Below are 112,348 nucleotides of genomic sequence, written 5' to 3'. Positions count from 1 at the left end.
GTGTACACCGTGCCGACGTGGTTTCCGGGCCCCACTCGCAGGGCCGACAGTGAGCAGGACGGGTCGGGATAGACGTGGGCCACCAGGCGCGTCCTGTTGTACGCGGACAGAGAGCTTACGGCGACCGTGTAACACGGGCCGGGTTCTGGGTCATTGATCTGCTGCTGCCCCCCGAGGAGAGAGCTGGAAAAGAACACGCCGGTTCCCGCCGACGCCGGCGCGACACTCAGCATTGTCGCGACCGCTGTCACACCTGCCGTGACCGCCGCCAGCCTAAAGATACGCATGCTGAAAGATTCACCTTTCGCCATGTTCATGCACTCACGGCACGTGTTCGTCCGCATGCAGACAGTAAAGCACCTGTCTAGGTCATTTCAACTCCGAGCAAACTCACTTCTCCGCTGGTCGTGTCTGTGGGAGGTGCGTTTCCCCGGTAAATATTGCTATTGAGTGACCAGTTATGGCGACGTTTACTCTTTGGGCAAGAAGGCCCATATATACCATCGCTAATGGGCATTAGCGTGACCCATCAAAACCTCCGGGACCACCACCGAACGCCCCAAAAGCTCATCTCCCTCGTGGAATCCCTTTAGAGGGCCGAGCGTTCTCGCGGTGCGCGTCCTGGTGACGTCATGCGTCAACCGTGGGGCCTCTTCTGAATCAAGGTCCGTCACGCGGATCGAGAGGGTCACTAAGTGGCGGACGCAGTAAGTCCGTTCTGTCTCAGGGGCAAGCCTCCCGTACGGCCAAGTCTCCGCGTTCATCGGGTGGAGGGGTGGGACCCTTGTCGATCGTGGTTCGGCGTGGGATGGTCAAGAGCCATCACTAATGGACTAAATGGTCCGTTAGGTGGACCAGGGCAGGGGTTGTCCATGACCACGCTCCATCGTCGAGCCGTTCTCCGCGGTGCTGCCGCCACCGTGCTCGGTGCCGTCGTCGCCCAGGCAGGTATCGAGACCGCGGCGGCGACAACGCCGCGGAGGCTCGGTCCGGCCAAGCCCCTCGACGGACGGCCGGCCCCCTCCTTCGACTACAGCCGAGCCAACAAGCTGCCTCGCGAGATGACCGGTTACTGGCAGAAGACCTTCGATGTGGGCGGATGGCCGCGGACCGCCAAGGTCTACATCTCTCCTGAGACGCCGATCCGTTCGTACTACACGGTGCTGGCCGTTCCCGACGGCGTCGAGACCGGCGAGTTCCTGCGGCGGACCGGATGGTGCGACATCGCCGACGAGCGCGGCGAAGGCCTGTTCGTGCTGGAGCCGGGCGAGGCGGGATGGGGTGCCGCGAGCGCCGAGCGTGCCTACGTGGACGCCGCGATGGCCTTCTTCCAGGCCAATGTCCACTTCTCGATCTTCGGCCTGCACTACCTGGTGGGATACGGAGCCGGAGCGCCGCCTCTGGAGGCGTGGGCGGCGGCGTTCCCGCTGCGGGTGATCAGCCAGGTTTACCTGGACTCGGACGGTCTGCCCGCCGACTACCTCGGCGCCATCGGACCTCGGGAATTCGACGGCACCACCGAAGGTACCTACATCGACGTGGTCTTCCCGGAGGGCTTCGACCTCATCCGCCACTCCGAGGTGGTGCTTCCGACCTGGTACATCAACCCGGGCCGCAGCGCCCACGCCAGCCTCGCCTACTGGCGCCGGGCCAACGACACCGGCGATCGAGGCATCCATAACCGGACCTTGGGCACGGTGTTCCAGCAGCGCCACGGTTCACGCCGCTGGATGACCTCTTTCTCGGGGTCCATCTCCCAGGTCGCGGTGCAGGAGCGGCCGGTCGACGCGACGGATCGGCGCACCACCCGGCAGGCCATGGCCTTCCTCACCTACTACTCGCGCTACGAGAACTCCTTCGCCTACGGCAACCAGCTGGTGCAGCGCGCCGACTACGACCGTCTCGGCGTCGAAGTGCGGACGATGACCGTCGAGGGGCGGCTGCGCGAGCACCTCGTGCACGTCCCGGAGTCCGCCCGCCGGCTGTGGGGCCGCAACGCGCCCGTGGTCTTCGTCTGGCCGGGCAACACCCAGACCGACAAGGTGTTCTTCGACTCCGCCCAGTGGTGGCAGGTCGCCCGCACCGAAGGTTGCGTCCTGGTGGTGATCTGCGAGCAGTACAGCGCCTCGGCGATCTCGGTGAGCCACAGCGACTCCGACGCGTTCTTCCGCCAACTCCGCACGCTCGTCACCAAGGAGTACGACGTCGACCCGACCCGGTTCTACTCCACGGGACAATCCGCCGGAAGCCGGGTCAGCCAGTTCTTCGCCGCCGCCAAACCCGAGTACTTCGCAGCCGTAGCTTCGACCTCGTTCGCCCCAGCCCCCGACAGCTCGGGCAACATCGACCTGGAGGGCACCCCCTACGCGGCGGCGCGGCGGCCGATTCCGAACTACCTGATCTACGGCTACGGCGACCTGGCCTTCCTGGAGGGAGACCTGTGGGACGGCATACACAACGATGTCGACTCCTGGGCCGCCTATCACCTCGGGGCCCACAACCTCACGCTCGCGCAGGTGGACCGCGGTCGGCGCAGCGGATGGCACGACCGCTTTCAAACCTGGACCTGGCGCGACCCCGCATCCTCAGTGCCGATGGTCAAGGTGACCAGAAACCTGTACCGGTCGCACAACAACATCCCCGAAGAGACACCCATGCTCTGGGAATTCCTCCGTCACTACCGCCACGAAGTGAACGCGTCCGGCCAGATAACCCGCTACTACAGCCCCTCCGGATTCCGCCGCCGCCATGACGAGATCGTCATTCCGTCCTAGACCAGGTCGAGAGTTCCGCGTAATTGCTCCCCATCCTCTGAGGCGAGGACGGCAGCGGCGTCGTCGAAGCCGCCCACGCGTGCCGCTTCCTCACCGGCGTCACCGCCACAACGCCCGTCGCCGAGATCAATACGCACCACCCGGCCAGGGACGACGCGCGCCCGTGCCCTAACAACCTCTCGCTCAACCATCCCTCCACCTCCAGCCAGCCGAGCCTAAGGATCAAGCGCAACCACGCCAAGAGGCGGCGCCAGCTCAAGCGCTCCCAACCCAGCAGGCCACCCTCACCCGGGGCCAACGCAAGCGGCCTCCGCCGGAAGCCGAGGGCAGGCAGCGCCCTAGCCAGCCGGGCCCGGGCACGTCCAGGCCGTGGAGGACCACGCCGGGTCGCCAGCATTCGATGCCGATGTTGGCGCCGGGCGGCCAGTGCGCGCGGACGTGGTCGTAGGGTGCCTGGGCGATGGGACGGCCGACGCGGGCGGCCCGAAGCAGGTAGTCAAGTGCGGGTGGTCCCTGTGCGATGCCTGCTCACCTGGGTGACCGAGGAGGCTGATTCGTCCGCTCAGTGGTCGACGGCCTGTCGTGCGGCGGCGATCGGCTCGAGTCCCGCGATCAGCTCGTCGAGCTCGTCGGTGCTGAGCACGTCGTACACCGGCGCCGCCAGCTCGTCGGTGAGCGCCTCGACCCGCTCTCTGAGCTCCCGGCCGGCGGCGGTGAACTCGCCGTTGCCGTCCACCAGGCCGCGGCCGCGCAGCCCGTCGACGACAGCGGCCAGCCGCGCCTTGGGCAGGTGGTGAAGCCGGCCGAATTCCTCCGCCCTCATCCCCAGGGACAAAGCCATGAGGACGTGGGCCTCGGTTCCGCCGATGCCGTGGGCGACCAGGACGGCATTGTGGCCGTCCCCGCGGTACTCCCGCAGCAGCGTCGCCGCGTGCCAGAGCCTGGCCACCGGCTCCTGGGGCACCTCAAGCGCCCGCAGTCCGGCATACAACACCCGGCCCTCGGGCGGCGCGCCGACCGCTGCCCGGGTGGCCAGGTCAGCGACCCGCGCCAGAGCGGGGGAGTCGGCCAGTTCCCCGATCCGCTGCCGCAGAGCAGCAGCGCTGCCCCGCTCACGCACGGCGATCGCCTCCTGCGGGGTGATCTTCCCCCACACCCACGGGATGTGGCGCGCCACCTCGCCGTCAGCGAAGTTGTAGAAGACCGCATGCACCACCTCGGCCGATGCAAGCCCCAACGGCGCGGCCCGGCCCGCAAAGTATCCATCCCAGTAATTGCGCATGCCCAGGGCCAAGAACGCCTCGGTCGCCACCTCGGAGAAGCTGATGGTGCCGATCACCTCGACGAACTCGGACATACGCTGGACCTTGGCCAGTGGGTGCGACATCGGTCGGCACCTCCCTGTGATCGTGACAGCGCCCTGGTTGGCTGCCTCTCACCCTGGCTACGAACAACCCAGCCCCGATTCGACACCTCGGCCCGGATCCTTTGAAGAACTTTCCGGGACGTATGAAGCAGCGGAGTTTCCCTACTCCTGCGCGCTGCCGCTGGCCCGGATCAGCACCGGTCAAGTTACTGATTCCAGCCGCTTGCGGCATGCCTACGGTGAGGATCGTCCACGAACTGATCATGAAGGAGTTCTTCATGAACGTCAGGTCCTTGCTAGTGGCCAGGACGGTCCTCGGTGGCGCGGCGGCGGCTGAGGCTTCGGCCGCGGCGAAGCCGCCGAAGGCCAAGTGGCGAGTCGACACGAGACGCAGGCTCCGCCATCTGGGTGCCGCCTTCGGCGTACTGGCACTCACCGCGCAGCTCGCACTCACCGCGCAGTTGGCGATCAACAGCCCGCAGGCTCAGGCCAGCACGGACCTGAAGTTCTGGCACTTCAACATGTGCGGCAACAAATGCTGGGAAGACCCCAATAACAAGCACAACTATCTGCCCGGCACCGACTCCCGCGGGGAAGTCACCGTGCGGGCGGCCCAAATCGTGGAATCGGTCAGCAACTACAGCCCGGACATCGTCACCCTGAACGAGGTCTGCTACAGCCAATACCGCCGCATCCGTGCGGCCCTGGTCGCTCAGGGGTACCACGCGACGTACGCCAGCAGTGGCAAGGGCACCGGCGGGACGTGCGACAACTACGACGACTCCGTGGGCATAAAGTTCGGCATGGCGCTCTTCTCCAAGCAGCCCGCCACCCGGGAGCCCCACGACATCGGCACCACGGAGGAACCCAACCGCCTGCTCTGCTCCGACACCGCCATCGGCTCCCGCGCCGTGAAAGCTTGTTCGGTGCATCTCGGCGCCAAGTCCAAGGAGCAGCGGGCGCTCCAGGCGTCGAACCTGGCGGCCCTGGCCTCCGCTTGGCACACCGAGAAGCCGGTGGTTCTGATGGGTGACTTCAACGCCGAGCCTGGGGACGCCGTCATGGACAAGTTCTACAACCACAGCGGCGGCACGGGGATCTTCAACGAGGCCGACGAGTCAGACCCGGCCTACTCCGCCGACTGGCCCGCGGGAACCGTCCGGGGCCGCAGCGGGGAGATCACCTTCACCACCGACGCGACCGATCCCCCGACGCTGAAGAAGATCGACTACATCTTCCTCAGCGCCGCCGACTTCAGAGCCGTCGAAGGCGACAGCCTCTACGGCGGCGAACGGCGCACCTCCGACCACCGGGTCTACCGCGGCGGCGCCACCTGGCAGTGAACACACGCCTGGGCCTCAGCCGCCGGACAGATCGCCCGGCAGCAGAGGTGTAGCCCTGTACTTGTGAAGCTCCGGCCGGGGAACATGTCCCGGCCGGAGCTTCACCAGTACACGCCCCAAGGTGCCATCGGAGCATGGTTCATGCAGGTCAAGCCACTCGGAATCCAATGAGGCCGGTCGGTGCGCGCGCTACTCGTCGGGCTGCCGTAGCAATTCGAGCGCCTCCCGACTTAGCTGACTCGCCGCCGAGGGGGGTTCCGGCTCGTCATGGTCAGGCTCCAGCCCGATCTTGTAGGGGGTGGACCGGAGTCCCTCGGCGGCGTACCCGAAGCCGTCTTCCGGGTTGAACAGTGCTTCTCGGTGGGGACGAGCAGATGTGAGACGCCGCCCGTCCCATCAGGTCGGGCGGCTGCGCGACGATCCTGAACCGGGAGCCCTCGCCTTCAGAGCGGAGGGGCCTGGAGTCGCCGTTAGGAGGACGGGCAGAAGGCGGCCTCCACGGCCTTGCTCACGTCGAGTTCCACGGTGCCGGGCTTGGCGCTCAGGGTGAACGACATCGCGAACTGGCGGCGGCCGTCCTCTGAGTAGAAGGTCATGGCGAGGAAGCCGGGGCCGTTCCCGCCCAGGATGTAGAAATCGTCGCCGCAACGGCCGCGGCTCACTTTGCCCTGGGAGGGCGGGTTCTTGGGCAGCCGGTCGGTCAGGACTCGCTGGAGTTCCGGCGGCAGCAGCTTGCCCTGGGTGAACGCCCGTTGGAAGGCGCTGACGTCGTGCGCGGTGGAGACCACTCCGCCGGCCGCTCCGGCGATGCTGGCGTTGAACCGGTCGACGTCACGCAACTCGCCGTCGGCATCGGGGTAGTAGCCGTGGCCGTGTGGTCCCTTGATGCCCTCCGGAGGCTTGAGGGGAAGATAGGTCTTGGTCATCGCCAGCGGGCCGAACAGGCGCCTGTGCAGCTCGGTGGCCAGGTCATGGCCGGTCAGCCTCTCGATGATGACGCCGAGGAGGGTGTAGTTGGTGTTGGAGTAAGACCACTTCTCACCGGGCTCCCCGGTCCGGGGACGGCTGCGGCTCCACTTCACCAGGTCCAGTGGCCGGTAGTGGGTGGTGAAGTCGAACACATCGAACCCGGGATCGTCGCCCTCGCTCCCGTCCGGTTTGGGGTTGCCGGCGTACCAGTCGGGGATGCCCGAGGTGTGCCGGAGCATCTGCCGTACCGTGACCTCGTCGGCCCGCTCCACCAGATCCTTCTCCGCCACCTCCGGCAGCAGGTCGCCGAGCTTGTCATCCACGCCCAGCCTGCCCTCCTTGACCAGTTGCAGCACCACCGTGGCCACCATCTGCTTGGTCTGTGACCCGATCCGGAAGCGCGCGTTGGCGGGTATGCGCCCACCCTTGCCGCCCAGCAACCGCGAGCCCGCGCTGCCCTGCCCGACGGGTTTCCCATCGACGTAAGCCCCGCCGACGACCCCCACGACCCCAGGAGTCTTGGCCAACTCGTCCATCGCCTCCTGCACGTTCCCGACCCGCGCCGGGACGGCGACGGCAGGCCCGGCAGGGGCCATCAACAGCATCGCGACACCAGCGGCCAGACCGGCCCTGCTCAACGGCGCCCGAACGTTCCTGTACGACACGACACGCTCCCCCTCTTTTGTGATCACCTTCCGTTCGCAACGTTCTAGACAACGGACGGTCACAGCACGGTGCCCAAGCCTGTGACCGGGCTGTGACCCAGACCTACGGCCAAAGCCAGATGGCACGGGCCCCGCGTTGGCCACCATGCCGTGGCACGGACCGCTGTGGTCCATGCCTCAACTCAAGCGGGAAGACCATTGCAGCGCCGTAAGCGCTTTTCGACGCGCCCGCGATACACGCATCCGCGCTTTAGAGCCAACGAGCGCAACCCGACACAATTGGTCCGCGCCCCTGGTGATCGCGGCAGTACGGCTGCTGCAGATGCTGGACGACTCGTCCGTGAACATCGCGCTGCCGAGCATTCAGGGCGAGCTTCCCGTCAGGCCCGGACCGTGAACGCCTAGCAACCGCGGCGGCAGGACGCGAAGGTCTGGATTGGTCCGCCCAAGCGGAGGGCTCCGCCCCGGCACGCGGCTGCCGCTTCGCATGCTCGGCCACGGTGATCGCGTGGCGGGAGGGCGACTCGGGAAGCATCGCCCCGGTCACCGCCTCGTCCAGCGTGCCGGAAGACCAGGGCGATGTCGCCATGCCGGGCGTCCACCGCATCGCGAGATGGACCAGGCTGCGGGCCGGGGTTCAGACGGTGGCGATGATGGCGTAGCGCTCGTCGTTGATGGCCCGTCCCCAGAGGTCGGGGTCGGTGAGCGGCTCGATGCGCAGGTCGGTGACGACCTCACCTGGGCTCGGACCTTGACGATCTCCGCTGCGTATTCGTTCACCCTCGCGGAAGAAAGCTCGTTTATATATGAACGATCACTTCACGGGTCCCCCTGGTCATCACCCTTATCCGGCTTCCAGTGAGACCCTGCACATCAGTCATTTCCAATTTGCAGCTGTGCAACCTCGCTATGCACTGGGCCCCCAAGTCAACATCAGTGGCATGAACGGAAAGCGCGACACGGACCCAAAACGCGACATATCCACTGCCGCTACCGCCTTTGGTTGCTCTCACAGGTGTGCAAGCTTGGGAATGTGGTCGTTGAACCGGCCCAGTGACGCTCGCCACCAGCGGCAAACGCCGGAGGATACCCCTCTGGGGATGGAGCGAAGCGATGAGCGATCAAGGTGTTCCCTGGGACGCGGTCGAGGCGCTGTGGACCGAGGAGGGTCTGCGAGATCCCTTCCCGCATTTGCAGACCATGTTGGAGCATGCGCCGGTATTGCCGGCCGGGCCGCGCCGGGTGCTGGTCCTGGGGTTCGACGAATGTGACCAAGTGCTCCGCGATTCGGAGACGTTCCGGGTGTGCGGGCGGGAGTGGGCCGAACAGGCATGGCCGAGCTGGCGTTCCCACCGTTCGGTCAAGTCCGTCTTCAACCAGCTCAACCGGCAGGACGCGCCCGATAACCAGCCGGCGCGCAAGCTATTGGTCAAGATGTTCGGCCGTCAGCGGCTGGAGGGGTTGCGTGCGGACCTCGACAGCATGGCCGATGAGTACGTGGACAGGTTCCGTGCCGCCGCGTCCGCGGGAGAAGTCGATGCGGTCGAGTATCTTCTCGGCCTTCCGCTCGCCCTCCTCGCCAAGATGATGGGCTTTCCTCAGTCAGACCTGCCGCTACTGAAAAGAATGGCCAAGCTCGTCATGGCGGCCAACGATTTCAATCCTCCCGGGACGGGGCTCGACGAGGTCGACGAAGCCTTTGGCGAACTCCAGGCCTATCTCTCCGCCTTCGTGGACGATGGGGAACCGGGTGCAGTGAACGAGCTCGCCACCCGCTGGCCCGAGGACGATCGCCAGGGGCTGCTGGACACGATCTCCTTCCTGCTCGGGGCGGGCAACGAGACCTCGTCGTCCATGCTCGGAACGGGCATCGCCATGTTGTCTCGCCGACCGGAGCTCGTGAGCCTGCTTGGCCGGCAACCGGAGATGGTGGGCCCGTTCACGCAGGAGGTATTGCGCTTCGACCCACCCGCCAAGATGGCCGCGCGCTGGTCCACCAAGCCGGTCCATCTCGGACCGGTCCGGTTGCCCGGGCACTGCATGCTGGTGGTGTTGATCGGTGCGGCCTCGCGCGACAAGCGGCACTACTCCGCGCCCGAGAGGTTCGACCCATACCGGTTCGCCGACGTCGACGCCGGCGGAGGAGAGCACGAGCCGGAAAAGAGCCTGCCCTTCGGCTCAGGCCCGCACTATTGCATCGGGGCCGGGCTGGCCCGCTTGACCGGAGACGTCGTCTTTGGACGGCTCGCCGAGCGTTGTGCCGGGCTGATGCCGACCGAACCGGCGGTGCGCACTCCCGGATTGGTGGTCCACGGCTACGAGCGGCTGCCGGTGACAATCCGGAAGCCGTCCCCGCGAGGCCGTCCGCAGGACTCTCCGCAGGATCGTCCGGCTCAAGCACAAGCGGCTCAAGCACAAGTCAACGGCGATACGCTGCCTGAGGCGCTGGAGCGCCTGGCGAGCAATGACCCGGCCACGGGCTGGATGTTTCCCGCCAAGGGCCTGCATCTTGCTGCCAGTGCCCTGTATCGGTCAGCGCATCGCGCGGCCCGAGGCCTGCATGCCGAAGGGGTTCGCCATGGCGACCGGGTCGGCGTCCTTATGCCGACCGGTCCCGGACTGTGGCAAGCGTTCTTCGCCGTCAACCTGGCAGGCGCGGCCGTGTCGATGTTGCCCGTCCGTGCGTTCGCCGAACCGCCTTCGGTCGCCGCTGAGCGACTGGCGCGCATCGTGGATGCCGCGGGAATGCGTCACGTGGTCGCCGATCCCCGATACGACGCGCTGGTGCGTGCACTGATCGAGCTGAAACCCCAGTTGCGGTGCCTCCCTCTTCCCGATCAGGGTGCCGGACCACTTCCCGAGCTGACGCCCGGGGATCTCGCTGTCGTCCAGTTCACCTCGGGGAGCACAGCGTTCCCGAAAGGGGTGACTCTTTCTCACAGCACCGTCCTGGCGGGTCTGCGCGGGTTGCTTCGGTCTGCCGACATCACCCGGCAGGACAGCCTTGCCCAATGGGTGCCCCATCACCACGACATGGGTTTGTTCACGCCGCTGGCATATGGTCTCGCCGGCCTGCCGGTGCATATGTTCCCGCCCGCCTACTTCATGCGGAAGCCGTTGGCGTTTCTGGAGTACTTCTCGCGCCAGGGCGTCACCACCATGACCAGCCCGAATTTCGGCTACGCGCATCTCAGCGAGGCCGTTCGTGCCACTCCGCCATCAGAACTCCGGCTCCACCAGTGGCGGCTGGCCTACAACGGGGCCGAACCGGTTCAGGCCGGCACAGTCCAGGAGTTCACCTCGGTCATGGGGAAGTACGGTGCGTCTCCAGAGGTCATGTACCCCGTCTACGGACTGGCAGAGGCCACCCTGGCGGCGTCCGTTCCTCTACCTGGAGCTCCTGCCCGGGTGGTGCACGTCGACCGCGCACGGCTTTTGCGCGATGGTGTGGCCGCGCCCGTGTCTGCCTCGCCCCAAGCTCGAGCGCTGGTGTCGGTGGGCCGCCCCGTCGACGGCATGCAGTTGCGTCTGGTGGACACCGATGCGAACGCGGTGGCGGCCGGCGAGATCGGCGAAGTGCAACTGGCCGGACCGGCCGTCACCGCCGGCTATCTCAATGCCCCGACGGCCACGGCTGAGACGTTCGACGGCGCGTGGTTCCGGACCGGCGACCTGGGAGTGCGGCTCGACGGCGACTTGTTCATCGTCGGCCGCAGCAAAGACACGATCATCATGTCCGGTTCCAACATCCATCCGGAAGACGCCGAATCGATCGTCGCGGAGGTTCCGGGTGTTCACCGGGGCAGATGCGTCGCGTTCGGCGCGGGCCTGGAAACGGGGGAACCAGAACAACTGATGATCGCGGTCGAGATGCGGAATCGCGAGCACGCCACCGAGCTGGCCGAGGAGATCCACCACCGGATCCGTGACCGTCTCGGCGCTTTCCCCATGCAGGTACGGATTGTCAGGCCGGGCGCGATTCCGGTCACGACCAGCGGAAAGGTGCGGCGCGACGAGACGCGCCGGCTGTTGACCGAGAGCAAGGACGCGGCCCCTGAAAGGACCCAGCGATGACCGCACCTACCGAGACCGACCGCGACGCCGTCATCGACCTCGTGCGAACCACTGTGCGGGACGTGTTCGCGGCTCCGGACGCCGCACTGGCCGAGAGCGACGTGCTGCTGGACGTCGAGGGCGCCGACTCGGCCCGTCTCATGGTCATTGTCGGCCGTCTGGAGGAGCACTACGAGGTCGACCTGTTCGAAGAGGACGTTCCCCCCGCCCGGACCGTGGGCGAGCTGACGGACCAGTTGATCACCGCTGTTCAGCGGCAGAGCCGGCAATGACGTCCACCACACATCTGGTGACCGGAGGCACCGGGATGCTCGGCGGCGCCCTGGTGCTGGAACTGCTGAGCCGGACCGAGGGCGAGATCTGGTGCCTGACCAGGGAGACCCGTACCAAGACCGCAGCCGAGCGGCTGAACGCGGCAGTGATGCTCGCGGCCGAGGACCAGGACCGCTTGGCGGATCTCGAACGGCTGGAGGCGCAGCGCAGGCTGCGCGCCGTTCCGGGCGACATCACCGCCCCGCGAGGTGGTCTGGCTGAGGTACCGCGACCTGCCGGGCGCATCCATCTCTGGCACAGCGCAGCCGCGTTGTTCTACGAGCCGGGGTTCGCCGCGGAAAGCTACAGGAGCAACGTCATCGGCACCGCCGAGATGATCTTGCTCGCTCGCGAGTGGGGCGCCGAGCTTACCTATGTCAGCACGGCCTATGTCGCAGGTTGCCGGAAGGGCTTGCAGTACGAAGCGCTTCCCCCGCCGGATCAGCCGGTCAACAACATCTACGAGCGCTCCAAGATCTGCGCCGAGCTCCTGGTCGCCGGATCCGGACTGTGCTGGCGGATCCTGCGTCCCAGCGCCGTGGTCGCCGCCGGCGCCACGCTGAGGACGAGATCGAGCTCAGGCTTGTACGACGTGGCGGCGAAGGTCGGCCGCTGGAAGCGCCAGTACCACCAGCGATACGGTCCGCTGCTGCTTGAGCGGCCCGCGCTGATGTGCGGCCACGGGGAGAGCGAGCTCAATCTCGTCCCGCTGGACCACGTCGTGGGCCACGGTGTGACAGCGGCACTGGAAGGTCCACCGCGCACCGTTTACCACCTGGTCAACGAAGCCGCCCCCACCGTCAAGGCCATGTACTCGGCCGCCTTCACCCATGCCGGATTGCCGCCACCTGAATTCGTCGGGACCTCCGACCAGTTGCAGGCCACCGACAGGCTGCTCGCCAACGCCCTGGCCTTCCACGTGCCCTACACATGCACGCCCAAGACCTTCGACACCTCCCACACAGCGGCCCTGGTGGGGGGAGAGGCGATGAAGTTCCCGCTGCCCGAGCGGACCATCAGAACACTCCTCGAACGCCAGGTCGAACAGCCCGGCTCGTATCCCCGACTCACCCGAAGGTGACCATGACAAGCGCCGAGAACCAGAAGATCGTGCAGAGGTGGGCGGAGCTCTACAACACCGACGTCCACCGGATGATCGATGAAAGCTACGCCGAGGACTTCGTGCTCATCTGCCCCGGCCTCCTCCATCTCGACGACCGGCAACGCTTCCACGAAGTCGAGCAGGCCGTCCTGGACGTCGCTCCCGACCGCCGCTTCGTGGTCGAGCAGACCTACGAATCCGATCCGGACCACGTGATCGCCGAATGCGTTCTCCAGGGCACCGACCCGGAGACGGGCAAGGACTGGGAGTCCTTCTTCTGCGCCATCCTGACGATCGAAGACGGGAAGATCACCAGCGACCGGTCGTACATCGACCGCACGACCTGGCCCTGGATCAGGGATCAGTGACGATGCCGCGACGAGAGCCCGCGCGCACAGAGCCCGCGCGTACCGAAGCGGTCATCGAGGGCATCGGCGGCTGCCTGCCCCCGCGGTCCGTCGACAACGACGAGATAGCCGAACGCCTGGACACCTCTGACGGCTGGATCCGTTCTCGCACCGGCATCGCCCGGCGTCGATCGGTGGACACCGGGACCGCCACCTCAGACCTCGCGGTCGCCGCCGGGCGCGCGGCACTGAAGTCCGCCCGGGTGGACGGCGCGGACCTGGTCATCGTCGCGACGACCACTCCAGACCACCGGTGTCCTTCCACCGCCCCGGACGTCGCCGCGAGGATCGGCTTGGGCGAGGTCCCCGCCTTCGATCTCAACGCGGTCTGCTCCGGCTTCGTCTACGCCCTGGCCGTCGCCGCCGCCCAGATCCGGGCCGGCGCGTACCGGCGGGTACTGGTCATCGGCGCGGACACCTACACCACGATCGTCGATCCCGACGATCGTGTCACGGCGCCGATCTTCGGCGACGGAGCCGGGGCGGTCCTGATCCGGCGAGGAGAGCCCGGGGAGCCCGGAGCGGTCGTCGCCACCGAACTCGGCAGTGCCGGCAGCGGTCGTGAGGCCGCCATCGTGCCCGCCGGCGGGTCACGGACACCCGATATCAGCGACGACCGGTCACGCTTCCTCCATCTCAACGGCCGCCAGACCTATCTGGAGGCCGTTGAGCGGATGTCCGCCGCCACCCGGGCCGTGCTCGCCCGGGCCGGCTGGGAGACCGCCGACCTGGTGGCGTTCGTCGCACACCAGGCCAATCAACGGATCCTCGACGCGGTCGGCGAACGGCTCGGCGTCTCCGAGCCCCACCGGGTCACCAACATCCGGAACCTGGGAAACACCGCCGCGGCTTCCATACCGCTGGCCATGGTCCATGCGGCCGACCGGCAGGCCGTCACGCCGGGCAGCCGTACCGCGCTCGCCGCCTTCGGCGGCGGCCTCACCTGGGGCGCGGTGGCCCTGACATGGCCCGCCGCAGACCCGATCATGCTCGACCCGGCCGGCGACCACGGCCCGGCAGGCGAGCCATCACGCTCAACGGAAGAGAAGGAGAAATCGTCGTGAGCGTTGCCCTGGACAGCAAAGTCTCCACCATCATGACGACCAAGCTGGGCGTCGAAGCCTCCGACATCCAGCCCGAAACGACGTTCGCCGAACTCGAACTGGACTCGATCGCCGTGGTCGAGCTGATCGAGACCCTTGAAGACGAGTTCAAGATCGAGATCGATGACGACGAGGCCTCCCAGGTGAGCACCATCGCCGACCTCATCGCATTGATCAAGAGCAAAGGCGCCTCGGACTGATGCCGGCCTTCGCCGTGGCGGTGACCGGCCTCGGCATGGTCACTCCGGCTGGGATCGGCGTTCCGGACAACTGGGAACGCGTCCTGTCCGGGGCGCCGGCCGCCGCCCGTGTGCCGGAGCTCTCCGACCTGCCCGTCGACTTCGCCTGCGCGGTCCCCGGCTTCGACTGCGCCGCCCTGCTGGATCAACGTACGGCTCTGCGGACCGATCGTTACACCCAGCTCGCGCTCGTCGCGGCACTGGAGGCGGTCGGCCACGCCGGCCTGGATCCCGCCGATTGGGACGCGACCCGTGTGGCCGTCGTCATCGGCACCGGTGCCGCCGGCACCGCCACAGCGGAGGCCCAGCACCAGCGACTCCTGGAGGACGGCCAAGGAGCGGTCTCACCACGGACCCTGCCCATGATGCTGCCCAACATGGCGAGCGCCCAACTGGCGATCGACCTCGACGTTCAAGGGCCCAGCCTCACGGTCTGCACCGCCTGCGCAGCCGGGGCGACCGCGCTCGGCACGGCCCGCGACCTGCTGCACCGCGGCGTGGCCGATCTCGTCATCGCCGGAGGTACCGACGCCCCCATCACCCCGTACTTCGTGACGGCCTTCACCCGCTTGAAGGCCCTGTCCACCCGCGGCTCCGACCCGAGCGGCGCGTCACGCCCATTCGACAAGGACAGGGACGGCCTCGTGGTGGGGGAGGGCGCCGGAGTCCTGGTACTGGAAACCGAGGAGCACGCCCGCCGCCGCGGCGCACCGGTACACGCGCGGCTGACCGGCTACGGGGCCTCGTCCGACGCTCACCACACCACCGCTCCCGAGCCCGACGGAGAGGGGGCCGAACGCGCGATGAGGCTCGCCCTGGCCGATGCCCGGCTCGATCCGGCAGATGTGGGGCACATCAACGCACATGCCACCTCGACCCCCCTCGGAGATACGGCCGAGGCCCACGCCATCACCCGGATCTTCGGAATCGATACCCCCGTCACCAGCACCAAGGGAGTGACGGGACACACCATGGGCGCCTCCGGAGCAATCGAAGCGATCTACACCATCCTGGCACTCGTCCACCAAACCGCCCCGCCCACGGCCAATCTCTCCGTGCCGGACGCCGACGTGAAACTCGACCTGATCAAAGACCGACCCCGTCGGCTCACAACGACCGCGGCTCTCTCTAACTCCTTCGGTTTCGGGGGCCACAACGCGGTTCTGGCCTTCACCACTCCCAATTCACCGCAGCGGGAGTGACATTGCGATGTGGCGTTCGAGGCAGCGGATGATCTGGCTACTGGGCGGTCATTTTCTGGATGAAGGTGCCCGCTTGTTCTAGGGCGCGCATGGCTTCGGGGAGGAAGGGCCAGAAGATGTGGAAGCCGTGGGTGGCCACCGGGTAGAGCTCCAGAGCTGCGTCGACGCCCTGGGCGCGGGCGCGCTCGGCTAGGGCTTGCGACTGGTTGAGGACGTGGTCGCCGGTGCCCGCCTGGATCAGGAGGGGCGGCAGCCCGGCCAGCACCTCGGGGGAGCCGAGCGGGTTGACGAGCGGGTCGTCCAGCGGATGCCCGGCCAGGTAGTGGTCGACGCAGCGGCGCATCAGGCGTCCGGTGACCACGAGCTGCGGGTCGCCGGGAACGACCTCCGGGAGGACGTACGCCAGGTCGACCCAGGGGCACATCAGGACGGCCCCGGCGGGCAGCGGCAGCTCGTGCCGCTTGAGCCAGAGCAGTACGGAGAGGGCGAGGCCCGCGCCGGACGAGTCGCCGCTGATGATCACACGGTGGCCCTGGTCGAGCAGCCACAGGTAGGCCTGGACGGCGTCCTCGACCGCGGCCGGGAACGGCGCCTCGGGCGCGAGGCCGTAGTCGGGGACGAGGACGGTGGTCTCGGCGGCGGCGGCCAGCGCTCCGGCGAGCGGGCGGTAGCCGTATGCCGATCCCATGACGAATCCGCCGCCGTGCAGATGGAGGACGGCGCCGGGCCGCGGGTTCTCGGGGGTGAGCTGGAGGCTCGGGACGCCGCCCGCCTTGACGGGCCGGATCGCCACGTCGGGCGGCGGGTCGAACTTCGCCAGCAGCGCCTCGTACTCGGCGGCGAGCTGGAGTTCGTCCCCGCCGGCCTGGTTGTGATCGGCGATCGGCTTCCAGAGCCGGGCCGTCCGCTCCGACAGTTCGCCGCCCACCGAACGGGTCGTCGAGACGGCGTCGTCCACGTCCGCGAGGAGCTTGCGCGCCTTGTCGAGCAGGGCCTCGCCCGCGAGCGTGAGCTCGACCCGGTGGGTGGAACGGCTGAGCAGGTCACAGCCGATGAGCCGTTCGAGACCGCGGATCTGGCGGCTGAGCGCGGGCTGTGACAGGTAGAGCCGGGCGGCGGCGCGCCCGAAGTTGAGCTCTTCGGCGACCGCGACGAACGAGCGCAGGTGCCGCAGTTCGATCGCGTCGGGTGCCTGCGGCAGCGGCAGGACGCGGGCCGGTTCCTCCATGGCCGCCAGTATCGCGCGGGCGCGGACCGGGCGGTAATGCCGTTGGTGCATGACGCTCGTGCGCCAACGGCCTTTCCCTTCCGGGGTGCCGCGCTGCGACGGTTTCCGGCATGACCACCTCGGCGGACCTTCATCTTCGGGGCGCATCGGGTCCGGTGCGCGTCCGTGCCCGCTGGCCCATGCCAGGCGTGCTGCTGTTCTTCTCTGTCGGCGAGCCGTGTTCTGGCGCGTCGCGTCGTGACGCGCTGGTGCTGGACGTGTGCCTGGACCCGCCGCACGAGTCGGCGGTCCGCGACGCCGTGTCCGTCCTCGGCTGGACGGCCGACCACGCGGCCGAACTCGGCGCCGACCCCGGCCGCCTCGCCGTCGCCGGACGGGGCGCCGGGGCCGCGGTCGCGGCGGCCGTCGTGCGGCTGGCCCGCGACGAGGGCTGGCCGGAGGTGGTGCTCGACACCAACGAAAGGACCTCGACATGACCACTACCGCCCGGGCCGGGCGACGCGCATGGATCGGGCTGGCGGTGCTGGCCCTCCCGACGCTCCTGGTCTCGCTCGACACGTTCGTGATGGTGATGGCCCTGCCGCACCTCAGCACCGAGCTGGGCGCGAGCAGCACCCAGCAGCTCTGGATCATGGACGTCTACGGCTTCATGGTCGGGGGCTTCCTGATCACGATGGGGACCCTCGGCGACCGGATCGGCCGTCGCCGGCTGCTGCTCATCGGTGCCGCCGCGTTCGGCGCCGCGTCGGTGCTGGCCGCGTTCTCCACCAGTCCCGGGATGCTGATCGCCGCTCGTGCCCTGCTCGGCATCGCCGGGGCCTCGCTGACCCCGTCCACGCTGGCGATGATCATGAACCTGTTCCACGATCCACGGCAGCGGGCGAGCGCCGTCGGGCTCTGGGCCGGGTGCTTCACCGTCGGCGCCATCATCGGCCCGCTGGTCGGCGGCATGATGCTCGCCCACTTCTGGTGGGGATCGGTGTTCCTGCTGGGCGTCCCCGCGATGGTGCTCCTGCTGGTGGTCGGGCCGGTGCTGCTGCCCGAGCACCGCGACACCTCGGCGGGACGCATCGACCTGCCCAGCGTCGCGCTGTCGCTCGGCGCGATCCTGCCGTTCACCTACGGGCTCAAGGAGACCGCCCGGGACGGCTGGCGCCCGCTGCCCCTCACCGTCCTCGCCGCGGGCGTGGTGGTCGGCGTGCTGTTCGCCCGCCGCCAGCGGCGCCTCGACGACCCGCTGCTCGACCTGTCGCTGTTCCGGACGCCCGCGTTCTCCGCCGTCCTGATCGCGCTGATGGCCAACGCGATGTCGTCCGGCGGCACCATGAACCTCATCGCCCAGCACTTCCAGCTGGTCGACGGGATGTCACCGTTCGACGCGGGCCTGGCCATGGTGCCCGGCATGATCACCGCGATGGTCAGCTTCCAGGTGGCGCCCCTGCTCGGCCGCCGGATCCCGCCCGTCCCGCTGATCCCCGCCGGACTGGCCCTCACGGTGACCGGCATGCTGATCCTCGCGCAGCCGGCCGGGACGACCGGGCTGGTGATCGGGTTCGCGGTGTCCTGCCTGGGCGCCGGACCGCTGGTCAGCATCGGGACGAACGTGGTGGTCGGCGCCGTCCCGCCCGCGAAGGCCGGGTCGGCCGCCGGGATCGCGCAGACCGGCAACGAACTCGGGTACGCGCTGGGCATCGCGGTTCTCGGCAGCCTTGGCACGGCCGTCTACCGGCACACCGCGGACCTGTCCGGCCCCGCCCACGACAGCCTGGCGGGCGCAGCCGGGGTGGGCGCGTCCGTCATGGAGGCCGCGCGGGACGCCTTCGACACCGAACTGCAGGTCGTCTCACTGGCGGCCGCCGCCGTGATGCTGGCCGTCGCCGTCCTGGTAGCCGCCACCCTCCGCCACCTGCCCGCCGTGGGCCGCCAGGAGCCCACCTCCAAGACGCCCGAGCCGTCCGGGCCGTCCGAGGTCAAGATCCCTGTCGCCGGCTGACACATCGCCTGCGTTCCGTCCTTCCTCGTAGGGAGGGCGGAACGCAGGCATTGGTTCTTCGAAATTCTTCGATCAACGGCCCGTTCCGGCGTCGGGTCGCCGCTTGGCCGACGCCGCTGCGTCCGGGACGCCGCTGGATCGGTAGCTTTGCCGGTCATGGACGGGCTTGTGGGGACGATCGGCACCGCGGCGGCGATGTTCGCGGGCACCAATATCGACGACATCATCGTGCTGACCGTGCTGTTCCTGTCCGCCCGCGTCGGCGGCGTCCCCAGGGCTTGGCAGATCTGGGCGGGGCAATACGCCGGGATCGCCGCGCTGGTGGCCGTGGCGGGCATCGCGGCCCTCGGGCTGACGGTCGTTCCCGATGACTACGTCGGGCTGCTCGGCCTCATCCCGTTCGCGCTCGGCGTCCGCAGCCTGGTCACCGCCATCCGTGCCCGCAACGCAGGACAGGAAGCCTCGCCAGTGGTGGCCACCGGACTGCTCTCGGTGGCCGGGGTGACGATCGCCAACGGCGCCGACAACATCTCGGTCTACACCCCGGTCTTTCGCACGATCGGCCCCGGCCCGGCCCTGGTCACCGTCGCCGTCTTCGCCATCGGCGTCGCCGTCTGGTGCGCGGCGGCCTCCTGGCTGGGCTCGCACAAGAAGGTCATCGAGTTCGTCGAACGCTACGGCCAGTGGGCCGTCCCCGCGGTCTTCATGGCGATCGGCGCGCTCATCGTCCTCGAATCAGGCGTCCTGGGCTCGGGCCACTAGGCGGTGATCGCGTCGTAGGCGGCCAGGACGATGTTGAGGCCTCGCATGTAGCCGTCCTCCCAGAGGATCTGGTTCATCACGTACGACACGCTCATCCGGTGGTCGAAGTCGGTGAGCACCAGCGAGCCGCCCCATCCGCCCCACGAGCACGTGTGGTTCTCGAGCCGGTAGCCCATGCCCCAGCGGACGGGCATGCCGAGAATGCGGTCTTCACCCCGGAACTGCTCCTCGAAGACACGCTCGCAACCCGCTTCGGACAACAGCCTTACGCCGCCGACCGCACCTCCGCATCCCAGTACCGACTGCACGGCGCCGACGGAACGGGCGTTGCCGAACCCGCCGACGGAAGGTATTCCCGCGCGTCGCCAAGCCGAGGTGTTGGCGTCGGAGACGCCGAGCAGGAATCCCTCCGGCTTGTCGCCCTGCGGCGCGGGGATGAGGGGCGCGACGCGATGGTCGTGCTCGGCGGGCAGCCCGATGTGGAAGTCGGCGCCCAACGGCCCGGCCACCTCGTCGGCGAAGAACGTGCCGAGGCTCCGTCCTGTGACGCGGCGGACGACCTCGCCTACCAGGAAGCCGAATGTGACCGAGTGATAGCCGCCCTCGACGCCCGGCTCCCACGCCGGGGCCTGCGCGGCCAGCAGTGCCGTGACGGCCTCCCGGTCGAAAAGGTCGGCGGCCGTGATCGGCTCGTCCCAGTTCGGCAGGCCCGCGGTGTGCCCGAGCAGGTGCCGGACCCGCACGTCCTTCGCCGCGAATTCAGGCCAGTAGCGCGCGACCGGCGCGTCCAGATCGAGCTCGCCGCGATCGGCGAGGATCAGCGCGCACAGCGTCTCCATGGTCTTGGTGGTGGACCAGACGCTGGTGATGGTGTCGCGTTCCCACGGGGCGCTGGCCTCCGCGTCGACGTACCCGCCCCAGATGTCGACCACCGGCTCGCCGTCCACGTACACCGCGGCTGAGGCGCCCACGTCCTCGGCGTCCAGCGAGTCCGCCAGCGCCTGAGCCACCTTGCCGAAACGGTCATCACACGTGCCCTGGATGTCGGCCATGGGGCGGAACGTATCTCCGACCGGAACGGCCGAGCCACTCATTTTCCGTTCACCTCGAGCGCCCGCCCTGACGAGCAGGGCGGGCGCCAAGGGGCGCCAGGGGGCGTCAGGGTGCGGTCAGTTGCTCGTCAGATTTCTTGGACGGCGAGACGGGCGTCACGGTCACGGGCTGCTCGCCGCGTGAATGTAGGCCGAGCCAGATGAGGAGCGCGCTGGCGAGTGTCACGGCAACGTTGACCGTCAGCGCCAGGTGCAGGCCGGTCAGTTCGCCGCTCTGCGTGGCGGCGACGGCGCTCAGGATCGGAATGCCGATGGTGATGGCCACCTGCTGGGTCATCGATGTCAAGCCCGTGGCCAGGCCCTGCTCCTCGTCCGGCAGCCCGGACGTCCCGGTCACGGTGTACGCCACGATCGCGGTGACGTGCCCGAAGAACCCGACGAACAGCGCGGGGATCAAGATCGCCAGGGCGATCAGGCCGTCGCCGAGGAAGACCAGGGGGAGGGTGGCCAGGCCCTGCACGGTCAGGCCCGCGACCAGGACGGTCCGGCCGCCGAAGCGTCCGATGAAGCGTCCGGCGATGACGCCTGCGACGACCGACGCCAGGCCCGGGACGCCGAAGACCAGACCGGTGGCCAGCGGCGAGAGTCCCAGCGTCCGCTGCAGGTAGAGCGTGGTCAGGAAGATCATGGCGGGCTCCATGGTGAAGATCACGAGCCCGGCGTAGTTGCCCCACTTCACGGTGGGACGCTTGAGGATGCGCACCGGGGCCAGGGGCGCCGGCGAGCGCAACTCGATCACCCAGAACGCGGCCAGCAGCACCACGCCCGCGACGGCCGCGACGGCGTTCTTCTCGGTGATCGCGTAGGTGGCGGCCAGCAGGCCGCCGGTGACGGTCACCGCCCCGGGCAGGTCCAGCCTGATCCGGTCGGGCATCCTGCTCTCGCTGATCAGAGCGGGCGTGAGCAGCAGGATGGCGACGGCGACGGGGACGTTGATGAAGAACGCGGCGCGCCAGCTCAGCGATCCGACGAGCGCGCCGCCGATCAAAGCGCCGACGGTGAAGCCGCCCGAGAGCAGCGCACCGTTGAGGCCCAAGGCACGTTCGCGCAAGGCGCCTTCGGCGAATGTGGTGGTCAGGAGCGACAACCCGGCAGGAATGGTCATCGCGGTAGCAAGTCCCTGAAGGGCGCGGGCGGTCAAAAGCATTTCGGGATTGGACGCCAGGCCGCCGAGCAGCGAGGCTCCCGTCAGCACCACCATTCCGGACATGAACAACCGCCGGCGCCCGAACAGGTCGGCCATCCGGCCGAAGACCAAGGTGAAGCCGGCTGCGGGAAGCGCGTAGGCGGAGGCGATCCAGGCGAGTCGGGCGTCTTCCAGGCCGACGCCCGCACCGACTTCGGGCAGCGCCACGTTCAGGATGGAAAAGTCGACCGACAACATGAAACCGGCGCCGAGCAGGACGAAGAGAATCAAACGCTGTCGACGGTCAAGGCGTGGGGGAGAGGTCGTTTCGATAGCCACGAGACGTTCCCTTCTACAAGTGTCAAACAAATGGCGGACCACGGACCACGGACCACGGACCGCTCCGGCTCCGGTCAAGGGCAGGCTGAAGCCGACCCCCGACCGGAGAGATGCCGGAGCGTCAGGACGATTCCGCTTCCGCTTCCGATTCCGCGTCGGATTCGCGTTCCGCTGCCTCGGCGAGCCGTTTGATCCTGGCCAGGCGGCGGTCCCAGTCGTTCGCGAGCGCGGCCATCCACCGTGCCGTCGCGTTCAGCGCCGCGGGCCGGACGGTGTACCGCACCTCGCGTCCGGCGCGCTGCCCGCTGACCAGCCCGGCGGCGTCCAGGACGGCGAGGTGCTTGACGACGGCCTGCCGCGAGACGGGGAGGCGTTCGGCGAGCGTCGTCGCCGACGCCTCGCCCTGCGCGGAGAGCACATCGAGCAGCCGACGCCGCGTCGGGTCGGCCAGTGCGGCGAGGATGCCGTCGACCTCGCCGGCGCCGTTCTCGTCGGTCACACCGCCGACTCCGCGCGCTTCTTGAGGCCGTCGAACACCTCGGCCCAGCCGCTGGTGTTGTCCTTGACCGCGCGGGTGCGCAGGTCGTCGGAGGCGGCCAGCGTCGCGAACCCGCTCTCGACGACGCGAAGGCGCGTCTTGTCGCCCTCGGTGCTGAGCGTGAACTCCACGAGCGTGCTGTTGCCCTCGCCGAGCTCGCGTCCTTCTTCGCGGACGGCGTGGGCCCAGCGGTACGCGAGGTACGTCGGCGGCTGGACCTTCTCCACCCGTACCGGGAAAGCGCCGTACTCAGGGTGGGTCGCCACCAGCGTCTCTCCCTCCTTGGCCTGGCCCTCGCCGAGGCTCGCCTCCTCGGAGACCCAGAATCCGGGGACGGCCACCAGCGACCACACCCGCTCCAGGGAGGCCTCGATCAGGGTCTCACGTTCGATGCGGTCCACGTTCATGAGCGACTCCTTCGTTGGTTGGTGCAACCCCAGAGTTGCACATCGAATCTCCAAGTGCAACCCGTCGGTTGCACCTAAAGTGATTGACCGCCGAAGTAGGATGAAAGTATGACCGCCAAGGACAGGATCACGATCACGATCGACCATGACCTGGTGGAGGCGGCCGAGGCCGCTGTTTCCGCAGGTACGGCCCGGTCGGTGTCGGACTACATCAACTCGGCCGTCCGGGAACGCGCGTCCCGCCACGCCCGGTCCCGCCTGTGGCTGGACCAGCAGCTCGCCGCCGTCCGCAGCAATGGCCCGGACGCCTACGCCGCCGCCCGCCAGCGGGCCGCGGCCGCCCTCGGCATCTCCCTGTCCGACGACGGCACCGCCGGGAGCCCTGCGTGAGAGTGCTGGACCACAGCACGCTCGCGCAGGTCGCGGCCGGCGCCGACGTCGGGTTCCACCTGCTGGACCTGGTCGAGCGCTACAACCTGCCGGTGCTGATCCCGGCCGCGGCGCTCGAGCAGGTCGCCCGCGACGCCTTCGCCGACCCCGACGCCGTGACCCTGCTGGGCCGCATCGACGCGACGCTGGGGTTCAGCCAGGTGACCGTGGACGCGATGGACGAGCATCGGGCCCTTCAGGTCGCCGAGGCGGGCTCCCGTATCGGGCAGTCGCCGGGCCTCGTCTCCTACGCCCACGCCGCGGTCTGCGCGCGCGAGCACGACTGCGTGGTGATCACCGCCGACGGTGCCGTCTGGAAGGACCTGGCTCCCGACGTGGTGACGGTCGAACTGACCGACTGACAGAACGTCCGGCTCCGGGATCAGCCACCCTCGGAGGCCGTGCCGGTGAGGTCACGGACGAGGTAGACGAAGGCCAGGACGCGGGGAGTGTCCCCGGTGACCGGCCAGAGGATCCCGTACTCGATGGGCGGTGCGTCCCGGAAGGGGACAAAGGCGACGCCGGGAAATGCAGCTCCTCGGCCAGCGCCAAGAAGATCTCGATGTCTCTGAGTTCCACGGTCCCTCCTGACCGTGAACCTAGCGGTCATCGGTCCGTTGACATAACGGGCATCGATGACCGTCCGGGTAACGCTGCGGTGCCGGAGTCGTCGTTGTTCGCGCAGGTCCCCGCCCCCAAGCTGGTCTCGGCGCGTTGTGACCGGGCCGACCGGACGCCGCGTGGCCGACGCGCCGTCGGAGGGGTGGGAGCAAGCGGGTGTTGATCTCGGGAACGGGCAGTGCAGGTCCGACATACCGGCCAGTGCGGGTCGAACCGGCAGGGGAAGACGCGGACGGGCGACAGATCGGGGCCTGGCATGCGGTGGTCGCCGCGTCCATGGCCCATGACCTGTCCGCGGTGGCACCGCCGACTCTGGGCCGGTTCCACGCGTGCCTGACCACCGGTACCACGGTCGTCTGGACGGCCACCCGCGCCGACCAGGTCGTGGGACTCGCCGTCCTGCGCCTGCCCACCGCCGGCACCACCGGGCGCGCGCAGGTGCATCTCCATCCTGCTCATCGGCGCCGCGGCATCGGTAACCGGCTGGTGAACGCACTGTCCGCCGAGGCGCGCGGCCGCGGCCTGCAGGGTCTCATCGTGGCGGCACCGCGCGGGTCAGGGTTGAGGGCTGCGCGGGCCGGTGATGAGGAAGACCGCGAGTGCGGCCACGCACAGGAACCCTGCCGCGCCCAGACCGGCCACGTTGAAACCATGAACTGCGGCCTCGCCGCCCCCATGGTGGTGGCGAGCCGCGGCCGTAGCGGCGATCGTGCTGAGCAGCGCGGTGCCCAGGGACGCACCGACCTGCTGTGACGTCATGACCATCGCTCCCGCCACGGCCCTGTCGGCGCCCGCGCTGAGGGTCGCGGTGCTGTTCGCGGTGACGAGCACCCAGCCTGTGCCGAGCCCCACCAGCAGGAACACCGGCAGGACGTGCAGCCAGTATCCGCTGTCGGCCCGCAGGAGACCGAGGAGCGCGAGCCCCGCCGCGATCGTCAGGAGCCCGGGGCAGAGCAGCGACCGGACGGGGGCGCGTGCCAGCAGCGGGCTCACCGTGCGCACTCCGGCCATGAGGCCGACGGTGAGCGGCAGAAAGCTCAGCCCCGCCTTGATCGGCGAATACCCGAGCACGTTCTGCATGTAGAACGTGAGGAAGAACAGCGCGGCGAACATGCCTGTCGCCAGGCTGAACACTGCCACGTACGATCCGCCGCGGCTGCGGTCCAGGACGACTCGCAGCGGAAGCAGCGGTCCCTTGACGCGGATCTGGACCCACACGAACGTGACCAGCGCCCCAACTCCGGCGGCCAGTGGGCCGAAGGTACTTGGCGCGTCCCAACCGTCGGGCTCGGCGCGGGCGAAACCGAAGACCAGGGCCATGAGACCTGCGCTGGCCAACATGGCTCCGGCGATGTCAATGCGCACCCCGTCCATGCGAGGTGCCGGACGCACGGCATACAAGACCCCTGCCGCCGCCAAGGCCGCGATGGGCACGTTCACGTACATGCACCAGCGCCAGTCGAAGTAGTCGGTGAGCACTCCGCCCAGCAGGACGCCGAGACCTGAGGAGCTGCCCATCGCGGTGCCGTAGATGCCGAACGCCTTGCCGCGTTCGGCGGGCGAGGGGAAGGCGGCGGCGAGGGTCGCCAGCACGGCCGGCGTGAGCAGCGCGCCGAACACCCCCTGCAAGGCCCGGCCGGTGAGGAGCATCGCCGGTCCGGTGGCGGCGCCGCCCAGCGCCGAGGCCGCCGCGAAGCCGATCAGCCCGGCGAGCAGGACGCGCCTGCGGCCGATCAGGTCCGACAGCCGTCCGCCGAGCAGCAGCAGGCCGCCGTAACCCAGCGCGAACAGCGTGATCACCCACTGGCGGGACGAGTCGGACAGGTGGAGCGAGCGCTGGACGGAGGGCAGCGCGATGTTCATGATCGTCAGATCGATGCCGATCATCAGCTGGGCCGTCGCGACCGTGGCCAGGGCCCACCAGCGCCGGGGGTCGGCGATCTGCCGCGTGGGGTTCGTCGTGATCGTCACGTCAGAACATGCCGTTCTCGTTCGCGGCGGTCTCCGGGACGGGCTGCATGACGTCCCAGTGCTCGACGATCTTCCCGTCCCCGTCGAGCCGGAAGATGTCGACGATCGCGGTGCCGAGCTGCCCGGGCACCCGGACGCCGTGCACATGCGCGATGACGAAGTCGCCGTCGGCGAAGACGTTCTTGACCTCGGCGCGCAACGCGGGGAAGTCGTCCCTCAGCTGGCCGAGGAAGGCCTCGAAGCCCTCGATCCCGTCCGCGATCCGCGGGTTGTGCTGCACGTACCGGTCACCGAGGAGCTTGGAAGCTGCGGCGAAGTCCTTCTGGTTCAGGCCGGCCTCGTAGAAGGCGAGGACGGTCTGCTTGTTGCGCTCTCGCGTCGACATGGGAGTCTCCCTAACTGAACACCTGTAGCGCTACGACTGTAGGGCAACGCATGTTGCAATACAATGCGGATCATGGATGCGACTTCTCCGCCCGCGCCGACGCGGGGCCGCAACCCGCGCGGCAAGGGAGAACGGCTGCGCAGCGACATCGTCGGCACCACCCTGCGGATGCTCGACGAGCTGAGGGACGACGAGGCGCTGTCCCTGCGAGCCGTCGCGCGCGAGGTGGGCATAGCGGCGACCTCGGTCTACATCCACTTCGCCGATCGGGACGCCCTTGTCTTCGCCGCCTTGGAGCAATGCACCCGCGACCTCATCCGCGACCTCGACCAGGCCGAGTCGGCCGCCGACGACCCGGTGGGGCGGCTGAGGGCGCGCCTGCTGTTCCTCGGCGCCTGGGTGCGCGACCATCCGGGCCTGTACAAGGTGCTGCACGAGAGCACGCTCAACCAGCGGAAACATCTGGCGTTCAAAGAAGGGCTGGCCACAGGCACCACCGCCGCCGTCCAACGGTGCATGGACGCGGGACTCGCGCCCGCCGACGACGCCGCCACCGTCGCGTTCGATCTGCGCGCCGCCGTCCACGGCGCCGTGTCGATCCGGGTGAACGAGCCGAACCGGGAGCTGCCTCCCCTGAACGACCAGATCGACCGGTTCCTCACCAAACTCGTCAGCGTGCGGAGCACGCCCCGCTAAGAATCAGCGGACGAGCGCCCGGACAGGTCTTGAGGAACTGCCGGTCAGAGCGACCGCCCTGGAGCCCGCCATCACCGGCGAGATTCTGGAGCTGCACCATTCCAAGCATCACGCCGCGTACGTCAAGGGCGCCAACGACACGTTGGAGAAGCTGGCGGAGGCCCGCGACAAGGACCAGCTGGGTGGTCTGGTCGGGCTGGAGAAGACGCTGGCGTTCAACCTGTCGGGTCACGTCCTGCACACCATCTTCTGGGACAACCTGTCGCCGGACGGCGGTGACCGTCCCGATGGTGAGCTGGGCTCGGCGATCGATGAGCATTTCGGGTCGTTCGAGGCGTTCAAGAAGCAGCTGACCAGCGCGATCGCGACCGTGCAGGGGTCGGGTTGGGGTGTGCTGGGCTGGGAGCCGCTCGGCCAGAGGCTGATCGTGCAGCAGGTGTACGACCACCACGGCAATGTCGGCATGGGCTCGGTGCCGCTGCTGGTGTTCGACGCCTGGGAGCACGCCTACTACCTGCAGTACCGCAACGTGCGCCCGGACTACGTCCAGAAGCTGTGGGACCTGGTCAACTGGAACGACGTCGCCGCCCGCCTGACGGCCGCCAAGGGCGCCTGAGGCACGCCGTCGGCGGCCGATGACCGCGGCGCCCACCGAACCCGGATCATGCTCAGAACACGGTCCCTCGGGGTTCGGCGGGCGCCGCTCAGCATTCTCCATCACCCTCGGCCGCCGGTCAGCCCTTCGGCCGGAACCTGATCTCCATCGCGGTGGGTCCACCGCACCAGGCCCCCTCGCCGGTTCCCTGCGCGACGCTTGCCCGGCGCTGGAAGACCGCGTATCCGCCGTTGAATTTCATCGTCTTGTTGACGTTGATCGTCTGCTTCAGGGACTTGCCGCCCGCGACCATCATGATGTTGCCGACGTCGTTCACCGGAATGTGCTTGCCGTTGTCCTGCCAGAGATTCTGCGCCCCCAGGTACACGTTCTTCGAACGAATGGGAGCCGTGTACCTCGTGACGATTTTGACGATGTGGGCGCTCGTCCGCGTCACGTTCTTGACCGTGAAGGTCGCGGTCATCGTCCACGCGTCGCCGCGGATACAGGATGTCTGGCTTCCCCCGGTGGACACCGACATTCCGTCGCTCATATGAGAGTGCGTCTTCTTGCCCTGGAGGAGATTGAGGTAGGAGACGGGACGTTCGGCCTTGCTCGCCCCACTCTGCTCCGTGGTCGTGGAGTAACCGTTCCCGGCACCCGCACTGCCTGCCAGACCAGCCACGGAACCTTGACCGGAGACGGGCGCGGCCGTCGTGTCGCCCCCATCGGCGACCGCCCACAGACCTCCGCCCGTGGCCACCATTCCCATTGCGCCCGCCGCGACGAGCATCGCCATCTTCTTCATGTGCGACCTTCCTCTTTTCGAGGTCGGCCGACTCGTTTTTCGCCGATCACGACCTCGTTTTTCCAGATGGCAGGACGGTACTGAGCGCGGCAAAATACTCACTAGGGCCCTAAGGCCCTAGGGCCGACCTCAACGCCAGGGCCCCCGTCTCCAGCCGCCGCCGAAAATATGGACCCAGCCCGCAATGAAGTCCTCCCATCGAACGCGGCGGCGTGCACCAGGAAAATAAGCTGCGGCGAAACGCGGCATTCGCCGAGCTTTAGCCCCTGCCGTCGTCAGTTCACCGGCGCGACCTGAGCAGCCACCCGATCCGCTTCTTGATGTCCGAGGCGGGGGCCAGCGTGTCCGCGTGAGCGATCACCACGATGCGCGACGCCCGCGTGACCGGCCTTGACGGCCGCGGGCTGATGTCCCTTGAACAGGCTCGCGCGCTGCTGGCCCGAACGCGGACGTTCCCGGCCGGAAGCACGCATCTCTGGAATCGCGTCGCATCGCCTTCGCTGCCTGAATGAGCTTCAGCGGCGGATGAGCGTGGCCCATTCATCGAGTGTGGACAGCGCTTCATCGGCGGACCCGTACTGCAGGGTGAACAAGCTGCGGTCGGCGCCCGCCTCGGCGTACGCGTCGAGCCGGCCGGGCTCGGGCATCGGGCCGCCCTCCGGGATCGCGCCGAACAGCGTGATCGGCACCGGTCCCCGCCCGGCGTCGGCGGCGCGGGCGCGCAACGCGGTGGCTCGCCGGGCGAGCTCGCCGACGTCCATCATGTCGACCTGGGGCAGCCATGCGTCGCCGAAGTCCAGCACCCGGTCCTCGGTGTTCGGCCCGTTCCCGCCGACCAGCACGGGCGGGTGCGGTTTCTGTGCGGGTTTCGGCCAGGACCAGATCGGGTCGAAGTCCACGAACTCGCCGTGGTATTCGGCCTCGTCGGCGGTCCAGATCTCGCGCATGGCGCGGACCCGGTCGGCGAGCAGGGCCATCCGGGTGCGCGGATCGGTGCCGTGGTTGGCCATCTCCATGCGGTTCCACCCGGCGCCGACACCGAACTGGAAGCGCCCGCCGCACACCTGGTCGAGGCTGGCCACCTCCTTCGCCGTGATGATCGGGTCCCGCTGGGCGACGAGGCAGACCGCGGTGCCCAGGGTCAAGGTGGTGGTCACCGCGGCGATCGCGGCCAGCGCGACGAACGGGTCGACAGTGTCGGCGTAGCCCCGGGTCGAGCCGCCCGAAGGGCGCCGGCTGCGCACCGGAATATGCGTGTGCTCGGTCCAGAAGAGCGACTCGAAGCCACGTTCCTCAACGGCCCGGCCAAGCTCGGGCGGCGTCAGGCCGACACAATTCGAATAAACGGCGACACCGATTTTCATCAGATCATGGTCGCCCGGCGCAGCTGGGTCGGTCAAACGAATATCACCATGCGACGCTCCGGTCGCACACGTCCAGACCGCCGCTCTCGGCGTCATTCGCTCCGGAAGTGACCCGCACCAGCGAAGAATTGGCTGCCAATGCGAGGCTCAGGATGGAGCGAAGGACGCGCCGGACCTGGCCGCGGCCGCTCACGGAACGGAGTGGCGGCGTGCCGGGATCACAGCGTGGCACATCTCCGTGATCAGCCCGGGTGGCTGTCAGTCGACGAACTCGTCGACCGTCTCTTCGAAGGCCTCATCGGTGTCGCCGAGGAGATCGCCGGTGCCGACGAGGAGGGGCGGTGTGTGGTCGTCGTGGGTGCCCGCGCTGGGTGGTGTGTGGTCGTCGTGAGTGCCGGCGCTGGGCGGTGCGGGTTTGTCGTGGGGGCCGGCACTGGCCGCCGCGGCGGCGGGGAGGCCGGCTCCGTTGAGCGCGGCCGTCAGGGTGAGCAGGGACAGGAGACGCTTCATTCGGTCCTCCACGGAATGGCTGCCGGCGAACGGGGTCACCGCGACGATCAGCATGCTAACCGTACGGACTCGAATGATGACCAACAGTGACCGGCGTGTTGCTCCGTTGACCCCTTCGGTGCGCCCCGACGGTCTTCAGGCAGGGCTGAGTGCCGTGGCCAGGCTCTGCTTGATGGTGCGGGTGGTCTCGTCGGCGAGGACCTCGGGCAGGCCGTTGGCGATGCCGTGCAGGACCTGGGCCGCGACATCGGCGGGGTCGGCCTTCTCTGCGGAGATGTCCGCGGCCATGTCGGTGTCCATGAACCCGACGTGGAGCGCCGAGACGGTGATGCCGCGGGGTGCCAGTTCCTCGCGGACCGCGTTCGTCTGCGCCCAGGCCGCGGCCTTGGCCGCCGCGTAGGCCCCGACGCCGGCCGGATGCCACCACGACAGCACGGACAGGACGTTGACGACGGCGCCGCCGCCGTTGCCCTCGATGACCGGGGCGAACGCGCGCGTCACGGCGAGCGGGCCGAAGAAGTTCGTCTCCATCTCCAGCCGGACCGCGTCCAGCTCGCTGACGATCAGAGGGGTGCCGGTGGAGATCCCGGCGTTGTTGATCAGCAGCGTCGCGTCCGGCGCGACGGCGGCCGCGGCCTGGATCGACTCCTCGTCGGTCACGTCCAGGCGCACCGGGATGGCGCCGGCCACGTCCACGCTCTGCGGCCGCCGCGCCGCCGCGTACACCTTCGCTCCCTCCCGCACGAGCTGCTCGGCCAGATGACGCCCCAGCCCCCGGTTGGCGCCGGTGACCACGGCGACCGCGTCCTTCAGTTCCATGTCCGCTCCTCGATTTAGATGATGCTCATAATCTAAACTGAGGCTAGGATAGAAGTCAACCGACATCCAAATGGAGGGCCGATGGGCCGCGCGTCGCGGGCGCAAGCACAGGAGAACCGCAAGCGGATCGTGGAAACCGCGTCCCAGCTCTTCCGGGAGCAGGGCACGCACGTCAGCGTCGCCGATCTGATGAAGGCGGCCGGCCTGACCCACGGCGGCTTCTACAAGCAGTTCGCCTCCAAGGAGGCGCTCATCGACGAAGCCACCGCCCACGCGTTCGCCGAACTCACCGAGCGCCACACGGCCGCCCTCGACCAGCGGGCGCTGATCGAGGCCTACCTCTCCACCGAGCACCGCGACGACCCCGGCGACGGCTGCCCGGTCGCCGCGCTCGCGAGCGACATGGCGCGCGAACCCGGCGACCAGGAGGCCCACCGCGTCTACGCCAAGGGCGTCAGCGACTTCGCCGAGCGCCTCGCCACCGAAGACCAGGACGGCCTCGCCCGCCTGTGCACGATGTTCGGCGCGCTCGTCCTGGCTCGCGCCACCAAGGATTCCCCGCTGTCAGAGGAGATCCTCGCCGCAGCGCGAGCAGCCCTGACAACACCCGCCTGACCGCCGCGCGCCCCGCTGGCCCAGGCAGACGCGTGTCAGGTGACCGTTAGGGACGGGAAGGCATGGCGGGCTGGCACAGCACCAGCGCCAGGTCGTCTTCGAACTGGCCGCAGACATGCTCCATGACCATATCGAGCAATCCCTGCAGCGCCTCGTCCAGCAGTGGCTCGCTCAGCACAGCGGCGGCCTGCTCGCTAACGCTGAACATGGCGCCGTCGGGGTTTCTCGCCTCGATGAGGCCGTCGGTGTAGAAGAGCAGCCGCTGATCTGGGGCCAGGCGGGCGTGGTAGGGCTCAGGTTCGGGGTTCAGGCCGAGCGGTGGGGCCGGCTCCGGAGGGGTCAGCAACTGCGGCCGGTCCCCGACGAGCAGCGGGGGCGGGTGGCCGCAGTTGACCAGGCGGACCTGGCCGGGGGCGAACTCGGCCAGCAGTACGGTGACGAAGTCCTCGGCTCCCAGCTCCGGGCCGATGCGCGCATTCAGTTCCTTGGCCAGCGCAGTGAGACTTGCGGTGGCGAACACCATCTCGCGGAAGCAACGTAGAACGCTGGCCGCCTGCTGAATGGCCGGAACGCCTTTGCCCCGCACATCGCCGATGATCAACCGCAGTCCGTACGGGGTCAGCGCGACGTCGTAGAGATCACCGCCGATCCGCGCCTCGCGCGTGGCGGATCGATGCCGGTGGGCGAACGACATCCCGCCGACCTCGGCCGGGATGGGACGCAGCAGCGCCTGCTGGACGACATGTGCCACCTGCGTCATGCGCGTCAGCGCCCGTTCCCGGTTGGTACGGATCCGCGCGCTCAGCGCGGCGAAGCCGGCACCGACCGCCACGATCAGGCACCGCGTCAGATGATCGACCGCGCCGAAGAAATGGTTGGGAATGCCCACCGCCAGGGCCAGCACCACGGCATGGCAGCCGACCAGCGCGGTCTGCAGGCCGGTACAGCGGGCCGCGGCCAGCATCGGCCCGGAGATCAGCAGCCCGACGAACACCACATGATCGGTCGTCGACGCGTCGGAGATCGCGATCGCGGTATCGAGCCCCAGCGCCAGCAGCAGCCATCGTCCACTCGCGTTCATTGGCAACCCCTGACCCGTGTATGCCTCCGGTCTCGTACGACAAGTAGCCAGCATCTCACCAATAGTGACTGCATTGAGGCAGAAGCAACAAAACAACCCTCCAAAAGGAGAGGCCCGCCGCCCGAACAAAAACGAGCCGAACGCCGAGTGGCCCGGCCCAGGTGGGAGCTTCGCACGAGAAGGCGCGTCCGGCAGTTGCCCTCATTTCCGTTTTGTCGCGGGGATTGGCGGGTTCGAGCTTCCAGGCAACATTCCCGATTTCGCCGACGCCCGTCCCGGCGACCCTTTCGCATGGCCAGGCGGACGACTGCGGTTGCGCGCGAACACGACGGGGCCTCGGGAGGTCGCCGTCTGACGCGGAGTCGCGTTCGCCGGGCTCAGGTGGTGGAGCCGTTGGCGGCCGGGTGTGGACGTCGATCCGCGGATCGCGGGTGCTCATCGCGAGACGTGGCGGCCGAGGCGAAGAGGGCGAGCAGATCGTGGACGTCGTGATCGGCTTCGGCCGGGTGCCGGAACGGCAGGTCCGGGTTGACGGTGTAGGTGTTGCGGCGGCCGACCTTGGTGCGGCTGAGATAGCCGGCCTCTTCGAGGTCGGTGACGATGAGCTGGGCGGCTCGTTCGGTGATGCCGACGAAGTCGGCGATGTCGCGCATGCGCAGGTCGGGGCTGCGGGCGATGCAGATCAGGACGCGGGCATGGTTGGTCAGGAAGGTCCACATCTTGCCGTCTCGCGGACCGGACGCCGTCACTCGATCACCTCGCTGTCTCCACATGCGGCGGCCCGTCGGGCAGTGACCGCCGGATCACACCTCGGGATTATGCCACTCCCAACTTTACTGAACCTCGATTAGCGAATATTATTTCGCGTATCTGGTTACTGGAGATTCTGTTCTGGTTTGGGTCGGTGCGAGCCTGCCCGGGAAGGGGCGCGGATGTTCGTTCAGGGAAACTCCGAGGTCCCGGGCTCCGGAACGGCTCCGCATGCTCCCTCGGCGGACGGGCCCGTGCACGCGGGCGTCAAGGCGGCGCGAAACCTGAGCGCCGAGGTCACCCGGCGCGGGGCCTTCACCGTGGTCGCCTTCGACGGGACGCTGAGCCGGGCGACGGCCCCGGAGGCCGAGGCGCAGTTGCTCAGCACGATCGTCCTGGCCCGAGCTGATCGCCAAGACCCGGTTCGCCGTCCGCGCGTCCCGTGGCTACCCCCTGTGCCTGGTCGTTCCGGAGGACTCCCAGGCCCGCCATGTGCTGGCGGCGACCTCGGCGGGCCACGACCTCGACTACGCGTCCACGCTCGCCGAGATCCTCGGAGACTCGGACCTCGCCAACGAAGCGTGAGCGGACGCATGGTGCGGTTGCGCCCGCGGCCCCTTCCTGCCTGAGTGTTCGGCCAGCTCACAGGGGTAGTACAAGCAGAAGCGAGGGGACGGGGCGAGGCAAGCGTTCGGGGGTGCGCGAGCCGTCATGCACATCCGCGGCCCCGTCGCGCCCATGCTCGCCAAGTCCGTCGACGACTTCCCCGATGGCGACGACTGGGTGTACGAGCCCAAGTTCGACGGCTTCCGCTGCCAGGCGCACGTCCGAGACCATGGGCAGACCGAGTTGTACTCGCGATCCCTGACCCGCCTCACTGGCTCGTTCCCCGAGACCACGGCAGCGATCACCGAGCGGCTGCCGGCCGGAACCGTCGTGGACGGCGAACTGGTCCACTGGTCGCCCGCCACCGGCAAGCTGGATTTCGAGGCACTACAGCAGCGTCTTGGTTCGGGCCGCCGCCGAGCCCTTCAGCTCGCTCGCCGCATCCCGATCAGCTACGTGGTGTTCGACTGCCTGGAGACGGCCGAGCGGGGCGACCTGCGCAACCGGCCACTGCGCGAACGGCGGAGCGTGCTGGAAGGCCTCCTGCGGGACGCACCCGCCACGGGCCTGGTGCTGTTATGCCCGCAGGAGACCTCACGGGGCCCGGCCAGACTCTGGCTGGAACTGCTGACTGCCCAGGCGATCGAGGGCGTCGTGATCAAGGCCCCGGGCGGGCTGTACCGGCCGGGCGTGCGCGGCTGGTACAAGCTCAAGCACCGCGACGAGACGCTGGCGATCGTGGGCGGCTACACCGGCACTCCCACAGCGGTGACCGGCCTGCTCGTCGGGCGCCATCCCGGCGACGGCGGCAGGCTGCGCGTGGTCGGGCGAACCGGGCCGCCACCCGCGCGGCTCCGTGACGAACTGGCCCCCCAGCTGATCGCCCGCCGGCCGGCGCAGGACGATCACCCCTGGCCCGCCGAGCTCCCGGCCGGATGGGCCCACGGCTTGCCCACCGCTGCAGCCCCGATCCGCTACCACCGCGTCCAGCCCACCCTCGTGGTCGAGATCGCGGTCGACATCGCCACCAGCCACGGACGCTGGCGGCATCTGGCCCGCCTCGAAGACATACGAGCCGAGTTGCGTCCGGCGGACGTGCCCAAGGATCTGGACCTGGAATGACCGTGACCCCGGCTCACTACTACGTGGTACTTTGTAGCGGTACCTAGTAGTACGAGGTACCCAACGAAGAGGATCCACGATGGATGACTTGAGGGAGATGCTGAAGGGCACGCTCGAGGGCTGCGTGCTCGAAATCATCGGCAGCGAGGAAACCTACGGCTACGCCGTCACGCGCCGGCTGAACGACCTGGGCTTCGCCGACGTCGTCGAGGGGACGGTTTACACCATCCTGCTGCGACTGGAGAAGAACGGGTTCGTCCAGGTGACGAAACGGCCGTCCGAGCAGGGCCCGCCGCGCAAGTTCTATGCGCTCAACGACGCGGGACGCGAAGAACTCGCGACGTTCTGGGCCAAATGGGAGTACCTCTCATCAAGGATCGAGAAGCTCAAGGAGGGCGGGAAATGAACTTCTGGGAGACCATCACGGGCAGCGATCTCACGAGGGATTGGAAGGCGTTCGAAGTCCGGGCCGCGGAATTGCCGTCCGACTACCGGGAGGCGTGGAAAGAGATCACGATGCACGTTCTTTCCTACTCGGACTTCACGGGGCGAAACCTGATGCCGATTCTCGACAATGCCCTGGGGCTGCTCGAAGAGACGGCGTCCGATGGGCAGAGCGTTCACGAGGTGCTGGGTGACGACATCGCGGGCTTCTGCGCGGCGCTGGCCGGTGGCGAAGGGGCCCGGACTCACCGCGACCGGTGGCGCGAGCAGTTGAACAGGAACGTCGCAAAGAAACTGGGCAGGCTGGGAGGCTGACGTGGGCATCCAGGACATCATCGAAGGCAAGAAGCAGTGGCGGGCGCACATGGCGCGGGTGAAGGCGCTTCCGCCGGATTACCAGATCGTCTACAAGGAGATGCAGAGGTACCTCTTCAAGGTCGGGCCAATCGACTTGACCGACGGAAACCTGCTGGCCGGGATCGTCGATTTCTTCGAGGAGGGCGCGGTGTCCGGCAAGGGTGTTCTGGAACTCATCGGCACCGATGTCGCCGCCTTCTGTGACGGCCTGATCAAAGACTCGCGCACCTACGCTGAGATCTATCAGGAGTCCGTCAGCGGGAAAACCGGCACGGCCGAGTAACCCCGTTCTCGCATGGTGCGGTCAGCGGCCGGTGGTGCCGTCCATCTGTTCCCGGAGGATGTCGGCGTGTCCCGCGTGCCGGGCGGTCTCCTCGATCAGGTGGGTCAGGGTCCATCGCCGGGACGGGCCCGGGCGGCCGCGTCTCGGGGGTCCTGGCGCGGCGAGGTCGTCCCAGGAAGCGATCTCCTTGTTCGCTTCGGCGATGGTCTCCCGGTAGGCGGCGAGGATCGCGTCGGTGGTGTCGTCCGGCGCGGGATGGAAGGTGGCTTGCCAGTCGGTCACGTCGTGGCCGAGCAGCCAGTGCCGTTCCACGTGGGTGAGGTGCTTGATCAGCCCGAGCAGGTTCGTCCCGGACGGCACGCCCGGGGCGCGGGCCTCGGTCTCCGGCACCCCTTCGGGCTTGGCCGCCACGGCGGCGCGCAGGTAGTCGAGGAACCCGACGAGCACGTCCTTCTCGCCGGGGCCGGTCGAGGGAGGCCCCACGTCGCGCCTCATCGCTGTGCCCGGCGAAGGATCAGTACGTGGTCGGTGACGGTGGCCGTGCGGCCTTCGGGGCCGGTCGCCTGCCGCTTCGGGGTGTCCGCGCGTTCGATGGACCATCCGGCGTCGAGGGCCAGTTCGGCGGCCACCTCCTCAGGCGTCGGGTGGTGCACGTCGGGATCCTGGTTCCAGGACCACGGAGCGGTGGAGCCGTGGTCGACGATGGCCAGCCGTCCGCCCGGGTTCAGCGCGTTCGCGGCGGTCCGCAGCACATGGGCGCGGTCCAGGGCGAACGGGGTGTGGAAGTACTGCGCCGAGACCAGGTCGAAGGTTCCGGCGGGGAAGTCTTCGGCGAGGTCGACGCGGAGCGCGGTGACGGACGTACCGGCTCGCTGCTGGAGCGAGCGCACGGCCGACGCCGAGATGTCGACCGCGGTCACCCGCCAGCCGTGGTCGGCCAGCCAGAGGGCGTCCCCTCCCGCTCCGCAGCCGAGGTCCAGTGCGGTGCCCGGGGGCAGCGGACCGGCGATCTCGGCCAGTCTCGGGTTCACGTTCGGCGACCCGATGCGGCGGCTGTAGTGCTCGTCCCAGAAACGGGCGGCTTGATTGCTCATGCGTCCACCCTGGTCGTGAGCCGTCGGATCGGCACGAAAAGTTGCCGTTATGGCAAGCTCAGCCTCATGGAAGAGACGGACCAGGTGCTGGAGGCGGTCGGCCCCCGGCTGCGCGCCCTGCGCAAGCGCCGCGGACTGACCCTGGCGGACGTGTCGACGGCGACCGGAACGTCGGAGAGCACCCTGTCCAGATTGGAGAGCGGCGGGCGGCGGCCCACGCTGGAACTGCTGCTGCCGCTGGCCCGCGTCTACGGGGTGCCTCTGGACGACCTCGTCGGCGCTCCCCGAACGGGTGACCCGCGGATCCACCTGAAGCCGATCCACCGCCACGGCATGACGTTCATCCCGCTCACGCGCCGCGCGGGCGGAGTGCAGGCGTTCAAGATGCTCATCCCGGGCCGCCCGGAGCCGGCGGAGCCCACGCCGCAGACGCACGGCGGGTACGAATGGGTGTACGCCCTCAACGGACGGCTCCGGCTGGTGGTCGGCGACCGCGACATGATCCTGTCGCCCGGGGAGGCCGCCGAGTTCGACACCGCGCTGCCGCACTGGCTCGGATCGGCCGACGGCCACCCCGTCGAGACACTCGTCCTCTTCGGACCGCAAGGCGAACGAGCACACCTGCGAACGCGCACCGCCCGCACCTGACCGCCAGGCGACGGACGCCGGAATGGTGCTCTGCGGCGGCGCCGTCATTCTGGCGTTGCCAGCGACTGCACGCCGCCGCCGAATTCCCTAACGCCGCGCTGGTCAGCCCCACTGGCCGGGCTGGTAGTCGCCGGCGGGCTGCCGGGCGATCACGTTCATGCGGTTCCAGGCGTTGATCAGGGCGATCTGGGACACGAGGGCGGCCAGCTGGTCCTCGTCGTAGTGCTTGGAGGCGTTCGCCCACACCTCGTCACTGACGCCACCGGCGGCGTCGGCGATGCGGGTGCCCTCCTCGGTCAGCTCCAGAGCGGCGCGCTCGGCGTCGGTGAAGACCGTGGCCTCCCGCCAGGTCGCGACCAGGTTGATGCGCACCGAGGTCTCACCGGCGTGCGCGGCGTCCTTGGTGTGCATGTCGGTGCACATGCCGCAGCCGTTGATCTGGCTGGCGCGGATCTCCACGAGGTGCTGCGTCGCGACCGGCACCGACGAGCCGCGCAGGACCTGGCCCGCCGACTGCAGGTACTTCATGAATTTGGCCGTGCCGGGGTTGCCGTAGTAGTTGAAACGAGCGTTCATGATGCTCTCCTTGCCGTCTTTGCGGTTACACCCCGTTGACGAGACAGCCCGGCACGATGTGACCGGCAGAGAACGTGATGTGGTTCACTCTGATCCGGTGGACCTGGGCACGCCGAGCGACGATCCCGGCGTGCCGCTCACGCGCTACGGAAGGGTCGCTCACCCAAAGTGACCGACTGAAAGCCCACAGTGTTAACCTCTTGCTGCTCCGGCCGTCGCTAGCCGACCGGAGCGGAAAGTTGGCCCCCCGGCCGTCCTTTCGACAGAGGAGACCGCGTGGGACAACGTTCGGGGCCGTGGAAACACCTGATCGGCCGCTCTGCACAAGGCCGCCTCGCATGCCTGGTCGCCCTCAGCATCGCCCCGCTCTCACCCCCGACCGCCCACGCGTCCACCACCTCGGAAGGGACGGCCGGCGCACCGACGGGCGTTCCCGTCCGGATGGCGGCTCTCGGCGACTCGATCACTCGCGGGCGGAACGCCTGCCTGCTGCCTCGCGACTGTGTCAAGCGTTCCTGGTCCACCGGGCGGAGTCCCGAGATCAAGAGCCACTACCGGCGGCTGAAGGCCCGCCGCGGCAGGCTCGCCGCGTACAACGACGCCGTCTCGGGAGCGCAGGTCTCCGCGCTCGCACGCCAGGCCGCGTCGGCGGTCGCCCAGCGCGCCCAGTACGTGACCATCCTCATCGGCGCGAACGACGCCTGCGCCCGCTCCGAAGCGGCCATGACCCCGGTGGACGACTACAGGACGGCGTTCCGGACCGCCATGGAGACGCTGCGGCGGGGCGTCCCCCATGCGCGGATCTTCGTGGCGAGCATCCCCGACCTCAAGCGCATGTGGCAGGTCGGCAAGGACCGCTCCGCCGCGCGCACCGTCTGGACTTTGTTCCACATCTGCCAGTCGATGCTCGCCGATCCGCTCTCCATGGCCACCGCCGACCAGGCACGACGCGACCGCGTACGCCGACGCGTCATCGATTACAACGCCGTGATGGCCCAGGTATGCGCCAAGCACCCGACCTGCCGTTTCGACGGCAACGCCGTTTTCAACTACCGCTTCACCCGTTCGCAGATGAGCCGATGGGACCATTTCCATCCGAACCTGAACGGCCAGGCCACCTTGGCCCGCGTGACGTACAGGCGCAGTTTCTGGGCGGACGATCGGGGCCGGCCGGCATCGGAATCGTGAAACCTGACCGAGGCGCGGCACGGCCCCGCATTTCCCTCGGGCTTATTGCTTGGGGCGCTGGCCGGGGCGGTCGACGATTCCGGCCGCGAGGCGGACCGACTGGCTCTCGACGGTGCCCTTCTTGAAGGTGGTGCCTTCAAAAGGGACGTCCAGGACCGCGCGATCACGTTCGACGCCCGCAAGGCCCGCCGCGTCGAGGTGAACACCGACCGGCCCGCCGCGCGGAAGACGTCCTGGATCGTCTCCCTGCTGGCCAAGGCCGCGCCCAACCCGGACTACACCCACTTCAGGTGGAACCTGAACCTGCCGTTCGGCGCACAGATGTACGCCTCGGTCACCGCCCCGTCCCCTCGCTTCGCCTTCTCCGCCCAGGCCACCTACCAGGAACCGCTGCTGCGCCTCGAAACCGGCGGCGCCCAGCCCTTCCCGGTGGACGTCGAGTACACCGGCACGCCTGGTGCGGGACGGCGAGCCGGTCGGCGAAAGCGACATCCCGGCCGCCGGCGCGTTCGCCGCTCCGCCCGAGGCCGCCACCTACCGCCTCGACATCGAAGCGGCGTGCGACCACCCGGACTGGAAGCTGTCGACGAGAGCGACCTCCTCATGGACGTTCCGTTCGGCCCAGACCGCACGTTCCACGGCCCTGCCGCTCATGGCCGTCCGGTTCGTGCCGGAACTCGACGACCTGAACCGCGCCCCGGCCGCGAAGCCCTTCATGTTCCCGGTCCGCGTCGTGCACCAGCCGGGATCGACGTCGGCGCGAGTCACGTCCCTCACGGTCGAGGCCGCCACCGACGGCAACGTGGCAGCCGGTCCGCCTCCGTGAAGACGGCGACCGGTGGATCGCCGAACTCACCAACCCGCCCAAGGGCACGGTGTCGCTGAAGGCCACCGCCAAGGACGCCGACGGCGACACCGTCACCCAGACGATCGAGAACGCCTACGCCGTCACCCCCTGACGAACCGCCCCGCCCTCACGCCCACGGTACGAGGGGCGGCCGACATTACGGCGGCGGGTCAGTCGCTGACGTCCGTGCTGATCGTGCACCAGATGGTCTTGCCGTCGTTGCTGGGACGGGAACCCCATCTGTCGGCGAGGGCGTCGACGAGTTGCAGGCCGCGTCCGGTCTCGTCGTCCGGACCGGCGAGCCGGGCCTGGGGTTGCAGGGTGCTGCGGTCGCTGACCTGGATGGTCAGTTCCCGTTCGCTGTGCCGCAGAACCAGGTCGACCGGGCCTTGGGCGTGCCGGACGGCGTTGGTGACGATCTCCGAGGTGAGCAGGACCGCGGTGTCGATCAAGGTGCCGGGCATGGCGGAGGTACGGGGCCGCAGGGCGGCCCAGGAGGCCAGGGTGGCGGCGCAGAAGTGGCGGGCGTCGGCGACCGCCTCCGGCCGGCCGGGCAGATCGGTGCGGGCGGTGGCGACGGGCGTCGCGGGAAGGCGGGCCAGCAGCAGTGTGACGTCGTCATAGGTGCTGGCGTCGGGGAGCAGGGCGGCCAGCACGCTGTCGGCGGTCTTGTCGAGGCTGAGCCCGTCCCGGGCGGCCAGGCCCAGGGCGGCTTCCAGGTTCTTCAGCCGGGTGTCGAGATCGCTGGTGCGGGTCTCGACCAGCCCGTCGGTGTAGAGGGCGAGGGTGCTGCCCGACGGCAGGGTGAACTGGGCCTGCCGCGGGGGGTGCTCGGGGGCGATGCCGCCGACGCCGAGCGGCATGCTGATGGGTGCCGGGAGCGGGTGGACGGTGTGGTCGGCGTTGACGATCAGGACGGGCAGGTGGCCCGCCGAGCAGACGGTGGCCTCGCCCGTCTCGGGGTCCACCACCAGGTAGCAGCAGGTGGCCATCTGCGTGGGCAGGTCGGTGAGCACCGCGTCCAGCGCCTGGATGAGCTGCGCGGGCGGCAGGTCGGTCTTGGCCAGGGCGTTGGAGACCGCGCGGAGCTGGCCCATCACCGTGGCCGCCTCGAGCCCGCGGCCCATGACGTCGCCGATCAGCATCCCGACCCTGCCGCCGGGGAGGGGGATCAGGTCGAACCAGTCGCCGCCCACCCCCGGCCCGCGGGTGGCGGGCAGGTACCGGCCGGCGGTCTGGATCGGCACCTGGCCGGGGGTGCCCATCAGGGTGTGCTGCACCGTGAGCGCGAGCTGGCGTTGCTGCTCGTACAGCCGGGTGAGCTCCTGAGCCCGCTGCCGCTCGGTGAGTTCACGGATGATGGCGCAGGCGCCGACGATCGTCCCGGCGGAGTCGCGGATCGGCCAGAGGGTGACGTCGACGTCGAGTATCCGCCCCTCCCTCGTGACCCGGATGGTCTCGTGGTTCTCGATGTGCTCGCCCCGGCTCAGCCGTTCGAGCAGCGTGGCGATCTCAGGCTGGTGGTCCGGCGGCGCGAGCATCGCGACGTTCATGCCGATGGCCTGTTCGGCGGTGTAGCCGTACAGCCGCTCGGCGGCGGAATTCCAGAAGGTGATCGTGCCGTCCAGCGTCTTGCTCAGGATGGCGTCGCGGGACGACCGGACCATCGCCGCGAGGTCGCTGGTCTCCTGGTCGGCCGCCCGCGCGCTGATATCGCGGATCGCGGCGCACACCAGCACGCCGTCGGTGTCGTGCAGGGCGCTGAACATGATCTCGATCGGGAACTCGGTCCCGCCCTTGCGCAGGCCGGACAGCTGCACCCGGGTCGCCATGGAAGGCTCCTGCCGAACGTGTTCGCAGTGGTGCAGCGGGTGCCTGCCGCAGAACGTTCCGCATCGAAGATGGGGGACGATCAGGGCGGCGGGCCGTCCGAGCAGCTCGTCCCGCCGGTGCCCGAAGAGCATCTCGGCCCTGCCGCTGACCGCGCGGATGACGCCCGCGCCGTCCACCATCACCAGCGCGTCGGGCGTCGCCTCCATCGGGGCGTCATGACGCTCGAGGTCATCGTGTTCCTCGTTCCGGCCGCGTCTGCCCGCGTCCCAATCCCGGCCACGCCCACCCACGTCACATCACCCGATCCCCGGAGTCCGCCCGCGCGTCCGCCCGCGCGTCCGCTCGTGTGCGGGAGCCCGCACGTTCGGTCCCCGCCCTCGGGCATTTGAGCACGCCGGGCGGCGACTGTCCCGGAATTGTCACAATAAGTATCGGAGCACCTACTGATCGTGTGCATCATGATAGGGCCCGCGCGAGAACGGCCCTGGTCAGCGCTCCGTGGGGAGAGCGGCCGCGAGGGGCGACGGGGCGCACTGTTACGATCACGACGGCACGATGATCGGGCCGGGACGCAGGCCGTGGCGGATGGGGGATCCCGGTGAACTTCTGGTCGATTTACCAGCACGGGTTCGCGCGTGTCGCCGCGTGCACCGGTCCGCTCGCCATCGCCGATCCGCCCGCCAACGCGGCGGCGGTGCTGCGGCACGGGCGCCGGTGCGCGGACGACGGGGTCGCCGTCGCGATCTTCCCGGAGCTGTGCCTCACCGGCTATTCGATCGAGGACCTCCTGCTGCAGGACGTGGTGCTCGACGAGGTCGAGCAGGCCGTCGAGACGATCGTGGCCGGGTCGGCCGAGCTGATGACGGTGCTCGTCGTCGGCGCCCCGCTGCGCCATCGCCACCGGATCTACAACTGCGCGGTGGTCGTGCACCGCGGCCGGATCCTGGGCGTCGCGCCCAAGTCGTACCTGCCGACGTACCGGGAGTTCTACGAGCAGCGGCAGATCGCCTCGGCCGTCGACGAGCGCGGTGGGACGATCCGCGTCGGCGGGCAGGACGTGCCGTTCGGCGTCGACCTGCTCTTCGCGGCGGAGGACGTCCCCGGCCTGGTGCTGCACGTGGAGATCTGCGAGGACATGTGGGTGCCGGTGCCGCCGAGCGCCGAGGCGGCGCTGGCCGGCGCGACGATCCTCGCCAACCTCTCGGGCAGCCCGATCACGGTCGGCCGGGCCGACGACCGGAAGTTGCTGTGCCGCTCGGCGTCCGCGCGCTGCCTCGCCGCGTACGTGTACGCGGCGGCCGGGCCGGGGGAGTCGACCACCGACCTGTCGTGGGACGGCCAGACGATGATCTACGAGAACGGCGCGCTGCTGGCCGAGACCGACCGCTTTCCGCTCGACGATCAGCACGCGGTGGCCGACGTGGACCTCGACCTGCTGCGGCAGGAGCGCCACCGGATGGGCACGTTCGACGACAACCGCCGCGTCCATTCAGCGCGTACCGGAGGCTTCCGGGAGATCGCGTTCCGCCTCGATCCGCCCACGACGGACCTCGGGCTGCGGCGCCGGGTCGAGCGGTTCCCGTTCGTGCCGGCCGACGCCGAGCGCCTCGCCCAGGACTGCTACGAGGCGTACAACATCCAGGTCGCGGGGCTGCTCCAGCGGCTCGGGGCGATCGGCGGCCCGAAGGTCGTCATCGGGGTGTCCGGCGGTCTCGACTCCACGCACGCGCTGATCGTCGCCGCCCGTGCGATGGACCGCGCCGGGCGCCCGCGCAGCGACATCCTCGGCTTCACCCTGCCCGGCTTCGCGACCGGCGAGCACACCAAGGACAACGCGCACAAGCTGATGCGCGCCCTCGGCATCACGGCGGCCGAGCTCGACATCACCCCGACCGCGCGGCTGATGCTCAAGGAGCTCGACCACCCGTTCGCCGCCGGCGAGCCCGTGTACGACGTCACGTTCGAGAACGTGCAGGCCGGGCTGCGCACCGACTACCTGTTCCGGCTGGCCAACCAGCGCGGCGGCATCGTCCTCGGCACCGGCGACCTGTCCGAGCTGGCGCTCGGCTGGTCCACCTACGGCGTCGGCGACCAGATGAGCCACTACAACGTCAACTCCGGCGTGCCGAAGACGCTGATCCAGCACCTGATCCGCTGGGTCATCTCCAGCGGCCAGTTCGACGAGGACACCAACCGCACGCTGGCGGCGATCCTTGGCACCGAGATCAGCCCGGAGCTCGTGCCGGGCGAGGAACTGCAGTCCACCGAGTCGCAGATCGGCCCGTACGCCCTGCACGACTTCACGCTCTTCCACGTCCTGCGCCACGGGTTCCGGCCGTCGAAGATCGCGTTCCTGGCGTGGCACGCCTGGCACGACCGGGAGGGGGGCGACTGGCCGCCCAACTTCCCCGCGCCCAAGCGGGCCGCCTACGACCTGCCGGAGATCTGGCACTGGCTGGAGGTCTTCTGCCGCCGGTTCTTCGCGTTCGCACAGTTCAAGCGGTCGGCCATGCCGAACGGGCCGAAGGTGTCGGCGGGCGGCTCCCTCTCACCGCGCGGCGACTGGCGCGCCCCGTCCGACAGCTCGGCGCGTGCCTGGCTGCGCGACCTCGCCCGCTGGGACATCGCCGATGGACAGGTTTTGGCCGGGCGTGGAGACGAGTAGGAGATAGATCGGAGACGCGCGTCGAGGTGGACCTGCAACGCCAGGCCATCAAGAGCCATGCCACCAGACTCCGGGCCTCCCTGGACGACCAGCGCCGCTATCTGGCCAACGCGCGCCGCGCAGCCTCCTGAAGCGGCGCGGCCGTCCGTGAGCCGCGCGCTACTCCGGCAAGTGCCCCACCAGCGCGGCCAGGTCGGAGTGTGGTGATTTCTCCACCGTCGCACCTTGACCGGTGGCAAGAAGAACTGTAAACGGCTGATCACTTCACGTGATCTGTGGAGCGCTGTACCGTCGATTCACCTGCCCAGACCGGCGGTGCGCGGGCCCACGGCCGTCAGGTCCTCCAGCCGCCGCCGGTCCGGACAGCAGGGGGAGCCGCGGCCGCCCACGTTCCCTGGGCGGTTCGCGCCATGCCGCTCCGAGGTGGACGGGCGCCACCCCGCAAGGACGCCCGCCCGCCCGGAGCGGTCCGAGTGAGGTTCCTGGCCGAGTGTCGCCTCCGTGCCCGTCTGACCTGGCCGGCTCCGCCTCTCTGGTACCTCGGCACGGAGCGTCCGGCGGCGCTCCATCGTTTTGTCGTCACCTGTTGTTATCGTTCAGCGACACATTGTCAGACGTCCAAGGCCGGACGTCGCCATGAAAGGAATCGACCGTGCGCGTTCCCGCCCGCCGGATGCTGCTGGTCCCCACGCTCAGCGCGGCTCTCGTCGGCTCCATGCTCAGCCCCGCCCATGCGGAACCCCAGTTCGACGGGTGTGACGCCCTGCGGTTGTCCCCCCTGCTGGTGGGCAAGACCCTGGCCTCGCATCCGGGCGCGGTGCACGCGGGCGAGGTCGAGGTCCAGAGCCTGAACGTGACGCGCACGGTCGGCATCCCGCATGCCAACCAGGTCGCGTCCTTCGACGACGCGGCGGAGCGCCTCAACATCCTCGTCGACGGCACCGACCGCGTCGCCAAGCTGGTCTGCGGCTGATCCTTGGTGGCCGGAACGCCTTCGGAGTCACGGTGGGCGTAGGACAATCGACCATGGCCTCGCTTGAGGAGCAGATCTTTCTGGCCGTGTGCACCGAGAACGCCGGTGCCGGAGTCCCGCACAACCTGGGTCCGCCGTTCCGCAACGCCGTGATCGCTCGCCTCTGGCTGTCCAACTACCTGGCCGCCACCGCCGAGAGCCTGGAACTGGACGGCGACCACGACGACCTGGCCGCCCTCTACCGCGACGCGGTCGGCCCGATGCGCAAGCACGGCAACGCCACGGTCGGCGACATCCACTACGAAATTCGCATCAAACCCGGCCAATACTGATTCGCATGGATGGCTGGGGCATCTCCACTCGCGCCTGCGGGCCGACGTCTCACGTCGGCTGACGTTTCATGCTGGGCGCCTGGAACGGGAGGTGGGGGTCCAGGCGCCCAGCGATTTTCCTAGGGAAGGCTGTAGGCGCGGATGGTTTCCTGGGTGAGCGCGTTGCCCGCGGTGTCTTCGGCCTGGATTTTCAGAGAGACCTTGCCGTGGCCGCGAAGGCGGGTGGAGTAGCCGTCGCGCGTCTTGCGCACGGAGGCGTTCGTCCAGCTGGCGCCGTCGTCGTAGGAGACCGCGAGAGACAGGCGGCGCAACGGAGTGGTCGACCCGTCCTGGTGGCGCACCGCCAGGTTGAGTGTCCTGGAACGTGCGCGGTTGTTCAGGTCGAGGTTCGCGTCGTAGCCGACCTGGAGGAGCGGGGCGACGGCGTCCTCCGTTCCTGCGGGACGGGCTGAACGGAACGTCCAGGCCGTCTTGGTGCGGGTCGACAGCAGGGCCCATGGGGCGTGGTTGTCGACGTCGTACTCGATCCGGTAGGTCCTCTCCTCGGGCGGCAGGATCAGGCTGCCGTTCGGCAGGTGGATGGTCGAGGCGATCAGCTTGCCGTCCTGGTACACGCGGAAGTCGGTGGCGAAGCCGCCGGGGAAGTTGCTGGTGTAGGCCCTGCCGAAGTTGCCCGCCGCGTCGACGAGGCCCACTCGCATGCGCAGCCGGTCACCGGTCCGGGCGATGGGGCTCAGGGGGTTCAGGCCACCGGTCAGCGGCGCCTCGAACCAGGTGCGGGTACGGCGCTGGCCGGGCCGGTACGACAGCCAGACGGATTCGTCGAGCTGCACGTAGGGCGTGTTCTCGTCCGGGAAGGCGTGGTTGTACGGCTCCTCCGGCGTCGCGGCGCGGGCCGTCCACGTCGTGTCCGGGTCGGCGGAGAGGTATTCGATCCGCGAACGGGGCGCCCCCTTGAACGGGTGCGTGTAGGCCGTCGCGATGCTCTCCCATGGACGGCGGTGGTATCGCCCAGTGCTCATCGTGGCGAAACCGTGGTAGTCGTTGCGGACCCGAGCCAGATCCCGCGTGCGCGCCACATAGTGCAGCTTCTTCGGGATCCCCTGCTTCTCCGGGTAGACCAGCTCGTACATGTACGGGCTGTCGGTCACGCCCGCCGCCGTGACGGTGACGGGGCCGCATGCGAGGAGCGCCCGGCCCTGTTCGTGGGAGAGCCGCACCGTGGGAACGGTCAGCTTGACGCCGCTGCCGTTCGTGTCGCCGTTGACGCCGGGTTCGTCGTTGTAGATCGCGACCATCCGCGCTCCGGCCGCGGCGGCCCGGTTGGACTGCTCGGCCACGGAGACGTCGTCCGACCTGCGGATCAGCGCGAGCCTGCCGCGAAGGTCGGCCCCGGGACGGTCGCCGTCGGCGACGCGCAGCCGCGCCGTGCCGTTCAGGCGCGGATACTGCGAGGAGACGTCGCTGAAGTAGACCGGGTTGACGTACTCGGGCGACAGCGTGAGGCCCGGCGCCCGCATCGTGATGGACGGGGCCTCCAGCCGCCACCGCGTGTAGATCTCGAATGAGCCGGTGCGGACCCGCGGGGCCGGCTGCATGAACACGCGTTCCTCGAGCACGGAGCCGGCGCCTGTGAGCACGCCCGTGCTCGTCGCCGGGCCCTTCGCCGGGGTGCGCGTCCACATCAGGTGGCTGAGCGAGCCGAGGTTCCGCCTGGTCACGTGGTCGGGCGTGTCGATCTTCACCTCGGTCGCCCGGCGCGCGTCGAGCACGAGCTCGGTGTCCTCGGTGATCTTGATCTCGGGGTACCCGACGAAGCTGCGGTTGAGCGGGGTGTCCTGCGCGGTGCTCGACTGCCACGCCGGCATGGTCTCGATGACACCGGTGATCGAGTACGTCCCGGGCGGGACGCGGATGCAGCCGCTCCCGTCCCAGGAGGCCTCGGTGCAGGGGAGCTCCGGGTCGCCGGGCAGCGTGCGGCGCGAACTGCCGCGGGAGCCGTCCTCGACGTTGAACACGCTGATCGTTCCGCGCGCCGCCCGGCCGTCGCGGGCGATGCCCTTCAGCCGGATGGTGACGAGCCCGTCCCCTGAGGTTTTCGGCGCGGGGACGGCCGCCCGGCGCCCCTCGTGGATCGCGGTCACGTTGAACGACACGGGATCGGCCGAGGTCTGGTCATCGGGGACGACAAAGAGATCACGGCCCGTCTGGGTCACCGAGAAGGAGGGCGTGTAGCCGTTCCTGCGGGGCGCGGCCGTCACGGCGGCCACCCCGCCGGACGACACGTGCACCTTGTCACCGGTCGGGAGCGTCACGTCGTACGGCTCGCCCGCGCCCGTCTGGGCAGAACCGCCCGTCTGGGCAGAACCGCCCGTCTGGGCGGCCCCGATCGTCTGGGCGGCCCCGGCCGATGCGGGGTCGGCCGGGGCGAGCCCAGGCGAGGCGGGACTGGCCGAGGCGGGGCCGGCCGAGGCGGGGCCGGCCGAGGCAGGGGCGGCCGATGCCGGGGCGGTGAAGGTGGCGGCCAGGGCGGTGGCCAAGCCCACCGCTGCGATGCCGCCCGTCGTACGTCGCCACATGGCCGTGTCCCCTCCGCGAAAACCGATGAAGATCGTTTTAGCGGGCGTTCGCGCAGGTGGTCCAGGGGTGGCGGTGGCGGGAACCGTCATGACGTAAAGCCGCCAGGGCCCGAAAAGGGACAGTCAGCGACTAGATTCGCTGCATGTCCGAATCACGGCCCACCGGCGAGCCCCGGCGCCCGGTACTGGAGGGGCTCGGCGTGACCGCCGCCGAGGAGGCCGTCTACCGGGCGCTCCTGCGCGAGGGCCCCGCCACGCTCGCGACCCTGGCGCCGCGCACCGGCGCGTCGGTCCCGGCGCTGCGGCGGATGGTGCCCCGCCTTGAGGAACTGGGCCTGATCACGCGCCTGGCCGGTCGCCCGCTGCGGCTGCTGGCCACCCCGCCGCACGTCGCGGTCGAGGCCCTCGTCGCCAGCCGCCAGGAGGAGATCGCCCGCAGCCGCGCGGCGATCGGGCCGCTCGTCGCCGAGGCCGCGCCGCATCCGGAGGAGCAGGTGGAGGTCGTCAGCGGGCGGGCGGCGGTGTCCCGGCGCTACCTGCAACTCCTCCAGGGGACGCGCGAGGAGCTCCTCGTCCTGGTGCATCCGCCGTTCGCCACCGACCCGGCGCTGTCCAGCGACGAGCAGGAGCGGACGATGGACCGCGGGATCCGGGTGCGCGGCATCTACGGGCCGGACGCGTTCGACGAGCCCGGCGCCCTGGAGTACGTGCAGCGGGCCATCGCGTCCGGCGAGGAGGCGCGGCTGGGAAACGTGCCGATCAAGCTGGCCATCGCCGACCGGCGCACCGCGATGCTGCCGCTGACCTCCGAGCACGCCAGTTCCGTCGACAGTTCTCTGGTCGTCCACTCCTCCGCTCTGCTGGACGCCCTGGTCTCGTTGTTCGAGGCGCTGTGGCAGAGCGGCGTCCCGCTGCCCGGTTACGACGCCGCCCCGGACGACGACGTGCTCGCCCTGCTGACCGCCGGTCTCACCGACGACGCCATCGCCCGCCAGCTCGGCATCAGCACGCGTACCGTCCAGCGTCGCGTACGCGAGCTGTGCGACCGCCTGGGGGCCCGGACCCGCTTCCAGGCCGGCGTGCTCGCCGCACCCCGCTTCGCCCAGCACCGCCAGGCCGAAAACGGGCGATAGCGCCTCGACCGCCTCGACCGCCCCGAAGCCGGCGTCAGGTCTGGTCGGTCACGTACGTTTCGGCCACATGGAGGGCCAGTTCGAGGGCCTGGCTCCGGTTGAGACGCGGGTCGCAGGCGGTCTCGTAGCGGGTGCCCAGGGCGTCGAGACGGATCTCGGGCCGGCCGCCCACGCACTCGGTGACGTTGTCGCCGGTCAGCTCGACGTGGATGCCGCCGGGATGGATCCCGAGGGCCCTGCTGATCGCGAAGAAGTCGTCGATCTCCTGGAGCACGTCGCCGAAGCGCCGTGTCTTGTGCCCGCTGGGCGCCTGGAAGGTGTTCCCGTGCATCGGGTCGCAGATCCAGGCCACCTGCGCGCCGCCGGACGCGGTGACGGCCTGCATCAGGTCCGGCAGCCGGTCGCGGATCTTGCCCGCGCCCATCCGGGTGATGAACGTCAGGCGTCCCGGCTCGCGGCGCGGGTCGAGCCGTTCGATGAGCGCCAGCACCTCGCTGGCGGTCGCGGCCGGGCCGAGCTTCACCGCGATGGGATTGCGAATCCTGGACGCGAACTCGACGTGCGCGCCGTCGGGATCGCGGGTGCGTTCCCCGATCCAGAGCAGGTGCCCTGACAGGTCGTAGGTCCGGCCGGTGCGGGCGTCGGTGCGCGTGAGCGCCGACTCGTAGTCGAGGAGCAGCGCCTCGTGCGAGGTGTAGAGCTCGTCGGTGCCGAAGGCGTCCGACTCGACACCGCAGATCCGCATGAATCTCAGGGTCCGGTCGATCTCGCCCGCCAGCGGCTCGTGCCGGGGCTCGGGCGGGGAGCCCGCGACGACGCACTGCTTCCAGTCGTGGAGATGGCGCAGGACGGAGTGGCCCTCGGTGGCGAAGCCGCGGATGAGCTTGAGCGTCGTGGACGACAGCCGGTACATGCGCTTGAGCCGCTCGGGATCGGGAGTGCGGGCCTCCGGGGTGAACTCGGTGCCGTTCACCGCGTCCCCGCGGTAGCTGGGAAGGGTGATCCCGTCGCGGGTCTCGGCCGGCTGCGAGCGCGGTTTGCCGTACTGCCCGGCGATCCGCCCGACCTTGACGACGGGCACGGACACCGCGTAGCTGAGGACGGCGCTCATCTGGAGCATGGTCTCGAGCTTGTTGCGGACGTCCTCGGCGGTGGACCGATCGAAGGTCTCGGCGCAGTCGCCGGCCTGGAGCAGGAACGCCTCCCCGCGGGCGACCTCGCCCAGCCGGGCGCGCAGCCGGTCACATTCGCCGGGCTCGACCAGCGGCGGGTAGGCGCCCAGCTCGGAGAGGACGTGGCGCAGTGCTTCGGCGTCAGGCCATTCGGGTTGCTGCGCGGCTGGAAACGACCGCCAGGAATCGGTCCTCTGTTCGCTCTTCACGTCGGAATGCCCCCTACACGGCGAGCACTCGGATGGACGGCCTGGTCTCGCTCCTCAAGAACATCCTCTCCTTCTTTCCTTCCTGTTCCAGTTCGAGACTGAGCCGGTACTCGTGCACGCCCGGCTCCACGGTGAGGGCGACGACACCGGCCCAGTAGTAGTAGCTGGGGGTGAGCGGGTGCCGGGTGAAGTCAGGCATCCCGTACACCTTGAGCTCGGCGCAGACCTTGGAATTGGCGACCTTCTCCGCACCGTCCACCGTGTTGTCGAGGAAGACGATGTTGTTGATCTTCGGCATGGGAGGAGTGGACCCGTCGGGCCTGGTCTCCATGTCGAGGGGCCGGATGATCCAGTTGAGCACCTGGCCCTGGTTGCAGACCGTCTGCAGGTCTCCGGTGCCCTGGCCGGTGCTGCCGTTGCCGTTGTCCATCATGTACAGGGCGCCTTCCAGCGTGCCCGTCGCCGCCACCTTCTCCATGTCGACGAAGGTGACGATGTTGAGCTGGACGGCGCTCAGCTGCCCGGGGTTCTGCTTGTCCTCGGTGCCGTTGGCGGTCTTCCCGGTCATCGTTCCTCCTGCGAGGCCGCCGTGCCGGCGGTCGCGACGTCCTGGCCGGCCAGGCCCGGTGACAGGGGGCTGGTCATCGGCTCGTCCTTGCGGCCCACCTTGAACTGGAGCTGGTAGGGCACGAATTGCTCGACGTCCTTCTTCACCGTGCCGACCCAGTAGGAGACATCGGTCTCCGGGAACACTTTGCGTTCCGGGACGCAGACCTCGCCGTCGATGTCGATGCCGTGAATGCAGACGTAGGTTTCGCGGGTCAGCGCGAGGGCGGTCCAGACGAGCTGGTCGCCCTTCTTCACCTTGGTGGTGAGCTCCCCGGTGCCGAGCCCGCTCGAACCGCCGGCCTTGTTGGTGTCGTACAGGTAGAGGTTGCCGAGCAGCGTTCCGGTCGCCAGCGAGCCGACACAGTCCACGATCGCGGTGATGGAGACCTGCCGCTCCTGGCCGCCGCTGCCACTGCCGCCGCCTCCCGGCCGGGATTTCTGCGTGCTCATCCTCTGCTCCTCGATTCCGTCGGCTCCGGATACGGCTGCGGGTACGGATACGGTGGCGACGATCCGCCCGCGGCGATGGGAAGCATGGCGGTATCGGCCTTGGTGAAGCCGTTGCGCCTCATCTTCGACTCGATCCGGATGCGCGAGCCATAGGACATGTGCACCGGTTCCCAGGTGTGCGTCCTGCCGCGTTTCACCGGGCGGTGGAGTTCGATTTCGAGGGTGTACGAGAAGGTTCCGTGGTGGGAGGTGTCCACCGAGGCGGACCAGTACCAGCCGTCGGTCACCAGATCCGGCGAACCGTACTGGGCCGGGTAGATGATCTGCTGGTCGACCGCCTCGCCGGTGATGTCGGTGATCACGGGCGTCAGCGGCGGCGGGCCCGAGACGGTGTCGCGTCCCAGGCTGTAGGGCAGCCAGTTCAGGACCTGCTCGTCCGCCTGCGATCCGTCGCACCAGCAGGTGCCGTTGACGGCCGTCACCAGATTGCCGGTGCCCTCGTTCTCGGAACCCAGCAGGCTCATGTTGTCGAGCAGGTAGATGTTGTCTTCCAACGCTCCGGCCTTCAAGGCGGCGTTGACGTCCACCAGCACGATGAGGGCAAGGTGTTGGGGCATGGGCTCGTCTCCTTCCGGTGAAGCGCCTAGAGGACCTTCAGCGCAGGGGATTCGATCTGGAGCGTGCTGCGTTCGCCCTCGTACATCTGCAGCTCCAGCCGGTAGCGATAGGACACCGCCGGCTCCAGGAACGGTGGAACCACGCCATCCCAGACGTCCAGGGTCGGGTTCTCGTCGACGAGAGCGCCGTCAGGGGAGGCGCCGTCAGGAGCGCCGCCGTCAGAAGGGCCGCCGTCAGGAAGGGCGGCCTCTCCGTAGCCGGGGCCCCTGACCTCTTCGAGGGGCTGTGTGGTGTCCGGCACCAGCAGGCTGGACCAGCTGTCGAGAACCGATCGCTTGCCGTTGCCGTTGCCGCTGTCGTTGACGTCATCGTCGTCGTCGCGGGAAGGGAGGAAGGTGATGTTCTTGATCGCGACGGGCGTCTGCACGTCCAGCGGTACGACCGTCCATCTGACGACCTGGCCCGGGCAGCAGACCGTGCACAGCTCGGCCGTTCCCTGCCCCGTACTTTGGTACTTTCCATCGTCCATCATGGAAAGGTTGCCGTTGAGCAGGCTTCCTTCCGAGAGGCATTTGATCACGTCGACCGCGATGACGATGTTCACGCGCGACTGCATCATGGGTCCTTTTCGTGTGAATTGACCGGCGTCTTTCGATCCGCCTCAGCGCGCCACGTCTCGCACCAGGGGGACCTTTCCCACCGCGGTTCGCTCGATCTCCGCCGAGAAACGGTCGACCAGCCTGAGCTCGAAGCGGTATCCCGTCTTTTCCATGTAGGCGGAATTGGCCTCACCGTCGTTGAACACCGACAGCGCGCGGCCGAGGGACTCGCTGAAGATGCGCTCCATGTCGTGCGGGCCGAGCGTCCGGCTCATCCAGGTTCCGAGCCCATGGACGTCGTCGACGGCGGCCAGCAGCGTGAGGAGTCTTTCCTCGCGGTCGTTCCTGAACTGGACGTCGTGCGCCACCAGCTCCAGATCCAGCACGTTGGCCGCCTTGAGCCCCTCGTGCAGCGCGGCGTAGGCGCGGGTAGCCGAGTACTGGGTGTCGCCCAGGTGCAGGATGTCGCCGCTGCGGCCCGCGAACTCGAACTGGCCGGTCTTCAGGCCGGGGCCATCGATCCTCGGCCGGCGGATCATCCGGTCGCCCAGTTTGAGGCGCAGCAGCGGGGCCTCGTGGCCGTGCAGGCGCGTGACGACCAGCTCGCCCTCCTCGCCATCGGCGACCCAGCGCCCGTTCTCGTCGACGATCTCGATCAGGTGCAGGCCGGGGACCGCGGCCAGGTAAGGCGACGACGGCCACAGCTGCAATCCGATGGTCTCCGCCTGGGTGGCCGCGAAATAGCTGAGGATGACCAGCTGCGGATACATCTCGTGGAGTTCGGTGCGTTTGCAGTGCGACAGTATTCCGCTGCCGTAGAGGGCGACGCGGAAGCTGTCCCTCGCCTCCTGGCTCAGGCCGGCGCCGAGTTCGGTCATCAGCGCGATGCTCGCGGTGATGCCCATCATCGCCTTGGGGCCCGGATAGGAGAACATCTGCCGTAGCACCGCCGCGGTGACCGGCCCGGCGCCGATGTAGTTGACGTCCGGCACGTGCTGCAGGACGCCGCCGACCATGGTGCCGCTGCTCCACATCTGGTAGTCGGCCAAGGTGGTGAACAGCCAGCTGGGCTCGACGCCCCCGAGGTACTGCCGCAGCAGGTAGGTGCCGAGGAAGTCGCCGGCCACCTCGTAGGTGTCGTGCAGTTCGCGCAGCGAGTAGACGCTTTCGAGCGGCTGGCCGCCGCTGGTGCCGCCACTGGCGACGATCTCGAAGCCCCCGGCGCTCAGCGGCATCACCAGGCCCGGCCGCGAACCCATGAACAGTTCGCGCTGGGCCTCCTTGTCGGCCAGCGGGATGTCCTGCCATTCCTGGAACGTCGCCGGGGCGCCCGTGAGCCCCGCCCCCTGAAGACGCTCCCGCCATGCCGGGTTGAGCATCACGATGTTGACGAGCTGCCGCAGCCGGCGGAGCACCAGCGCTTCCTGGACGGAATGGTCGACCTCGCTGTACCGGGTGCCCAGGACCCGTTCGCATTCGCGCATCTTGCTCTTGAAGGAGGGAAGCGTCGCCAGGCCGGCCACCGCGGCGGGCTTCAGCTCCGCCGGAGGAATCAGCCGTTCGGCGAGCGAGGTGGTCTCTTCGGACGACATCCTCGGCCGGGTAGTGGCCGCTTGCTGCATTGACTACTCCTTCTCCTTGTCGCGTCGCTGGTCGTTGCCCAGCAGCGTTCGTCCGGCGTTTCTGACGTCATCGAGCAACATCTGGAAATGCTCACGGGTGATCTGGTGATTCATCATCACGACTCGCAGGGCGGCGACGCCGTCGACATTCACCTTGGAGATGAAGAAGCGGCCTTCGGCCTTGATGTGGTTCCGGATGGCCAGCTGAAGCCGGTGCAGTTCTGCGTCGGCGAGACGGCTGTCAGGGCGGTAGCGGAAACAGAGAATGTTCGCTTCCGGCCTGTGCAGTGCCTCGAAATCCGGAGCCGCACAGACCTCGTGGTAGATCTCCTGCGTCAGCCGGCAGAGATATTCGATCTTCTCGGCGAACAGGGCGGGGCCATAGAGCGCCCACAAGGCCCACAGGCTCATGATCATCGGCCGTTTGGAGCATTCGAAGTTCTGCTCCGCGCTGTCGAGGGCGGTGTAGATGTCCGGCTCCTGCTCGAAGACGTAGCTGGCCTCCTGCCGGAACGCCCCGTAGCCGTGTTCTTTGTTCCTGTAGAACAACATCGTGCATGGCATGGGCACGAACATCATCTTGTGCGCGTCCCAGCACAGCGAGTCGGCTCTGTGAATTCCTTTCAGCTTGTGCCGAAGCCTGTCGGATACCAGGAGACTCGCGCCGTGCGCGCCATCGACGTGGAGCCAGAGGTTCTTTTCGCGGGCCAGGTCCGCAAGCTCCTCTAGCGGGTCGAATGCCCCGAGGGAAGTGGTCCCGGCCGAGGCCACCAGACAGAACACTTTGAGATGCCGCCGCTCCGCGGACGCAAGAACCGGGCGCGCCCGTTCCATGCAGATCGTTCCGTGGCGATTCACCGGCAGCCGCACGATCTGTTCTTCGCCGATGCCCATGACACCGGCCGCCCTGGAAAGGCTGTAATGGGCGTTGTCGCCCATCGCGATGGCGGGACGGACTCGCCGTCCGGCGGCGGCGGCTCCGTCCGACCAGAAACGGGGGAACGCCCTGTTGCGGGCGGCCAGCAACGCCGTCAGATTGGCCAGGGAACCACCCGAGGTGGTCACCATGGAGAAGCGCTCCGGATCCCAGCCGATGAACTCGTTCAGCTCGTCGGCCATGATCCGTTCCACGACGTTCGGCAGCTGGCCGGCCTCATAGAACGACGCGGGCTGGCCGGCCACCGAGGTCATGAGCTCGATCACCCCGGCGAGCGGCACCACGCCGGAGAACTGCCGGCCCATGTAACCGGGCGAGTGCAGCTGGATTCCAGTGCGCAGGTACAGATCGACGATCGCCGACAGTTTCTGCTCGTCCAGCGCCGGAATGCTCTGGCGCTCCCGAGTCATCAGCGCCCGCGCGGCCCGCCCGAGCAATGCGGGATCGGTCAGCCGGAGACCCCTGATCGAGGTGCCGTCCAGATACTCTTCCAGCTTCGCGGTGACGGTCGCCGAGTTCCTCCGGAACAAATGCGAGTCAAAGGCCTCGAGTGCCAGTCCGCGGTGGAGTGTTGCCGTCGCGGCACGGTCGTCTGCCACTGAGATCCCCCCGGGCGATGCGGTAATCGACCTTCGCCCAGCGCTGCTTGGGCTCTCTCACCGTTCCAGGCCGTCGGGCGGTTTGTAAATGTTGCCCGGCTAGATCTGCCTTGAGAGAAAGGGGGGAGTTGTTTCTTAGATATACGTACTTGTTGCGCTTGCGATGGGGGATTTGTGGCGTTTGGGAAACGTCCACATTTCTGCGCGGTGGCACTTGCTTCTGAATGCCGGGGTGGATGCACCGATATACCCTATTTAGGTGTTTTCAATGCCGGGTCGCCGGTGGAACCCGTGTTACGTTCTGGATATGCCGGGCAAGGTAGTGACGTCCCATCCAGTGATCGACGAAGTGCTGGAGTCGCATGGCAAGGCCCTCGGCTCCGCCGCGTCCGACTATCGCCACCATGTCTACCGCGGGCTGAACTATCAGCTCCGGCTGCTCGGGCAGCGCGAACCCACCGACGGGCTCGCGCTCGCATGGGCGGTGCACGACCTCGGGATCTGGACCGCCGGCACGTTCGACTACCTGCCGCCGTCCGCCGAGCTCGCCGCCCGCCACGCCGACGAGGTCTCCGCCGAGGAGCTCCCACAGGTGGTGGCGATGGTCGAGTCGCATCACAAGATCCGGCCGGTCCGCGACCGGCTCGTGGAGTCCTTCCGGCGCGCCGACCGCATCGATGTGCTGCGCGGCGGCCTGCGCGGCCCGCTCAGCCGCCACGACATCGAGCAGATCACGCGGGCCCTGCCGTACGGGGGATTCCACGCCTTCCTGCTCCGCGCCGGCCTGGGCTACGCCGTGCGCCATCCAAGGCGGCCATTCCCCATGATGCGCTGGTAGCCGTTCCGCCTGATGTGGTGCGTTAGTCGTCCGCGCCGTCGTCGCCCGCGCTGTCGTCGTCGTCCGTGCCCGCGTCATCGGTTGCGGAGGGGGTCTCGCAGTGGCCGCCGGACGGCGCCGGGAGGTCGAGCGTGGGGTTGCGGTCGAAGAAGTTGCTCGGCTTGAGGACGAAGCCCGCATGGTCGACGGGCATCACCGGCCAGTCTTCCGTCCGCGGAAAGTGCGTCATCCCGAACGTGTGCCACAGCACGATGTCGGCGCCGTCGATGGCGCGGCCGCGCGCCGTCCACGCGGGCAGGCCGTCGCCGCCGGGATGCTGGTTGACCAGGTCACCGGCCGGATAGCGCTCGTCCGGATGGTAGGGGGTCACCCACAGATGCCTGCCGGCGAACGCGGCGCGGTGGGCGATCGACGACGAGGGATCCGCGAGCAGGACGGGCCGTCCCTGCGGATGCAGGACGTACGCCGGCGCCTGCCCCAGCCGGTTGCGCTTCTCGGTGTTGAGCACGTGCCAGACGCGTCCGGTGCCCTGGTCCGCCAGCTGCCCTTCCGACTCGTAGACCAGCCTTCTGCGCGCCGTGGTGAAGGCGTTGCCGTGCGGATTGCACGGCCCGGGAGGGAGCCGGAGGGCGCTGATCTCGTCGACCGCGTTGGACGACCCGTCCACCATCATGTCCAGCCTGGCCGTGAACAGGTGCTGGTGGTACGGGGCGCCCAGCCCCGGCGCCACCTGCGAGGCGAACGGATGTCCCTGGCCGGGGTAGGCGCATGTGAAGAGGACGCCGGTGAGCTTGGCCTCGAACTCGATGGTGCCGTCGAGGTAGAGGTACCAGTAGAACCCGTAGTCGTAGTTGCCGACGGTGCTGAAGAAGGAGATCACCAGGCGCCGCTGCCGCCGCGTCTGCCGTGCTTCGGTGAACAGGTCGGTGTGCTTCCACAGCACCCCATAGTCCTCTTCGTGCATGCAGATGGCGTTGCGGATGCTTCGCGGCTCCCCGCGTTCGTCGGCGAGCACGGCATCGAAGTAGTGGATGTCGCCGATGCAGTCGCAACCGAGTTCCAGGGAATTGGCGTACTGGCCGAGCAGGTACTCGCCGATGTCGAAGTAGTTCTGCCAGTACCGCACCGGCGACGGGTCTCCGTAGGGGACCACCATCTCGGCGATCGACGCGCGGTAGATGATCGGCCGTGTGGACGGCCCGTCCTTGAAGGCGACCTGATGCAGCGTGAGCCCTTCGCGGGCGTTGAACCCGAGCCGCAGGCTCCAGTTCTGCCAGGTCACCCGCATGCCCTCGACGGTGAAGTCCGAGCCCTCGGGACGCTCGATGCGGATCGGCTTGGGGGTCTCGCGCGCCGGACCCACGTAGTCGCCGTCGTCGTAGTTGCCCGGCTCGTCGGGAACGGGCAGCACCTGCTCGTCGACGACCCTGGTCACCTCGCGCGCGATCAGGTCGACGTAGGCGGCCAGCCCGTCCACGGGATGGGCCCACGGGTGATCCTTCGGATGGTCCTGGCGGAAGCCGAGGCAGCGGATGATCCGCCGGCCGGTCTCCGCCGGATCGCCGTAGCAGCCGGCCGACAGGGGGACGCAGCGCACCTGCTCCGGTTCGAGGCCCCGGCGTTCGAGGGCCCAGCGCCACGGCGCGCTCGCGCTGACGATCTCCTCGACCATGGTGAATTCCTCGCCCAGGATCGGAACCTGGCCCTGCGTCGCGGGGTCGATCGGCACCTCACGGTCGACGGTGCCCCGGCTGATCGATACCAGCAGGTCGCGGGAACGACCGGACTCCGCGTCCAGCGTCAGGACGCGTGCCCGGCGGTCGATCGGGGCGCCGGGCCGGAAACCCAGCACCTCGCTCTTGTCCGGTTCTTCGAGCCCGAGGAAGGCGACCCTGGTCGCGGACGTCATCAGCCCGGCATCGACGAGGATCCGCTTGACCTCGCAGATCTCCGAGGCCGACAAAGGGTCCAGCGGATGGCTCTCCGCCGACATGGCATCCCCCGCCTCTCGTCTTCCCCGCGTACCACCTCAATCGTGAACGTCCGGCTTCATAGCGTCACGACTCTGCGCAGTCATTCATTTCGAGCGCCACGGCCATACGGTGCAAACCACCGCTCGCGGTGCCGTAGAACATGCGGGTTTGTGAACCGTGGGGATCTTCCGGGCGTCACAGGTGCGGAGGTGATCCACCATGCCGGAGATTCCGGGCATTCTTCGATCTCCGTCCCTTCGGCTGTGCGTCGCTGCCGGCGCAGTGGCCTTAACTGCGGGCGCCTGCAACACCGGGGGCCTGACCAAACCGGGCGCGACGGCGACGGTGACCGCGAGCCCTCCGCCGAACGCGGGCCAGATCGCGGCCAAGGCGCGGGATGCGTTCGCGAAGGTGCCCAACGTGCGGGTTCGCGGGAAGCTCAAAACCGACAACGGTGTGGCCTCGATCGACTACAGCGTTCGCGGCAAGAACTCCAAGGGCAAGCTCAGCGGCCCGTTCATGGGCAAGAAGAAGTCGACCACACAGTTCGTCATCATCGGTGACAAGCACTACACCAAGGGCGGCGAGATCAACGTGGGCCCGCCACCGCCTGCCGGCCTGCTGGACAAGGTCAAGGGCAAGTGGACCCTGATCCGGGGCAAGGACCTGGGGCCCATGGGATCGTTCATGGGGAGCGCCATGGTGTTCGGTCCCGCCGGCACCAGCGAGAGCCTGTCCTTGGGGCCCGGCCGCGACCTGGACGGCAAGCCCGCGCACGACATCACCGACGGCAAGGGCTCCCACCTGTGGATCTCCTCCCAGGGAGAGCCGCTGCCGCTCGCGGTGACCAACGACAAGTCGCCCGGTGACCGTCTCGACTTCGCCTATGGCCAAGCAGAGAAGATCACCGCCCCCACCAACGTGCTCGACCTCTCCAAGCAGGGTTTCAAAATCCCCTAGCCGTCTTCATGCGGATCGCAAGCGGGCGAGCATCCGCCTGGCGTCCTTGTCGAAGCCGTCGAAGCCGCTTGCGAGCGTCCGTTCCATCATCGCGATGGCGCGGTCGCGCTCGCCTGTCTCGGCGAGGTGTTCGCCCAGACGATAAGCGGCCTCGGCGACGAATTCGGGGTCGTCGCTCAGCTCCAGCGTCCGCTCGTAGTGGCGGGCTGCCTCGGCCTTGTCGCCCAGCCAGTAGTACAGCTCCGCCAAGTGCGCCACAGCCGTGGGAATGTGTTTGTCGTCGCGGGACCTGAAGACCTTGTTGAACCACGGGAGTGCCTCGTCGAGGTCTTGCCGGTCCTTGGCGTTGAGTGCCATCGCCAAGGCGGCGATTACCGCGATCTCCTTCTCCTCTGCTCCCTTGGGCTTGGCGAACATCTTCAGCAGCGCGCGCAGGATCGGCTCAGCCGTCGCGAAGTCGTCCTGGAGACCGTGAATCTGCGCCAGGTAGAGCAGGGACCATCGCGCGTCGTACGGATACTTCTCGTTCCAGCGCTCGCGCCAGGCGTCGACGGCGTCCTGGTAGGCGTCGCGAGCCTCGGCCCACCTGCCCAGGTCGCGCAGCTTGTTGCCCAGCCGTTCGGCGGTGTGCGCCCGCCCGTGCGCCGGGTCACCGGCCGCCAGTGCGCGATCGCGGGCGTCGCGGGCGGCCTCTGCCGCGCCCGCCTCGTCGCCCAGCTCGGTCAGGACGGTGGACAGGTTGAACGAGGCGTTGGTCGCGCGGGAACCGTCCGCCTGACGGCGGGCCCGCCGGTAGGTCTCGGCGGCCTCCTCCAGCCTGCCTTCCTCAGAGAGGATGTGGCCGAGCCCGAGGGACGCGCGGCCGGCGGCGAGCGGGTCATCACCCTCGACCGCCATCGTGTACGCGATGCGCGCCTTCTCGTGCTCCTCTTGGTAGAGCGCGTCGGCGATCTCGACGATCAGGCGGTCCTCGCGTCCGTGGCGTAGGGCGTACTGTGCAGCTTCGTGCTCGTCTTGGACGCGCAGGAGAACGGCCTGGCACGTGCCCGCCCATCGTGCGTACGGCAGGACACCGGTGTCTGCGGCAGCCTTCCAGTCGAGCAACGCGTCGTCCCACTGCTTGCGGGAGGCGCTTGCCCGCGCCGCCAGGAACAACCCGTACGCGACGGACTCGGGGGAGCCGTCAAGCTCGCGCAGCATCCGGTTGAGAGGGTGGTCGGCGGGCTCGTCGGACGCCTCCACGACCCGCGCTCCCAGCATGGTGGCGAGGCGGCAGCCGTGAGCGTGGCGTTCGCCGCTCCACGCCTCCAGCCACTTGAGGGCGCCCTGGACGGCGTACGGGTTGCCGTCGAGCGTGTTCAGCCCGACGGCGGCGAGAGCCGGGTCGGCGATCTCCATCAGCGGCTGGGCGAGGACGAACGCGTCGCGGATCTCCTCGATCGGGGCGTCCTGCCCGGCCAGCAACTCGCCGAGCCGGACGGCGATCCACGGCAGGATCCCGTACGGGTTCTCGCGGGTGGCTTGGGCGGCCTCGCACGCGCGGCCGAGCACCTCGCGCGCCTCGCCGTACTCTTCGGCGTCGATCAGCAGGCCGCCGAGCAGATATCCGGCGTAGGACGCGGCGAGCGGGTCGTCCGCCCGCTGCGCCCGCGCGAGGATCTCACGGTCGCCGAGCAGCCGTCCGAGCAGCACCGTCGCCGGCTCGCCGCCGGACTCGTAGATCGCGCGGGCGGTCTCGGCGTCCCCGAGCTGCTCGGCGGCCATGGCGCGCCGGAGCGATGCGTCGGCGAGCGCGCTCAGGGCCATGGACGCCTGTGGCGCGGCCTCCGGGTCCTCGCCCGCCGCGACCCGGCGCAGACACTCGACAACAAGGCCGGAGGACGGCGACGACGAGTCCCTTGGCCCCGCCTCCAACGCTGTTAGCGCGGCCAATGTCAGGTCGGCGCGCATCCCGGTGGACGTGCGTCCCCGTCCCGTGTGGCCGTTCAGCAGCTCGCGCGCGGAGCCGGCATCGCCCGCGCGGGCCGCCGCGACGCCGCGTTCGACCTCGCCAACGGCGCGGGCGTCCGCCACCCTGGCGGGCAGGTGGCCGATCACCTCGAAGCCCTGCGCCGGATGCGGCGCCGGGGCCGGGTGCGGCTTGCCGGACCCGGGGCGGCCGCCGAAACCGTCGTCGGCGACCTCCGGGCCGCCGAACTCGGGGCTCGGGTACCAGGTGGTGGCCCAACTGTGGCCCGGCTCCACGCCGGTGAGCCAGCGCGGGTCGGTCACGCGCACGACGTAGTCGGCCTGAACGAGGCGATGCTCGTCCAGCCAACCTCCATGGCGTTCGTAGTAGAAGTCGTGGATGTGCTCCCAGTCCGCGGCGTCCGGCTCGGCGTTGCGTTCGGCCACCCGCTGGACACTGCGCACGCAGGCGCTGAGGTGCTCCTCCAGCCAGGCATCGTCCATCAGCGCCTTGTAATCGAAGTCCGCCAACGTTCCGTCGGGCTCGGGCAGCGTGCCGTTGGACGCGTCCTTACGCCTCGGCCACTGGTCGGCGCAATCCCAGAGCAAGCGCAGGAAGAACGCGGGATCGCCAGGGAGGTCGAGGGCTCGCTGGATCGAGGCCTCGTAGTAGACGACGAAAACGCGCATCCGCACGCTCAAGCGGTCGGGCGCGACCGCCAGAATTCGTGCGCCGTACAGATCAGTGGACATGAGGGGAGCTCCGAACATGATCAACAAACGGGGCGCCCAGCATGTCAGCGCCCACCGACAGGCCGCAGCGTGTTCGCCCGATTTCGGCCCTGATGTCAGCCTGCGGAGAAGGCCTTGCGGTAGGCGCTCGGAGGGACGCCGACGGTACGGGTGAAGTGGTGGCGAAGGTTGGCGGGGCTGCCGAGCCCAGAGCGTTCGGCGATCCGGTCGATGGGCAGGGTGGTGGTCTCCAGGAGTTCGCGGGCGTGCTCGACCCGGATGTTGCGCAGCCAGTTCATCGGCGTCGTGCCCGTGACGGCGTGGAAGCGGCGGATCAGGGTGCGGTCGGTGACGTTGGCCTGCCGCGCGAGGACCGAGATCGTCAGGGGCTGGTCGAGCCGTCGGCGCGCCCAGTCCAGCAGGGGGGCGAGCTGGTCCATGTCATCGACCGCGTTGGCGGCGTCGATGTACTGGGCCTGGCCGCCGGGCCGGTGCGCGGGCATGACCAGACGCTTGGCGAGCGCGTTCGCGACGGCGGCGCCGTAGTCGGTGCGGACGATGTGCAGGCAGAGATCGAGTCCGGCGGCGGTTCCCGCGCTGGTCAGGACGTCGCCGTCGTCGATGTAGAGCACGGACGCGTCGACCTGGACGTTCGGGTAGCGGCGGGCGAGCAGGCCGGCGTGCATCCAGTGGGTGGTGGCCGGCCGTCTGTCGAGAATGCCTGCGGCCGCCAGCACGAACGCGCCCGAGCACAAGGAGACGATGCGTGCCCCATTCTCGTGGGCGGCGCGTACGGCCGCGACGAGCTCGGGCGGCTGGTCATCGTGCACGTCGTGGCAGGCGGGGATCACGACGGTGTCGGCTTCGGCGAGAGCGTCGAGGCCGTGGTCGGTGTTGGGGGAGAAGCCGGCGGCGGTACGCGGCCGTTCGCCGGCCGGAGCGCACAGCCGGAAGTCGTACCAGGAGTCGGTCAGATCCGGACGTATGTAGCCGAACACCTCGCACGGAATGGCGAGCTCGAAGATCGGCACACCGTCGGTGACGGCGACGGCGAGGGTCCGGGAGGCCATGTCAGTATTTTAGCGGTCACCGTCGTTCCTGCCGCTTGGGCGCCGGGCGTGAGGTCGCGAGCATGGGTTTCATGACAGACAACGCGCTTGGTAAGGGCTCAGTAACGATCACCGAAGAGGCCTTTCCGCTGGGCCGCGACTCGTTCGATCCGGCTTCCGGGCCGACGGCATGGCTGTGGCGGCACGTCCTGGACGTCCTGCAAGCCGAACGGGAGCAGATCTCCGCGCGCCCCGTGGCCCCTCAGATCGATCTCGCCAGGTTGCGATCAGCCGTCGGCTTGTACGACTTCGATGAGCCGGCCCATCCCGGCGCGGTGATCGACGATCTCGTGGAGCTGCTGCGCGACTCCACCGTCCACACGACGCATCCACGGTATTTCGGCTTGTTCAATCCGACGCCGACGCTGCTGGGAGTCGTCGGCGAGACCCTTGCCGCCGCGTTCAACCCGCAGCTGGCGGCGTGGTCGCACGCGCCCGCGGCGGTCGAGATCGAAGCCCATCTCCTGCGTTTCCTCGGCGCGCGCATGGGATACCCGGCCGCGGAGGTGGCCGGGTCGTTCACGAGCGGTGGCGCGGAGGCGAACCTGACCGCGGTGCTGCTGGCGCTGACCAGGATGTGGCCCGGATACGGCACCGCCGGGCTGCGAGCGCTGCCCGGCCGTCCCGTCCTGTACGCGTCGGCGGAGAGCCATCTGGCCTGGCTGAAGATCGCGCACGCCACCGGCCTGGGCCGGGACGCGGTACGCCTCGTCCCGGTCAACGCCGATCTGCGCATGGATCTCGAACAACTGACAGCCCGGCTGGACGCGGATCGCGCCGCCGGAGACGCGCCGTTCCTGGTGGTCGGCACGGCGGGCACCACGGGTGCCGGTGTCATCGACCCCCTGCCCGAGCTCGCCGAACTCTGCCGGACGTACGGCATCCGCTTCCATGTCGACGCCGCCTATGGGGGAGTGGCCGCGTTGTCGGATCGGCTACGCGAGGCATTGACCGGGATCGAACAGGCCCACTCCATCACCGTGGACGCGCACAAGTGGCTGAGCGTCCCGATGGGAGCCGGTGCCCTGCTGTGCACCGACCGTGCGGGATTGGCCGAGACCTTCCGGGTCTCCACCTCCTACATGCCCGCCGATATCCCCGACACCGTCGATCCCTATACGTCCAGCCAGCAATGGTCGCGCCGATTCGCCGGGTTGAAGCTCTTCCTGAGCCTCGCCGTCGCGGGCCGCTCCGGTTACGCCGAGCAATTGGAACGCGATGCCGAACTGGCCGACGCCCTCCGCGCCCACCTCAGGGACTCCGGTTGGCTGATCACCAGCAACACGTCCCTCCCAGTGGTCTGCTTCGCCGACCCTTCACCGCCCGCGGATTCCTGGAAGCACCACACCGAGCTCGCGAATTCCGTCGTGCAAAGCGGAAGCGCCTGGATCAGCCCCGTGCGCCTGAACGGACATGCCGCACTGCGCGCCTGCGTCATCAGCCATCGCACCACGCCCGCAGACATCGACGCCCTGGTACAGGCCGTGAACGACGCGCGCAGAACCGCCTGACGTGTCGTCCGTCGTCATTTACCGCAGGCGATGGCAAGGCCCATCCGCAGGGCGCCCGCCGCTTCGGTGACGGCCTCGGCGAAGCGCCCGCCGAGGCCGCCCATGTTGGCGAAGCCGTGGATGAGGTCGTCGTGCCGGCGCAGGACGACCGGCACACCGGCGTCGGCGAGCCTGCGTGCGAACTCCTCGCCGTCGTCCCGAAGTGGATCGAAGCCCGCGGTGGCGACATAGGTGGGCGGGAAGCCGGTGAGATCTTCGGCCAGCAGCGGTGACGCCTTGGGCTCCTTGCGCCGTTCGACCGGGATGTACAGGTCTCCGAACCAGTTCACGTCCGGGTCGGTCAGGTAGAAGCCCTCCGCGAAAACATCCCGGGAGGGACGGCGGCCGGACAGATCGAGGGGCGGGTAGAAGAGCAACGCCAAGGCGGGCACCGGTTCGGCGAGCCGGCTGACGACGGCAGCGAGGTTGCCGCCCGCGCTGTCACCACCGACGGCCACCGCGCCGCGATCGGCGCCGAACGACTCGGCGTTCTTCACGGCGTGCTCGTACGCGGCCACCGCGTCGTCGACCGCCGCCGGGAACGGGTGCTCGGGCGCCAGCCGGTAGCCGGCCGACAGCACGCGGACGGCCGCGCTCACAGCCAGCCGGCGGCAGAGGGAGTCGCAGACGTTGAGGCTGCCGAGCACGAACCCGCCGCCGTGGTAGTAGACCAGCAGAGGTGATCCGGCGGGCAGGCCCGCCGGGGTGTAGAGCCGCGCCGGGATGCCGTTCGGAAAGCTCAGCGCCCGGACGCCGACGCCGCCGACCCGCCTGCCGTCGACGAGCCGCTGACCGCGTTCGATGCGGCGCCGTGCGAGATCCACCCGCTCGTCGCGCAGGACCGCGTTCTCCAGCTTCATCAGCGCGAGCAGGAGCTGGGCCTCGGGCGCGAGCCGCTGCCCGTCCAGGCTGATCTGACGGCCCGCGATCAACCGGCGCACCGGAGCGGGCAGCGCGCAGAGAGCGCGGACGGCGAGGTTCACGGCCTGCGGCGGGATCAACTCGGTCGGCGGCATCAGACCTCCAGCCCAATGTTCACGTCCACCGTGATGAGGCGAGCACATACCGTAACGAGATTGCCACGAACGCCGGCCCCCGCCCACCGCGCGGGCGCTGAGGCCACACAGGTACAGCGCCGGAGAACACCGGCGGTCCCTGCCGATCGTGCGCCGGAGAGGATCATTACCTGCCGGTCGTCCCGGGCACCCGATTCTTCTGGGAAGCGCGCTGCCGCCCACGGCAATAACAGGTGACCGCAACCCCCGACCCGGAGGGCCGTATGGCAGCGATGGGATCCATATGACCAGTGATGTCCGCACGGAGACCGACGCGGAGTTGATCCGGCGTTCCCTGGAGGACGCCGAGCGGTTCGCCCTGCTCTACGACCGTCACCACGCGGCGATCCACCGCTATGTGGCGCGGCGGCTGGGCATGGACCTGGCCGACGATCTGATGGCCGAGACCTTCCTCATCGCCTTCAGGAAGCGCGACCGCTATGACCTGTCGCGGCCGGACGCGCTGCCGTGGCTGTTCGGCATCGCGACGAATCTGGTGCGCAAGCACCGGCGCGGCGAGGTCGCGTTCTGGCGGCTGATCGCCCGAACGGGCGTCGACCCCGCGGCCGAGGCGCCCGTCGAGCAGGTGCTCGACCGGGTGGAGGCGCAGTCGGCCCGGCAGCGGCTCGCCGCCGCACTGGCCAAGCTGCCCCGGGGGCAGCGCGACGTCCTGCTGCTCACCGCGGCGGGCGGCCTGTCGCCACAGCAGATCGCCGCGGCGCTCGGCATCGCCACGGGCACCGCGCACTCCCGGCTCAACCGCGCCCGCACCAAGATGCGCCGCGCCATGAGCGAGTTCGATCCACGTGAGGAGAGCCAGCGATGATGGAGCTTGACCAGGCGTGCCGCGAGGTGCGGCCGCCGTCCGAGAGCGCCGTGGCCGACGGTCGCGCCCGCCTGCTCGCCGCCGCACGTGAGAGCGCGCCGGTCCGCCGGCGCCCGGCCAGAACGGTCGTGCGCCTGGCCGTGGTCGGCGTCGCCGCCGCGACCGCGGTCACGGGCATCACCGTGGCCGAGAACCTGACGAGCACCGACAAGGACGGGCGGCCCCGGCCGATCGTGCCGCACGGCCCGGTCGCCAACGCGGCCGAACTGCTCGACCGCGCCGCCATCGCCGCCGACGCGCGCGCCGGACGGGCGCCGCGTCCCGACCAGTGGATATACGTCGAGCACACCCAGCTCATCACGCCCGTCGGCACCCGCGTCAGCGGCCCGAAGACCCGCCTCACCCGGCGCACCGAGCGAACGTGGTGGCGGGCGGACGGCCGGCAGATCGCCCGCACCTTCGGCAACGGCACCCGGCCCCAGATCGAGAACGGCGGCGGGGGCTGGAAGCACCACTACCCGACACTGGCGAGCTTGCCCGCCGACCCGGCGCGGCTCGCCGACGCCATCGTCGCCAAGGGCCTGGTGCACGGCCTGGCCGAGGCCAAGGGCGAGGAGCGCGCCGCGACGCTGTACGGGGAGTACACGGCGATCCTGCGCAACGGCGTCGCGCCGCCGAAGCTGGAAGCCGCGATCTTCCGCGCGATCTCGGCGTTGCCCGGTGTCACGCTCGACCGCCGGTCGGTGGACCTGATCGGCCGCCCCGCGATCACCGTCGGCCGGATCGTCGAGGGCTACCTGCGCACCGAGGTCATGATCGACCCGAACACCTACGCCTATCTGGGTGAACGCATCGTAGTGATCAAGGATCACGCCTCCAGCGGCACCGACGGCACCTGGAGCACCAAGACGGGCGCGGTGCTCAACCTGGAGACCCGCACGGCCTCCGGCCGGTTCGTCGACCGCCCCGGGGAGGTGCCGACCCGATGAAGCCCCGCATGCCCTCCCTCATGCGCACCGCAATGCTCACCGTGGGTGCGCACCAAGGACCTGCCGAGGTTCGCACCCGCTACGCCGGCCAAGGACGGCCCGGCTGCTCGCAGAACCGCGCTCAACGAACACAACCAGGCCCTGCGCACTCGCGCCGAGGATGCCGACGGCAACACCGTCGACCAGACGGCGATCCACGCCTACGGCACCGTCCGCTGACCTGACCGCACGACGGCGGGGGGCTCGGCACGAGCGCCCCGCCGTCGTGGTCTCGATGCGGACGAATCTCACCGGCGGTGGCGGGGTGGGCCGGATCGGTGGTAGAGCTTTAGGGCTGTGGTGCGGGCCGGGACCGCGCCGGGACGGAGTGACCGTTGGCCGCCGAAGAGGGCCCGAACGAAGGCCCGCGCACCGAGCACACCGAGACCGCCGATCTGTACGAGCACCTCATCGATCTGCGCCGCGCCCTTCGGGCCGGGCAGGAGCTCCCGGCCGGACGGCTGCTGGGGCTGCCCGACCTTCCCGAGGGCGACGTGTGGGTCGATGCCGCCGGCGCCGCCGCCCTGGCCGATGTCGAGCCCACCACCGTCCGCAGCTGGCTCACCCGCGGACGCCCCAAAGGCAACCCCTTTCCTGCGCCCATCCGGATCCTGTACCGCACGTACTGGCCCCGCTCGCAGATCGAGGCCTGGAAAGCCGCCGAGCGCGGCCCTCACACCTGACCGTGCACGCAGACTAAAGAACTGTGCGCGCTGCCGTAAGGACAAAGCCCGGCTTCGGCATGCACCATTTCCTCAAGAGCGACAAGTGCGCAACGTAAGCGTCGTCAGGAAATGAGAGGCACGATGAAAAAATGGAGATGGGCCTTCACGGCCGCCTTGCCCGCCGCCCTCCTGGTCAGCCTGGCGTCCCCCGCGTCCGCCGCGCCGAACGGGGTCAGGAACGTGTCCGACATCTGGATCGGCGCCATCCAGTACCTGGACGGTGACTACAAACACGGCACATACGATGACCTGATGCCGCCCGGAGCGCTCTCGGGCTATCCGGAAACCCAAGGTGTTTACATCGGAGCCGGATACTGCGGAATGTTCGACCAGCAAGGTGCGAACCACACGGAGTTCTGGCGCGGGCCCAGGATTGTTGACACAAGGGGAAAGAATTGGCACGTGGACGCATGGCCGGGCACCTGTGACCCCTAAACCGCAACGGTCGTGACTCCACCGTCCCTGGCTGATCCTCTTCGTCCGCGCTGGGCGTAGGCGTGCGGGGCGCCGGCGAGCTCGGGCTTACGCTAGAGATCGTCATGGGGATGAGCGGGGACGGTGGGCTGAGCGGCCGCAGGCTGCTCGTCGGGTGGGCCCTGGCGCTGGCCGGGCCGCTCCTGCTGACGCTGCTCGTGGCGCAGGTGCGCGATCAGGTCGGGCTGGCCTCGACGTTGCTGCTGTTCGTGACGTTCACCGTGGTGGTGGCGCTGGTGGGCGGCCTGGGGCCGGCGCTGTGCGCGGCGATCGCGGGGAACCTGCTGGCGAACTGGTTCTTCACCCCGCCCTACTACACGCTGAGCATCGCCGATTTCGAGCATGTGCTGGCGCTGGTGTTGTCGGTGGTGGTGGCGGTCGCGGTGTCGCTGGTGGTCGATCTCGCCGAACGGCGGCGGCGCGCGGCGGCGCGGGCGGGGGCGGAGGCGGCGGCGTTGAGCCGGTTGTCCACCACCGTCCTGCGCGGCCAGGACACCCTGCCGGACCTGCTGGCCCAGGCCCGCGAGACGTTCGCGCTGGATTCGGTGAGCATGCTGGAACGCGCCGAGCCGGGCTGGCGGGTGGCCGGGTCGGCCGGTCGGCGGGCGGCCGCGCATCCCGACGAGGCGGACATGCGGGTCGTGGTCGACGATGCCGTCCTGGCAGCGCGGGGCCGGGTACTGCCGGCCTCGGACCAGCGGGTGCTGGCGGCGTTCGCGCATCAGGCGGCGGCCGCGCTGGAGCGGCAGCGGCTGGAGGCCGAGGCGGTGCTGGCCCGGCGGCTGGCCGAGGTCGACAAGGTCCGGACGGCGCTGCTGGCGGCCGTCTCGCATGATCTGCGCACCCCGCTGGCGTCGGTGAAGGCGAGCGTGAGCAGCCTGCGCCAGGACGATGTGGAGTGGGCGGAGGAGGATCGGGCGGAACTGCTGGCCACGATCGAGGAGTCCGCCGACCGGCTGGACGGCCTGATCGCCAACCTGCTGGACATGACCCGGCTCCAGGCCGGGGCGCTCGCGCCGCTGGCGCGGCCGGTGGCCCTGGAGGAGGTGGTCCTCCGGGCGCTGGCCGGCGTGGACGCGGAGCTGATCGAGGTGGACGTGCCCGAGACGCTGCCGCCGGTGCTGGCCGATCCGGGGCTGCTCGAACGCGCGGTCGCCAACGTGGTGGAGAACGCGGTGCGCCACGGCGCGGGCCGCGTCCTGGTGACCGCGAGCGAGCTGCGCTTCGGCCGGGAGGAGGGCCGCATCGAGCTGCGGGTGGCCGATGACGGGCCGGGGGTCCCCGAGGACGCCAGGGAGCAGATCTTCGCGGCGTTCCAGCGGCTCGGCGACGCCCCGCAGGGCACCGGGGCCGGGCTGGGCCTGGCGGTGGCGCGCGGCTTCACCGAGGCGATGGACGGCACGCTGACCGCCACCGGCACTCCCGGCGGCGGCCTGACCATGGTGTTCGCCCTGCCGATCGCGGAGGGGCCATGACGCGGGTGCTGGTGATCGAGGACGAGCCGCAGATCGTCCGGGCGCTGCGGATCAACCTCAAGGCCCGCGGCTACGAGGTGGACGCCGCGCCGGACGGGCGGACCGCCCTCGACCTGGCCGCCCGCCACCGGCCCGACGTGGTGATCCTCGATCTGGGGCTGCCGGACATGGACGGCGGCGAGGTGATCCGGGGCCTGCGCGGCTGGATGAGCGCGCCGATCATCGTGCTGTCGGCGCGGCAGGACTCCACCGACAAGGTCGAGGCCCTGGACGCCGGCGCCGACGACTACGTGACCAAGCCGTTCGGCATGGACGAGCTGCTGGCCCGGCTGCGCGCCGCGGTCCGCCGCGCGGCCCCGGCCGAGGAGGCCGCCGTGGTCACCACGCCGACGTTCACCATCGACCTGGCCGCCAAACGGGTCACGCGCGAGGGAGCCGACGTCCGGCTCACGCCCACCGAGTGGCATGTGCTGGAGGTACTGGTCCGCCATGCCGGCCGCCTGGTCAGCCAGGTGCAGCTGCTGCGCGAGGTGTGGGGCCCGGCGTACGAGCAGGAGACGAACTACCTGCGCGTCTACCTGGCGCAGTTGCGGCGCAAGCTCGAAGCCGATCCCGCCCATCCCCGGCACCTCATCACCGAGCCGGGCATGGGCTACCGCTTCGAACCCTGACGACCACCGCTTCGGCCCGTGACCACCGTTCTGGCGGCGCAGCTCAAACCCGCCCCAGCGGTCCGCACGTCAGGCGCGGCGGCTCCAGCGGCCATCGCCCGGCATGCTTTCGCTCGGCTGGACGGGGACCGATGGCGTTAAGGGTGTGTCAAGATCGCACGCCGGGGCGTCAGGAAGGCGTTAACGCCGTGGCTCGGGCCAGCGGCAGGCTGTCTGCTGGAAATGTGCTTGATGTCCTGAAACTCCCCAAACGGTTCGTGGTGGGCCGGCCGCTGCGCAACGAGCAGATGGGTGAGACCCTGCTGCCCAAGAAGATCGCGCTGCCGGTGTTCTGTAGCGACCCGCTGTCGTCCAACGCCTACGCCACCGAGGAGATCCTGCTCGGGCTCAGCCTGGGCGGGCTGGCCCTGTTCCATCTCGCTCCCGCCGTGGCGCTGGCGGTGATCGTCCTGCTGGCGGTAGTGGTCTTGTCCTACCGGCAGACCTGCCACGCCTATCCCGACGGCGGCGGCGCGTACGCCGTCAGCCGCGAGAACCTGGGCGTCAACGCCTCGCTCGCCGCCGCCAGCGCGCTGCTGGTCGACTACGTGCTGACCGTCGCGGTGTCGGTGGCCGCCGGCGTGGCCAACCTCGTCTCCGCCGTGCCAACACTCGCCCCTTACAGCGTGCCGATCTGCCTGGGGCTGGTGGCGCTGCTCGCGGTGATGAACCTGCGCGGCGTCAAGGAGTCGGGCTCGGTCTTCGCGATCCCCACGTACGGGTTCATCGCGGTGGTCTTCATCATGATCATCTGGGGCGGGACCCGCGCCCTCTTCGGCGACGCCCCGCAGGCAGAATCGGCGCATTTCGGCATCAACGCCTCGCACGAGACCACCGGCTGGCTGGCCCTGGCGCTGATCCTTCGCGCCTTCTCCCAGGGCTGCACCGCGCTCACCGGGGTGGAGGCGGTCAGCAACGGCGTGCCGAACTTCCGCAGGCCCAAGAGCAAGAACGCCGCCGACACCCTGGCCATCATGGGCGCGATCACCATCGCGATGTTCGCCGGGATCACGGCCCTGGCCCTGACGGCTCACGTCCGCATCGCCGAGAGCCCCGCCCTGCTCACCGGTGCCCCGGCCGGCTACGAGCAGAAGACCGTCATCACCCAGGTGGCCGCCGCGGTGTCCGGCGACGGGTCCTGGCTGTTCTACCTGGTCGCCTTCTTCACCGCCGCGATCCTGGTGCTGGCCGCCAACACCGCCTACAACGGCTTCCCCATCCTGGCCTCGATCCTGGGTGAGGACGGCTTTCTGCCCAAGCAGTTCTCCCGCCGCGGCGACCGGCTGGTGTTCAGCAACGGCGTCGTCATCCTCGCCCTCCTCGCAGGCACCCTGATCTGGGCGTTCAACGCCAGCACGACCCGGCTGATCCAGCTGTACATCATCGGCGTCTTCGTCTCGTTCACCCTCAGCCAAGCAGGCATGGTCCGGCACTGGACCAAACTGCTGGCCGACGCGACCCCCCAGGAAGCTCTCCGGCTGCACCGTTCCCGGGCCATCAACGCGGCCGGAGCCGCGCTCACCGCCCTGGTCCTGATCGTCGTCCTGGTCACCAAGTTCACTCACGGCGCCTGGATCGTCGTCATAGCGATGCCCGTGGTCTTCATCATGATGAAGTCCATCCACCGGCACTACGACCGGGTCGCCCTCGAGCTCACCCCGCCCGACGAACCACTAACTCTTCCCAGCCGCATCCACGGCATAGTCCTCGTATCGAAACTGCACACCCCGACCCTGCAAGCGCTGGCGTTCGCCCGCGCCACCCGCCCATCCACCCTGACAGCTCTGACGGTCCGAACTTCTCCCGCCGACACCGAGCAACTCGAACGTGAGTGGGCGGCCCGCGACATCCCCGTCCCGCTCACAGTTCTGGACTCCCCCTACCGCGACATAACCGGCCCAATCCTCGACCACGTAGCCCGGATCCGCCGCAAAAGCCCCCGCGACCTCGTCTGCGTGTTCATCCCCGAATACGTCGTCGGCCACTGGTGGGAACACCTCGTCCACAACCAGAGCGCCCTACGCCTCAAAGCCCGCCTGCTGTTCCGGCCCGGCGTCATGGTCACCAGCGTCCCCTGGCAACTAGGCTCCGCCGAAGCCGCCCGCGACTCCGAACACACCTCCCTAACCCCCCGCCATCAATCCCGAACCTGACTCACGTCCGGGGCCCGGCCTCGAACACGACCCATTCGCACGTCCCGTCAGCCGCCCTGAGGAGGACCTCGCCACCACTCGCCTGGTGGGCTTGCAGAAACAGCCACACCCGTACGGCCACGTCGAGCACCTCGGACCGGCTCAGGCGCAACCTGAACGACTCGCGTTCCAGCCCGCGCACCGCCTCGGCGCTCAGAGACACAGTCGCCGTCGGCCCGCCGCCCGGCCTCACAGACCCAGTTCCACATGCTTGCGCCCGGCCGCCTTGCGCAGCTCCGCCCGCAGCTCAGCAGGCGTATCGGCCTCACAGCAGGACGCGTCGTGCCGCACCTGCTCCCCAGCCGCAGGTCCCCGTGTCGCCCACCACCGACCGGTATCGCTGGCCCGAATGATTGACCAGCCTGGAAACTCCGCCCGAAGCGCCGCCTTGGCCTCCGCTACATCCATCGTTACCCGGACTCCTTTCCGTACGCATCCCGCTATTGCCAATGAACCCATGCCACGGACCGCAATGGCAGGGGAGAATGGCGGAGAGGACCCGGAGATCATCAGCTCTCCGGGTTGCCCGGGTGAGCGTGAGGCGGCAGGCCGATGACGAATGACCCACGTCCGGAATGGGCCGTCCGCATCCAAAGTGAACGTGAAGCTCGGAAATGGTCCAAATATGAGCTGGCCCGGCAGCTCATGAAGGTCGCTGACCTGCAGCAAGGCACCGTAGAAAATCTTGCGCGCCAAGTCCGCGACCACGAGAATGGGCGCCACTTCCCCCGCGAGTGGGCCCCCGCCTACGCCGCCGCGTTCACCCTCACCGAAGCCGAGATCTTCGGCATCTCCGATCACAGCAGCCCAGATCAGGCACCCCGTTCTGACCTGGCAACCGTTAACGTGGATGGAACGGGCACACTCGACGATTGGGAAGCCATGGAGCGTCGGCGACTATTGCTTGCCGCCCTCGGCCTGGGGGCCACGTCCCTCGGATCATCCAGCGAATCCGTCCGCCAGCTCCTCGACCTCGCCATCGAAAGCGAGATCCGCCCCATCGAGGACTGGCAACTCACGTGTGTGGATCAGTTGCACGCGCTCCGTACGCAACCGCCCGCGAAGGTCCAGGCCGCTCTCGCAATCGATCTATTGGCACTCCAGCGTCAGCTTGGAACCGCCAGTTCTGCGGACAAGTCGGACTTGTACCGGGTCCTGGCATCGCTCTCCATATTTCACGCCAATATCCTCACTCGCCTCGGTAATCACGGAGCTGCCATCCACTGGTGGCGCACCGCCCGGCGGGCCTCCGATGTGTCCAACGATCTAGAAGTCCGCATGATGGTCCGCTGTGAAGAGGCCGGCTTCGGGCTCTACGGTCAGCGTGACCTGGGCACGGTGCTCCGCTTGATCGAGAACGCCCAGCACCTCGGCGGGGACTCGCCCTCGTTCTGGAACGCCGACCTGGCAGGCATCAAGGCCAAGACACTCTCGCTCCTGGGCAGGCACGACGAGGCCAAGCGCTCACTTCAGACCTTCGTCGACTGGGACGGTGGCGACGCCCGCGCGGGAATCTTTCCCACTCTCTGGAGCTTCGATCAGCCCCACTTCGCCGAGAGCTGGATCTACGCGGCATCAGGCGACGAGGCAAGGTCGGGCGAAGCTCGTGAACACGTACTGGCCCGCACTCCCGACTACCAGTACGGGGCCAACGTTCAGCTGCACCAAGCCATGTGCACCGTCGTCAATGGTGGGATCGACGAAGGCGCCCAGCACGCCACGACGGTCCTCGACGCCCTCCCAGCCCCCTACCGCAGCCAAATGATCACCGAGACCGCGCGCACGGTCCTTCGCCTCACACCAGTCGACCAGCGCCACAAGCCTTCCGTCCGTGAGCTGGGCCAGACCTTGGCCCGAACCACCCCCACGTTCGCCCTCACGGCCAGCACTTCATCCACCGTGTAAACCTTCGTCGATCAGCTCGATCTCGATGGCCAGGATGAGGGATTTCGACAGCTTGGCGCCGGTGTCGGTGAGCACCATCGGGGTGAACACCCGAGGTGGCGGGGCGAGGCCTGGCAGCTGGGCGAACGCCTCGTCGACCAGCTGGCAGCCGTACGTCCAGTCGCCGCCCTTGACCATCACCGACAGGGTCACGTGGTCGCGGACCGCCAGGCGTTCCTTGACGAGGTTGCGGTAGAGGGTGGCCAGGAACTCGTGCCGGAAGGCGGGGTCGGTCTGCTGGCGGGTGTAGGTCTCGATCTCGTAGTCGACGCCGGTGGCGTCGGCGAGGGAGTCGAACATGGCCAGGTAGTACTTGCCGAGCAGGTCATCCACCCCATCGGCGCCGAGCGCGTGGACGTAGGTCTGCTGGTAGGCGTGGTGGGTCTCGGGGTCGAGCCGGATGTCGTAGGGGGCGTTGTCGAGCGCCCCGGAATCGGACGATCGTGTCGACGCCGAAGGCTCGTTTGGTCTGCTTGGCCAGCAGGAACGCCGCCGTCTGCACCAGCGACGTCCCCAGGTGAGGTGCACCGTTGATCTGGGTGCCGACGCAGAACGCGACCCGGTCGGGATTGGTGGCCTGGAAGCGGGGCCGGACCATATCGACGCTGCGCGGCATCGCGTTGGCCAAGATGTTGTTCGGGCTGATGATCTCCATGCTTCCGGTGCGGCCGTTCATCGACTGTGGCCTCCCTGGTCAGACGGCGGGAACGGGAAGCTGGGCGAGGATGAAGTCGATGCGACGGCGGGGCTCGTCGGCGGGGACGAAGATCGGTTTGTAGCCGGCGTCGTAGTAGCCCTGGACGATCAGTTCGTGGACACGGCGTATCTCTCGCTCCTTGGCCCACACCAGGTCGTCCTCCGAATCGAAGTCGTCCAGTGCGTCCAGGACGAACACCGCGTCGTACCGGTAGACGCGGGTGGCCTCCTCCAACTCGGGATAGGGGCGCAGCCCGAAGAAGGCATCCCACCCATACCCGTCGGGTATGCCGCCTCCGCGGCCGCTGCCTCACGCCTCGCGGTCAGCTTCGCCCCCGACGTAGAAGCCTCGATACCGAACAACAGCCGCGCCGCCCCGGCAAGCTCGCCGTTCTCCAGGCGGCCGAGTTCCTCGCGCAACACCGTCTCCAGCGCACGGGTCCGGCTGGCCGGATCACCAGGGTCCAGCGCCCGCGCCCGCACCCCCGGCAATCCCAGCAGCCCCGCCCCGGCTCGGCCGGGACGGACCGGGAGGCCGAACCGCACAATCGCCCGTACCTCGTCGGCGAGCACGTCGGCCGCGTGATCGTTCGAGGCCGTCCCGAAAGGAGCCATGACCCGAGTCTCGCACCCGATACCCAGAAAATGCCCAGTACGAAGCCCAGTAAATACCCAGTCGTTGACCACGTCACCACCAGGTAACGGTCCGACTTCGCTCCGCACGCGACCCGTACACGGCAAGGCGCCGGGTGTTGCGCCTCAGGGCGCGGCCGCGCTCGATCCGGCCACTCGCACGTCCCGGTGGAACAGGCCGGCGGTGAGCCTCATGCCGCCGGCCGTCCATGGCTCCATCTTCGTCGTGGCGGACCGCTCCGATGGGCGTCACGGCGACGGTGGCATTCGTCGCCGCCTGGTCGCATCGGGACGCCGAACCCGACGAGGTCCTGCTGACGGCGCCGTCAAGGGCAGGCGGGAGAGGTTGAAGCCCGGTTGGCCAGGGTGCAGAGGGTTCGCAGCCAGGCGGCGGGGGCGGTGGGTTCCAGGTGGCCGTCGGGGGAGAGCCGCCAGGGCGCGGCCGCCGGGCCGACGCCCGTCAGGATCGTCGTGCGGGGGGCGCGGTCGAGCGGGCGGAACAGCCCGAACCACGGATCACGGGTCCAGCGGCGCACAGCCAGGCCCGAAGACGCCGTCCAGCGCAGGGTGCGGGTGGTGTAGGTGACGTCGAGGGCGCGCGGGTCGCCGGCGAAGGAGAGGGCGACCGGAACCAGGCCGTCGGGAGAGGGCAGCCGGCCGGCCAGGGTGCGGGTGTCGAGGTTCCACACCTGGACCTCGGTGGAGGTGCCCACGTTCAGGATCAGGGCGGCGAAGCGTTCCGAGGCGTCGATCGCCAGTACGGACTCGTCGAAGACGCCGGTCGTGTCGAGGTCGATGCCCGATCCCGCTCGCGGGGTGCCGTCCCACCAGTAGCGTGCCATGTATTTCAACCGGGGGTCGATGCGGCCGTCCCCCAGAACGAGCATGTCGCGGTGCCGCGGGCGAACGCGGAGGGCCATGATGGCCATGTCCGCGAGAGGCCCCCAGGTCAGTTGCCGGACGGGATCGATGCTCCACAGGACCAGCCGCCGCCCGTCGCGGAAGGCAGGGCCGTCGGCGCCCCTGAGCGCGATCCGACGGTCGTCGGCGAAGGCGACGTGGGCACCGCCCTGGCCGATGGTGGCGACCGGGGTCAGGGCGGGCAGCCGGAACAAGGTCGTGGTACGGGTCTTCGATGAGGTGCTCGCCAGGGTCCGGCCGTCCGGGGAGAGCGCCAGCCGACCGGCGACCTTGGGAAACCATTCCTCCGGGCGGCGGAATCTGGGCGGTTCCGTGTCACTGGACGAGACCGGAATGGGGACCGCGCCGGTGCGGCGCCGGGTACGGACGTCCCAGACCTCGGCCTGCGCGTTCGGGTCGATCAGCAGCACGTGGGAGCCGTCCGGAGTGAACCGGACGTACTGTGCGGCGGCCAGGTCCAGCCCGGCGGGGTGGAGCGCGCCGAAGACGAGCCGGTGGATCGCGTTGTCCAGGGCGTCGGGCGCCGCGACCCGGACGACCATGGCCGCCTGGTTCTGCACGGTGACCAGCCGGTAGTCGCCGTCCGGCTCGGCGGTCACCGCGAACAGGCGCTGATCGACCGGAAGCTGGAGCGTGCGCATGGAGCCGTCGTCGGCGCCGATCTCACCGACGTGGACGAGGCTCTCGTCGACGAGGTCGCGGTAGGCCACGTGCGCGCCGTCGGAGCTGAAGACCGGCGAGCGGGGGCAGTCCGCCGAGCCGTTCCGCTGGGGGATCACGGCGCGCCGGGCGAGCACCGCGTCGCCGGTCAGGCTCCGGAGCCTGAGGTTGTAGTCGCGGCCTTCGACCGCGCAGTCGGAGAAGACGTTCAGGTCCCGGGGCGAGCGCGCGCGGGTCGTGCGCGGTTTCGGCGGGGAGAACGGCCGCGTGCCGGACGCTGTCAGGACCGTCGGGAAGCCACTGGCGACGCTCAGGACGGCTTCGCCGGACGGCAGCACACCGAGCAGCGCCGTCCCGGACTGGAAGTAGGAGCCGCCCGGGTCGACCGGCGGTCTGGCCAGGCGCCGTGGCACCGTGCCCGGACGGTCAAGGTCGACGATCAGCGTGCCGGCGTTGGTCAGCATCGCCAGCCATCGGCCGGACGGATCGGCGAGCAGATCGAAGACCTCGTTGGTGACCAGGACGGCGCGTTCGGGCCGGCCGGTGCGCGCGTCGGCGATGACGATCCTTCCCAGGGCCGTCCTCGACACGTCGGTGATGAACGCGATCCGGTCGTCGCCGAGCCAGACCGGCTTGGCGGCCAGCGAGTAGCCCTGGAGCGAGATCGGGCCCGCCCGTGCCGGGCTCTCGGGCGGCAGTCTGACCGTCCGGACCGGGGTGGCTCCCGAGAGGTCCCAGATCCGCACGGACCGGTCGAAGGACTGCGCCAGCCGGGTGCCGCTGTGGTTGACGCGCGACCTCCCGTCATGGGGTTCGACGTAGTACGTGAGATCGAGAACCGACTCGACGGACCGCAGGCCCCGGTAGCGGTCGAGCAGGCGTTCGCGGGTGAACTCGTCGTCGTGGAGCCGGTGCGCCTTCAGCGCGGAGAAGAGGCCGCCCGGCATCGGCGCGGCCGGCTCGTACTTCAGGATCTCGCGTGACGCGAGGGTCGCGTTGCGGTCGTCCCTCGTGGCGACGCCGCCGGTGAGCGTCCTGACCAGGGACACCGTGAGGACCGCGACGAGTGCCAGGGCCAGGGCCCGCAGGACGGAACGCCGCGCGGCGGCCCGGGTGCTGGCGTTGACGAGGACGCGTTGCCGGGGGCTCAGCTCGGCCGGGTGGGCGCGCCGTTCCTGCCAGGCCTTGAGCAGCGTACGGCCGCGCAGGAGACTGTCACGGGCACGGTTCAGGTGCCAGCCGCGGGAGCGCGCGTCGAGCTCGTCCTGCCACTCGCGGAACTCCGCGCGCCGCTCGAATTCGTCGCGCAGCATCGGCCATTCTCGAACGAGCGCCTGGTGGGCGAGTTCTACCGTGGTGGGCCGGCCGTTGCCGCCCGACAAGGTCAGCAGGCGGGTGTCGGCGAGAGACCTTGCCAGCGGAGCGTACGCGCCGAGCTCGTCCAGCTCCGCGACCCGGCGGACGTACCGGCCGCCGGACACCGGGCTGATCAATTGGCAGAGCAGCTCCAGATCGGCTCCGGTCGAACCGCGGCCGCGCCAGATCTCCTCGGCGAACGCGGCCACCGCGCCGCTGACGCCGCCGAGCTCGCGGTAGACGTCGTGGCGCAGCGTTCCGGCGCGGCGCCGCTCCCACAGCAGCGTGAGCGTGAACTCGACCAGCGGCAGGGGATTCGGCTCGCCGGCCAGGTCGGCCAGGATGACGTCGACGAGGCCGTCCTGGTAGACGGGCATGCCCACCGGAGCGAGCGGCCGTTCGATCAGGGTGCGGAGTTCGCCGGTGGCGGGCGCGCGGATCGGCACGGCCGCGTGCTCGAACCGCTGCCCGATGCGGCGGTCGTCGAGCAGCGCGCCCAGCGACGCCGGGCCCACGGTCACCACGAGGGCGAAGGACGCGGCCCGTCCCGGGGCGGCCAGTTCGGTGAGAGCCGCCAGCAGCGCGATGGTCTCCGGTTCCGACCGCGCCAGGGCCTCGTCGACCTGGTCGACCGCCACGACGATCCGCCGGAGCCCCTCCTGCTCCGCCAGCGGCCCGAACACGTCGCCCGGACGCTCCGCCAGACGCGCGGCGAGCAGGTCCGGGTCGTCCGCCCAGGCGGCTCCGACGCCGGCCCGGGCCGCCTTCAGGCTCGGTTCGGCGATCAGCGCGGCGGCCAGAGCCGACCAGGGCGTCGTGCCGGCGGCGGGCCTGCAGACGGCGACGGCGACGTCCGGCGCCCGCAGCTCCGGCACGAGCCCGGCCCGGACGAGGGAGGACTTGCCGCATCCGGACGGGCCGGTGACCACGAGCAGGCCGCCTTGGTCCAGCGTGGGCAGCAGCTCGGCCGTGAGCTCCTCCCGGCCGAAGAACTGCTCCCGGTGCTCCTCCTCGAACGGGTCCAGGCCGCGGAACGGGATGGCCGGCCCGGACGCCTCGTCCAGGTCGGGCCAGATCCGGTACAGGGCCGAGCCGGACAGCGCGTAGCCGGTGCGCCGCTCCGCCTTGCTCTCGGCCTCGACGAGCATGCCGACGACGGCGCCGAGCTCGTCGTCCAGGACGGGGCCGCCGCTGAAACCGGGGCTGACGGCGATCCCGGTCGCACGGTCGTCGTCGATCTGGAACCGCCCTCCGGCGCCGGTGCCCCGGACCAGGCCCTCGGCCCACACGCCGCGAGGCCGTCCGGCGGGGCAGCCGTACAGGCGGACGGGGTGGCCCGCCGATTCCTCGGCATCGACGATCTGCACAGGCCTGGCCGCGCCGGGCAGATCGTCCGTGCCGATCCGCAGCCCGGCCACGTCGGCGTCGTCGGCCACGAACATGACGGTCGCGGGCATCCGCCCGCCGTCCGGGAGCAGCGGGAAGTCGATCTCGATCCGGGCGCCGAGCTCGGCCCGGCCGGTCTCCAGCGCGTACGCGGCGACATGCGCGCAGGTGATGAGGCGGTCGGCGTCGACCAGGAAGCCGACGCCGACGGGCTCGTCACCTCGCCAGATCCGGACGAGGGCCCGCTCCACGAACTCAGTCATGCTCGCCCCCGGCCGTCCGGGCGATCACGAGCACCGCGACCATGACCGACAGCCCGGCGCCGATCCCGAGCAGTGGAGGCCAGACCGACCACGTCCCGGCCGGAAAGGTCGCGCCCGGCCGGGCGAAGAGCGTCAACAGCAGGCTCGTGACGTCGGCGACCAGCGCCGTCCCCGGAAGGAGCAGCCAGCCCGCCACCAGTGGCCGTGCCAGCGGGTGCGTCGGCACGAGCACGACCAGCAGCGGAACGGCGACGACGCACCCGAGCGCGAGGACCCCGGTCACCAGGCCCAACCCCGTCGAGGGCCGGAGCAGCAGCCACGCGAAGAGCACGACCACGACCACCGCCGCGAGTCGCAGCGGCTCCGTCGCCGGGCGGGCCGGCGGGCTCGTCCGCCACAACCACACCCACGGAAGGGCGGTCGCGACCATCGCCGCCAGCAGTGCGGCCGAGCCGAGCCACAGCACCGCGGGCGCGTCGTAGACCGCGAGGCCGGTCCAGCGGCCCGGGACCGCGCAGGCGAGCGGACCCCACAACGCCGCCGAGCCGGCGAGGAACGCCGTCCTGCCCGGTGACCGGAGCAGGCAGGCGATGCCGCTGCCGAGGAGCACCACGAACGGGAGAGCCGTCACCACCAGCGCCGCGACCACGGACGGGCTGCCGGCGACGGCGCGAAAGTCGGAGCTGTAGAGGTGGCCGTCCAGCCGGCCCCACCGGCTTCCCCGTACCTCGATCGCGACGTCCCACCATCTGCCGGGATCGTTGCGGAAGGCGACCGCCGTGGCCGATCCGACGAGCTCATGGACGGGTTCGACGTTCAGCGCGTACAACGCCAGGCAGAACGCGCCGATGGCACAGATCCCGGAGACCCGGGGGAGGACCGGCCCGGCGGCGGGCACCTCGGGCACCCGCCGGTTCAGGCGGCAGGTCCAGCGGGCCCGGGCCGCTCAATACTGATCTTGATATGCGCGGCGCTGGCGGTCTTGGCGACCACCACCCCGACGTCCGCCGTCACGTTGAGCCCGACCTCGACGGTGACCTTCTCGCTGCGGTCGGCCGACGCCTCGGCCCGCTCGGCGACGGCCCGCGCGACCCGCAGGATGCGATCGACGCTCTGCTCCAGCGTCTCTTGGGCCCGTTCGGTCGTGGCCTGCCAGCGGCGTCCGGCAGGTACCGGAGCGTCGGTCTCCTCAACCTCGAAGGGAACGCTCTCCTCGTCCGAGAGGCGAACTTCGACATACTCAGCCATCGACGCATTCCCTTGGTACTGAGGTGCCAGTGTCATCAGAGAGAAACGGTAAGCGGGAGACCAGCCATTCACGAAGGGTTTTCACCCCGGTGACTGATTGTGGCCACCCATCTGCGCCATGCGACATGGCCCGGCGGAGCTCATCGCAAGCTGCGGTAGATGACACCGTCGAGGGTGTCGTCAGCGTAGGCGGCCGAATTGGTCAGATGCCCGTTGTAAGGTCCGACCTTGGTCACCGTACGGCCGTCCCTGAAGACGATCTGCAACCCGTGCTCGGGCTCCCAGTCGCATTCGCACTCCAGCGACACATAGACGTGCCGGCCGCGGCGGGAGTCGCGGCTGACCACCGGCTCATCCCCGAACCGGATGTGATCGAGCACGTCATGCGGCCCGTCGATCTCGACGTACCACTCATCGTCGCCGGCGGCCACGACGTCGTCCATGATGTCGCGGTAGTACGCGAAGATCGACGGCGCGGCCGCTTCCAGCGCCGACCGTTCGAGCGCCAGGAACGCACTGATCGCAGCGTGGAAGTCTTCAGGCGCGAGGTCATCGTCATAACCCTCGACGACGACGCGGCAGAGCGCCCCGCCCAGCATAGGCACGGGCACAGGCTCGCTCTGATAACAGCCCGCTTCAGACTCGCAAGGCACTGACCGACGCCTCCGGATGCCTCGTGGTGATCGTCTCCGACACCTTCTACAGAGGCGTGATCCGCCACCGCGCCGATGCCTTCCCTGATGAGTACCGATCAGTGCGCGTTACCTACAGAGAGACACACATCGATGCGTGGATCCGCTGAACAAGGGGTTGAGCTGCTGCTGTGTGGCATGGGCGTTGAGATGGGCCGGATGTCGCGTGCTCAAGGGAACCCCGGTCGCGCTTGCTGGTGGGCTCATGGGGACTGTGCCACCGGGTACTGGGTTTGATGCCGCTGCGGTGGTCGGGCTTGTCGGAAGTGCCTGCCTTCTGGTCGTGTCGGGAGGTGCGTGGTCGGGGAGCGGCAGGGTCGCCTTACTCTTTGGCCGGAGGGCAGGTGGCCGACGAGGGGGTGCTTCATGAGCGTGGTGGCTCGCAACAACGTGGTGGTGACCGGTCGGGAGGACGGGCCGGTGGTCATGCTGGCGCACGGTTTCGGCTGTGACCAGAACATGTGGCGCCTGGTGGTTCCGGCGTTGGCGGGCACCTACAGGGTCGTGCTGTTCGACTATGTGGGGGCCGGACGTTCGGATCTCGGCGCCTGGCGGGAGGAGCGGTATTCGTCGCTGGACGGCTATGCCGATGATGTTCTTGAGATCTGCCATGAGCTGGACCTGCGCGATGTGGTCTTCGTCGGCCATTCGGTGAGCGCGATGGTCGGCGTGGTGGCCTGCGGGCGGGAGCCCGACCGTTTCGCCAAGCTCGTTCTGGTGACGCCGTCGCCCTGTTACATCGACGACGAGGGGTATCGGGGCGGGTTCAGCCGGGCGGACATCGAGGAGCTGCTGGAATCCCTGGAGAGCAACTATCTCGGCTGGTCCGCGACCATGGCGCCGGTGATCATGGGGAATCCCGACCGGCCGGAACTGGGGGAGGAGCTGACCAACAGCTTCTGCCGGACCGATCCCGCGATGGCCCGCGTTTTCGCCCGGACGACCTTCCTGTCGGACAGCCGTTCCGATCTGCGCAACGTGAAGATCCCGACCCTCATCCTGGAGTGCGTGCAGGACGTGATCGCCCCCAGGGAGGTGGGCGCCTACGTCCAGGCCGGCATTCCCGGCAGCCGGCTGGTCACGCTGGACGCCACCGGGCACTGCCCGCAGCTGAGCGCGCCCGAGAGCACGGCGGAGGCCTTGCTGGCCTTTCTCGATGAGTGAGTCCGCCTTCTCGGCGTTGCTGGCCGAGAGCGTGGAGGAGGCGTACGAGCACGCGCCCTGCGGCTATCTGTCCACGCTGCCGGACGGACGGATCGTCAAGGCCAACAAGACGCTGCTGGAGTGGCTGGGGCAGGAGTCGCTCCACCAGCGCACCTTCAGTGACCTGCTGACGGTCGGAGGGAAGATCTACTACGAGACCCACATCTCCCCGCTGCTGCGAATGCAGGGGGAGGTCAACAGCCTCGCTCTCGACCTCGTGGCCCGGGACGGCTCGCGCCTGCCCGTACTGGCCAGCATCGCGAGCAAGGCGGGGCCCGACGGCCGCCCTGCCCTCGTCCGCGTGACGCTGTTCGACGCGACGGAGCGCCGCTCATACGAGCGCGAGCTCCTGCGCGCCCGCAAAGAGGCCGAAAACACCAGCGAGCGGCTGACGAGGGTTCTTTCCACCTTGCAGCGCAGCCTGCTGCCGCCGTCCCTGCCTCAGGTGCCCGGTCTGGAAGCCGACGCCTACTACCACACCGCCTCCATCGACGATCTCGGCGGCGATTTCTACGACCTGTTCCCGCTGGCCGACGGCCGATGGGCGTTCTTCATCGGGGACGTGTGCGGCAAGGGGCCGGACGCGGCGACCGTGACCTCGCTGACCCGCTACACGCTGCGGGCCGCGGCGATCCACGACCCGGACCCGGGCAGCGCCCTGGCGACCCTCAACACCGCCCTCTGCCAGGAATGGAAGATCGGTGAAGAGCTCAGCACCTGCACGGCGATCTTCGGCGTCCTCGAACCGCGCGACGGAGCCTTCGCGGTCACGTTCGCCAGCGGCGGCCACCCTCCGCCGCTCCTGCTGTCAGGCTCCACGGCCGACCATGTGCCGTGTCAGGGCGGTCCGATGATCGGCTTCCTGCCGGAGGCCCGGTTCCCCACCGACGACCTGCTGCTGAAGGCCGGGGACACCCTGCTGCTGTACACCGACGGGCTCACCGACGCCCGGACGAGTGCGAAGGGGCCCCGCTACGGCGACGAGGCACTGCGCACGTTCGCCGCCGAGCTCGCCCCGGCCTCGGCCGCGGCCGCGATCACCGCTCTCACGGATCTCCTGAACGGCTTCGACGAGGGCCTGGAGGACGACACCGCCATCCTCGCCCTCGGCATCCCCGCCTGACCGCCGCTGGAGCTCTTCCGAATCAGCATTCGAGCGCGGTGCGGACGAATCGTGCGATCCAGGGTGAACGGCTGTCCGCCGGCCAAAGGGCCAGGGTCCGGTACGGCGCCGCGTCGGGCACGGGAAGGTACGTCACGTCCGGCCGGATGTTCCTCGCGGCCAGCGAGGCGGGCACCAGCGCCACGGCCTGACCAAGCGCGATCACCTCCAGCAGCTGGGCGCTGTCCCGCACGACCGGGCCACCGGCGGGCCGATCCGGGTTTCCCAGCCAGAAGTCGCCGTCGACCATCGCGTCGCCCCACCGGGGAGCCGGTTCGTTGACGAGATCGGCGATGCTGAGGGCATCGCGGCCGGCCAGCTCGTGCCCGGTGGCGAGCGCGGCGACGCGTGGTTCGGTCGCCAGCAACTCCGTGTCGAGGCCGCGGCCGTCGAAGCAGGCAGCGATCGCCACGTCCGCGCGCCCGTCGCGCACCATGTCGGCCTGCTCGCCGAACCCGCTCACGACGACCCGGACCTCCGGCGCGTCCGGATCGGCGCGGAACCGTTCGCAGACGCGGTGCAACAACTCCGTGGCGATCCCGGGCTTGGCGGTGACCACGAGACTGCGTTCGGACGCCTGCCTCGTCCGGCGTACGGCGAGGTCGAGGGCGGAGAGGACGGCCGCCGCCTCCTTGGCGAAGACCTCGCCGGCCGGGGTCAGCGCCAGCCGGCGGCCGGTGCGGTCGAAGAGGGCGACGCCGAGCCGGTGTTCCAGCTGGCGCATGGCCCGCGACAGCGGCGGCTGCGCGATGCCGAGCCGCTTCGCGGCACGGGTGATGTTCAGGTCCTCGGCGACGGCGCGGAAATAGCGCACCTCGCGGACCTCCGGCTCAGGCATACCTCCAGGGTATGGGGCGGCACCCGATCGGTCTTTCCCTCCCGGCACGCGAGCGGGCTGGAATGGACGGCATGAACGCGAACACCGTGGCTCTCGTCACCGGCGGCAACAAGGGCATCGGCCGCGAGATCGTCCGCCGCCTCGCCCGGCGGGGTTTCACCGTGTACCTCGGAGCCCGTGACCCCGGTCGCGGCCGTTCGGCCGTCGACGAACTGACGAGAGCGCCGGCGGACGGACCGAATACGGCCGCTGCGGGCAGGCCGCATGAGTGCACGGCCGCGCTGAGTGGACGAGCCGACCGCACGGCCGCGCTGGATGGACGAGCCGAGCGCACGGCCGTTGCGGACGGCGGGCTGGACGTCCGGTTCGTGCGGCTCGACGTGACCGACCCCGGATCCGTCGAGGCGGCCGTCACGACGATCGAGAATGAGGCGGGACGGCTGGACGTGCTGGTCAACAACGCCGGGATCATGACCGAATGGGGTGTCGCGGCCGCCGAGACCAGCGCCTCGCACCTTCGCGAGATGTACGAGGTCAACGTCTTCGGCGTCGTCACGGTGATCTCGGCCTGCCTGCCGCTCCTCCGCCGTTCCCGCGACCCGCGGATCGTCAACATGTCCAGCGGGCTCGGGTCGCTCACCCTCCTGAGTGATCCGGCGAGCCCGCTCGCGGCCCGGGCCTCCCTCGGGTACAGCTCGTCCAAGGCCGCGCTCAACGCACTGACCCTGATCTACGCCAACGCCCTGCGCGCCGACGGCATCAAGGTCAACGCCGCCGGCCCGGGCCTGGTGCCGACGGACCAGAACGCAGCCGCGCCGTTTCCCCGTGGCGACCGCACCACAGCCGACGGCGCCGTCGTCCCGGTGCTGCTCGCGACGCTTCCTTCAGACGGCCCCACGGGCGCCTTCCGAGGCCCAGACGCCCTGGACGAAATCATCCCCTGGTAAACCGCGAACGCGCTCGACCGCGGCCGGCGCTCTCGATCTCGCCGAGGTCGGATACCTGGGCCCTGTTTCTCACTGAGCGGTTTTGGATAAGTTTTCGCCTTGATCGCTGAGTAATGTGCGTACATGTTCCGCTGCTGATAACCGATAGGCAAAGGATGTGACCGTATGAGACGACGCATTACCAAGGCGATCGCCGTCGTTGCGATCGCCACCCCCGCGGTGCTAATTCCCTTGACTTCCGCCAGCGCGGCGCCCGTTGACACCCGGCTGCACGGGCCCTACGCCACCCAAAACGCCTGCGTGAACGCGCGGCTCGCGGTCGCCGTTTCTGGGCGCCATACCACTCCTTGCGCGCAGACCTTTTTGCCCGCCAGCTACGATTGGTTTTTCTGGTCGTCGAGCTGAGTCGTGAGCACGGGTTATCAAGGGTTGGCGGCCGCCGCTGCCAGCCCTTTCCCATATCCCGAACCCGCGTTCACCGTTCCGCACAGGAACAGCTAAATGATCCATCATGTCGGCCAATGCTTGAGTCACAGGCGGCGCCACATGGCACAATTGTGGCGCGGAATGCGGAGTGGGTCGATGCCAGATGGTCATTGTCGTTCTTGCAGGCGCATCGGCAGGTGGCGGATGCCGGTGTGCTTGTTGGATCGGGTGTGTTCTGCCGGGCCTAGGGCGACGGCGGCGTCCACCCGGTCGAGCAAGGCATCGAACAGGACGCGCATTTCCATGCGGGCGAGCGCGGCGCCGAGGCAGAAGTGGATGCCGCGTCCGAACGCCACGTGAGGATTGGGCGTGCGATGGATGTCGAAGGTGTCGGGGTCGGTGAACACCTCTGGGTCACGGTCGGCCGAAGCCCACCACAGTGTCACCTTCTCGCCGCGCCGGATCTGCTGCCCGCCGAGCACACAGTCGGCGGTCGCGGTTCGGCGGTTGTAGGGCGTCGGTGAGGTCCAGCGCAGCATTTCCTCGATGGCGGAGTCGAGGGAATCGCGGTCGGATTGCAGCTCGCGCCAGGTCTCTGGTCGTTCGGCGAGGGCGAGCATGCCGCCTGCGATCGCGTTGCGCGTGGTCTCGCTGCCCGCCGCGATGAGGAGGTTGAACAACATCTGCTGTTCGAGGTCGGACAGCGGCTCGCCGTCGAGCGTCCCCGTGACCGCGATGGACAGAAGGTCTTCGCCGGGAGACTCACGCTTGTGCTGCAACAGCCTGCCGCCGTAGGCGAACATTTCCCCTGCGGCTTGCTGGCTCAACGCGCTGGACTGCCCCAATTCGCGATCGGAGTAGTCGAGGGTGGCGTTCGCCCAGCCCAGCAGCTGATGCCGGTCTTCCTGCGGGACGCCGAGCAGTTGGGCCACCGCCTGCAATGGCAATTCCGCGGCGACGTCCACGAGGAAGTCGCACTCCTGGGCCGCGACAGCCTGGTCGACGATCGCCGCGGCCCGGTTCCGCAGGTCGGACTCGATGCGGGCCAAAGTCTTGCGGGCCACACTGGGCTGGAGCAGCTTGCGGAAGCCGGTGTGCCGTGGCTGGTCCAGCATGTTCAGCAGGACGCCGGGCGCCAGGCCGTCGGGGAGATCCTCGATGAGGGTGCCGCCGCCCGCGCGAACGGCCGTGCCCTGGGACGAGAAGGTGACCGCGTCCGAGCCCGCCGCGACGACGTCGTGATAGCGGCTCACCACCCAGAAGCCCTCACCGTCCGGGGTGTGCTCGGTCGGCGGATGCCACCAGACCGGGGCCTGCCGGCGTAGCCGTTCGAACACCTGGTGCGGGAACCCGTCGGCGAATCTGTTCAGGTCGGTGAGGTCGATGCCGGTCAGGTCGATGTCGAGCGTCATACCGACTCCTTATGGCCGGTGAGCAGAGCCACGGCCGCAAGCATGGCATGGGCCCCGGTTCTCCGCCTTATCACCGACGACCGGCTTTCCCGGCGTTGTGTCCTGGCTCTACGCGGACGAACTGGCCCGACGTTGCCCGACCGCCGACGTCCGGCCCGAACGTCTCGTCGTCACCGGCAAGGGCGTGACGACGACGGCGGCCTTCAGCGCCATGTACGACTTCGCGCTGGAACTGATCCGCGAGCACAGCGGCCCCGCCGTGGCCCGGACGACCGCTCGCGTGGCGCTGGTCGACGACGCGCGTGCGTCCCAGACTCCCTACGTCGACACGCGCCTCCTTCCGCAGCCCGGCAACGAGTTCTCCCGCAGGGTCATGCGTTGGCTAGACCAAAATCTCACCCTCCGATACGACCTGGCCGCCCTGTCAGACACGTTCAACGTCAGCACGCGAACGTTGCTACGGCGATTCGCGGAGGAAACCGCCCAGAGCCCGCTCGAATACCTCCAGTCGTCGCGCGTCCGCCGCGCCCGCCACCTCCTCGAAACCACGGAACGAACCGTCGCGAGCATCTCGACCGCCGTCGGCCACAGAGACTCCGGGACGTTCGCCGCCCTCTTCGCCAAGCACACCGGGCAACGCCCAAGGGACTACCGCACCACCTTCCGGCGCGGTGCCACCTGAAGCCGCCACCTCGTTTGACCGCAAGCACACAAGTGCGCGATAGTGCACCGACTAATCAAGTTTGAATACCAGGAGGAACTCCATGCGCGACGGAGCGGCTCGTTGAGCCACGAACCCCTCGACAGCCCGACCACATGGGTCGCCGACCACGTCAAGAAGTACGTCGAGTCAGACGGCGCCCGCGGCCACATGTTCCACGGCGCGCCCACGCTGCTGATCACCACCACCGGCCGCCGCTCGGGGCTGCCCCGCCGGACCGCCCTCATCTACGGCCGCGACGGCGACCGTTACCTGGTGGTCGCCTCCAACGGCGGCGCCGACGACCATCCTCTCTGGTTCCACAACCTGCTCGCCGACCCGCAGGTCCGGGTGCAGGTCGGAGCGGACGTCTTCGACGCGGTGGCCCGCCCCGCGACCAGCGACGAACGCCCCGACCTGTGGGAGACCATGACCGGGATCTTCCCGACCTACACCGGCTACCAGCGAAAGGCGGCGAGAGAGATCCCAGTCGTGATCATCGAACGCGAAGCTCGCCAGACCGTCAGGGGCTCGTGAGGATGACGAGGCGCTGGGTCGCTCGGGTCATCGCGACGTAGCGGTCGACCGCTCCTTCGATGCCCTCGCCGAACGACTCCGGATCGACGACGACGACCAGGTCGAACTCCAGGCCCTTCGCCAGCTCCGGGGTCAGCGACCGGACGCGAGGCCGCTCCTGGAACGCCGGATCGCCGATCACGCAGGCGACCCCGTCGGCATGCGCGTCGAGCCAGGTGTCGAGGATCGAGCCCAGCTCCGACACCGATCCGTGGACGACGGGGACGCCGCTGCTGCGGATCGAGGTCGGCACGTTGGCGTCCGGGAGCGCGGCCCGGATGACCGGCTCGGCCTCCGCCATGACCTCTTCCGGCGTCCGGTAGTTGATGCTCAGGGAGGCCAGGTTGACGTGGTCGAGCCCGATCCGCTTGAGCCGGTCGTGCCACGACTCCGTGAACCCGTGCCTGGCCTGGGCGCGGTCCCCGACGATGGTGAAGCTCCGGGACGGGCAGCGAAGCAGCAGCATCTGCCACTCCGCGTCGGTCAGCTCCTGTGCCTCGTCCACGACGATGTGCGCGAACGGCCCGGCGAGCAGGTCCGGGTCGGCGGTGGGCAGCTCGCTCTCGTCGACCAGGGAGTTCTGCGCGTCCTGAACGCGCAGCATCGTCACCAGGCCTTCGCCGTCGTCGCCGTCGGCACCGGAGCTGGCCGCGGCCTCGATGAGGTTGTCGACGACCTGCGCCATGCGTTCGCGCTGGACGGCGAGGGCGGCCTCGTGCCGCCGCTTGCGCCGTGACGCCTCGGGGTCGCCGAGCCGCTGCCGCGCCGCGTCCAACAAGGGCAGATCGGACACCGTCCAGGCCTGCGTGTCCTCCCGCTGCAACTTCCGAACGTCGTCCGGGCTGAGCCACGGGGCGCACATCCGCAGGTAGGCGGGCACCGACCACAGATCACCGACGAGATCGTCCGGCTCGATCGTCGGCCATGCCCTGTTGAGGGTCATGAGCAGCTCCCGGTCCTGGAGCAGCGATCTCCGCAGCAGATCGGCCGAGACGTCCCCGTCGTACTTGTCCACCAGGATCGTGACCAGCTCCTCCAGGATCTGGTCGCGCGCCTCGTTGTGCGGAGTGCCGGGATCCGGCGCCCGGAACGCCTCGGCCCACTCGTCGGCGCTCAGCCAAAGATCAGACCAGGGCGTCGTGACCGTCATTCCCTTGGCGGGCGGCTTCTCGTAGAACCGGACGGCCGTCTCGATGGCCTTCACCATGTCCGCCGAGGACTTCAGCGAGGCCACGTCCGGGTCACTCTCGACCGCCGCCGTGCCCCCCTCAGGAAGAAGATCCCGCAACGTACAGGTCTGCACGCCCTCCTCCCCAAGAGAGGGCAGGACGTCGGCCACGTAAGCCAGATAAGGCTGGTGCGGACCGACGAACAGCACGCCACCCCGGCGATGGCCAAGACGCGGATCGGAGTAAAGCAGATAGGCGGAACGGTGCAGAGCCACGACGGTCTTCCCCGTGCCAGGGCCGCCGTCGACCACCAGAGCGCCGCGGGATCCCGCACGGATGATGGCGTCCTGGTCGGCCTGGATGGTGCCGAGAACATCGCGCATCCGGGACGACCGGTGACCGCCCAAAGTGGCGATGAACGCGGACTGATCGTCCAGGGCGGCGTGCCCTTCGAACCCCTCCGAGGTGAAGACCTCGTCCCAGTAGTCGCTGATCCGGCCACGCGTCCAGCGGTACCTGCGGCGGCTCGCCAGGCCCATCGGATTCCCATGCGTCGCCCCGAAAAAGGGCTCCGCCGCAGGCGAACGCCAGTCAACAAGCAGCCGCCGCCCCTCGCCATCAGTCAAACCGAGCCGCCCAACGTAAACGGGCTCGGAATCACCCGCGGCCACGATGTGCCCAAGGCACAGATCAAGCCCGAAGCGGCGCAGCGCACGCAGCCGAGAGGCCAGCCGATGGATCTCCAGGTCCCGTTCCAGCGCCGCCTGGCCGATGCCGCCCGGTGCCTTCCGCTCGGCGTCCAGCCGGTCGGACACGTCCGCGATCGCCTGCTCCAGGCTCTCCGCGATCGCCGCGAAATGCCGCTCGTCCCCAGCGATCAGCGCCGGATCGGCCTTGCCGGCGAGCTGCTCAGGAAGATCGAACGCACCGCCGGTCACCCGCACCCCCGAACCAGGCTCCGCCATCGGCTCGCCGCCCCCGAACGTCGACAACACGCGCATTCATATCCCCGTTTCCGCAGGTTCTGAGCTTCGGCGGACGATTCTGCGGCACGAGGGGGGTCTTGTGGCAAGCCCCCCGATGCGCTATACGTTAGGAGTGGAGAGAGGTGACCACTCCCCCTCCACCCCGCGCCGCCGCACTCCTCGCACTGCCACGCCTGCATCCTGCCCGGCCTGGTGCGGCCGCACCAGGCCGGTGGCCGCCGAGCAGGTGCACGGCACCGAATGCGCCCGGCCCCGCCGCGCACTGATCGCGATCAGGTTGTTTCGCCGGGGACCAGTCGCAGGTGGTCGTCGGGTGGGACGGGCTCGCCGTCCGGCAGATCGAGGGAGGCGAGCACGGCCGCTGCCAGCCGCCTGGCGATGGCCACCGCGTCGTACGCGATGGTCGTCAGTCGCGGTGTGAGCGCGCCCGCGAGCGGGATGTCGTCCACGCCGATGAGCGCCAGATCCCGCGGCACGTCCCACTTCTGGCGGAGCGCCGCCGCGAGAAGGGTGAGCGCGACCTCGTCGTTGTAGCACGCGACCGCCACACCGGGTCGCAGCGATCGCAGCACGTGATCGGCGGCGGTCGCGTCGATCGCCACGCCGAGGACCTGCGGGTGCGGAACGCCCAGCCGCCGGCATTCGAGGCGCAGGCCGTCGAGCCGTTGATCTCCGTACACGTCATCGCGGTGGTCGACGAGCTGCGCGTAGGCCAAGCGGTCATGGCCGCGCTCGACGAGGTGCCGGGCCTGAAGCGCGCCGATGGCGTGGTTCGTGTTCTGCGCCGGTTTCTGTGTTCTGGGAGAGGTCGCGAGGGGCACCCCGCGCCGGGTGAGGACGTCCCGGTGCTCGGCGTCCAGGCCGATCAGCGGAAGGACCGCGGCCGGGCGCAGGCCCGCGACGAGCCGGTCGAAGGACGCCATGCTTCCCGTGGCGAACCGCAGGACGACGGTCAGGCCGTGTTCCGACAGGACGTGGGTCAGCTCGTCGCAGATGTCCTGGAGGTTCGTCCCGAACGTGGTGTTCGGCGCCACGACCACCACCACGTCACTCATGCCGCGGGCGAGCGTCCGCGCCGCGGAGGACGGCTGGTAGTCCAGGCGGCGGGCGGTGTCGAGGACCCTCGCGCGCGTCTCCGCGGAGAAGCGTTGCCCGCGCCCGTTCAGGATCTGGCTGACGGCGCCACGGGACACCCCTGCCGCGCGCGCGACGTCGGCGCTGGTCGTCTGGGTCGCGTCCGTGCCCGACGCTCTCCGTTCAGCGGGAGGTGCCATCGCGCCGATCGTACCTGTTGACGCGCGTTACCTGCCCATGTTCTCCTACGTAACGCGCGTTACCTGCCACCGACCAGGCAACCCCGGCCTGTGGCGTCCATGACGCATCGCGCCCAGGGCCCCTCGCCCTAGGCGCGCGCGTGCCGCGCACGTCCGGCGCGCCATGCACGTCGGGCGTGATGGTGCGCCGTGCACGTCGGGCGTGATGGCGGGTTCGGCTCAAGCGCATTCGGGTCCGTCACCGGCAGATGGGGCGTGCCCCTCGAGATTGGAGATTGATGCGTAGTTCACCGCTCTTCGGCGTCGGGTCCGCCCGTCGCCGGGCGCAGAGGCGCAAGGTCCAAGCCTGGCCCGTTGCCGTCGTCGCCGTGCTGGCGACCTGCTCCGTGGCCGCCGTTCCGTCAGCTCAGGCCACCGCGCCCGCGAAGGCGCCCACATTCTCCGCGGACTACCTCGGGGGCGTCTCCGGTGCACGGCCACTGGCCCAGGTGGACCTCGCCGGTACGTGGGACTTCACGCCGCTGAAGAACACCGTCTGCACCGGTGAACCCGCCAGGCCCACGACCGGGCCGATGACGTGCGTCGACTCTCCGGTCAGCGGTGTCCGGACGACCATCCAGGTGCCGGGAGGCGGCTGGCTCAAGCAGGGCTGGGACAAGCTGTCCAAGGCCGTCTACAGCCGCACCGTCACGGTCCCCAAGGTCGGCGGCGCCCAGGCGACCCGCCTGGACTTCGGCGCCGTGAACCACCGTGCCACCGTCCAGGTGGACGGCAGGACGGTCGGCTCGAACACCACCGCCTACACCGCGTCTGTCTTCGATCTCACGCCCTTCGTCCGTCCGGGCGGCAGGCACCGCATCGACGTCACCGTCGAGGGACGCAAGGCGTTCGTCGGATCCGACGGCCGGTACACCGTGCCCGAGGGAGCGTCCTGGTCCGACGACGTGGCGCAGGGGATCTTCCGGTCGGCCGCGCTCAAGGTCTTCCCGGCCGTCTACGTCTCCGACACCTTCGTCCGCCCGTCGGTGACCCGCCGCGAACTCGCCTACGACGTGGCCGTCACCAACACCACCGCGCGACCCCACGTCGTGACACTCGGCGGACGCCTGAACTCGTGGAACGGCGCGCGCTGGAAGTACCCGAGCGTGCCGCGCCGGACGGCCGTCGTGCCCGCGAACACCACCAGCAAGATCACCATGGGGCCCTTCGCCTGGCGTGCCGGGCCCTCCTCCTACTGGTGGCCGAACGTCCCCTACAAGCCCGGGTACAAGGCCCAGTTGCACCAGCTCGACATCACCATGACGCGGCCCGCCGCGCCCGCCTCCCGGTATCACGTGCGCTTCGGTTTCCGTGAGCTGCGGCAGACCGGCGGCCAGTACGAGCTCAACGGCGTGCACGTGAACTTCCGTGGCGACAGCCTGCAGGGCGCGAACTACGACAACATCGATTTTCACGGTCGCAGCGACGCCTACGACACCTTCCCAGGCTTCCTGAAGCCGTCCAAGGGAAATGGTGGCTGGCCCCAGGCCGTGCGCACCTACCAGCGCCTCAACTACAACTCCGTGCGCATCCATCAGGTCCCCGCGACGCCGTACATGCTCGACGTCACCGACGAGCTCGGCCTGATGATCCAAGGTGAGACCGCCATCCGGGGATCGAACAACCGGGAGAACTTCGTCACCGGCCGGGCGAACATGGTCCAGCACCTGGCCGACGTCGTCGTGCGCGACCGCAACCACGCGTCCGTGCTGCGCTGGAGTCAGGCGAACGAGCCACGGGTGGCGTTCTTCACCAATCCAGGGGCAGGCCCCGAGTTCGACGAACTCCTCTACAGAACCGTCAAAATGCACGACCCAACCCGCCCGATCAGCACCGACGGCGACTCCGAGGATCTTCCGCACCCCGACTACACCGTCTTCTGCCACTACGACGGTCAGTCCTTCGGCGCGTACTCCGAGAGCATCTGCGCCGGCCCCAAGGGCAAGCCGCAGGGCCAGGGGGAATTCCTGTGGTGGCGCGACAGCACCCCGCAGGGCATGGCGTGGTTCGGTACCGCCACCATGCGCATGCGCGAGCAGGGCGCCGACGACGCCCGCCCCTACACCCTCCTGTCCGCCTGGGCATCGGTCATCCCCGGGGTCAAGAAGACCGACATGCGCCTGGAGATCAGCTACCCGAACGGCCCGAATCCCGTCTACGGCGAGGACAACCTGCCCGACCCGTGGAACAACCGGACCATCAACCTCATCCAGGACGCCTTCAACCCCGTCGCGGTCATCGACACCGAGTTCTGGAACGCCAACAAGATGTCGAACACGGCAGGCGCATGGCCGACCGTCCCGACACCGCTCAAGCCGGGCCGCAACACCCGAAGCCTCTCCCTCTTCAACGACGATCTGCGCGGCGGAGAGCGCCTCACCATCACATGGCGCCTGCGCGCGGGAACCGCGACCGGCAAGGTGGTGGACGCCGGCCGCCTCACCAAGACCATCCCAACCGGTGACCACCGCCTGATCCCCGTGACACTAGACGTCCCGAACACCAACCAGGCCCTCTACCTCGACCTACGAGTCACCAAGCCCGGCCAGGGCGAACTCTTCCGCAACACCAACACCGTCTACCAGGTGCAGCCCAACTAAACGCCCCGCCGGGCTGGACGCACCCAAACGCGTCCAGCCCGGCCCGCGCGCTTTCACCCGAGGGCATCCCGACACGTCCGCCCCGATACACCACCTGGGTATGGGGTGTCAGTGTTGTCCGGCGGCGTGCATGACCGCGGCCACCAGACGCCGGTTCTCCGGTGCGCCACCGCCTCCACCGAAGGAGAAACGGCGCCGGGTGTAGCTGTAGGCGACGCCGCTGCCTGGATCGGCGAAGGATTGGGCGCCGACCGCGCCGCTGTGGCCGAAGGCGTCGGCGGGGCCCAGCGCCCGCACGGTCCGGGTGTTGGCGTACGCGACCAGGTCGGTGGGCGGGTTGGCGTTGAGGTTGAAGGTGATGCCCGGCAGGCTGTCAGGTGCGGGGGCGTGCTGGTCGGCGACTGCCTGCAGTTCGGGTGGCGGGGGCTGCGCCGGCAGGTAACGTGCCTCCTCGTCCTCGGGCAGGCCGAGGTAGAAGTCCAGTCCGTACGGGACGCGCACGCGCCGCTCATACACATCCTGGAGTGAGGCGCCGGTCGTTCGGCGCACGACCTCGCCCGTGAGCGCGCCGATGGTGAAGGCGTGGTAACCATAGGCGCTGCCCGGCCGCCAGTACGGGCGCTGATCCGCCAGCCGCCGAGCCAGCAGCCGGTCGTCGGCCAGCTCTTCCGGGCTCATCCCGCCCGGCACGCCGATCACTCCGGCACTGTGGCCCACGAGCTGCCGCAACGTGAGCTCGCTCTTGCCCTCGGCGGCGAACTCCGGCCAGTAGTGGGCCACCGGGCGGTCCAGATCCACGACTCCGTCCTGCGCGAGCAGCGCGACCACCAGGTGCGCGGCGCCCTTGCCGGACGAATAGAGCGCGAGCAAGGAGTCGCCGGCCACTCCGTCTCCTGTCCACAGATCCACGACCTGCCGTCCATGCACATGAACGGCGAGCTGAGCGCTGAGGCTCGGCTCGGCGGTCACAACCTCGGCGAAGGCGTCCCGGACGGTCTCGAAACCTTCGGCTACGGTGCCCTGCACCGGCCTTGCGTTCACTTCCTTCATCCATCGTGTGAGCAGTTTCGGCCCTGGCTCACACCGCACCCGACGGCTGCGGGGGGCCGGGGCTCAAGGCGCCACGGCCGTGGGCGGCCGGGGCTCAGGCGCTCGCCGCCGCCAGGTGCGGCTGCCGGTCGGCGCGGATCTTGAGGACGAGCGCGTCCAGCACGTTCCGCAGGCGGTCGACGGTGCTCTCATCGACGAGGTCGCCGCTCTCGTCGAAGCGTTCGTGGGCGCGGAAGACGATCAGTTCCGGCTTGACGACCACGTCGGAGTCGGTCCACAGGAACACCTGGCGCAGGGCGAGCTGGGCGCGGACCGACCCGAAGGTGGTCGGAGCGGCTCCGATGATGGCCACAGGCTTACGCAGCAGCGGGAGACCCTCGGCCCGCGTCCAGTCGGTGCTGACCCAGTCGAGGGCGTTCTTCAGCACGCCGGGAATGGAGTAGTTGTACTCAGGAGTGGCGATCAGCAGCCCGGTGGCGGCGGTGATGCGCTCACGCAACTCCTGGACGACCGGAGGGCGGCGGCCGGGGTAGTCGAGGTCCAGGTCGTATGGGGGGATGTCACGCAGCCGGGTGTAGATCTCCACCGGCAGGCCGGTGGGGGCGACCTTCTGGGCGGCGCGCAGCAGAGCGGTGTTGTACGAGTCGGCACGCAGGCTCCTTGAAATGCCGAGGATCTTAAACATGGACGGATCCCTCTCATACGAGAAACCCCAAGAAGGGGCGGTCCGGAAGGTCTTGGTGCGTTTCCAAATCGTGTGGGCGGCCTGGATGTTCCATTCGGCGTGCAGGGTGATGACCGGGGGGCCGCCCAGTTCCAGCAATTCGGTGTCAGAGAATTGGAACAGGCCCCAGTGGCGCACCCCGTACCGATCCCCGATGACCTGCAGCGAGTCGAGGTAGGACAGGCACCATGCCAGGGCGACGGCGTCGGCTGGGGCGGTAGTGAAGACCTCTCGGATCCGGCGCTCGACTTGGGGCCGGCCGCGGGCGAGGAGGAAATGGTTGTGCGGTTCGGTGCTCGCCGAGACCGGACGAGGTGATCGCCCACGTCTTCGACCACGACCAATCGCGCGATCCCACCCACGCCCGGACCTGGGTCGTGGCGACCGTCGACCGGCAGGGCCTGCCGCAGATGTCAGTGCTTGGGGCTATCCGGCTGCCTTGCAAGTGCCTGGTACGGGGTTCGCCGGCTTTTCTTGTACGAGGTCTGCACGTTTCCCCACCACGACTTTTTGCCGTACGTTACCCTGACGGGGAATCTAATTTTGCAGGTGCCGTCGAGCTCGCCCCGGGCGCTCCCGGGAGTCGTTTCGTCTTCGTAGTCAATTGCCTTGAGCCCCTCTTCGAAGTAGCACGAGAAGGGTCTCTTGAGCTCATTACTGGTGGGGTTGTGGTCACCCAGGCGCCGTCGCCGATCGCGTAGCTTATCGCCCTGTTGGAGGACCGATCACACCTACCGTTGAGCGTGACGGGTTCGAGGATGAACCAGTTCTCATAATCCGTTCCCGTGTATACGTTGAATCGGCCTCTGACGTTGAGATCATCGCCCCACCAGAAAATAGCCGGACGTCTCATCGAGCACCGCCGACGGGGCGAAGCGAGAAATGGCGAAGACGCCTTTACCAGGCCCGGTCGAGCGCCTCGGCAATCGTCATAGGCCGCTTAACTCCGCTCCGCTCTGACCTCTGGGCTGGCGCAGGACGAGGTCTGGCGCTCCTATCCGGCTCGTTTCGACGCCGAACACACCTTCAAATTCCATCAACCACCCCATTCGGACGGCGGGCTCGCGTACTGATCAGAGGCGCTCCCGGGCGAGTAAGCCCCTGGAGACCGCTCACGCCGGCGGCATGAGGTATCCGCAGGTGGCGGCTTGACCGCTGAGCGGTGACAGATCCGCTTCGATGTGCGGATGAGGTCGGGGGCGCGGGGCGTGGGCCGTCGGGCGGCGGGAGTTACGGCTGGGGCGTGGCCCGGGAATTCGGTGATCCTGACGGCGACATGATCCGCGGTCAGGACTAGGCTGACCTGCCGTGACGAGTACCGCCCCCCGATCCCGTGCTCAGCGTCGTCGCGACACTGAGGAGCGGCTTGCCCAGGACGTGGATGTCTGGGTGGCCAGTGCCTCGCCGGACGGAGTGCCGTACATGGTGCCGCTCTCGTTCGACTGGGACGGCGAGGCGCTGCTGATGGCCACGCCGGCGAACAGCCCGACCGGCAGGAACCTCGCCGCGTCCCGGAGAGTGCGGTTGGGTCTGGGCCTCACCCGCGACGTGTCCCTGATCGAGGGCGACGTCGAGGTCCTGGAGATCGACGCGCTGCCCCAGGAGTCGGGTGACCGGTTCGCCGCGCGCACCGGCTTCGACCCGCGTGCGTCGGCCACGGTGTATCGCTGGTTCCGCGTCTCCCCGCGGCGCGTCCAGGCCTGGCGCGAGGAGAACGAGCTGACCGGCCGCGAGCTCATGCGCGACGGCCGCTGGCTCGCCGACGAAGATCTTGCCTGACGGACAGAGGGAGACACGATGACGCAGTCGCACGTCGCCGACAGCCACGACTTGATCCGCGTGCACGGCGCGCGCGAGAACAACCTCAAGGACGTCGACATCGAGATCCCGAAGCGCCGGCTGACGGTGTTCACGGGGGTGTCCGGGTCGGGCAAGAGCTCGCTGGTGTTCGGCACGATCGCCGCGGAGTCGCAGCGGTTGATCAACGAGACGTACAGCACGTTCGTGCAGGGTTTCATGCCGACGCTGGCGCGGCCCGACGTCGACGTCCTCGACGGGCTGACGACCGCGATCATCGTCGACCAGGAGCGGATGGGCGCCAATCCGCGGTCCACCGTCGGCACCGCGACCGACGCCAACGCGATGCTGCGCATCCTGTTCAGCCGGCTCGGGCAGCCGCATGTCGGGCCGCCCACCGCCTTCTCGTTCAACGTCGCGACCCGCAGGGCGAGCGGGGCGATGACCGTCGACAAGGGCAAGGGCGAGCGGGTCGTGGTGCGCGACGCCGTCTACCACGGCGGTATGTGCCCGCGCTGCGAAGGCATGGGGTCGGTCAGCGACATCGACCTGACCGAGCTCTACGACGACAGCAAGTCGCTCAACGAGGGCGCGCTCACCATTCCGGGCTACAGCATGGACGGGTGGTACGGCCGGATCTTCAAGGGCTGCGGCTTCTTCGACCCCGACAAGCCGATCCGTAAGTACACCAAGAAGGAGCTGCACGACCTCGTCTACAAGGAGCCGACCAAGATCAAGGTGGACGGCATCAACCTGACCTACGAGGGCCTGATCCCCAAGATCCAGAAGTCGATGCTGTCCAAGGACATCGACGCGCTACAGCCGCACATCCGCGCGTTCGTGGAACGCGCGATGACCTTCGCCACCTGCCCCGAGTGCGAGGGCACCCGGCTGAACGAGGCGGCCCGGTCGTCGAAGATCAAGGGAATCGGCATCGGCGACGCCTGCGCGATGCAGATCAGCGATCTGGCCGACTGGATCAAGAGCATCGACGACCCGTCCGTGGCACCGCTGGTGGCCACGCTCCACGACACCCTCGACTCGTTCGTCGAGATCGGCCTCGGCTACCTCAGCCTCGACCGGCCGGCCGGCACCCTGTCGGGCGGCGAGGCGCAGCGCACCAAGATGATCCGCCACCTCGGCTCGCCGCTCACCGACGTCACCTACGTCTTCGACGAGCCGACGATCGGCCTGCACCCCCACGACATCCAGCGGATGAACGATCTGCTGCTCCGGCTCCGCAACAAGGGCAACACCGTCCTGGTCGTCGAGCACAAGCCGGAGACGATCGCGATCGCCGACCACGTCGTCGACCTCGGGCCCGGCGCCGGAACGGCGGGCGGCACCGTCTGCTTCGAGGGCACCGTCGAGGGCCTGCGGGGCAGCGACACCATCACCGGCCGCCACCTCGACGACCGCGCGTCCCTCAAGGACAAGGTGCGGACGCCCGACGGCAAGCTGGAGATCCGCGGCGCCGACCGCCACAACCTCCGGAACGTGGACGTCGACATCCCGCTCGGGGTGCTCACCGTGATCACCGGCGTCGCGGGGTCGGGCAAGAGCTCGCTCGTGCACGGTTCGATGCCCTCGGACGCGGGCGTGGTGTCGATCGACCAGGGCGCCATCCGCGGCTCGCGGCGCAGCAATCCCGCGACGTACACCGGGCTGCTCGACCCGATCCGCAAGGCGTTCGCCAAGGCCAACGGCGTCAAGCCGGCGCTGTTCAGCGCCAACTCCGAGGGCGCCTGCCCCAACTGCAACGGCGCCGGCGTCATCTACATGGACCTGGCGATCATGGCCGGTGTCGCCGCCACCTGCGAGGAGTGCGGGGGGAAGCGGTTCGACGCGTCCGTGCTGGACTACCACCTCGGCGGACGCGACATCAGCGAGGTGCTGGCCATGCCGGTGACCGAGGCCAAGGAGTTCTTCGGCTCCGGCGAGGCGAAGCTCCCCGCCGCGTACAAGATCCTCGACCGGCTCGACGACGTCGGTCTGGGCTACCTCACCATCGGCCAGCCGCTCACGACCCTGTCGGGCGGTGAACGGCAGCGCCTCAAGCTGGCCACCCGCATGGCCGACAAGGGCGGCATCTACGTCCTCGACGAGCCGACCACGGGCCTCCACCTGGCGGACGTGGAGCAACTGCTCGGCCTGCTCGACCGGCTCGTTGATTCCGGCAAATCGGTCATCGTCATCGAACACCACCAGGCGGTCATGGCCCACGCCGACTGGATCATCGACCTCGGCCCGGGCGCCGGACACGACGGCGGCCAGATCGTCTTCGAGGGCACCCCCGCCGACCTCGTCGCCGCCCGCTCCACCCTCACCGGCCAGCACCTCGCCGACTACGTCACCACCTGACCAGGGGGACGGCTCTGGCGCGGGTGAAGCTTTTCCGCTGCGCAGGCCCGGCCCAGATCGAAAAATCCTGGGCCGGGTCGAAGCCGCCCACCGCCGAACCGGTGTCGTGCACGGCCGAACCGGTGTCGCGCACGGCCGACCCGGTGTCGCGCATCGTCGAACCGGTACCGCGCACCGCCGAGCCGGAGCCGCCCGTCACCGGGCCGGTGTCGCCCGCCGCGCCGCGCCGAAGTCGCCCACCGTCGAACCGTTGTTGCCTGTCGCCGGGCTAGAGCTGCCTACAGCGCTGGGCCGGAGCCGCCGACTGCGCTGGGCCGAGGGCGCTATCGGCTACCCGATCAATTCGAAATGCTCTCGAACGCGCCGGGCTCGTAGGAGCCTCCCTTGTTGCGCACGATCACACCGAGCCGGTTGGCCGCGTTGATCACGGCGACCAGGTAGACGAGGGCGGCGATCTGGTCCTCGTCGTAGTGCTTGCGCACCTGGTCCCAGGTCTCGTCGGACACGCCGTGGTGGGCGTCGGCGAGCCGGGTGCCCTCCTCGGCGAGCGCCAGCGCGGCCTGCTCGGCCTCGGTGAACACCGTGGACTCGCCCCAGGCCGCGACCAGGTTGACGCGCGTGGCGCTCTCCCCGCCATGCGCGAGATCCTTGGCGTGGGCGTCGACGCAGTAGCCGCAGCCGTTGATCTGGCTGGCGCGCAGCATCACCAGTTCCTGGGTGGTCCGGGGCAGCGACGACTGCTGGATCGCCAGGCTGAGGTTGTAGAACCGCTTGCCGATCTTGGCGCCGAGCTCGTTGGCCATCAGGTTGAAACGGGGTTCCATGGCTTCGTCCTTACTGGTGAAGGTGCCGCGGATCGTTCTCGCGGCGTTCTGACGACCATGAAGGTGCCGATGCGCCCGTCCCTGTGACAGCACGGCGATGTGACGTGCGCCACCGAGCTTGGACGTCACAAAGCAGCGGCGACCGGCATCTAGTGCGTGTGGAACGGTTGAGAGAGAACAGGCAGGAGCCGGAGATGGGCGAACGAACGACGGACACCGCAGCTCGCGGCGACCGCATGGACCCTGCCACCGAGGCGTTCGTCGCCCACCGCAGCCTGCTGTTCACCGTCGCCTACGAGATGCTCGGCTCGGCGGCCGACGCCGAGGACGTCCTCCAGGAGACCTGGCTGCGGTGGGCGGACGTGGATCACGACGCCGTGCGGGATCAGCGCGCCTACCTGGTGCGGATCACCACTCGCCAGGCACTCATGCGGTTGCGCACGCTCCGCCGGCGCAAGGAGTCATACGTCGGGCCCTGGCTGCCCGAGCCGCTGCTGACCGCGCCCGACGTGGCCGACGACGTCGAGCTCGCCGACAGCGTCTCGATGGCGATGCTGCTGGTGCTGGAGACGCTCATGCCCACCGAACGGGCGGTGTTCGTCCTGCGCGAGGTGTTCGGCCTGGACTACGACGAGATCGCGCAAGCCGTCGACAAGAGACCCGCCGCCGTCCGCCAGATCGCCCACCGGGCCCGCGCACACGTCGCCGCCCGCCGGCCCCGCGACGTCGTCTCACCAGCCGAGACGCGGGCTGCGCTTGAGGCATTCCAAAAAGCAGTAGAAACCGGCGATCTGCAGAACCTGCTCGACATCCTCGCGCCTGACGCCGTCCTCCTCACCGACGGTGGCGGAGTCGTCCAGGCCGCCCTGGCACCCATCGTGGGAGCCGACCAGGTGGCCGGCGTGCTGGGCAAGATCACCGGCGTGCTGTCGGTGGAGCCCGCCCAGGTCAACGGCCACCCGGCGCTGATCCTCCGGCTCGACGGCGAGCTGCACACCGTCATGGCGGTGCACATCGAGGACGGCCTCATCAGCGGGTTCTACGCCGTGCGCAATCCCGAGAAGCTGTCGCGCATGGAAGGCGAGACCGCCCTGCACCGCTGACCCGACGCAAGCCGTTGAAGGAGCCTGCGGCTTCGGACGACAGCCTGCGCTCTAACGCCGACCTACGACACGAGCGGCGACCCGCAGCTCAACGGCGACCCGCGGCTCAACGCCTACCCGGGGCTCGACGAGCGGCGACCCTGCAGTTCGAGCGCCGCTTACGCCGCTTACGTTGCTTCGGCGCTGAGGGTGTGGGCCACCGACCGGCGGGCTGCGATGCGGGCGGGCATTGCCGTGAGCGCGGCCGTTACCGGTATGGCGGCGAGTGCCGCGGTGAACAGCAACCACGCGGGAGGCCAGGTCACATTCGCGGCGCTGAAGGGCACACTCAGCAGGATTCCCATAGGGACACCGGCGAGGGCACCGGGCAGCGTCGGGAGTAGTTGCGCCACGGACAGCCCTGCCGTGACCTGGCCAGGGGTGGCGCCCAGCGTGCGGGCGATGGCCATGGCGGGCCGGGCCTCTTGTGCCGTGGTCCAGGTGATGGTGACGGTGTTGACGACGGCGAGGACGATCAGCGCGGCGGTGACGGCCAGCATCATGTCGCGCCCCTGGTCGACCTTCAGGTTGGTCAGGCTGGACGAGCCGCCCATGCCGTAACCCCTGACGGGCTGGGCGTACACCGTCAGCAGGGCGGTGATCGCGGCCAGCGTGGCCGTCATGTTGCACGCGTGCAGGAACGCGCGTCCGGGTCGGCGGGCGATCAGGCGCAGCCCGAGCAGAAGCGGGGCCGGCAGCAGCGCGGAGATCCTGGTCAGATAGGGCCGGTGCCGGGGTTGGCGGGCGGTGTCGGCCAGCGCGGCGACGGTTTCGGTGCGCAAGGCCCGCACGGTCGGGCCGACGGTGGTCAGGCCCGCCACGGCCAGGGCGATGACGGTCGTGACGGCGATGGTGCCGCCCGTCGGCCCGGCGGCGGTGGTGATCAGGCTGCCGGTGGGATTGATGAGGGCGGGCTCGGCCAGCCGGGCGACCGTCAGCCCCAGCACGTCGGCGAGCAGTGCCAGCGCCACGTATTCGGCGAGCAGGACGGCGGCGACGAGGCCGGGTGTGGCGCCGACGGCCTTGAGCAGTCCCACCCGGCGGGTCTGCTTGGCGGCGCGTCCCGCGGCCAGCGTGGCCACGCCGGTGATGGCCAGGAAGCAGAGCAGCCAGCTGCCGATGACGAGGATCGGCTGGCTGTCCTTGAGCATGACGGAGTCCTGGACGACCATGAACTGCCAGGTGAAGAAGTGCGTGGCCCTCTGGCTGGGGTCCCTGGCCGCCCTGTGCGAGTCAAGGAACGCCTCGGTCGCGGAGGGGTCGCGCAGCTTCAGGTAGATGGCGGACGTCACCGACAGGTCCGCGGAGGCCAGCGCCCGAGTGTCCGGCTCGTTCAGCCAGACCAGACCGCTGTAGTCGTTCTGCCCGCCACTGCCCATCCCCGCCCAGGGGTAGACGGTGTAGGCCGCGGTCACGGCGATTCCGACGACGGGACGCGAGCGGCCCGCGATGGTGACGTGATCGCCGACGCGGACGCCCAGAGCGTTGGCGAAGCCGCGTTCGACCACGACGCCCCCGGGACGTACCCAGGTGCCCGAGGTCACCAAGGGCCGATCGATCGGACCCGGTGTCGCACGGGCGCCGTGCACCACCACGTTCGCCGTGGTGCCCTGCGTCGTGAGGGTCGTGTAGTACTGGCGGTGCGGTCCGCTGTGGGCGACGACTTCGGGATCGCGTTTCAACGAGGTCAGGGCAGAGGTCGCGGCCCGGTCGCTGCCAGGCGAGAACACCACGACGTCCGGACCGGCGGTGGCAGCACGGGTCTGCCGGTAGAGCGTCTCGGTCGCCCCATGCAACGCCATGCCCAGACTCAGCATGGACGTGGCGGCGGTGATCGAGACCAAGAGCACCACGGCCTGGGCAGGATGGCGACGAACATCGGCCAGGACGAGGCGGAACACGAGCAGGATGCGACCCACGACCGTCAGCCCCCCGACTCGGTCAGCCCACCAAGCCACCCGGCCCCGTCTGTCGGCTCGGGGTCGACTGCCAGCCAGGTGTCGTCGACGAACGTTCCGTCGCGCATCGAGACCACCCGGTCAGCGATGGCCGCGACCCGATCGTCATGGGTGACCATCACGAGGGTCTGCCCGGCGGCCCGCAATTCCTCGAACAGCCTCAGCACGTCCAGGGTCGCGGCGGTGTCCAGGTTGCCGGTCGGCTCGTCGGCCAGCATGACCAGCGGCTCGTTGGCCAGCGCGCGGGCGATGGCCACCCGCTGCCGCTGTCCCCCCGACAACTGCCAGGGCAGATGCCGGGCGCGATCGGCGAGCCCGACCCGTTCCAGCAGCGCGCTCGCACGGTGCCTGGCCGCGCGCGGCGAGCGTCCGGCCAGAAGCGCGGGCAGCTCCACGTTCTCCGCCGCCGACAGCTCCTCCACCAGGTGGAAGGCCTGGAAGACGAACCCCACCGACCGGCGTCGCAGCCGGGCCAGAGCCCGCTCGCTCAACGTGTCGACGCGCTGCCCGGCCAGCCACACCTCACCACCGCTAGGCCGTTCGAGACCGCCCAGCAGATGCAACAAAGTGGACTTTCCGCATCCGCTCGGCCCCATCACCGCCAGCATCTGTCCCGCCGGCACGTCCAGGTAGACCTCGTCGACCGCCCGGACCAGGCCCTGCCCCTGGCCGTGCTGCTTGCACAGACCCTCGACCTGCAACACGGCGTTCATGCACCCTCGGATTCGTTCTTCGACCAGACCCGCTCGCAGGCCTCCAACCAGCGCAGGTCCGCCTGCAGCCGCAACGCGACACCCTCCAGCAGCAGGCCGGCGGTCGAGCCGTCCGGCTCGGCCAGCACGGCGCGCTGCACATCACGCAGGCGCCGCAGCAATTCGCGCCGCTGCGCGTCCACCAGCTCGACCGGATCGGCGAGCCGGGCCGCGGCGGCGGCGGCGAGCTTGAGGTGGAACTCCGCGAGATCCGGTTTGGGCCAGTTCACTTCGGCCAGCCAGGCGGTCACCCGCTGCTGCCCTGTCGGCGTCAGTGCGTACACCTTGCGGTCCGGCCGGTCCGGCAGACCGTCCACCCGTTCGCAGGCGACGAGCCCCGCCTTCTCAAGCCGGGCCAGGGTCACGTAGATCTGACCCGCGTTCATCGACTCGCCCAGCGGTCCGAGAGCCCGCCGCAACCGCGCGCGCAGGCCGTAGCCGTGCGACGGCTCCTTCGCCAGCATCGCCAGCACCGCGTCCTGCATGCATCACCCCTAACGGCTAGCTAATAGATAGCGGTTAGCTGTTAGGGACGTCAAACGAGGGTCAAGACCCCGCAGGCGGCCGCGGTCAATCGTGCTGGCGCCATCGCGGTGTCGATGTGGACGGCTTGTGCCGTGAGGACGCGGGAAGTTCGGTCGCCTATCCGATCAGGTCACAGATCGCGGTGGTCACCGCGGACGGTTGCGCCTCGGGAAGGAAGTGGCCGCCTGGCAGAACCAGGGTGCGCAGGTCGGATGCCCAGCTCTGCCAGATCGCCGCCGGGTCGAACGGCAGGGGCATGTCACCGGGGTCCTGCCAGACCGCCAGGGTCGGCGCTTGGACGCGTCTGCCCTTTTCGCGGTCCTCGGCGTCGTGGTCGCCATCGATGAAGGCGCCGGCGCGGTAGTCCTCACAGATCGCGTGAATCGCCTCGGGGGAGCGCGTGGCGGCCAGGTAGGCGTCTCGTATCCGGCCGGGGATGGTCTCGGCGTCGGTGACCCAGGTGTCGAGGAAGTGCCCGAAGAACGCGTCGGGATCGGCTTTGATCATCTGTTCGGGCAGCCCGGCCGGCTGCGCGAGCAGGTAGAGATGGAAGGCGAAGACGCCGCTCACCCCGTTCAGCGACGCCCACATGTCGGCCGTCGGAATAACGTCGATCACCCCGAGATGGTCGACGGAGTCCGGATGATCGAGCGCGGCCCGGAAGGCGACCAGCGCCCCGCGATCATGGCCGACGAGGCTGAAGTGGTCATGGCCGAGCTGCCGCATGAGCCGCACCATCGTCGCGGCGGTCGTGCGTTTGGAGTACCGCTCGGTGCCGGCGCCGGCAGGTGCGGCACTGGCGCCGTAGCCGGGCAGGTCCGGGCAGATGACGCGGAACCGGTCGGTCAGCGCCGGAGCCACATGCCGCCAGGTCAGGTGCGTCTGCGGGAACCCGTGCAGCAGGAGGAGCGCGGGCCCCTCCCCGGCCGATGAGACATGCAGATCAACACCATCGACACGGATCGTTCGTTCGTCGAAGCCAGCGATACGTGTACTCATGCGCGTCAGGATGTCATCCACGTACGACGGTCCTTCAGGGCGAAAGAACGAGCTGGAACCCGGGGGCCGCCGGCTGCGGCCCCCGGGCGGTGCCGCCGATCAGTGGCCCGCGACCGCGTCCCGCGCGGCCGGGCGATCGGTTGCGGCCGCCGGCTCCGGTGCGGGACGCGACGAGCGCAGGGTGACGGCGGCCAGGACCGCCCCGGCGAGGACGATAACGCCGGCGCCGAGGAAGGCCGCGGAGAACCCGTTGGTGAGTGCGGGCAGGTTCCCCAGCTGGTCGGCGCCTTGGGCGGACGCGATGGCGGTCATCGCGGCCAGGCCCAGCGCCGAGCCGACCTGGTAGCTGGTGTTGACGATCCCGGACGCCAGGCCGCCCTCCTCGGGACGGGCCGACGAGATCGCGGTGCCCAGCGAGGGGATGAACGCCAGCGACATGCCCAGCGCCGCCACCAGCGAGGCGGGCAGCACGTCCACCCAGAACGTCCCGTCCGGACGGACGAGCGACAGCCAGCCCATGCCCGCCGCCAGCACCAGCAGCCCGGTCACGGTCATCGCCTTGGGGCCGAAGCGGGCCATGGCGCGCGGCGCCAGGGCGATCATCCCGATCATGATGAGGACGGTCATCGGCAGCAGCGCCGCGCCGGACGGGAAGGCGCTGTAGTCCAGAACCTGCTGCAAGTACAGGTTGAGGAAGAACCACATGGGAATCCACGCGCCGCCGAGCAGCAGCTGCGCCAGGTTGGCCGCGCCCAGGTTGGGCGTACGGAAGATCGACAGCGGCATCAGCGGCTCGCGGCGCGCGGCCTGGATGGCCAGGAAGACCCCCAGCAGCACCAGACCGGCGGCCATCACGCCCCAGGTCTCGGCCGATCCCCACCCGACCTCGGGGGCGCGGACGATCGCGTAGACCAGAGCACCCAGGCCGAGCGTGACGGTCAGGGCGCCCAGCACGTCGATGGAGCCGCGGGCTCCGGCGCCGCCGGCGGGCATCAGTGCCGGCGCGGCGACCAGCGCCAGCACGGCGATCGGGATGTTGATGTAGAAGACCCACGGCCAGGAGACGTACTCGGTGATGACGCCGCCGAGGAACACCCCGGCGGTGCCGCCCGCCGGCGCAGCCGCGCCGTACAGGGCCAGCGCCTTGGTCAGCTCGCGCGGGTTGCCGCCGAACAGCATCATCAGCAGGGTCAGCGCCGCGGGCGCGATCAGAGCCGCACCCACGCCCTGGACGGCGCGGCCGGTCAGTTCGACCGCCACGCTGCCCGCGGCCCCGGCGACGGCCGAGCCCACCAGCAGGATGAACCAGCCGGCGGTGAACAGGCGGCGGGCTCCGAACAGGTCCGCCAGCCGGCCGCCGAGGAGCAGCAGGCCGCCGAAGGCGACGACATAGGCGTTGAACACCCACGACAGGTTCTGCTGGGAGAACCCCAGGTCGTCCTGCATCCGGGGCAGCGCCACTCCGATGATCGACGTGTCCATGATCACCATGAACTGGGCCAGTGCGATGAGCGCCAGCGCCCACCACCGGCGGGCGGGCGGAGAAGACGAAACAGACATGATCACTCCTTACCCCTATGGGGTATCTGTAGGACGCCGCGGACATTACCCGAGGGGGGTATATTTGGCAACCCCGCGACGTCCAGAAATCGCGGAAGCGCCCACACCGGTGCGGCCGGCGGCATGGCGCGGCTCCGTGACCACGGCTTGCCGGCGTTGACGCCCGGAGCTACGTCAGGGGGTGAACTTCACCTCTGGATAACGGCTTGACGGCCCGTCGAGCAGGGCGCTGTGCCGATGGCGCAAGTACTGGTCGAAGTAGGCATTGACGTAGGCGCGCACCACCGCGGCCGCGCGTTCGCCCTCAATCGTGCCGGCCGCCTTGGCGACATCCTCGGGCGGAATGTCGAGGACGCGGGCCGCCTGCGGAAGCAGCACGGCGAAGTCGAGGAAGGTGCCGTGAGCCGCGCCGGCGAGCTTGAGCTGCAACTTCGGCCCGCGCTGGTCGGCCCAGAACTTCGCAAGGTGCATCGACACGGTGCCGACCGGCCGGTGTCCGGTCGGGGCGGGCAACGTGAACTGGTCCGGTGGCGAAGGGGCGTGCGGTGAGGCCGCGGTCACAGGTGCGGCCGCCATCCCCAGCACCGCACCGGCCAGCACCACCGCGAGCCGCGGCGCCGCAGAACGTGTCGGTGCGATGGACGGGATGCGACACGGCTGCTCATGACTCTCCCTAGGGACGTGCACGGGCGCCGGGAATGCGCCCTCATCCCATGCAACCGGCGCCTCCC

At 69.2% G+C, this 112,348-nt stretch carries 105 protein-coding genes and 1 pseudogene (1 of these 106 cut by a window edge); 51 read left to right on the top strand and 55 right to left on the bottom strand.

The genetic code is table 11. From position 1 onward, the window contains the following. Positions 1–317: the 5' portion of a hypothetical protein gene (locus tag ACGFNU_RS33115; RefSeq protein ID WP_392600055.1), read on the bottom strand. Its footprint begins 25 nt before the window's first position; only the first 317 of its 342 coding nucleotides appear in the window; the start codon lies at positions 315–317; its stop codon lies beyond the left edge, outside the window. 555 nt (positions 318–872) lie between these two features. Between ACGFNU_RS33115 and ACGFNU_RS33110 the strand changes: the two genes are divergently transcribed. Further along, the gene (locus ACGFNU_RS33110) at positions 873–2,774 is read left to right on the top strand and encodes a hypothetical protein (protein WP_392600054.1); all 1,902 of its coding nucleotides are present in this window, start codon (positions 873–875) and stop codon (positions 2,772–2,774) included. Between the two features lie 562 nt (positions 2,775–3,336). Here the strand turns inward: ACGFNU_RS33110 and ACGFNU_RS33105 are convergent. Then, positions 3,337–4,161, bottom strand: a complete 825-nt coding sequence (locus tag ACGFNU_RS33105; protein WP_392600052.1) for a MarR family winged helix-turn-helix transcriptional regulator — start codon at positions 4,159–4,161, stop codon at positions 3,337–3,339. A 257-nt stretch (positions 4,162–4,418) separates the two neighbouring features. On the opposite strand from ACGFNU_RS33105, the gene ACGFNU_RS33100 reads away from it, so the two are divergent. Continuing rightward, a complete protein-coding gene (locus tag ACGFNU_RS33100) occupies positions 4,419–5,483 on the top strand; it encodes an endonuclease/exonuclease/phosphatase family protein (protein ID WP_392600051.1) in 1,065 nt (354 codons plus the stop codon). Positions 5,484–5,953: 470 nt separating this feature from the next. On the opposite strand, the gene ACGFNU_RS33095 is transcribed toward ACGFNU_RS33100, so the two are convergent. Beyond that, the gene (locus ACGFNU_RS33095; RefSeq protein ID WP_392600049.1) at positions 5,954–7,117 is read right to left on the bottom strand and encodes a serine hydrolase domain-containing protein; all 1,164 of its coding nucleotides are present in this window, start codon (positions 7,115–7,117) and stop codon (positions 5,954–5,956) included. A gap of 500 nt (positions 7,118–7,617) precedes the next feature. On the opposite strand from ACGFNU_RS33095, the gene ACGFNU_RS33090 reads away from it, so the two are divergent. The 8 genes from ACGFNU_RS33090 to ACGFNU_RS33055 all read left to right on the top strand — a co-directional run bounded on the left by ACGFNU_RS33090 (position 7,618) and on the right by ACGFNU_RS33055 (position 15,556). Then, a complete protein-coding gene (locus ACGFNU_RS33090; RefSeq protein ID WP_392600047.1) occupies positions 7,618–7,779 on the top strand; it encodes a hypothetical protein in 162 nt (53 codons plus the stop codon). 451 nt (positions 7,780–8,230) lie between these two features. Beyond that, a complete protein-coding gene (locus tag ACGFNU_RS33085; protein ID WP_392600046.1) occupies positions 8,231–11,191 on the top strand; it encodes a cytochrome P450 in 2,961 nt (986 codons plus the stop codon). Next, positions 11,188–11,463, top strand: a complete 276-nt coding sequence (locus tag ACGFNU_RS33080; RefSeq protein ID WP_392600045.1) for an acyl carrier protein — start codon at positions 11,188–11,190, stop codon at positions 11,461–11,463. The genes ACGFNU_RS33085 and ACGFNU_RS33080 overlap by 4 nt, the downstream gene beginning before the upstream one ends. Beyond that, positions 11,460–12,584, top strand: a complete 1,125-nt coding sequence (locus ACGFNU_RS33075; protein WP_392600043.1) for an SDR family oxidoreductase — start codon at positions 11,460–11,462, stop codon at positions 12,582–12,584. Before ACGFNU_RS33080 ends, ACGFNU_RS33075 begins: the two co-directional genes overlap by 4 nt. Before the next feature lie 2 nt (positions 12,585–12,586). Beyond that, on the top strand, positions 12,587–12,973 hold the full coding sequence (locus ACGFNU_RS33070; protein ID WP_392600040.1) for a nuclear transport factor 2 family protein: 387 nt from the start codon (positions 12,587–12,589) through the stop codon (positions 12,971–12,973). A 2-nt stretch (positions 12,974–12,975) separates the two neighbouring features. Then, positions 12,976–14,076 carry a beta-ketoacyl-ACP synthase III gene (locus ACGFNU_RS33065; RefSeq protein ID WP_392600038.1) on the top strand — a complete coding sequence of 367 codons (1,101 nt, stop codon included), beginning with the start codon at positions 12,976–12,978 and terminating at the stop codon, positions 14,074–14,076. Further along, positions 14,073–14,315: an acyl carrier protein gene (locus ACGFNU_RS33060; RefSeq protein WP_392600037.1), complete on the top strand. Its 243-nt coding sequence runs from the start codon at positions 14,073–14,075 to the stop codon at positions 14,313–14,315. Before ACGFNU_RS33065 ends, ACGFNU_RS33060 begins: the two co-directional genes overlap by 4 nt. Beyond that, positions 14,315–15,556, top strand: a complete 1,242-nt coding sequence (locus ACGFNU_RS33055; protein ID WP_392600035.1) for a beta-ketoacyl-[acyl-carrier-protein] synthase family protein — start codon at positions 14,315–14,317, stop codon at positions 15,554–15,556. Before ACGFNU_RS33060 ends, ACGFNU_RS33055 begins: the two co-directional genes overlap by 1 nt. Positions 15,557–15,593: 37 nt before the next feature. On the opposite strand, the gene ACGFNU_RS33050 is transcribed toward ACGFNU_RS33055, so the two are convergent. Next, on the bottom strand, positions 15,594–16,784 hold the full coding sequence (locus ACGFNU_RS33050; protein ID WP_392600034.1) for an alpha/beta hydrolase fold domain-containing protein: 1,191 nt from the start codon (positions 16,782–16,784) through the stop codon (positions 15,594–15,596). A gap of 110 nt (positions 16,785–16,894) precedes the next feature. On the opposite strand from ACGFNU_RS33050, the gene ACGFNU_RS33045 reads away from it, so the two are divergent. The 3 genes from ACGFNU_RS33045 (at position 16,895) to ACGFNU_RS33035 (ending at position 19,539) form a co-directional block, all read left to right on the top strand. After that, positions 16,895–17,260, top strand: a complete 366-nt coding sequence (locus ACGFNU_RS33045; RefSeq protein ID WP_392600031.1) for an alpha/beta hydrolase fold domain-containing protein — start codon at positions 16,895–16,897, stop codon at positions 17,258–17,260. Continuing rightward, positions 17,257–18,777, top strand: coding sequence for an MFS transporter (locus ACGFNU_RS33040; RefSeq protein WP_392600030.1), 1,521 nt, complete (start codon positions 17,257–17,259; stop codon positions 18,775–18,777). Before ACGFNU_RS33045 ends, ACGFNU_RS33040 begins: the two co-directional genes overlap by 4 nt. A gap of 156 nt (positions 18,778–18,933) precedes the next feature. Then, positions 18,934–19,539 carry a cadmium resistance transporter gene (locus tag ACGFNU_RS33035; protein ID WP_392600028.1) on the top strand — a complete coding sequence of 202 codons (606 nt, stop codon included), beginning with the start codon at positions 18,934–18,936 and terminating at the stop codon, positions 19,537–19,539. On the opposite strand, the gene ACGFNU_RS33030 is transcribed toward ACGFNU_RS33035, so the two are convergent. The 4 genes from ACGFNU_RS33030 to ACGFNU_RS33015 form a co-directional block, all read right to left on the bottom strand. After that, on the bottom strand, positions 19,536–20,591 hold the full coding sequence (locus tag ACGFNU_RS33030) for a serine hydrolase domain-containing protein (RefSeq protein ID WP_392600026.1): 1,056 nt from the start codon (positions 20,589–20,591) through the stop codon (positions 19,536–19,538). The two genes, ACGFNU_RS33035 and ACGFNU_RS33030, sit on opposite strands and share 4 nt — an antisense overlap. A gap of 106 nt (positions 20,592–20,697) precedes the next feature. Then, positions 20,698–22,158 carry an MFS transporter gene (locus tag ACGFNU_RS33025; RefSeq protein WP_392600025.1) on the bottom strand — a complete coding sequence of 487 codons (1,461 nt, stop codon included), beginning with the start codon at positions 22,156–22,158 and terminating at the stop codon, positions 20,698–20,700. A gap of 79 nt (positions 22,159–22,237) precedes the next feature. After that, positions 22,238–22,615 carry an ArsR/SmtB family transcription factor gene (locus ACGFNU_RS33020; protein WP_392600023.1) on the bottom strand — a complete coding sequence of 126 codons (378 nt, stop codon included), beginning with the start codon at positions 22,613–22,615 and terminating at the stop codon, positions 22,238–22,240. Next, positions 22,612–23,061: an SRPBCC domain-containing protein gene (locus ACGFNU_RS33015; RefSeq protein ID WP_392600021.1), complete on the bottom strand. Its 450-nt coding sequence runs from the start codon at positions 23,059–23,061 to the stop codon at positions 22,612–22,614. Before ACGFNU_RS33015 ends, ACGFNU_RS33020 begins: the two co-directional genes overlap by 4 nt. 108 nt (positions 23,062–23,169) lie before the next feature. On the opposite strand from ACGFNU_RS33015, the gene ACGFNU_RS33010 reads away from it, so the two are divergent. The 3 genes and pseudogenes from ACGFNU_RS33010 to ACGFNU_RS33000 form a co-directional block, all read left to right on the top strand. After that, positions 23,170–23,451: a hypothetical protein gene (locus ACGFNU_RS33010; RefSeq protein ID WP_392600019.1), complete on the top strand. Its 282-nt coding sequence runs from the start codon at positions 23,170–23,172 to the stop codon at positions 23,449–23,451. Continuing rightward, the gene (locus ACGFNU_RS33005; protein ID WP_392600017.1) at positions 23,448–23,852 is read left to right on the top strand and encodes a hypothetical protein; all 405 of its coding nucleotides are present in this window, start codon (positions 23,448–23,450) and stop codon (positions 23,850–23,852) included. The genes ACGFNU_RS33010 and ACGFNU_RS33005 overlap by 4 nt, the downstream gene beginning before the upstream one ends. Positions 23,853–24,387: 535 nt before the next feature. Further along, a pseudogene (locus ACGFNU_RS33000) lies at positions 24,388–24,642 on the top strand (GNAT family N-acetyltransferase); the annotation flags it as partial. Positions 24,643–24,666: 24 nt separating this feature from the next. On the opposite strand, the gene ACGFNU_RS32995 reads toward ACGFNU_RS33000, so the two are convergent. Together ACGFNU_RS32995 and ACGFNU_RS32990 are read right to left on the bottom strand one after the other, a co-directional pair. Continuing rightward, a complete protein-coding gene (locus ACGFNU_RS32995) occupies positions 24,667–26,082 on the bottom strand; it encodes an MFS transporter (protein ID WP_392600016.1) in 1,416 nt (471 codons plus the stop codon). Between the two features lies 1 nt (position 26,083). Beyond that, positions 26,084–26,467, bottom strand: a complete 384-nt coding sequence (locus ACGFNU_RS32990; RefSeq protein WP_392600015.1) for a nuclear transport factor 2 family protein — start codon at positions 26,465–26,467, stop codon at positions 26,084–26,086. Between the two features lie 72 nt (positions 26,468–26,539). Here ACGFNU_RS32990 and ACGFNU_RS32985 point away from each other — a divergent pair, with 72 nt between their 5' ends. After that, positions 26,540–27,163 (top strand): TetR/AcrR family transcriptional regulator, encoded by a 624-nt coding sequence (locus ACGFNU_RS32985; RefSeq protein ID WP_392600013.1) that lies wholly within the window; start codon positions 26,540–26,542, stop codon positions 27,161–27,163. Positions 27,164–27,200: 37 nt separating this feature from the next. Beyond that, complete coding sequence (locus tag ACGFNU_RS32980) at positions 27,201–27,779, top strand: superoxide dismutase (protein WP_392600681.1); 579 nt, start codon at positions 27,201–27,203, stop codon at positions 27,777–27,779. Between the two features lie 118 nt (positions 27,780–27,897). Here the strand turns inward: ACGFNU_RS32980 and ACGFNU_RS32975 are convergent, their stop codons facing one another. From ACGFNU_RS32975 to ACGFNU_RS32960, 4 genes are all read right to left on the bottom strand, one after another. Continuing rightward, a complete protein-coding gene (locus tag ACGFNU_RS32975) occupies positions 27,898–28,551 on the bottom strand; it encodes a hypothetical protein (protein WP_392600011.1) in 654 nt (217 codons plus the stop codon). Between the two features lie 530 nt (positions 28,552–29,081). Further along, on the bottom strand, positions 29,082–29,930 hold the full coding sequence (locus ACGFNU_RS32970; protein ID WP_392600009.1) for an LLM class F420-dependent oxidoreductase: 849 nt from the start codon (positions 29,928–29,930) through the stop codon (positions 29,082–29,084). Positions 29,931–30,188: 258 nt separating this feature from the next. Further along, on the bottom strand, positions 30,189–30,440 hold the full coding sequence (locus ACGFNU_RS32965) for a hypothetical protein (RefSeq protein WP_392600007.1): 252 nt from the start codon (positions 30,438–30,440) through the stop codon (positions 30,189–30,191). 135 nt (positions 30,441–30,575) lie between these two features. After that, positions 30,576–31,259, bottom strand: a complete 684-nt coding sequence (locus ACGFNU_RS32960) for an SDR family oxidoreductase (RefSeq protein WP_392600005.1) — start codon at positions 31,257–31,259, stop codon at positions 30,576–30,578. A gap of 81 nt (positions 31,260–31,340) precedes the next feature. Between ACGFNU_RS32960 and ACGFNU_RS32955 the strand changes: the two genes are divergently transcribed. After that, on the top strand, positions 31,341–31,874 hold the full coding sequence (locus tag ACGFNU_RS32955; RefSeq protein ID WP_392600003.1) for a TetR/AcrR family transcriptional regulator: 534 nt from the start codon (positions 31,341–31,343) through the stop codon (positions 31,872–31,874). A gap of 46 nt (positions 31,875–31,920) precedes the next feature. Here the strand turns inward: ACGFNU_RS32955 and ACGFNU_RS32950 are convergent, their stop codons facing one another. Together ACGFNU_RS32950 and ACGFNU_RS32945 are read right to left on the bottom strand one after the other, a co-directional pair. Next, positions 31,921–32,955 (bottom strand): PP2C family protein-serine/threonine phosphatase, encoded by a 1,035-nt coding sequence (locus ACGFNU_RS32950; protein WP_392600001.1) that lies wholly within the window; start codon positions 32,953–32,955, stop codon positions 31,921–31,923. A gap of 377 nt (positions 32,956–33,332) precedes the next feature. After that, positions 33,333–33,704 (bottom strand): helix-turn-helix transcriptional regulator, encoded by a 372-nt coding sequence (locus ACGFNU_RS32945; RefSeq protein WP_392599999.1) that lies wholly within the window; start codon positions 33,702–33,704, stop codon positions 33,333–33,335. Positions 33,705–34,416: 712 nt separating this feature from the next. On the opposite strand from ACGFNU_RS32945, the gene ACGFNU_RS32940 reads away from it, so the two are divergent. From ACGFNU_RS32940 to ACGFNU_RS32925, 4 genes are all read left to right on the top strand, one after another. Then, positions 34,417–35,433 (top strand): ATP-dependent DNA ligase, encoded by a 1,017-nt coding sequence (locus ACGFNU_RS32940; protein WP_392599997.1) that lies wholly within the window; start codon positions 34,417–34,419, stop codon positions 35,431–35,433. A 79-nt stretch (positions 35,434–35,512) separates the two neighbouring features. Continuing rightward, the gene (locus ACGFNU_RS32935) at positions 35,513–35,839 is read left to right on the top strand and encodes a PadR family transcriptional regulator (RefSeq protein WP_392599996.1); all 327 of its coding nucleotides are present in this window, start codon (positions 35,513–35,515) and stop codon (positions 35,837–35,839) included. Beyond that, entirely contained in the window at positions 35,836–36,192 is a 357-nt protein-coding gene (locus tag ACGFNU_RS32930; protein ID WP_392599994.1) for a DUF1048 domain-containing protein, read from the top strand. The genes ACGFNU_RS32935 and ACGFNU_RS32930 overlap by 4 nt, the downstream gene beginning before the upstream one ends. A gap of 1 nt (position 36,193) precedes the next feature. Further along, positions 36,194–36,517, top strand: coding sequence for a DUF1048 domain-containing protein (locus tag ACGFNU_RS32925; protein WP_392599992.1), 324 nt, complete (start codon positions 36,194–36,196; stop codon positions 36,515–36,517). A 21-nt stretch (positions 36,518–36,538) separates the two neighbouring features. On the opposite strand, the gene ACGFNU_RS32920 is transcribed toward ACGFNU_RS32925, so the two are convergent. Both ACGFNU_RS32920 and ACGFNU_RS32915 read right to left on the bottom strand, forming a co-directional pair. Beyond that, the gene (locus ACGFNU_RS32920) at positions 36,539–37,000 is read right to left on the bottom strand and encodes a DinB family protein (protein ID WP_392599990.1); all 462 of its coding nucleotides are present in this window, start codon (positions 36,998–37,000) and stop codon (positions 36,539–36,541) included. 8 nt (positions 37,001–37,008) lie between these two features. Then, positions 37,009–37,611, bottom strand: coding sequence for a class I SAM-dependent methyltransferase (locus ACGFNU_RS32915; protein WP_392599988.1), 603 nt, complete (start codon positions 37,609–37,611; stop codon positions 37,009–37,011). Between the two features lie 66 nt (positions 37,612–37,677). Between ACGFNU_RS32915 and ACGFNU_RS32910 the strand changes: the two genes are divergently transcribed. Further along, positions 37,678–38,259 (top strand): helix-turn-helix domain-containing protein, encoded by a 582-nt coding sequence (locus tag ACGFNU_RS32910; protein ID WP_392599986.1) that lies wholly within the window; start codon positions 37,678–37,680, stop codon positions 38,257–38,259. Positions 38,260–38,361: 102 nt separating this feature from the next. Here the strand turns inward: ACGFNU_RS32910 and ACGFNU_RS32905 are convergent, their stop codons facing one another. After that, complete coding sequence (locus tag ACGFNU_RS32905; RefSeq protein ID WP_392599984.1) at positions 38,362–38,835, bottom strand: carboxymuconolactone decarboxylase family protein; 474 nt, start codon at positions 38,833–38,835, stop codon at positions 38,362–38,364. A gap of 276 nt (positions 38,836–39,111) precedes the next feature. Between ACGFNU_RS32905 and ACGFNU_RS32900 the strand changes: the two genes are divergently transcribed. Then, complete coding sequence (locus ACGFNU_RS32900) at positions 39,112–40,023, top strand: GDSL-type esterase/lipase family protein (protein WP_392599982.1); 912 nt, start codon at positions 39,112–39,114, stop codon at positions 40,021–40,023. A 42-nt stretch (positions 40,024–40,065) separates the two neighbouring features. Here the strand turns inward: ACGFNU_RS32900 and ACGFNU_RS32895 are convergent, their stop codons facing one another. Next, on the bottom strand, positions 40,066–40,308 hold the full coding sequence (locus ACGFNU_RS32895) for a hypothetical protein (protein WP_392599980.1): 243 nt from the start codon (positions 40,306–40,308) through the stop codon (positions 40,066–40,068). A 172-nt stretch (positions 40,309–40,480) separates the two neighbouring features. Here ACGFNU_RS32895 and ACGFNU_RS32890 point away from each other — a divergent pair, with 172 nt between their 5' ends. After that, positions 40,481–40,849, top strand: coding sequence for a hypothetical protein (locus ACGFNU_RS32890; protein ID WP_392599978.1), 369 nt, complete (start codon positions 40,481–40,483; stop codon positions 40,847–40,849). 191 nt (positions 40,850–41,040) lie between these two features. On the opposite strand, the gene ACGFNU_RS32885 is transcribed toward ACGFNU_RS32890, so the two are convergent. Further along, positions 41,041–42,993, bottom strand: a complete 1,953-nt coding sequence (locus tag ACGFNU_RS32885; RefSeq protein ID WP_392599976.1) for a SpoIIE family protein phosphatase — start codon at positions 42,991–42,993, stop codon at positions 41,041–41,043. 308 nt (positions 42,994–43,301) lie between these two features. Between ACGFNU_RS32885 and ACGFNU_RS32880 the strand changes: the two genes are divergently transcribed. The 3 genes from ACGFNU_RS32880 to ACGFNU_RS32870 all read left to right on the top strand — a co-directional run bounded on the left by ACGFNU_RS32880 (position 43,302) and on the right by ACGFNU_RS32870 (position 46,673). Next, positions 43,302–45,368 (top strand): NAD(+) synthase, encoded by a 2,067-nt coding sequence (locus ACGFNU_RS32880; RefSeq protein WP_392599974.1) that lies wholly within the window; start codon positions 43,302–43,304, stop codon positions 45,366–45,368. Positions 45,369–46,020: 652 nt separating this feature from the next. After that, entirely contained in the window at positions 46,021–46,341 is a 321-nt protein-coding gene (locus tag ACGFNU_RS32875; RefSeq protein WP_392599972.1) for a hypothetical protein, read from the top strand. Between the two features lie 53 nt (positions 46,342–46,394). Further along, positions 46,395–46,673, top strand: a complete 279-nt coding sequence (locus ACGFNU_RS32870; protein WP_392599970.1) for a hypothetical protein — start codon at positions 46,395–46,397, stop codon at positions 46,671–46,673. Between the two features lie 119 nt (positions 46,674–46,792). Here the strand turns inward: ACGFNU_RS32870 and ACGFNU_RS32865 are convergent, their stop codons facing one another. Then, positions 46,793–49,252: a PA domain-containing protein gene (locus tag ACGFNU_RS32865; RefSeq protein WP_392599968.1), complete on the bottom strand. Its 2,460-nt coding sequence runs from the start codon at positions 49,250–49,252 to the stop codon at positions 46,793–46,795. Positions 49,253–49,395: 143 nt separating this feature from the next. On the opposite strand from ACGFNU_RS32865, the gene ACGFNU_RS32860 reads away from it, so the two are divergent. Further along, positions 49,396–50,385, top strand: a complete 990-nt coding sequence (locus ACGFNU_RS32860) for a helix-turn-helix domain-containing protein (RefSeq protein ID WP_392599966.1) — start codon at positions 49,396–49,398, stop codon at positions 50,383–50,385. 34 nt (positions 50,386–50,419) lie between these two features. Here the strand turns inward: ACGFNU_RS32860 and ACGFNU_RS32855 are convergent, their stop codons facing one another. The 7 genes from ACGFNU_RS32855 to ACGFNU_RS32825 are packed head-to-tail and all read right to left on the bottom strand — an operon-like array spanning position 50,420 to position 57,200. Then, complete coding sequence (locus ACGFNU_RS32855) at positions 50,420–51,766, bottom strand: class II 3-deoxy-7-phosphoheptulonate synthase (protein ID WP_392599964.1); 1,347 nt, start codon at positions 51,764–51,766, stop codon at positions 50,420–50,422. A gap of 13 nt (positions 51,767–51,779) precedes the next feature. Beyond that, complete coding sequence (locus ACGFNU_RS32850) at positions 51,780–52,334, bottom strand: hypothetical protein (protein ID WP_392599962.1); 555 nt, start codon at positions 52,332–52,334, stop codon at positions 51,780–51,782. Next, positions 52,331–52,825, bottom strand: a complete 495-nt coding sequence (locus tag ACGFNU_RS32845; protein WP_392599960.1) for a hypothetical protein — start codon at positions 52,823–52,825, stop codon at positions 52,331–52,333. The genes ACGFNU_RS32850 and ACGFNU_RS32845 overlap by 4 nt, the downstream gene beginning before the upstream one ends. Continuing rightward, positions 52,822–53,442 carry a hypothetical protein gene (locus ACGFNU_RS32840; RefSeq protein WP_392599958.1) on the bottom strand — a complete coding sequence of 207 codons (621 nt, stop codon included), beginning with the start codon at positions 53,440–53,442 and terminating at the stop codon, positions 52,822–52,824. Before ACGFNU_RS32840 ends, ACGFNU_RS32845 begins: the two co-directional genes overlap by 4 nt. Before the next feature lie 26 nt (positions 53,443–53,468). Then, complete coding sequence (locus ACGFNU_RS32835; protein ID WP_392599956.1) at positions 53,469–54,062, bottom strand: hypothetical protein; 594 nt, start codon at positions 54,060–54,062, stop codon at positions 53,469–53,471. A 42-nt stretch (positions 54,063–54,104) separates the two neighbouring features. Further along, positions 54,105–55,634: a hypothetical protein gene (locus tag ACGFNU_RS32830; RefSeq protein ID WP_392599954.1), complete on the bottom strand. Its 1,530-nt coding sequence runs from the start codon at positions 55,632–55,634 to the stop codon at positions 54,105–54,107. A gap of 33 nt (positions 55,635–55,667) precedes the next feature. After that, positions 55,668–57,200: a pyridoxal phosphate-dependent decarboxylase family protein gene (locus ACGFNU_RS32825; protein ID WP_392599952.1), complete on the bottom strand. Its 1,533-nt coding sequence runs from the start codon at positions 57,198–57,200 to the stop codon at positions 55,668–55,670. 307 nt (positions 57,201–57,507) lie between these two features. On the opposite strand from ACGFNU_RS32825, the gene ACGFNU_RS32820 reads away from it, so the two are divergent. Next, a complete protein-coding gene (locus ACGFNU_RS32820; protein ID WP_392599951.1) occupies positions 57,508–58,038 on the top strand; it encodes a hypothetical protein in 531 nt (176 codons plus the stop codon). 22 nt (positions 58,039–58,060) lie between these two features. On the opposite strand, the gene ACGFNU_RS32815 is transcribed toward ACGFNU_RS32820, so the two are convergent. Beyond that, positions 58,061–60,031 (bottom strand): primary-amine oxidase, encoded by a 1,971-nt coding sequence (locus ACGFNU_RS32815; protein ID WP_392599949.1) that lies wholly within the window; start codon positions 60,029–60,031, stop codon positions 58,061–58,063. 199 nt (positions 60,032–60,230) lie between these two features. Here ACGFNU_RS32815 and ACGFNU_RS32810 point away from each other — a divergent pair, with 199 nt between their 5' ends. Then, positions 60,231–60,971 (top strand): hypothetical protein, encoded by a 741-nt coding sequence (locus ACGFNU_RS32810; protein WP_392599947.1) that lies wholly within the window; start codon positions 60,231–60,233, stop codon positions 60,969–60,971. Positions 60,972–60,977: 6 nt separating this feature from the next. On the opposite strand, the gene ACGFNU_RS32805 is transcribed toward ACGFNU_RS32810, so the two are convergent. Both ACGFNU_RS32805 and ACGFNU_RS32800 read right to left on the bottom strand, forming a co-directional pair. After that, positions 60,978–63,671 carry a tetratricopeptide repeat protein gene (locus tag ACGFNU_RS32805; protein WP_392599945.1) on the bottom strand — a complete coding sequence of 898 codons (2,694 nt, stop codon included), beginning with the start codon at positions 63,669–63,671 and terminating at the stop codon, positions 60,978–60,980. Positions 63,672–63,766: 95 nt separating this feature from the next. After that, entirely contained in the window at positions 63,767–64,720 is a 954-nt protein-coding gene (locus ACGFNU_RS32800; RefSeq protein ID WP_392599943.1) for a GlxA family transcriptional regulator, read from the bottom strand. Positions 64,721–64,791: 71 nt separating this feature from the next. Here ACGFNU_RS32800 and ACGFNU_RS32795 point away from each other — a divergent pair, with 71 nt between their 5' ends. Beyond that, the gene (locus ACGFNU_RS32795) at positions 64,792–66,270 is read left to right on the top strand and encodes a pyridoxal phosphate-dependent decarboxylase family protein (protein ID WP_392599941.1); all 1,479 of its coding nucleotides are present in this window, start codon (positions 64,792–64,794) and stop codon (positions 66,268–66,270) included. A gap of 14 nt (positions 66,271–66,284) precedes the next feature. On the opposite strand, the gene ACGFNU_RS32790 is transcribed toward ACGFNU_RS32795, so the two are convergent. Further along, entirely contained in the window at positions 66,285–67,325 is a 1,041-nt protein-coding gene (locus ACGFNU_RS32790; RefSeq protein ID WP_392599940.1) for an alpha/beta hydrolase, read from the bottom strand. A gap of 283 nt (positions 67,326–67,608) precedes the next feature. Here ACGFNU_RS32790 and ACGFNU_RS32785 point away from each other — a divergent pair, with 283 nt between their 5' ends. The 4 genes from ACGFNU_RS32785 (at position 67,609) to ACGFNU_RS32770 (ending at position 69,901) form a co-directional block, all read left to right on the top strand. Then, positions 67,609–68,190, top strand: coding sequence for an RNA polymerase sigma factor (locus ACGFNU_RS32785; protein WP_392599938.1), 582 nt, complete (start codon positions 67,609–67,611; stop codon positions 68,188–68,190). Beyond that, positions 68,187–69,179, top strand: a complete 993-nt coding sequence (locus ACGFNU_RS32780; protein ID WP_392599936.1) for a CU044_5270 family protein — start codon at positions 68,187–68,189, stop codon at positions 69,177–69,179. The genes ACGFNU_RS32785 and ACGFNU_RS32780 overlap by 4 nt, the downstream gene beginning before the upstream one ends. A gap of 45 nt (positions 69,180–69,224) precedes the next feature. Further along, the gene (locus ACGFNU_RS32775) at positions 69,225–69,398 is read left to right on the top strand and encodes a hypothetical protein (RefSeq protein WP_392599935.1); all 174 of its coding nucleotides are present in this window, start codon (positions 69,225–69,227) and stop codon (positions 69,396–69,398) included. Between the two features lie 155 nt (positions 69,399–69,553). Beyond that, positions 69,554–69,901, top strand: coding sequence for a hypothetical protein (locus ACGFNU_RS32770; protein WP_392599933.1), 348 nt, complete (start codon positions 69,554–69,556; stop codon positions 69,899–69,901). Between the two features lie 104 nt (positions 69,902–70,005). Here ACGFNU_RS32770 and ACGFNU_RS32765 read toward each other — a convergent pair whose 3' ends face one another. Next, positions 70,006–70,149: a hypothetical protein gene (locus tag ACGFNU_RS32765; protein WP_392599932.1), complete on the bottom strand. Its 144-nt coding sequence runs from the start codon at positions 70,147–70,149 to the stop codon at positions 70,006–70,008. Between the two features lie 339 nt (positions 70,150–70,488). Between ACGFNU_RS32765 and ACGFNU_RS32760 the strand changes: the two genes are divergently transcribed. From ACGFNU_RS32760 to ACGFNU_RS32750, 3 genes are all read left to right on the top strand, one after another. Continuing rightward, the gene (locus ACGFNU_RS32760) at positions 70,489–71,892 is read left to right on the top strand and encodes a DUF4118 domain-containing protein (protein ID WP_392599930.1); all 1,404 of its coding nucleotides are present in this window, start codon (positions 70,489–70,491) and stop codon (positions 71,890–71,892) included. Continuing rightward, positions 71,889–72,563: a response regulator gene (locus ACGFNU_RS32755; RefSeq protein ID WP_392599928.1), complete on the top strand. Its 675-nt coding sequence runs from the start codon at positions 71,889–71,891 to the stop codon at positions 72,561–72,563. The genes ACGFNU_RS32760 and ACGFNU_RS32755 overlap by 4 nt, the downstream gene beginning before the upstream one ends. A 224-nt stretch (positions 72,564–72,787) precedes the next feature. Continuing rightward, positions 72,788–74,755, top strand: a complete 1,968-nt coding sequence (locus tag ACGFNU_RS32750; protein ID WP_392599926.1) for an APC family permease — start codon at positions 72,788–72,790, stop codon at positions 74,753–74,755. Between the two features lies 1 nt (position 74,756). On the opposite strand, the gene ACGFNU_RS32745 is transcribed toward ACGFNU_RS32750, so the two are convergent. Further along, entirely contained in the window at positions 74,757–74,957 is a 201-nt protein-coding gene (locus ACGFNU_RS32745; protein WP_392599925.1) for a hypothetical protein, read from the bottom strand. Between the two features lie 389 nt (positions 74,958–75,346). Between ACGFNU_RS32745 and ACGFNU_RS32740 the strand changes: the two genes are divergently transcribed. Then, positions 75,347–76,699, top strand: a complete 1,353-nt coding sequence (locus ACGFNU_RS32740) for a hypothetical protein (protein ID WP_392599923.1) — start codon at positions 75,347–75,349, stop codon at positions 76,697–76,699. Here ACGFNU_RS32740 and ACGFNU_RS32735 read toward each other — a convergent pair. The 6 genes from ACGFNU_RS32735 to ACGFNU_RS32710 all read right to left on the bottom strand — a co-directional run bounded on the left by ACGFNU_RS32735 (position 76,685) and on the right by ACGFNU_RS32710 (position 84,554). After that, entirely contained in the window at positions 76,685–77,266 is a 582-nt protein-coding gene (locus ACGFNU_RS32735) for a hypothetical protein (protein WP_392599921.1), read from the bottom strand. The genes ACGFNU_RS32740 and ACGFNU_RS32735 overlap by 15 nt on opposite strands. A 166-nt stretch (positions 77,267–77,432) precedes the next feature. After that, complete coding sequence (locus tag ACGFNU_RS32730) at positions 77,433–77,723, bottom strand: AAA family ATPase (RefSeq protein WP_392600679.1); 291 nt, start codon at positions 77,721–77,723, stop codon at positions 77,433–77,435. A gap of 670 nt (positions 77,724–78,393) precedes the next feature. Continuing rightward, on the bottom strand, positions 78,394–82,653 hold the full coding sequence (locus ACGFNU_RS32725; protein ID WP_392599919.1) for a trypsin-like peptidase domain-containing protein: 4,260 nt from the start codon (positions 82,651–82,653) through the stop codon (positions 78,394–78,396). Beyond that, positions 82,646–83,560: a hypothetical protein gene (locus tag ACGFNU_RS32720; RefSeq protein ID WP_392599917.1), complete on the bottom strand. Its 915-nt coding sequence runs from the start codon at positions 83,558–83,560 to the stop codon at positions 82,646–82,648. The genes ACGFNU_RS32725 and ACGFNU_RS32720 overlap by 8 nt, the downstream gene beginning before the upstream one ends. An 8-nt stretch (positions 83,561–83,568) precedes the next feature. Continuing rightward, positions 83,569–83,901: a CU044_2847 family protein gene (locus ACGFNU_RS32715; RefSeq protein WP_392599916.1), complete on the bottom strand. Its 333-nt coding sequence runs from the start codon at positions 83,899–83,901 to the stop codon at positions 83,569–83,571. Between the two features lie 140 nt (positions 83,902–84,041). After that, positions 84,042–84,554: a DUF6985 domain-containing protein gene (locus tag ACGFNU_RS32710; protein ID WP_392599915.1), complete on the bottom strand. Its 513-nt coding sequence runs from the start codon at positions 84,552–84,554 to the stop codon at positions 84,042–84,044. A gap of 405 nt (positions 84,555–84,959) precedes the next feature. Between ACGFNU_RS32710 and ACGFNU_RS32705 the strand changes: the two genes are divergently transcribed. After that, positions 84,960–85,757 (top strand): alpha/beta fold hydrolase, encoded by a 798-nt coding sequence (locus ACGFNU_RS32705; protein ID WP_392599913.1) that lies wholly within the window; start codon positions 84,960–84,962, stop codon positions 85,755–85,757. Continuing rightward, the gene (locus ACGFNU_RS32700; RefSeq protein WP_392599911.1) at positions 85,750–86,919 is read left to right on the top strand and encodes a SpoIIE family protein phosphatase; all 1,170 of its coding nucleotides are present in this window, start codon (positions 85,750–85,752) and stop codon (positions 86,917–86,919) included. Before ACGFNU_RS32705 ends, ACGFNU_RS32700 begins: the two co-directional genes overlap by 8 nt. 22 nt (positions 86,920–86,941) lie before the next feature. On the opposite strand, the gene ACGFNU_RS32695 is transcribed toward ACGFNU_RS32700, so the two are convergent. Further along, positions 86,942–87,796, bottom strand: a complete 855-nt coding sequence (locus tag ACGFNU_RS32695; RefSeq protein ID WP_392599909.1) for a LysR family transcriptional regulator — start codon at positions 87,794–87,796, stop codon at positions 86,942–86,944. A 71-nt stretch (positions 87,797–87,867) separates the two neighbouring features. On the opposite strand from ACGFNU_RS32695, the gene ACGFNU_RS32690 reads away from it, so the two are divergent. Then, positions 87,868–88,743 carry an SDR family NAD(P)-dependent oxidoreductase gene (locus ACGFNU_RS32690; protein ID WP_392599907.1) on the top strand — a complete coding sequence of 292 codons (876 nt, stop codon included), beginning with the start codon at positions 87,868–87,870 and terminating at the stop codon, positions 88,741–88,743. A 165-nt stretch (positions 88,744–88,908) separates the two neighbouring features. Beyond that, positions 88,909–89,148, top strand: a complete 240-nt coding sequence (locus tag ACGFNU_RS32685) for a hypothetical protein (RefSeq protein ID WP_392599906.1) — start codon at positions 88,909–88,911, stop codon at positions 89,146–89,148. A 188-nt stretch (positions 89,149–89,336) separates the two neighbouring features. Here the strand turns inward: ACGFNU_RS32685 and ACGFNU_RS32680 are convergent, their stop codons facing one another. Further along, complete coding sequence (locus ACGFNU_RS32680; protein ID WP_392599904.1) at positions 89,337–90,581, bottom strand: cytochrome P450; 1,245 nt, start codon at positions 90,579–90,581, stop codon at positions 89,337–89,339. A 97-nt stretch (positions 90,582–90,678) separates the two neighbouring features. Here ACGFNU_RS32680 and ACGFNU_RS32675 point away from each other — a divergent pair, with 97 nt between their 5' ends. Together ACGFNU_RS32675 and ACGFNU_RS32670 are read left to right on the top strand one after the other, a co-directional pair. Then, entirely contained in the window at positions 90,679–91,263 is a 585-nt protein-coding gene (locus ACGFNU_RS32675) for a GlxA family transcriptional regulator (protein WP_392599903.1), read from the top strand. Positions 91,264–91,365: 102 nt separating this feature from the next. Continuing rightward, positions 91,366–91,818: a nitroreductase family deazaflavin-dependent oxidoreductase gene (locus ACGFNU_RS32670; protein WP_392599901.1), complete on the top strand. Its 453-nt coding sequence runs from the start codon at positions 91,366–91,368 to the stop codon at positions 91,816–91,818. Here the strand turns inward: ACGFNU_RS32670 and helR are convergent. Then, the gene (helR, locus tag ACGFNU_RS32665) at positions 91,805–93,991 is read right to left on the bottom strand and encodes an RNA polymerase recycling motor ATPase HelR (RefSeq protein ID WP_392600677.1); all 2,187 of its coding nucleotides are present in this window, start codon (positions 93,989–93,991) and stop codon (positions 91,805–91,807) included. The two genes, ACGFNU_RS32670 and helR, sit on opposite strands and share 14 nt — an antisense overlap. A gap of 293 nt (positions 93,992–94,284) precedes the next feature. After that, positions 94,285–95,286, bottom strand: a complete 1,002-nt coding sequence (locus tag ACGFNU_RS32660; protein WP_392599899.1) for a LacI family DNA-binding transcriptional regulator — start codon at positions 95,284–95,286, stop codon at positions 94,285–94,287. A 278-nt stretch (positions 95,287–95,564) separates the two neighbouring features. On the opposite strand from ACGFNU_RS32660, the gene ACGFNU_RS32655 reads away from it, so the two are divergent. Then, the gene (locus ACGFNU_RS32655; protein ID WP_392599897.1) at positions 95,565–97,925 is read left to right on the top strand and encodes a glycoside hydrolase family 2 TIM barrel-domain containing protein; all 2,361 of its coding nucleotides are present in this window, start codon (positions 95,565–95,567) and stop codon (positions 97,923–97,925) included. 108 nt (positions 97,926–98,033) lie between these two features. On the opposite strand, the gene ACGFNU_RS32650 is transcribed toward ACGFNU_RS32655, so the two are convergent. Both ACGFNU_RS32650 and ACGFNU_RS32645 read right to left on the bottom strand, forming a co-directional pair. Then, positions 98,034–98,966 carry a serine hydrolase domain-containing protein gene (locus ACGFNU_RS32650; protein WP_392599896.1) on the bottom strand — a complete coding sequence of 311 codons (933 nt, stop codon included), beginning with the start codon at positions 98,964–98,966 and terminating at the stop codon, positions 98,034–98,036. Between the two features lie 103 nt (positions 98,967–99,069). Continuing rightward, positions 99,070–99,660 (bottom strand): NADPH-dependent FMN reductase, encoded by a 591-nt coding sequence (locus ACGFNU_RS32645; protein WP_392599895.1) that lies wholly within the window; start codon positions 99,658–99,660, stop codon positions 99,070–99,072. A 1,347-nt stretch (positions 99,661–101,007) separates the two neighbouring features. Between ACGFNU_RS32645 and ACGFNU_RS32640 the strand changes: the two genes are divergently transcribed. Next, positions 101,008–101,478: a pyridoxamine 5'-phosphate oxidase family protein gene (locus tag ACGFNU_RS32640; protein ID WP_392599893.1), complete on the top strand. Its 471-nt coding sequence runs from the start codon at positions 101,008–101,010 to the stop codon at positions 101,476–101,478. An 18-nt stretch (positions 101,479–101,496) separates the two neighbouring features. Next, positions 101,497–103,857, top strand: coding sequence for an ATP-binding cassette domain-containing protein (locus ACGFNU_RS32635; protein WP_392599891.1), 2,361 nt, complete (start codon positions 101,497–101,499; stop codon positions 103,855–103,857). On the opposite strand, the gene ACGFNU_RS32630 is transcribed toward ACGFNU_RS32635, so the two are convergent. Both ACGFNU_RS32630 and ACGFNU_RS32625 read right to left on the bottom strand, forming a co-directional pair. Next, positions 103,847–104,056, bottom strand: a complete 210-nt coding sequence (locus tag ACGFNU_RS32630) for a hypothetical protein (protein ID WP_392599889.1) — start codon at positions 104,054–104,056, stop codon at positions 103,847–103,849. The two genes, ACGFNU_RS32635 and ACGFNU_RS32630, sit on opposite strands and share 11 nt — an antisense overlap. A gap of 139 nt (positions 104,057–104,195) precedes the next feature. Continuing rightward, positions 104,196–104,681, bottom strand: a complete 486-nt coding sequence (locus tag ACGFNU_RS32625) for a carboxymuconolactone decarboxylase family protein (RefSeq protein ID WP_392599887.1) — start codon at positions 104,679–104,681, stop codon at positions 104,196–104,198. A 194-nt stretch (positions 104,682–104,875) separates the two neighbouring features. On the opposite strand from ACGFNU_RS32625, the gene ACGFNU_RS32620 reads away from it, so the two are divergent. Continuing rightward, complete coding sequence (locus ACGFNU_RS32620; protein ID WP_392599885.1) at positions 104,876–105,784, top strand: RNA polymerase sigma-70 factor; 909 nt, start codon at positions 104,876–104,878, stop codon at positions 105,782–105,784. 167 nt (positions 105,785–105,951) lie between these two features. On the opposite strand, the gene ACGFNU_RS32615 is transcribed toward ACGFNU_RS32620, so the two are convergent. From ACGFNU_RS32615 to ACGFNU_RS32590, 6 genes are all read right to left on the bottom strand, one after another. Then, positions 105,952–107,742: an ABC transporter permease gene (locus ACGFNU_RS32615; protein ID WP_392599883.1), complete on the bottom strand. Its 1,791-nt coding sequence runs from the start codon at positions 107,740–107,742 to the stop codon at positions 105,952–105,954. 5 nt (positions 107,743–107,747) lie between these two features. Next, complete coding sequence (locus ACGFNU_RS32610; RefSeq protein ID WP_392599881.1) at positions 107,748–108,494, bottom strand: ABC transporter ATP-binding protein; 747 nt, start codon at positions 108,492–108,494, stop codon at positions 107,748–107,750. Further along, the gene (locus tag ACGFNU_RS32605; RefSeq protein WP_392599879.1) at positions 108,491–109,018 is read right to left on the bottom strand and encodes a PadR family transcriptional regulator; all 528 of its coding nucleotides are present in this window, start codon (positions 109,016–109,018) and stop codon (positions 108,491–108,493) included. Before ACGFNU_RS32605 ends, ACGFNU_RS32610 begins: the two co-directional genes overlap by 4 nt. 157 nt (positions 109,019–109,175) lie before the next feature. Further along, positions 109,176–110,057, bottom strand: a complete 882-nt coding sequence (locus ACGFNU_RS32600) for an alpha/beta fold hydrolase (protein WP_392599877.1) — start codon at positions 110,055–110,057, stop codon at positions 109,176–109,178. A 99-nt stretch (positions 110,058–110,156) separates the two neighbouring features. Next, entirely contained in the window at positions 110,157–111,617 is a 1,461-nt protein-coding gene (locus ACGFNU_RS32595; protein WP_392599875.1) for an MFS transporter, read from the bottom strand. 174 nt (positions 111,618–111,791) lie between these two features. After that, positions 111,792–112,217, bottom strand: coding sequence for a hypothetical protein (locus ACGFNU_RS32590; protein WP_392599873.1), 426 nt, complete (start codon positions 112,215–112,217; stop codon positions 111,792–111,794). Between the last annotated feature and the right edge of the window lie 131 nt (positions 112,218–112,348).

Origin of the sequence: Spirillospora sp. NPDC048911, from assembly GCF_043198015.1 — a bacterium.
Taxonomy (GTDB): Bacteria; Actinomycetota; Actinomycetes; order Streptosporangiales; family Streptosporangiaceae; genus Spirillospora.
The sequence above is the reverse complement of the archived record's forward strand: the minus strand, read 5'-3'. Positions and strand labels throughout refer to the sequence as shown.

Excerpts from the sequence above, each read along its gene's own strand:
- ACGFNU_RS32985 (WP_392600013.1), top strand. The coding sequence starts at position 26,540 with ATGGATGCGACTTCTCCGCCCGCGCCGACGCGGGGCCGCAACCCGCGC.
- ACGFNU_RS32645 (WP_392599895.1), bottom strand. The coding sequence starts at position 99,660 with ATGTTTAAGATCCTCGGCATTTCAAGGAGCCTGCGTGCCGACTCGTAC.
- ACGFNU_RS33065 (WP_392600038.1), top strand. The coding sequence starts at position 12,976 with ATGCCGCGACGAGAGCCCGCGCGCACAGAGCCCGCGCGTACCGAAGCG.
- ACGFNU_RS32765 (WP_392599932.1), bottom strand. The coding sequence starts at position 70,149 with ATGGCGCCGATCCAGATGTCGGACACGTTCCTGACCCCGTTCGGCGCG.
- ACGFNU_RS32700 (WP_392599911.1), top strand. The coding sequence starts at position 85,750 with ATGAGTGAGTCCGCCTTCTCGGCGTTGCTGGCCGAGAGCGTGGAGGAG.
- ACGFNU_RS32780 (WP_392599936.1), top strand. The coding sequence starts at position 68,187 with ATGATGGAGCTTGACCAGGCGTGCCGCGAGGTGCGGCCGCCGTCCGAG.
- ACGFNU_RS32865 (WP_392599968.1), bottom strand. The coding sequence starts at position 49,252 with ATGTGGCGACGTACGACGGGCGGCATCGCAGCGGTGGGCTTGGCCACC.
- ACGFNU_RS32660 (WP_392599899.1), bottom strand. The coding sequence starts at position 95,286 with ATGGCACCTCCCGCTGAACGGAGAGCGTCGGGCACGGACGCGACCCAG.
- ACGFNU_RS32965 (WP_392600007.1), bottom strand. The coding sequence starts at position 30,440 with ATGAAGCGTCTCCTGTCCCTGCTCACCCTGACGGCCGCGCTCAACGGA.
- ACGFNU_RS33075 (WP_392600043.1), top strand. The coding sequence starts at position 11,460 with ATGACGTCCACCACACATCTGGTGACCGGAGGCACCGGGATGCTCGGC.
- ACGFNU_RS33035 (WP_392600028.1), top strand. The coding sequence starts at position 18,934 with ATGGACGGGCTTGTGGGGACGATCGGCACCGCGGCGGCGATGTTCGCG.
- ACGFNU_RS32595 (WP_392599875.1), bottom strand. The coding sequence starts at position 111,617 with ATGTCTGTTTCGTCTTCTCCGCCCGCCCGCCGGTGGTGGGCGCTGGCG.
- ACGFNU_RS32600 (WP_392599877.1), bottom strand. The coding sequence starts at position 110,057 with ATGAGTACACGTATCGCTGGCTTCGACGAACGAACGATCCGTGTCGAT.
- ACGFNU_RS33100 (WP_392600051.1), top strand. The coding sequence starts at position 4,419 with ATGAACGTCAGGTCCTTGCTAGTGGCCAGGACGGTCCTCGGTGGCGCG.
- ACGFNU_RS32915 (WP_392599988.1), bottom strand. The coding sequence starts at position 37,611 with ATGAGCAATCAAGCCGCCCGTTTCTGGGACGAGCACTACAGCCGCCGC.
- ACGFNU_RS32625 (WP_392599887.1), bottom strand. The coding sequence starts at position 104,681 with ATGGAACCCCGTTTCAACCTGATGGCCAACGAGCTCGGCGCCAAGATC.
- ACGFNU_RS32680 (WP_392599904.1), bottom strand. The coding sequence starts at position 90,581 with ATGACGCTCGACATCGACCTGACCGGCATCGACCTCACCGACCTGAAC.
- ACGFNU_RS32975 (WP_392600011.1), bottom strand. The coding sequence starts at position 28,551 with ATGCTCGTCGCGGCGGGCGCAATGGGAATGGTGGCCACGGGCGGAGGT.
- ACGFNU_RS33015 (WP_392600021.1), bottom strand. The coding sequence starts at position 23,061 with ATGAACGTGGACCGCATCGAACGTGAGACCCTGATCGAGGCCTCCCTG.
- ACGFNU_RS32725 (WP_392599919.1), bottom strand. The coding sequence starts at position 82,653 with ATGACTGAGTTCGTGGAGCGGGCCCTCGTCCGGATCTGGCGAGGTGAC.
- ACGFNU_RS32705 (WP_392599913.1), top strand. The coding sequence starts at position 84,960 with ATGAGCGTGGTGGCTCGCAACAACGTGGTGGTGACCGGTCGGGAGGAC.
- ACGFNU_RS33110 (WP_392600054.1), top strand. The coding sequence starts at position 873 with ATGACCACGCTCCATCGTCGAGCCGTTCTCCGCGGTGCTGCCGCCACC.
- ACGFNU_RS32635 (WP_392599891.1), top strand. The coding sequence starts at position 101,497 with ATGACGCAGTCGCACGTCGCCGACAGCCACGACTTGATCCGCGTGCAC.
- ACGFNU_RS32810 (WP_392599947.1), top strand. The coding sequence starts at position 60,231 with ATGCCGGAGATTCCGGGCATTCTTCGATCTCCGTCCCTTCGGCTGTGC.
- ACGFNU_RS32905 (WP_392599984.1), bottom strand. The coding sequence starts at position 38,835 with ATGAACGCTCGTTTCAACTACTACGGCAACCCCGGCACGGCCAAATTC.
- ACGFNU_RS32790 (WP_392599940.1), bottom strand. The coding sequence starts at position 67,325 with ATGCCGCCGACCGAGTTGATCCCGCCGCAGGCCGTGAACCTCGCCGTC.
- ACGFNU_RS33045 (WP_392600031.1), top strand. The coding sequence starts at position 16,895 with ATGACCACCTCGGCGGACCTTCATCTTCGGGGCGCATCGGGTCCGGTG.
- ACGFNU_RS32970 (WP_392600009.1), bottom strand. The coding sequence starts at position 29,930 with ATGAAAATCGGTGTCGCCGTTTATTCGAATTGTGTCGGCCTGACGCCG.
- ACGFNU_RS32695 (WP_392599909.1), bottom strand. The coding sequence starts at position 87,796 with ATGCCTGAGCCGGAGGTCCGCGAGGTGCGCTATTTCCGCGCCGTCGCC.
- ACGFNU_RS32950 (WP_392600001.1), bottom strand. The coding sequence starts at position 32,955 with ATGAACGCGAGTGGACGATGGCTGCTGCTGGCGCTGGGGCTCGATACC.
- ACGFNU_RS33085 (WP_392600046.1), top strand. The coding sequence starts at position 8,231 with ATGAGCGATCAAGGTGTTCCCTGGGACGCGGTCGAGGCGCTGTGGACC.
- ACGFNU_RS32755 (WP_392599928.1), top strand. The coding sequence starts at position 71,889 with ATGACGCGGGTGCTGGTGATCGAGGACGAGCCGCAGATCGTCCGGGCG.
- ACGFNU_RS32835 (WP_392599956.1), bottom strand. The coding sequence starts at position 54,062 with ATGATGCAGTCGCGCGTGAACATCGTCATCGCGGTCGACGTGATCAAA.
- ACGFNU_RS32620 (WP_392599885.1), top strand. The coding sequence starts at position 104,876 with ATGGGCGAACGAACGACGGACACCGCAGCTCGCGGCGACCGCATGGAC.
- ACGFNU_RS32845 (WP_392599960.1), bottom strand. The coding sequence starts at position 52,825 with ATGAGCACGCAGAAATCCCGGCCGGGAGGCGGCGGCAGTGGCAGCGGC.
- ACGFNU_RS32935 (WP_392599996.1), top strand. The coding sequence starts at position 35,513 with ATGGATGACTTGAGGGAGATGCTGAAGGGCACGCTCGAGGGCTGCGTG.
- ACGFNU_RS32605 (WP_392599879.1), bottom strand. The coding sequence starts at position 109,018 with ATGCAGGACGCGGTGCTGGCGATGCTGGCGAAGGAGCCGTCGCACGGC.
- ACGFNU_RS32690 (WP_392599907.1), top strand. The coding sequence starts at position 87,868 with ATGAACGCGAACACCGTGGCTCTCGTCACCGGCGGCAACAAGGGCATC.
- ACGFNU_RS32760 (WP_392599930.1), top strand. The coding sequence starts at position 70,489 with ATGAGCGGGGACGGTGGGCTGAGCGGCCGCAGGCTGCTCGTCGGGTGG.
- ACGFNU_RS33040 (WP_392600030.1), top strand. The coding sequence starts at position 17,257 with ATGACCACTACCGCCCGGGCCGGGCGACGCGCATGGATCGGGCTGGCG.
- ACGFNU_RS32860 (WP_392599966.1), top strand. The coding sequence starts at position 49,396 with ATGTCCGAATCACGGCCCACCGGCGAGCCCCGGCGCCCGGTACTGGAG.
- helR (WP_392600677.1), bottom strand. The coding sequence starts at position 93,991 with ATGGCGGAGCCTGGTTCGGGGGTGCGGGTGACCGGCGGTGCGTTCGAT.
- ACGFNU_RS32850 (WP_392599962.1), bottom strand. The coding sequence starts at position 52,334 with ATGACCGGGAAGACCGCCAACGGCACCGAGGACAAGCAGAACCCCGGG.
- ACGFNU_RS32685 (WP_392599906.1), top strand. The coding sequence starts at position 88,909 with ATGAGACGACGCATTACCAAGGCGATCGCCGTCGTTGCGATCGCCACC.
- ACGFNU_RS33080 (WP_392600045.1), top strand. The coding sequence starts at position 11,188 with ATGACCGCACCTACCGAGACCGACCGCGACGCCGTCATCGACCTCGTG.
- ACGFNU_RS32815 (WP_392599949.1), bottom strand. The coding sequence starts at position 60,031 with ATGTCGGCGGAGAGCCATCCGCTGGACCCTTTGTCGGCCTCGGAGATC.
- ACGFNU_RS32840 (WP_392599958.1), bottom strand. The coding sequence starts at position 53,442 with ATGCCCCAACACCTTGCCCTCATCGTGCTGGTGGACGTCAACGCCGCC.
- ACGFNU_RS32795 (WP_392599941.1), top strand. The coding sequence starts at position 64,792 with ATGACAGACAACGCGCTTGGTAAGGGCTCAGTAACGATCACCGAAGAG.
- ACGFNU_RS32870 (WP_392599970.1), top strand. The coding sequence starts at position 46,395 with ATGGCCTCGCTTGAGGAGCAGATCTTTCTGGCCGTGTGCACCGAGAAC.
- ACGFNU_RS33105 (WP_392600052.1), bottom strand. The coding sequence starts at position 4,161 with ATGTCGCACCCACTGGCCAAGGTCCAGCGTATGTCCGAGTTCGTCGAG.
- ACGFNU_RS32655 (WP_392599897.1), top strand. The coding sequence starts at position 95,565 with ATGCGTAGTTCACCGCTCTTCGGCGTCGGGTCCGCCCGTCGCCGGGCG.
- ACGFNU_RS32610 (WP_392599881.1), bottom strand. The coding sequence starts at position 108,494 with ATGAACGCCGTGTTGCAGGTCGAGGGTCTGTGCAAGCAGCACGGCCAG.
- ACGFNU_RS32805 (WP_392599945.1), bottom strand. The coding sequence starts at position 63,671 with ATGTCCACTGATCTGTACGGCGCACGAATTCTGGCGGTCGCGCCCGAC.
- ACGFNU_RS32740 (WP_392599923.1), top strand. The coding sequence starts at position 75,347 with ATGACGAATGACCCACGTCCGGAATGGGCCGTCCGCATCCAAAGTGAA.
- ACGFNU_RS32785 (WP_392599938.1), top strand. The coding sequence starts at position 67,609 with ATGACCAGTGATGTCCGCACGGAGACCGACGCGGAGTTGATCCGGCGT.
- ACGFNU_RS32715 (WP_392599916.1), bottom strand. The coding sequence starts at position 83,901 with ATGGCTGAGTATGTCGAAGTTCGCCTCTCGGACGAGGAGAGCGTTCCC.
- ACGFNU_RS32955 (WP_392600003.1), top strand. The coding sequence starts at position 31,341 with ATGGGCCGCGCGTCGCGGGCGCAAGCACAGGAGAACCGCAAGCGGATC.
- ACGFNU_RS33010 (WP_392600019.1), top strand. The coding sequence starts at position 23,170 with ATGACCGCCAAGGACAGGATCACGATCACGATCGACCATGACCTGGTG.
- ACGFNU_RS32820 (WP_392599951.1), top strand. The coding sequence starts at position 57,508 with ATGCCGGGCAAGGTAGTGACGTCCCATCCAGTGATCGACGAAGTGCTG.
- ACGFNU_RS32830 (WP_392599954.1), bottom strand. The coding sequence starts at position 55,634 with ATGTCGTCCGAAGAGACCACCTCGCTCGCCGAACGGCTGATTCCTCCG.
- ACGFNU_RS33030 (WP_392600026.1), bottom strand. The coding sequence starts at position 20,591 with ATGGCCGACATCCAGGGCACGTGTGATGACCGTTTCGGCAAGGTGGCT.
- ACGFNU_RS33050 (WP_392600034.1), bottom strand. The coding sequence starts at position 16,784 with ATGGAGGAACCGGCCCGCGTCCTGCCGCTGCCGCAGGCACCCGACGCG.
- ACGFNU_RS32910 (WP_392599986.1), top strand. The coding sequence starts at position 37,678 with ATGGAAGAGACGGACCAGGTGCTGGAGGCGGTCGGCCCCCGGCTGCGC.
- ACGFNU_RS33070 (WP_392600040.1), top strand. The coding sequence starts at position 12,587 with ATGACAAGCGCCGAGAACCAGAAGATCGTGCAGAGGTGGGCGGAGCTC.
- ACGFNU_RS32930 (WP_392599994.1), top strand. The coding sequence starts at position 35,836 with ATGAACTTCTGGGAGACCATCACGGGCAGCGATCTCACGAGGGATTGG.
- ACGFNU_RS32940 (WP_392599997.1), top strand. The coding sequence starts at position 34,417 with ATGCACATCCGCGGCCCCGTCGCGCCCATGCTCGCCAAGTCCGTCGAC.
- ACGFNU_RS32800 (WP_392599943.1), bottom strand. The coding sequence starts at position 64,720 with ATGGCCTCCCGGACCCTCGCCGTCGCCGTCACCGACGGTGTGCCGATC.
- ACGFNU_RS32960 (WP_392600005.1), bottom strand. The coding sequence starts at position 31,259 with ATGGAACTGAAGGACGCGGTCGCCGTGGTCACCGGCGCCAACCGGGGG.
- ACGFNU_RS32990 (WP_392600015.1), bottom strand. The coding sequence starts at position 26,467 with ATGTCGACGCGAGAGCGCAACAAGCAGACCGTCCTCGCCTTCTACGAG.
- ACGFNU_RS33055 (WP_392600035.1), top strand. The coding sequence starts at position 14,315 with ATGCCGGCCTTCGCCGTGGCGGTGACCGGCCTCGGCATGGTCACTCCG.